Annotated in this window: 105 protein-coding genes and 3 pseudogenes (1 of these 108 running past the window's edge); 63 read left to right on the top strand and 45 right to left on the bottom strand. The window is 42.2% G+C overall.

Annotated elements, in window-relative coordinates; translation table 11 throughout:
- Both APA_RS24120 and APA_RS25360 read left to right on the top strand, forming a co-directional pair.
- Positions 1-213 carry the 3' end of a PAS domain S-box protein gene (locus APA_RS24120; RefSeq protein ID WP_201324755.1) on the top strand. Its footprint begins 3,246 nt before the window's first position, so only the last 213 of its 3,459 coding nucleotides appear in the window; the start codon falls outside the window, past its left edge; it ends in the stop codon at positions 211-213.
- A gap of 29 nt (positions 214-242) precedes the next feature.
- Positions 243-593: pseudogene (locus tag APA_RS25360) on the top strand (MEKHLA domain-containing protein); the annotation flags it as partial.
- On the opposite strand, the gene APA_RS24115 reads toward APA_RS25360, so the two are convergent.
- Positions 582-1,493, bottom strand: coding sequence for a YhcG family protein (locus APA_RS24115; protein WP_201324754.1), 912 nt, complete (start codon positions 1,491-1,493; stop codon positions 582-584). The pseudogene APA_RS25360 and the gene APA_RS24115 sit on opposite strands and share 12 nt — an antisense overlap.
- 289 nt (positions 1,494-1,782) lie before the next feature.
- On the opposite strand from APA_RS24115, the gene APA_RS24110 reads away from it, so the two are divergent.
- Positions 1,783-2,265, top strand: coding sequence for an MEKHLA domain-containing protein (locus APA_RS24110; protein WP_201324753.1), 483 nt, complete (start codon positions 1,783-1,785; stop codon positions 2,263-2,265).
- Between the two features lie 148 nt (positions 2,266-2,413).
- Complete coding sequence (locus APA_RS24105) at positions 2,414-2,896, top strand: DUF4079 domain-containing protein (protein ID WP_201324752.1); 483 nt, start codon at positions 2,414-2,416, stop codon at positions 2,894-2,896.
- Between the two features lie 78 nt (positions 2,897-2,974).
- On the opposite strand, the gene APA_RS24100 is transcribed toward APA_RS24105, so the two are convergent.
- The 3 genes from APA_RS24100 to APA_RS24090 all read right to left on the bottom strand — a co-directional run bounded on the left by APA_RS24100 (position 2,975) and on the right by APA_RS24090 (position 5,537).
- Positions 2,975-3,466, bottom strand: coding sequence for a YajQ family cyclic di-GMP-binding protein (locus APA_RS24100; protein ID WP_201324751.1), 492 nt, complete (start codon positions 3,464-3,466; stop codon positions 2,975-2,977).
- A 94-nt stretch (positions 3,467-3,560) separates the two neighbouring features.
- Positions 3,561-4,688, bottom strand: a complete 1,128-nt coding sequence (locus APA_RS24095; protein ID WP_201324750.1) for an aldo/keto reductase — start codon at positions 4,686-4,688, stop codon at positions 3,561-3,563.
- A gap of 51 nt (positions 4,689-4,739) precedes the next feature.
- Entirely contained in the window at positions 4,740-5,537 is a 798-nt protein-coding gene (locus APA_RS24090; RefSeq protein WP_201324749.1) for an ABC transporter permease, read from the bottom strand.
- Positions 5,538-5,634: 97 nt separating this feature from the next.
- Between APA_RS24090 and APA_RS24085 the strand changes: the two genes are divergently transcribed.
- Entirely contained in the window at positions 5,635-6,447 is an 813-nt protein-coding gene (locus tag APA_RS24085) for an inositol monophosphatase family protein (RefSeq protein ID WP_201324748.1), read from the top strand.
- Here the strand turns inward: APA_RS24085 and APA_RS25355 are convergent.
- Both APA_RS25355 and mnmE read right to left on the bottom strand, forming a co-directional pair.
- Positions 6,437-7,618, bottom strand: coding sequence for a rhodanese-related sulfurtransferase (locus APA_RS25355; protein WP_236580030.1), 1,182 nt, complete (start codon positions 7,616-7,618; stop codon positions 6,437-6,439). The two genes, APA_RS24085 and APA_RS25355, sit on opposite strands and share 11 nt — an antisense overlap.
- Before the next feature lie 78 nt (positions 7,619-7,696).
- Positions 7,697-9,172: a tRNA uridine-5-carboxymethylaminomethyl(34) synthesis GTPase MnmE gene (mnmE, locus tag APA_RS24070; protein WP_201324747.1), complete on the bottom strand. Its 1,476-nt coding sequence runs from the start codon at positions 9,170-9,172 to the stop codon at positions 7,697-7,699.
- A gap of 215 nt (positions 9,173-9,387) precedes the next feature.
- On the opposite strand from mnmE, the gene APA_RS24065 reads away from it, so the two are divergent.
- From APA_RS24065 to APA_RS24055, 3 genes are all read left to right on the top strand, one after another.
- Entirely contained in the window at positions 9,388-12,513 is a 3,126-nt protein-coding gene (locus tag APA_RS24065; RefSeq protein ID WP_201324746.1) for a PAS domain S-box protein, read from the top strand.
- Positions 12,514-12,567: 54 nt separating this feature from the next.
- Positions 12,568-13,608, top strand: coding sequence for a PleD family two-component system response regulator (locus APA_RS24060; protein ID WP_201324745.1), 1,041 nt, complete (start codon positions 12,568-12,570; stop codon positions 13,606-13,608).
- Between the two features lie 123 nt (positions 13,609-13,731).
- Positions 13,732-14,346 carry a precorrin-8X methylmutase gene (locus APA_RS24055; RefSeq protein ID WP_201324744.1) on the top strand — a complete coding sequence of 205 codons (615 nt, stop codon included), beginning with the start codon at positions 13,732-13,734 and terminating at the stop codon, positions 14,344-14,346.
- Between the two features lie 117 nt (positions 14,347-14,463).
- Here APA_RS24055 and APA_RS24050 read toward each other — a convergent pair whose 3' ends face one another.
- Positions 14,464-15,195, bottom strand: a complete 732-nt coding sequence (locus tag APA_RS24050; protein ID WP_201324743.1) for a pentapeptide repeat-containing protein — start codon at positions 15,193-15,195, stop codon at positions 14,464-14,466.
- Between the two features lie 137 nt (positions 15,196-15,332).
- Complete coding sequence (locus tag APA_RS24045) at positions 15,333-15,560, bottom strand: gas vesicle protein GvpG (protein ID WP_201324742.1); 228 nt, start codon at positions 15,558-15,560, stop codon at positions 15,333-15,335.
- Positions 15,561-15,735: 175 nt separating this feature from the next.
- On the opposite strand from APA_RS24045, the gene APA_RS24040 reads away from it, so the two are divergent.
- Positions 15,736-16,848, top strand: coding sequence for a quinone-dependent dihydroorotate dehydrogenase (locus tag APA_RS24040; RefSeq protein WP_201324741.1), 1,113 nt, complete (start codon positions 15,736-15,738; stop codon positions 16,846-16,848).
- 34 nt (positions 16,849-16,882) lie between these two features.
- On the opposite strand, the gene APA_RS24035 is transcribed toward APA_RS24040, so the two are convergent.
- A complete protein-coding gene (locus APA_RS24035; RefSeq protein ID WP_201324740.1) occupies positions 16,883-17,830 on the bottom strand; it encodes a F0F1 ATP synthase subunit gamma in 948 nt (315 codons plus the stop codon).
- 268 nt (positions 17,831-18,098) lie between these two features.
- Here APA_RS24035 and APA_RS24030 point away from each other — a divergent pair.
- Positions 18,099-18,899 (top strand): annotated as a pseudogene (locus tag APA_RS24030) (thiazole synthase); the annotation flags it as partial.
- A 29-nt stretch (positions 18,900-18,928) separates the two neighbouring features.
- On the opposite strand, the gene APA_RS24025 reads toward APA_RS24030, so the two are convergent.
- Positions 18,929-19,948, bottom strand: coding sequence for a glycosyltransferase (locus APA_RS24025; RefSeq protein ID WP_201324739.1), 1,020 nt, complete (start codon positions 19,946-19,948; stop codon positions 18,929-18,931).
- A gap of 93 nt (positions 19,949-20,041) precedes the next feature.
- Here APA_RS24025 and APA_RS24020 point away from each other — a divergent pair, with 93 nt between their 5' ends.
- The 4 genes from APA_RS24020 to APA_RS24005 all read left to right on the top strand — a co-directional run bounded on the left by APA_RS24020 (position 20,042) and on the right by APA_RS24005 (position 26,102).
- A complete protein-coding gene (locus APA_RS24020; protein WP_201324738.1) occupies positions 20,042-20,557 on the top strand; it encodes a hypothetical protein in 516 nt (171 codons plus the stop codon).
- A 163-nt stretch (positions 20,558-20,720) separates the two neighbouring features.
- Complete coding sequence (locus APA_RS24015; RefSeq protein ID WP_201324737.1) at positions 20,721-22,667, top strand: ABC-F family ATP-binding cassette domain-containing protein; 1,947 nt, start codon at positions 20,721-20,723, stop codon at positions 22,665-22,667.
- 66 nt (positions 22,668-22,733) lie between these two features.
- Positions 22,734-25,235, top strand: coding sequence for an MASE1 domain-containing protein (locus tag APA_RS24010; RefSeq protein WP_236580028.1), 2,502 nt, complete (start codon positions 22,734-22,736; stop codon positions 25,233-25,235).
- 36 nt (positions 25,236-25,271) lie between these two features.
- A complete protein-coding gene (locus APA_RS24005) occupies positions 25,272-26,102 on the top strand; it encodes a response regulator (RefSeq protein ID WP_201324736.1) in 831 nt (276 codons plus the stop codon).
- 31 nt (positions 26,103-26,133) lie between these two features.
- On the opposite strand, the gene APA_RS24000 is transcribed toward APA_RS24005, so the two are convergent.
- Together APA_RS24000 and APA_RS23995 are read right to left on the bottom strand one after the other, a co-directional pair.
- Positions 26,134-27,189, bottom strand: a complete 1,056-nt coding sequence (locus tag APA_RS24000; RefSeq protein ID WP_201324735.1) for a thiamine phosphate synthase — start codon at positions 27,187-27,189, stop codon at positions 26,134-26,136.
- 105 nt (positions 27,190-27,294) lie between these two features.
- A complete protein-coding gene (locus APA_RS23995) occupies positions 27,295-28,980 on the bottom strand; it encodes a hypothetical protein (protein WP_201324734.1) in 1,686 nt (561 codons plus the stop codon).
- A 291-nt stretch (positions 28,981-29,271) separates the two neighbouring features.
- Between APA_RS23995 and APA_RS23990 the strand changes: the two genes are divergently transcribed.
- Positions 29,272-29,478 carry a hypothetical protein gene (locus tag APA_RS23990; protein ID WP_201324733.1) on the top strand — a complete coding sequence of 69 codons (207 nt, stop codon included), beginning with the start codon at positions 29,272-29,274 and terminating at the stop codon, positions 29,476-29,478.
- A 125-nt stretch (positions 29,479-29,603) separates the two neighbouring features.
- On the top strand, positions 29,604-30,257 hold the full coding sequence (gene plsY / locus APA_RS23985; RefSeq protein WP_201324732.1) for a glycerol-3-phosphate 1-O-acyltransferase PlsY: 654 nt from the start codon (positions 29,604-29,606) through the stop codon (positions 30,255-30,257).
- 69 nt (positions 30,258-30,326) lie between these two features.
- Here plsY and APA_RS23980 read toward each other — a convergent pair whose 3' ends face one another.
- On the bottom strand, positions 30,327-31,157 hold the full coding sequence (locus APA_RS23980; protein ID WP_201324731.1) for a leucine-rich repeat domain-containing protein: 831 nt from the start codon (positions 31,155-31,157) through the stop codon (positions 30,327-30,329).
- A gap of 408 nt (positions 31,158-31,565) precedes the next feature.
- Here APA_RS23980 and APA_RS23975 point away from each other — a divergent pair, with 408 nt between their 5' ends.
- From APA_RS23975 to APA_RS23965, 3 genes are all read left to right on the top strand, one after another.
- On the top strand, positions 31,566-32,900 hold the full coding sequence (locus tag APA_RS23975) for an FAD-binding oxidoreductase (protein WP_201324730.1): 1,335 nt from the start codon (positions 31,566-31,568) through the stop codon (positions 32,898-32,900).
- A 150-nt stretch (positions 32,901-33,050) separates the two neighbouring features.
- On the top strand, positions 33,051-34,472 hold the full coding sequence (locus tag APA_RS23970) for a Rieske 2Fe-2S domain-containing protein (protein ID WP_201324729.1): 1,422 nt from the start codon (positions 33,051-33,053) through the stop codon (positions 34,470-34,472).
- A 184-nt stretch (positions 34,473-34,656) separates the two neighbouring features.
- Entirely contained in the window at positions 34,657-35,211 is a 555-nt protein-coding gene (locus tag APA_RS23965) for a glutathione S-transferase family protein (RefSeq protein WP_201324728.1), read from the top strand.
- 44 nt (positions 35,212-35,255) lie between these two features.
- On the opposite strand, the gene APA_RS23960 is transcribed toward APA_RS23965, so the two are convergent.
- From APA_RS23960 to psbE, 4 genes are all read right to left on the bottom strand, one after another.
- A complete protein-coding gene (locus APA_RS23960; protein WP_009625496.1) occupies positions 35,256-35,375 on the bottom strand; it encodes a photosystem II reaction center protein J in 120 nt (39 codons plus the stop codon).
- A gap of 48 nt (positions 35,376-35,423) precedes the next feature.
- Positions 35,424-35,540 (bottom strand): photosystem II reaction center protein L, encoded by a 117-nt coding sequence (locus APA_RS23955; RefSeq protein WP_071590099.1) that lies wholly within the window; start codon positions 35,538-35,540, stop codon positions 35,424-35,426.
- Positions 35,541-35,619: 79 nt separating this feature from the next.
- Positions 35,620-35,754, bottom strand: coding sequence for a cytochrome b559 subunit beta (gene psbF / locus APA_RS23950; RefSeq protein ID WP_126387910.1), 135 nt, complete (start codon positions 35,752-35,754; stop codon positions 35,620-35,622).
- 105 nt (positions 35,755-35,859) lie between these two features.
- A complete protein-coding gene (gene psbE / locus APA_RS23945; protein WP_142655560.1) occupies positions 35,860-36,102 on the bottom strand; it encodes a cytochrome b559 subunit alpha in 243 nt (80 codons plus the stop codon).
- A gap of 143 nt (positions 36,103-36,245) precedes the next feature.
- Between psbE and eis the strand changes: the two genes are divergently transcribed.
- The 3 genes from eis to APA_RS23930 are packed head-to-tail and all read left to right on the top strand — an operon-like array spanning position 36,246 to position 38,528.
- Positions 36,246-37,484, top strand: a complete 1,239-nt coding sequence (eis, locus tag APA_RS23940) for an enhanced intracellular survival protein Eis (protein WP_201324727.1) — start codon at positions 36,246-36,248, stop codon at positions 37,482-37,484.
- A 56-nt stretch (positions 37,485-37,540) separates the two neighbouring features.
- On the top strand, positions 37,541-37,933 hold the full coding sequence (locus APA_RS23935) for a Fur family transcriptional regulator (protein ID WP_201324726.1): 393 nt from the start codon (positions 37,541-37,543) through the stop codon (positions 37,931-37,933).
- Positions 37,934-37,988: 55 nt separating this feature from the next.
- A complete protein-coding gene (locus APA_RS23930) occupies positions 37,989-38,528 on the top strand; it encodes a DJ-1 family glyoxalase III (RefSeq protein ID WP_201324725.1) in 540 nt (179 codons plus the stop codon).
- Between the two features lie 52 nt (positions 38,529-38,580).
- Here APA_RS23930 and APA_RS23925 read toward each other — a convergent pair whose 3' ends face one another.
- The 3 genes from APA_RS23925 to ilvB all read right to left on the bottom strand — a co-directional run bounded on the left by APA_RS23925 (position 38,581) and on the right by ilvB (position 41,785).
- Positions 38,581-38,844: a DUF5684 domain-containing protein gene (locus APA_RS23925; RefSeq protein ID WP_201324724.1), complete on the bottom strand. Its 264-nt coding sequence runs from the start codon at positions 38,842-38,844 to the stop codon at positions 38,581-38,583.
- 457 nt (positions 38,845-39,301) lie between these two features.
- Positions 39,302-39,787, bottom strand: a complete 486-nt coding sequence (locus APA_RS23920) for an RNA pyrophosphohydrolase (RefSeq protein ID WP_201324723.1) — start codon at positions 39,785-39,787, stop codon at positions 39,302-39,304.
- A 222-nt stretch (positions 39,788-40,009) separates the two neighbouring features.
- A complete protein-coding gene (ilvB, locus tag APA_RS23915; protein WP_201324722.1) occupies positions 40,010-41,785 on the bottom strand; it encodes a biosynthetic-type acetolactate synthase large subunit in 1,776 nt (591 codons plus the stop codon).
- A 461-nt stretch (positions 41,786-42,246) separates the two neighbouring features.
- Here ilvB and APA_RS23910 point away from each other — a divergent pair.
- A pseudogene (locus tag APA_RS23910) lies at positions 42,247-43,119 on the top strand (FAD-binding oxidoreductase); the annotation flags it as partial.
- Between the two features lie 228 nt (positions 43,120-43,347).
- On the opposite strand, the gene APA_RS23905 reads toward APA_RS23910, so the two are convergent.
- Positions 43,348-44,979 carry a glycosyltransferase family 39 protein gene (locus APA_RS23905; protein ID WP_201324720.1) on the bottom strand — a complete coding sequence of 544 codons (1,632 nt, stop codon included), beginning with the start codon at positions 44,977-44,979 and terminating at the stop codon, positions 43,348-43,350.
- 477 nt (positions 44,980-45,456) lie between these two features.
- On the opposite strand from APA_RS23905, the gene APA_RS23900 reads away from it, so the two are divergent.
- From APA_RS23900 to APA_RS23880, 5 genes are all read left to right on the top strand, one after another.
- The gene (locus APA_RS23900) at positions 45,457-46,773 is read left to right on the top strand and encodes a PAS domain-containing sensor histidine kinase (protein WP_236580026.1); all 1,317 of its coding nucleotides are present in this window, start codon (positions 45,457-45,459) and stop codon (positions 46,771-46,773) included.
- 36 nt (positions 46,774-46,809) lie between these two features.
- Complete coding sequence (locus APA_RS23895; protein WP_201324719.1) at positions 46,810-47,802, top strand: pentapeptide repeat-containing protein; 993 nt, start codon at positions 46,810-46,812, stop codon at positions 47,800-47,802.
- Between the two features lie 176 nt (positions 47,803-47,978).
- Entirely contained in the window at positions 47,979-48,704 is a 726-nt protein-coding gene (locus APA_RS23890) for a hypothetical protein (protein ID WP_201324718.1), read from the top strand.
- 137 nt (positions 48,705-48,841) lie between these two features.
- Positions 48,842-49,732: a DMT family transporter gene (locus tag APA_RS23885; RefSeq protein ID WP_236580024.1), complete on the top strand. Its 891-nt coding sequence runs from the start codon at positions 48,842-48,844 to the stop codon at positions 49,730-49,732.
- A gap of 224 nt (positions 49,733-49,956) precedes the next feature.
- A complete protein-coding gene (locus tag APA_RS23880; protein ID WP_201324717.1) occupies positions 49,957-51,297 on the top strand; it encodes a four-carbon acid sugar kinase family protein in 1,341 nt (446 codons plus the stop codon).
- A gap of 50 nt (positions 51,298-51,347) precedes the next feature.
- Here the strand turns inward: APA_RS23880 and APA_RS23875 are convergent, their stop codons facing one another.
- On the bottom strand, positions 51,348-51,935 hold the full coding sequence (locus APA_RS23875; protein ID WP_201324716.1) for a pentapeptide repeat-containing protein: 588 nt from the start codon (positions 51,933-51,935) through the stop codon (positions 51,348-51,350).
- A 317-nt stretch (positions 51,936-52,252) separates the two neighbouring features.
- On the opposite strand from APA_RS23875, the gene APA_RS23870 reads away from it, so the two are divergent.
- The 7 genes from APA_RS23870 (at position 52,253) to APA_RS23840 (ending at position 60,402) form a co-directional block, all read left to right on the top strand.
- On the top strand, positions 52,253-52,672 hold the full coding sequence (locus APA_RS23870; RefSeq protein WP_201324715.1) for an Npun_F0494 family protein: 420 nt from the start codon (positions 52,253-52,255) through the stop codon (positions 52,670-52,672).
- Between the two features lie 217 nt (positions 52,673-52,889).
- Positions 52,890-54,527 carry a hypothetical protein gene (locus tag APA_RS23865; protein ID WP_201324714.1) on the top strand — a complete coding sequence of 546 codons (1,638 nt, stop codon included), beginning with the start codon at positions 52,890-52,892 and terminating at the stop codon, positions 54,525-54,527.
- 207 nt (positions 54,528-54,734) lie between these two features.
- Complete coding sequence (gene arsM, locus APA_RS23860; protein ID WP_201324713.1) at positions 54,735-55,706, top strand: arsenosugar biosynthesis arsenite methyltransferase ArsM; 972 nt, start codon at positions 54,735-54,737, stop codon at positions 55,704-55,706.
- Positions 55,673-56,497, top strand: a complete 825-nt coding sequence (locus tag APA_RS23855) for a TVP38/TMEM64 family protein (RefSeq protein ID WP_236580021.1) — start codon at positions 55,673-55,675, stop codon at positions 56,495-56,497. The genes arsM and APA_RS23855 overlap by 34 nt, the downstream gene beginning before the upstream one ends.
- Before the next feature lie 551 nt (positions 56,498-57,048).
- Entirely contained in the window at positions 57,049-58,176 is a 1,128-nt protein-coding gene (locus APA_RS23850) for a geranylgeranyl reductase family protein (protein ID WP_201324712.1), read from the top strand.
- 97 nt (positions 58,177-58,273) lie between these two features.
- Positions 58,274-59,371, top strand: a complete 1,098-nt coding sequence (locus tag APA_RS23845) for a glycosyltransferase (protein WP_201324711.1) — start codon at positions 58,274-58,276, stop codon at positions 59,369-59,371.
- Between the two features lie 86 nt (positions 59,372-59,457).
- The gene (locus tag APA_RS23840) at positions 59,458-60,402 is read left to right on the top strand and encodes an aldo/keto reductase (RefSeq protein ID WP_201324710.1); all 945 of its coding nucleotides are present in this window, start codon (positions 59,458-59,460) and stop codon (positions 60,400-60,402) included.
- 113 nt (positions 60,403-60,515) lie between these two features.
- Here APA_RS23840 and APA_RS23835 read toward each other — a convergent pair whose 3' ends face one another.
- Positions 60,516-61,115, bottom strand: coding sequence for a heme-binding protein (locus APA_RS23835; RefSeq protein ID WP_201324709.1), 600 nt, complete (start codon positions 61,113-61,115; stop codon positions 60,516-60,518).
- A gap of 248 nt (positions 61,116-61,363) precedes the next feature.
- Here APA_RS23835 and APA_RS23830 point away from each other — a divergent pair, with 248 nt between their 5' ends.
- Together APA_RS23830 and APA_RS23825 are read left to right on the top strand one after the other, a co-directional pair.
- Positions 61,364-62,479: a leucine-rich repeat domain-containing protein gene (locus tag APA_RS23830; RefSeq protein WP_201324708.1), complete on the top strand. Its 1,116-nt coding sequence runs from the start codon at positions 61,364-61,366 to the stop codon at positions 62,477-62,479.
- Positions 62,480-62,706: 227 nt separating this feature from the next.
- Positions 62,707-63,276 carry a Uma2 family endonuclease gene (locus APA_RS23825; protein WP_201324707.1) on the top strand — a complete coding sequence of 190 codons (570 nt, stop codon included), beginning with the start codon at positions 62,707-62,709 and terminating at the stop codon, positions 63,274-63,276.
- Positions 63,277-63,300: 24 nt separating this feature from the next.
- On the opposite strand, the gene hflX is transcribed toward APA_RS23825, so the two are convergent.
- The gene (gene hflX / locus APA_RS23820) at positions 63,301-64,971 is read right to left on the bottom strand and encodes a GTPase HflX (RefSeq protein ID WP_201324762.1); all 1,671 of its coding nucleotides are present in this window, start codon (positions 64,969-64,971) and stop codon (positions 63,301-63,303) included.
- A gap of 49 nt (positions 64,972-65,020) precedes the next feature.
- Here hflX and APA_RS23815 point away from each other — a divergent pair, with 49 nt between their 5' ends.
- Together APA_RS23815 and APA_RS23810 are read left to right on the top strand one after the other, a co-directional pair.
- The gene (locus tag APA_RS23815; RefSeq protein ID WP_201324706.1) at positions 65,021-65,758 is read left to right on the top strand and encodes a sirohydrochlorin chelatase; all 738 of its coding nucleotides are present in this window, start codon (positions 65,021-65,023) and stop codon (positions 65,756-65,758) included.
- 81 nt (positions 65,759-65,839) lie between these two features.
- A complete protein-coding gene (locus tag APA_RS23810; protein WP_201324705.1) occupies positions 65,840-68,377 on the top strand; it encodes an EAL domain-containing protein in 2,538 nt (845 codons plus the stop codon).
- Between the two features lie 29 nt (positions 68,378-68,406).
- Here APA_RS23810 and APA_RS23805 read toward each other — a convergent pair whose 3' ends face one another.
- Positions 68,407-69,951 carry an NAD(P)H-hydrate dehydratase gene (locus APA_RS23805; protein ID WP_201324704.1) on the bottom strand — a complete coding sequence of 515 codons (1,545 nt, stop codon included), beginning with the start codon at positions 69,949-69,951 and terminating at the stop codon, positions 68,407-68,409.
- Complete coding sequence (locus APA_RS23800) at positions 69,952-71,844, bottom strand: protein phosphatase 2C domain-containing protein (RefSeq protein WP_201324703.1); 1,893 nt, start codon at positions 71,842-71,844, stop codon at positions 69,952-69,954.
- Positions 71,845-72,293: 449 nt separating this feature from the next.
- Here APA_RS23800 and hrcA point away from each other — a divergent pair, with 449 nt between their 5' ends.
- Positions 72,294-73,358: a heat-inducible transcriptional repressor HrcA gene (gene hrcA / locus APA_RS23795; protein WP_201324702.1), complete on the top strand. Its 1,065-nt coding sequence runs from the start codon at positions 72,294-72,296 to the stop codon at positions 73,356-73,358.
- A gap of 23 nt (positions 73,359-73,381) precedes the next feature.
- Here the strand turns inward: hrcA and APA_RS23790 are convergent, their stop codons facing one another.
- On the bottom strand, positions 73,382-73,927 hold the full coding sequence (locus tag APA_RS23790) for a hypothetical protein (protein WP_201324701.1): 546 nt from the start codon (positions 73,925-73,927) through the stop codon (positions 73,382-73,384).
- Between the two features lie 247 nt (positions 73,928-74,174).
- Positions 74,175-74,378 (bottom strand): hypothetical protein, encoded by a 204-nt coding sequence (locus APA_RS23780; RefSeq protein WP_201324699.1) that lies wholly within the window; start codon positions 74,376-74,378, stop codon positions 74,175-74,177.
- A 476-nt stretch (positions 74,379-74,854) separates the two neighbouring features.
- Between APA_RS23780 and APA_RS23775 the strand changes: the two genes are divergently transcribed.
- Entirely contained in the window at positions 74,855-76,075 is a 1,221-nt protein-coding gene (locus tag APA_RS23775) for an NAD(P)/FAD-dependent oxidoreductase (RefSeq protein WP_201324698.1), read from the top strand.
- 103 nt (positions 76,076-76,178) lie between these two features.
- Here the strand turns inward: APA_RS23775 and ilvA are convergent, their stop codons facing one another.
- The 4 genes from ilvA to bchM all read right to left on the bottom strand — a co-directional run bounded on the left by ilvA (position 76,179) and on the right by bchM (position 80,666).
- On the bottom strand, positions 76,179-77,690 hold the full coding sequence (ilvA, locus tag APA_RS23770; protein ID WP_201324697.1) for a threonine ammonia-lyase, biosynthetic: 1,512 nt from the start codon (positions 77,688-77,690) through the stop codon (positions 76,179-76,181).
- 325 nt (positions 77,691-78,015) lie between these two features.
- Positions 78,016-78,966, bottom strand: coding sequence for a hydroxymethylbilane synthase (gene hemC / locus APA_RS23765; RefSeq protein ID WP_201324696.1), 951 nt, complete (start codon positions 78,964-78,966; stop codon positions 78,016-78,018).
- 219 nt (positions 78,967-79,185) lie between these two features.
- Positions 79,186-79,845, bottom strand: a complete 660-nt coding sequence (locus APA_RS23760; RefSeq protein WP_201324695.1) for a restriction endonuclease subunit R — start codon at positions 79,843-79,845, stop codon at positions 79,186-79,188.
- Positions 79,846-79,958: 113 nt separating this feature from the next.
- On the bottom strand, positions 79,959-80,666 hold the full coding sequence (bchM, locus tag APA_RS23755; protein WP_201324694.1) for a magnesium protoporphyrin IX methyltransferase: 708 nt from the start codon (positions 80,664-80,666) through the stop codon (positions 79,959-79,961).
- Positions 80,667-80,785: 119 nt separating this feature from the next.
- On the opposite strand from bchM, the gene sppA reads away from it, so the two are divergent.
- Together sppA and APA_RS23745 are read left to right on the top strand one after the other, a co-directional pair.
- A complete protein-coding gene (sppA, locus tag APA_RS23750; RefSeq protein ID WP_201324693.1) occupies positions 80,786-81,796 on the top strand; it encodes a signal peptide peptidase SppA in 1,011 nt (336 codons plus the stop codon).
- A 57-nt stretch (positions 81,797-81,853) separates the two neighbouring features.
- Positions 81,854-82,852: a 2OG-Fe(II) oxygenase gene (locus APA_RS23745; protein ID WP_201324692.1), complete on the top strand. Its 999-nt coding sequence runs from the start codon at positions 81,854-81,856 to the stop codon at positions 82,850-82,852.
- 29 nt (positions 82,853-82,881) lie between these two features.
- Here the strand turns inward: APA_RS23745 and APA_RS23740 are convergent, their stop codons facing one another.
- Positions 82,882-83,121, bottom strand: coding sequence for a hypothetical protein (locus APA_RS23740; RefSeq protein WP_201324691.1), 240 nt, complete (start codon positions 83,119-83,121; stop codon positions 82,882-82,884).
- Positions 83,122-83,419: 298 nt separating this feature from the next.
- The gene (locus APA_RS23735) at positions 83,420-83,557 is read right to left on the bottom strand and encodes a photosystem II reaction center protein K (RefSeq protein ID WP_103668670.1); all 138 of its coding nucleotides are present in this window, start codon (positions 83,555-83,557) and stop codon (positions 83,420-83,422) included.
- A 106-nt stretch (positions 83,558-83,663) separates the two neighbouring features.
- Here APA_RS23735 and APA_RS23730 point away from each other — a divergent pair, with 106 nt between their 5' ends.
- Entirely contained in the window at positions 83,664-84,125 is a 462-nt protein-coding gene (locus tag APA_RS23730; RefSeq protein ID WP_236580019.1) for a hypothetical protein, read from the top strand.
- Between the two features lie 211 nt (positions 84,126-84,336).
- Positions 84,337-84,612 (top strand): MoaD/ThiS family protein, encoded by a 276-nt coding sequence (locus tag APA_RS23725; protein ID WP_201324690.1) that lies wholly within the window; start codon positions 84,337-84,339, stop codon positions 84,610-84,612.
- A gap of 37 nt (positions 84,613-84,649) precedes the next feature.
- Here APA_RS23725 and APA_RS23720 read toward each other — a convergent pair whose 3' ends face one another.
- Positions 84,650-84,958, bottom strand: a complete 309-nt coding sequence (locus APA_RS23720) for a hypothetical protein (RefSeq protein WP_201324689.1) — start codon at positions 84,956-84,958, stop codon at positions 84,650-84,652.
- 184 nt (positions 84,959-85,142) lie between these two features.
- On the opposite strand from APA_RS23720, the gene APA_RS23715 reads away from it, so the two are divergent.
- Positions 85,143-85,787, top strand: a complete 645-nt coding sequence (locus APA_RS23715) for a 4'-phosphopantetheinyl transferase superfamily protein (RefSeq protein ID WP_201324688.1) — start codon at positions 85,143-85,145, stop codon at positions 85,785-85,787.
- Positions 85,788-85,844: 57 nt separating this feature from the next.
- Here APA_RS23715 and APA_RS23710 read toward each other — a convergent pair whose 3' ends face one another.
- From APA_RS23710 to APA_RS23690, 5 genes are all read right to left on the bottom strand, one after another.
- Positions 85,845-86,531 carry a hypothetical protein gene (locus APA_RS23710; RefSeq protein WP_201324687.1) on the bottom strand — a complete coding sequence of 229 codons (687 nt, stop codon included), beginning with the start codon at positions 86,529-86,531 and terminating at the stop codon, positions 85,845-85,847.
- A 73-nt stretch (positions 86,532-86,604) separates the two neighbouring features.
- Positions 86,605-87,252: a Uma2 family endonuclease gene (locus APA_RS23705; protein WP_201324686.1), complete on the bottom strand. Its 648-nt coding sequence runs from the start codon at positions 87,250-87,252 to the stop codon at positions 86,605-86,607.
- A gap of 151 nt (positions 87,253-87,403) precedes the next feature.
- Positions 87,404-87,754, bottom strand: coding sequence for a DUF1257 domain-containing protein (locus tag APA_RS23700; RefSeq protein WP_103668677.1), 351 nt, complete (start codon positions 87,752-87,754; stop codon positions 87,404-87,406).
- Positions 87,755-87,928: 174 nt separating this feature from the next.
- On the bottom strand, positions 87,929-89,452 hold the full coding sequence (locus APA_RS23695; protein ID WP_201324685.1) for an AAA family ATPase: 1,524 nt from the start codon (positions 89,450-89,452) through the stop codon (positions 87,929-87,931).
- A 77-nt stretch (positions 89,453-89,529) separates the two neighbouring features.
- Positions 89,530-89,847, bottom strand: coding sequence for a hypothetical protein (locus APA_RS23690; protein ID WP_201324684.1), 318 nt, complete (start codon positions 89,845-89,847; stop codon positions 89,530-89,532).
- 287 nt (positions 89,848-90,134) lie between these two features.
- On the opposite strand from APA_RS23690, the gene APA_RS23685 reads away from it, so the two are divergent.
- Complete coding sequence (locus tag APA_RS23685; protein WP_201324683.1) at positions 90,135-90,626, top strand: hypothetical protein; 492 nt, start codon at positions 90,135-90,137, stop codon at positions 90,624-90,626.
- Entirely contained in the window at positions 90,623-91,075 is a 453-nt protein-coding gene (locus APA_RS23680) for a hypothetical protein (RefSeq protein ID WP_201324682.1), read from the top strand. Before APA_RS23685 ends, APA_RS23680 begins: the two co-directional genes overlap by 4 nt.
- A 95-nt stretch (positions 91,076-91,170) precedes the next feature.
- Here APA_RS23680 and APA_RS23675 read toward each other — a convergent pair whose 3' ends face one another.
- On the bottom strand, positions 91,171-92,820 hold the full coding sequence (locus APA_RS23675; RefSeq protein WP_201324681.1) for an ABC transporter substrate-binding protein: 1,650 nt from the start codon (positions 92,818-92,820) through the stop codon (positions 91,171-91,173).
- Positions 92,821-92,997: 177 nt separating this feature from the next.
- Between APA_RS23675 and APA_RS23670 the strand changes: the two genes are divergently transcribed.
- Positions 92,998-93,489 carry a DUF2059 domain-containing protein gene (locus APA_RS23670; protein ID WP_201324680.1) on the top strand — a complete coding sequence of 164 codons (492 nt, stop codon included), beginning with the start codon at positions 92,998-93,000 and terminating at the stop codon, positions 93,487-93,489.
- A gap of 13 nt (positions 93,490-93,502) precedes the next feature.
- Positions 93,503-93,901 carry a GFA family protein gene (locus APA_RS23665; RefSeq protein ID WP_201324679.1) on the top strand — a complete coding sequence of 133 codons (399 nt, stop codon included), beginning with the start codon at positions 93,503-93,505 and terminating at the stop codon, positions 93,899-93,901.
- Positions 93,902-93,995: 94 nt separating this feature from the next.
- On the opposite strand, the gene APA_RS23660 is transcribed toward APA_RS23665, so the two are convergent.
- Entirely contained in the window at positions 93,996-94,349 is a 354-nt protein-coding gene (locus tag APA_RS23660) for an iron-sulfur cluster assembly accessory protein (protein ID WP_103669143.1), read from the bottom strand.
- 367 nt (positions 94,350-94,716) lie between these two features.
- Here APA_RS23660 and APA_RS23655 point away from each other — a divergent pair, with 367 nt between their 5' ends.
- The 4 genes from APA_RS23655 to APA_RS23640 all read left to right on the top strand — a co-directional run bounded on the left by APA_RS23655 (position 94,717) and on the right by APA_RS23640 (position 102,393).
- Positions 94,717-95,892: an LL-diaminopimelate aminotransferase gene (locus tag APA_RS23655; protein WP_201324678.1), complete on the top strand. Its 1,176-nt coding sequence runs from the start codon at positions 94,717-94,719 to the stop codon at positions 95,890-95,892.
- A gap of 463 nt (positions 95,893-96,355) precedes the next feature.
- The gene (locus APA_RS23650) at positions 96,356-100,969 is read left to right on the top strand and encodes a pentapeptide repeat-containing protein (RefSeq protein WP_201324677.1); all 4,614 of its coding nucleotides are present in this window, start codon (positions 96,356-96,358) and stop codon (positions 100,967-100,969) included.
- 19 nt (positions 100,970-100,988) lie between these two features.
- Complete coding sequence (locus APA_RS23645; protein ID WP_201324676.1) at positions 100,989-101,414, top strand: thiol-disulfide oxidoreductase DCC family protein; 426 nt, start codon at positions 100,989-100,991, stop codon at positions 101,412-101,414.
- Between the two features lie 109 nt (positions 101,415-101,523).
- The gene (locus APA_RS23640) at positions 101,524-102,393 is read left to right on the top strand and encodes an aldose epimerase (protein ID WP_201324675.1); all 870 of its coding nucleotides are present in this window, start codon (positions 101,524-101,526) and stop codon (positions 102,391-102,393) included.
- Between the two features lie 68 nt (positions 102,394-102,461).
- Here the strand turns inward: APA_RS23640 and APA_RS23635 are convergent, their stop codons facing one another.
- Positions 102,462-103,406: an NAD-dependent epimerase/dehydratase family protein gene (locus APA_RS23635; protein WP_201324674.1), complete on the bottom strand. Its 945-nt coding sequence runs from the start codon at positions 103,404-103,406 to the stop codon at positions 102,462-102,464.
- Positions 103,407-103,621: 215 nt separating this feature from the next.
- On the opposite strand from APA_RS23635, the gene APA_RS23630 reads away from it, so the two are divergent.
- The 5 genes from APA_RS23630 to sixA all read left to right on the top strand — a co-directional run bounded on the left by APA_RS23630 (position 103,622) and on the right by sixA (position 108,035).
- On the top strand, positions 103,622-105,448 hold the full coding sequence (locus APA_RS23630; protein WP_201324673.1) for an N-acetylmuramoyl-L-alanine amidase: 1,827 nt from the start codon (positions 103,622-103,624) through the stop codon (positions 105,446-105,448).
- On the top strand, positions 105,435-106,391 hold the full coding sequence (locus tag APA_RS23625) for an AEC family transporter (RefSeq protein WP_201324672.1): 957 nt from the start codon (positions 105,435-105,437) through the stop codon (positions 106,389-106,391). Before APA_RS23630 ends, APA_RS23625 begins: the two co-directional genes overlap by 14 nt.
- A 174-nt stretch (positions 106,392-106,565) precedes the next feature.
- Positions 106,566-106,829, top strand: a complete 264-nt coding sequence (gene purS, locus APA_RS23620) for a phosphoribosylformylglycinamidine synthase subunit PurS (protein WP_201324760.1) — start codon at positions 106,566-106,568, stop codon at positions 106,827-106,829.
- Positions 106,826-107,536: a phosphoribosylformylglycinamidine synthase subunit PurQ gene (purQ, locus tag APA_RS23615; RefSeq protein ID WP_201324671.1), complete on the top strand. Its 711-nt coding sequence runs from the start codon at positions 106,826-106,828 to the stop codon at positions 107,534-107,536. The genes purS and purQ overlap by 4 nt, the downstream gene beginning before the upstream one ends.
- Entirely contained in the window at positions 107,529-108,035 is a 507-nt protein-coding gene (sixA, locus tag APA_RS23610; RefSeq protein WP_201324670.1) for a phosphohistidine phosphatase SixA, read from the top strand. The genes purQ and sixA overlap by 8 nt, the downstream gene beginning before the upstream one ends.
- Before the next feature lie 151 nt (positions 108,036-108,186).
- Here the strand turns inward: sixA and APA_RS23605 are convergent, their stop codons facing one another.
- Entirely contained in the window at positions 108,187-108,774 is a 588-nt protein-coding gene (locus tag APA_RS23605) for a Uma2 family endonuclease (protein ID WP_201324669.1), read from the bottom strand.
- 60 nt (positions 108,775-108,834) lie between these two features.
- On the opposite strand from APA_RS23605, the gene APA_RS25540 reads away from it, so the two are divergent.
- The 4 genes from APA_RS25540 (at position 108,835) to APA_RS23590 (ending at position 114,317) form a co-directional block, all read left to right on the top strand.
- A complete protein-coding gene (locus tag APA_RS25540; RefSeq protein WP_268962223.1) occupies positions 108,835-108,960 on the top strand; it encodes a hypothetical protein in 126 nt (41 codons plus the stop codon).
- Positions 108,961-109,137: 177 nt separating this feature from the next.
- On the top strand, positions 109,138-112,170 hold the full coding sequence (locus APA_RS23600) for a pentapeptide repeat-containing protein (protein ID WP_201324668.1): 3,033 nt from the start codon (positions 109,138-109,140) through the stop codon (positions 112,168-112,170).
- A 93-nt stretch (positions 112,171-112,263) separates the two neighbouring features.
- On the top strand, positions 112,264-113,550 hold the full coding sequence (locus tag APA_RS23595) for an AAA family ATPase (RefSeq protein ID WP_201324667.1): 1,287 nt from the start codon (positions 112,264-112,266) through the stop codon (positions 113,548-113,550).
- On the top strand, positions 113,547-114,317 hold the full coding sequence (locus APA_RS23590) for a DUF4276 family protein (RefSeq protein ID WP_201324666.1): 771 nt from the start codon (positions 113,547-113,549) through the stop codon (positions 114,315-114,317). The genes APA_RS23595 and APA_RS23590 overlap by 4 nt, the downstream gene beginning before the upstream one ends.
- Positions 114,318-114,520: 203 nt before the next feature.
- On the opposite strand, the gene APA_RS23585 is transcribed toward APA_RS23590, so the two are convergent.
- Positions 114,521-115,279 (bottom strand): ABC transporter ATP-binding protein, encoded by a 759-nt coding sequence (locus APA_RS23585; protein ID WP_201324665.1) that lies wholly within the window; start codon positions 115,277-115,279, stop codon positions 114,521-114,523.
- Positions 115,280-115,343 lie beyond the last annotated feature (64 nt).

The raw sequence follows: 115,343 nt of genomic DNA, 5'->3' as shown, positions 1-115,343 counted from the left end.
ATGCCAGAAGTCGATGGCTACATGTTTATTCGTCAACTTCGAAATTTAGCACCAGAACAGGGTGGCAGGATTCCCGCGATCGCGCTTACCGCCTATGCCCGAACTCAAGATCGGATCAGGGCACTAGAGGCAGGATTTCAGTCTCACGTCCCCAAACCAGTTGAACCAGAAGAATTTGTGGCGGTAGTGGAATCTTTTAAGAAGCACTTGTGAAGCTTTAATGCCTAAATCATAAAAGCATTATGGCGATCGCGGCAGTAAAAATTATGTATCTAGAAAAATCTCAACCTTGTTTGCAAACTCAGTTATTGGAGCATATCCAATTATTGCTTTATAGCTTTCATCATTGGACTGGTGATACTTTACTAACGATTCCCAATTACCAATCACCTTTAGAAATCGCAGATTCATTATTTAATGCAAATTTTGTAGTTGTTTCTCATGGCTCTCAAGCCGATCCAATTCTTAACTATGGCAATCAAAAAGCACTCGATCTATGGAAAATGGATTGGCACACTTTTATTTCAACTCCATCACGATATACTGCCGAGGTAATGGAACTTAGTGAGAGAGAACAACTTTTAGCACAGGCAAAATCGCAAGGATATATTAGTAATTATCGCGGGATCAGGATTGCGAGTACAGGCGATCGCCGCATTCTCACCCTCCAATCTCACGCGATCGTCCAAAGCCGCCAAATAAAACTGCATCTTCCCCACATATTCAGGCAAAAACTTCCCAATCTTTAACTCAACCGCCACCAAACACTTCAGCCCACGGTGATACAGCAACAAATCAATAAAATACTCCTCATCACTAATCTCTAGACGATATTGACTACCCACAAAAGTAAACATCCCACCCATCTCTTGCAAAAATGGTTCCACTCTTGTCAAAATCGCCTTCTCAAGTTCGCGTTCACTATGTTCATCCGCTAATTCCAGAAAATCAAATGTGTATGCATCCTTAACAGCAAGCTTGGCGCGATCGCGCATCTCCTCTGACAAAGTGCGATCAAAATTTGTTTGATTCAGCAAAGTCTTTTCGTAGGTTTTGTTCTCGATTTGGTGAATTAACACATTCTTTGTCCAGCCAAATTTTTGTGTCATGCGAATGTAAAACTCTCTCTGCAAGTCGTCTTTACACTTCTCCAAGATCACCAAATTATGAGTCCAGCCAATTTCTGCCACCAATGGTGTCAGTTTTTCATTGCCGTGGTAAGTAAGGTAGAAATCCCGCATTCTCCAAATATTCCGCGCCGAAAACCCAGCCATACCATGAAACTCAACCTGCAAATCCTGAGCTAATTGTTCCACCACTGACTTACCCCAACCAGCGCTCTCTTGACGAGTAACAATTAACTCACCAATATCCCAATAAAGCGCCATTAACTCTCGATTGACCGCCTTTAAAGCCTCATACTGAGCAGCACGAATCCGATGCTTCACCGCCACTAACAAACTTCGATAATCTTCTGTAACTTCAATTGTCATATCTTTAGATTGTTACAACACTAAAGGAATATCACTCAGCATCGATACTAGTAATGAGAAATAAAAACATACTGTAAGTGTAATATAGCCTACTCATTAGCTTATGCCTTGAACAGCAAGCTTAATCTTTCAACTAATTCATCCATTGTAAGCTGAAATGATTCTGCAAAGGATGACACAGGCAAGCGATCGCCTTTATTTTCAAACATAGAAATCGTGCGATCGCTAAAATCACAAGAATTTGAGTAGAAGCTGTCATATATTGGATTCAGCCCACTGAAGACAAAGTATGAATACAAATAACACTGAACCTTGGTTACAAAAAGAACTATTACAACATATCCAATTATTACTCTATAGCTTTCAGCATTGGACTGGAAATATTTTAATCCCAACTACCGATCTCAAATCACCGTTAGAAATTGCAAATTTACTATTCAATGCAAATCTCGTAGTTGTTTCTCATGGCACTCAAGCCGATCCGATTCTCAACTATGGCAATCAAAAAGCACTTGATTTATGGAAGATGGATTGGCACACTTTTATTTCAACACCATCACGATATACGGCTGAGGTAATGGAACGCGGTGAAAGAGAACAGCTTTTAGCTCAGGCAAAATCTCAAGGATATATTAGTAATTATCGCGGGATCAGGATTGCAAGTACAGGCGATCGCTTCTATATCGACCAAGCGATTATCTGGAATGTAGTAGACCAAGAGGGGGAACTTTGGGGACAAGCCGCAACTTTTCAGGACTGGGAAGCAATTTAAACCTCAAAAAGAGAGATGCACTTTGCGCCATCTCTCTTTTTGATAACTCCCGTAGTGGCAGCTTTATATTAAAATTATTTACAATTGAATAAGATTCAATACAAAATCATTACAAAGCTATTCCTACGAAATTCCTAAGAACAGAACTATGATTGTCGCAATCCCTGAACCATTTAAAACTGTGGTGACCTTTGCTCACCCACTGCTGATGCTCGCAACTTTATTTTTGGCGCTTTATGCAGGTTATATCGGCTGGCAATATCGCAAAATTCGCAGCACTGAGGGGGAAGAGAAAAAAGCCCTGATTGCCAAACGTTACAATATCCTTCATCACAAGCTTGGATCGGTCTTTTTGGTGTTGATGGTGGCGGGCGCTGTCGGCGGTATGGCTGTAACCTATAACGATAATGGCAAGTTATTTGTGAGTGCGCATTTGTTAGCTGGTCTAGGTTTAGCATTTTTGGCAGCATTGTCGGCTGCTTTTGCGCCAATATTGCAACAGGGCAAAGAATGGGCGAGGGTAACTCATATCACCGTAAATACTGCCTTGATTGGTGTTTTTGCATGGCAAACCTTCACAGGTTGGCAAATCGTACAAAGAATTTTAGAAAAAATGTTCAAAGCTGCCTAATATCGCTAACCCAAAAGAGAGTTGCGGCGCATCGCGCCGCAACTCTCTTTTAGGTAATATCGCAAAGCGCCTTTTGGTTTAACGATAGTTTGTAAATTGAAGTGCTAGTGGAAAGTCTTCTGCTTTTACGAGTTGGATGATTTCTTGGAGTTCATCTTTTGATTTGGAAGTAACCCGTAAAGCATCTCCTTGGATAGAAGCTTGAGCTTTTGGAAAAGCATCACGAATAATTTTAGAAAGTTTTTTTGCTTGATCCTGTTCAATACCTTTTTTTAGCTTAATAATTTGCACGACCCGATTACCGCTAGCAGACTCAATTTCACCGTAGTCAAAGATTTTTAGAGATAAGCCTCGTTTGATCGCTTTAGATTGCATCACATCGACCACGGCAGTGAGCGTCATTTCACTATTAGTGTTAATCGTTATCGATTCTTTTTCAAGTTCGACTTCTGTTTTGGTACTTTTTAAGTCATAGCGACTGACAATTTCACGGCGAGTTTGATCGATCGCATTTACAAGTTCTTGATGATCAAAATCGCTAACCACATCGAAAGAATAACTGGAAGCCATAGATTTATTTTAGATTTTAGATTTTATTACGTAATGTATCCCATCGTACCAAAAAACTAATAACAGAAAGTTGGTGCAAAGCGCCAACTTTTTGTTATTCCCATAGGCGCTTGCCTTCTGCACCTTGCAAGCGATCGTGGGTGTCACGCAAAAGCTTAGGGATATCTAAGTTTTCTGGGCAGCGTGGCAAACAATCGCCACAGTCAGTGCAGCGAATCGCTTTACTTCCTGGGAACCAATGCCCAGCATTTTCAAACATTTTGTAGCGATATTTGCCAAATTCCACCATATCAAAACTGACGGCTAAATTTCTTAGGCGTAACACTTCAGGAATATTGATATCTTCAGGGCAAGGCAAGCATTCGTAACACTGAGAACAGCGATCGCCTTCTAAAACTGTATAGCGGCGATTAATGCAATCAAGAACTGCTTGCTCTAACTCGGACATTGGCTCATCGTTGTCCCATGCATCTTGATGCGAGTCGATTTCGGCGGGATTAGCTGCTCCGAGGCTGAGAGTATGCACACGGGGATCGCTGAGCAGGAAGCGATCGCACATATAGAGAGCCGTAAATGGATAACTAACGCCTGCTAATTCTTCCGAAGGGTTGTACAGCATTCCGCCTTTATCCGATGGCGAGATGATAAATACACCCATGTCTTTTTCATGGGCAAGCTGCACGGCGGCGGCATTACGCTGGTTGAAGAAATAATAATGTAAGTTGATTGATTCAAACAAATCGGTGTTGATCGTGTCAAGAATTACATTAAGGGGAGCGTGGGTGGAAAATCCGACATGACCAATCATCTTTTGATCGACAGCTTCTCTGACTGCTTTCATACAGCCTTGGGGATTAGTGACTAGAGCAAGATGCTCTTGCAAATTAATTCCATGAATATCAAAGTTGTCGATATAGTCCACATTCAGCTTTTTGAGGGACTGCTCGATCTGGCGACGCATCGAGTCAGCATCTTTGGTGGGTGAAATTTTGGTAGTCAGATAAAAGCGATCGCGTTGTTTACTCAATCCATTTCGCATCGCCTTACCGATAAATTCTTCGCTCTTGCCATAGCCTTGCGCAGTTTCAATATGATTGATGCCAACTTCTAGCGCTCGTGCGATCGTTTGATGGGCATTCTCCGCAGATTCCATATAGCGCATCGCTCCTAATGAAAAGACTGATAGGAGCATCTCAGTTTTGCCAAAACGACGGTAGCGCATAGTTAATTCCTAGATGTATTGAGAACGGCGGTAATGCACCGCCGTTCTTTTTTAGAACTGACGACGACCGAAGATGAGAATAGCGATCGCCAAGGTCAACAAGGCATAACTCAATATATAAACCCCATTGTTAAACATATCTAAAAAGCTTGGCAGAATATTATAAACCGCTTCGTTTTTGAGGTTAGAACGGGATAAGTCGGGCAAAATCATATAAAAAGTTCGCGTTACTGTCTGCAAACTAGGATTTTTAGAAATCTCACCTAGTAACAACAAATCACGACTAAAATTTCCGATTAAATAGGCGGCTAGGGTCAGCAAAGAGGCAATTAGCGAACCTGAAAAGGAACCAAATAAAATTGCGATCGCCCCTAGCAACATAATTTGCCAAAAGATAAAAAAGTTAGCTGCGAGAATTGCAGGAATCGGGATCGCAATGTTTTTGATTGCCATCAGAGCAATAAAAATGACAGTCATAATCGACACCAGCGCCCCAACCACGCCAGTTAAGCCCAGATGCTTTCCTAACACAAATTCAGTGCGGTGCAATGGCTTGGCAATCAGAACAAAAATTGTGCGCTTGTCGATCTCTTTATTAATGAGATTTGTGCCAACTAACACCGCCACAATCAAACTCACCACCTCGATCGCCGCGATACCAACATCAACGATCATCTTTGCCGATGAGTCATAGGAAAACTCTGGCAGCATCAGCATCGCTGAAACCACGATCACGGTATATAGCAAAGATAAGTAAAGTACCTGTTCGCGCACGGTTTCGCGAAATACATTGGTAGCGATCGCCCAAATGCGACCTAAACTTAGACTAATATTCAGGCTAAAGTTCATAGGTCATCAAAATCCTCAATAGTCCTAACATAATTGCATTTTACCGCACAATTAGAGGAGCTATGGCTCCTCTAATTGTGCGGTATGCTAACAACCTATGAAAAACTTGCCATCAATTCTTCCCTTTATCCAAGAGTTAACCAAACAAGTGGGCGATCGCTTACTTGCAGATTTTGAACAGGCGCGAGTTGCGATCGCTAAGGGCGATGGCAGCCTTGTGACGAAAAGCGATCGCTGGGCAGATGCATATATCAAGGCAGCACTCGAACAAGAGTTTCCTGAATTTGGTGTATTAACTGAAGAATCAACCCAAATTCTGCCCGATCGCGAATGGGTTTGGGTAGTCGATCCCCTTGATGGTACTACCAATTTTGCAAGGGGAATTCCGATTTGGGGCATATCTTTGGGGCTATTGCATCACGGCACACCAGTTTTTGGTTACGTAGCAATTCCACCATTACGCCAAAATATTTACGGCTGGTCAAATGAGCATGGTTCAGCGGCATTTTTTAATGACCAGCCGATTAATTTACCTGAAGTTTCGCCCGATCCTGATGCACTTGGCAATTATTTCTTTAGCGCCTGTTCTCGCAGTCTCGAAAAAATGGGTCGCTCGAAGTTCCCTTTTAAACTGCGGATGTTGGGTGTAGCTAGCTATAACATTTTGACCGTTGCGATCGGCTCCACTATTGGCGCAGTGGAAGCTACTCCCAAGATTTGGGATATTGCTGCTGTTTGGGTAATCCTGAAAGCGATCGGTGCTATCTGGGTTCCCTTAGAAGCATCACCAGATATCTTTCCATTAGAGATGGGCAAAGATTACAGTCAGCACAATTTCCCAACTCTTGTGGTTAGTCATGCTGAGCTTTTACCAATGGCACGAGAAGTAACAAAACCATTTACCCTTTAGTCGCAATGCGATCGTCAAAGACAAAACATTCACCTTGCCAGAGACTTTCTTCGGGAGGGACTTCTGCTAGATATTTGAGAATGCCACCTTTGAGATGGTAGACCTCATCAAAACCTTGAGCTAGCATATAGGCGCTTGCCTTCTCGCAACGGATGCCACCTGTGCAGAACATGGCGATTTTTTGTTGCTTATTAGTACTAAGATTAACTTCCACATATTTAGGAAACTCGTAGAAGAAATCTAAATTAGGATTGACCGCACCTTCAAAAGTTCCAAATTCGACTTCATAAATATTGCGCGTATCAATGACTAATACATCAGGATCACTAATTAGCTGATTCCAATCTTGAGGATCTACATAGATTCCCACTTCTTTACTAGGATCAATATCGGAAATCCCAAACTTCACAAGTTCTTTTTTTAGCCTTACCCTCAGCTTGTTGTAAGGCATGACATCAGAAGTAGTTTCCTTATGTTCCAAATTTTGTAAACGGAGGTCAGATCGCAAATAACTTAAGAGAGCGTCAACACCTTCACGATGACCTGCGATCGTTGAGTTAATGCCTTCTTGTGCTAATAAAATCATCCCTTTGAGTTCATGACTATTACACAAATCAATAATTGTAGGACGCATGGATTTGTAATCAGCTAGATCAGCAAAATGATAGAATGTAGCCACAATAAAAGGCTCAGATTTCTCTAAATACTTGGCAAGAGATTTTTCCATCACAAAATTAGTGAGCTTTTCGCCACGACAAGTTACTTGTTGTGCTTTGCCTAAAGTAAACCCTCGATTTTTAAAAAAGGCTCTCGCAGTAATACTTACTTCCACAAATAAACGTTCTATTTTCAATTCTAGAGCCTTAGCCTCGATCGCACGATATAGCCTTGTGCCAACGCCGCAGCGCTGATAGTCCTTATGGCAAAAGAAACAATCAATATGACCGTTAGTTTCTAGTTGAGCAAAACCAATGATTTTGCCTTCTTCTTCAGCAATGTAAGTAAAGTTGCTAGTACAATCTTCTGTCCAGTCGGTGAAATATAAATCATCAGGGGCCCAAGCTTGAACCTGTGCAGGTGAATAGTCGCGAATATTCACTTCGCGGATCGTGTCATGGAATAACTGCGCGATCTGATCGCTGTCTTGTTTCTGGAATAGTCGAATTAGCATGATTTCAAATTGAGTTGTGCAGGATGAGCAGCGCGAAATGCTGCTCATCCTAAAAAGAATAACGCGATCGCAGGCTGTTTATTTGCCAATGCAAAATCTACTAAAAATTTGATCTAAGACTGATTCTGTAACTTCTTCACCTGTGATCTCACCGATCGCACTAATGGCATCTCGTAAATCAATTGTCCAGAAATCAAGTGGCAACTGATCAGCGATCGCAATTTGGACATTAGCTAAAGATTGAACGACACGCAATAAACAAGCTTTCTGACGCTGATTGATGGCAACTTCGAGATTAGCCGCCGCGATCGACTCTTGGTGAATACATTGCAAAATTGCTGCTTCAAGATCTTCGATTCCCTGTTGCTGAGAAGCTGCGGTTTTGACCATAGGAATGCCCTCACCCCCTAGCCCCCTCTCCCGCAGGAGAGGGGGAGTAAGAATTTGCTCTTGCTCCCCCTCTCCTGCGGGAGAGGGGCTGGAGGTGAGAGATTCTTGCTCTCCTCTCCCCATGGGAGAGGGGCTGGGGGTGAGGGCAAGATCAATCTTGTTAACCACCAAAATCACAGGGCGATCGCGTACAGTTGCATAGATTTCCGCATCCTTCTCAATCCAGCCCACACTAGCATCAATTACCATCAATACTAAATCCGCAGACTGAGCAGCTTGGCGCGATCGCTCCACCCCGATCTTCTCCACCACATCCTCAGTTTCCCTAATCCCTGCGGTATCGAGAACTTGAATAGGAATCCCGCCAACTACTAATTGTGAATCGACAACATCACGAGTTGTCCCCGGTAAATCCGTGACAATCGCCCGATCGCTACGGCTCCATGCATTCAGTAAACTGGATTTACCAACATTGGGACGACCGACAATCGCCACTTTCAGCCCCGTTCGCAATAGTTCACCGCGATCGGCAGTTGCTAATATCTGTTGTGATTCTGTAGAAACTGCCGTAACTTCTGTTTTGACCCATTCCACATCAAGGGGTGGTAAATCATCTTCAAAATCGATTCTGGCTTCGATTTCAGTTAAGACATTCAAGCATTTACCACGCAAATATTTTAAAGACTGAGCAAGTTTGCCACGAAGTGAAGCGATCGCGGCTTGAGCAGCTTGGGCAGACTTCGCACCGACCAAATCATTAATACTCTCAGCTTGGGTGAGATCGATGCGACCATTGAGAAAAGCTCTCAGACTAAACTCTCCCGCTTCCGCTAATCTTGCCCCCTGCTCTAGGCAAAGATTTAACACCTGCTGCACCGCCATAATCCCCCCATGACAATGAAATTCCACTACATCTTCGCGGGTAAAAGAACGTGGCGCTTTCATCAATAACAACAGACTTTCATCGACAATGGTTTTCGTGGATGGATGCTTCACAAAGCCATAGAGAATGCGATGACTTTCCCAAACTTGCTTGCCACCAGCATAAAAAATTTGCTGCGCGATCGCTACTGCACGATCTCCTGATAATCGCACAATACCCACACTGCCCTGTTGTGGTGAAATAGCAGTAGCAATTGCCGCTATCGTATCAGATAAACTCATTGATTACCCTCAAAAACTGATAAATGATTTATGATTACTTATGATTGATATAGAGTGAGAAAAGATATGATTGTAGATAAAATTTAAAAATCAATTTTGCGTGGTTGGGGGATATATCTGACAAGGGGGAATTTTCGAAAGTATCAAGTCCGTTTTTAATATATTAACTTTTTATCTATTTTCAGGCTGATTTTTTATCCGAGTCTTCTTAACTTATGGCTAAAGCTACTAAAGGTGATTTATCAACTTACCAAAAAAAGCGTACCAATTCTTCAAATAGGGCGGCAGCAAAAGCTGGAAACAAGTTGCAAGAGACATTGCACGAGCTAGCATTTCAAAAATTTGCCCTTGATCAAGCTGCGATCGTTGCCGTTACTGATTTGGATGGGAAGATCACTTACGCAAATAGTAAATTTTGCGAAATCTCTGGATATAGTCAAGACGAACTATCAGGCAACAATCATCGAATTATCAACTCAGCGTATCATCCACCTAATTTTTTTGCCGAGCTATGGGATACCATCTCCAGTGGAAAAGTATGGCGTGGTGAAATCCGTAATAAGACTAAAGATGGAGTATTTTACTGGACTGATAGCACGATCGTGCCCTTATTAGATGATCATGGTAAGCCCATAAAATATCTATCAATTCGCTTTGATATTAGCGATCGCAAAAAATTTGAAGAAACTTTACGACTACAAGAACGGGCGATCGCTTCTAGCCAAAATGGCATCGTGATCACAGACTGCCTGCTCCCTAACAATGCAATTGTTTATGTAAATCCTGCTTTTGAACAAATCACGGGCTATGAAGCTAGTGAAGTAATCGGCAAAAATTGTCGCTTCGTGCAAGGAACCGATGTATTCCAACCTGAGAAAGATATTCTTAGAAATGCAATTAATAAAGGAGAAGCGTGCAGTGTTGTGATCAGGAACTATCGCAAAGATGGCTCTTTGTTTTGGAATGAGTTAAATATTTCACCAATCTTTGATGACAATGGTAAGCCGACTCACTTTATCGGTATCCAAACTGATATCACGGCTCGTAAAGAAGCAGAAAAAGATTTAAAACGACAAATGCGCCTCACAGTATTACTTAATCGAATTACTGATGAAATTCGTCAAAGCCTTGATGTAAACAGCATTTTTCAAACGGCTGCTCATCAAATCCAGCTAGCTTTTCGGGCAAGCCGATGCCTCATTTACAAACTAGACTATGAAGGTCAAAGCTCAGTTTTACAACCTCATATTTCTCTCATGTCAGAGCAATTAGCTGACAAAATTTTTTCTGTAAAAGACATTGAATTACCTTTATTAAATGGTGCTTTTGGGCAAAGAGTTTCTAATCAAGATCGGGCGATCGCGATTACAAATGTTTATACAGAGCAGGCTTTAGATGAATTTGGGGAATTATTCTATCGAATGCAACTACGATCGCTATTAGCCATCCGCACTTCATCCCATGGATTGACCAATGGCATTATTTTATTGCACCATTGCAATAGCTTTCACGAATGGACAATTGAAGAAAAAGAGTTGCTTGAATCCGTGGCAAATCAAGTCAGTATAGCTCTATCACAGGCAAATTTACTCATTCAAGAAACCCGTCAACGCGAACAACTACTCAAACAAAATGCAGAATTAGAAGAAGCCCGAATTATTGCAGAAGCTGCCAATCGCTCAAAAAGTGATTTTTTGGCAACAATGAGCCATGAGATCCGTACGCCCATGAATGCGGTAATTGGGATGACGGGAGTCCTACTCGACACAAATTTAACTAAAGAACAACGGGAATTTGTGGAGATTGCTCGCAATGCGGGTAGTACATTACTGACGATCATCAATGATATTTTAGACTTTTCTAAAATTGAATCAGGACATCTAGAATTAGAAGAACAAACCTTTGATTTGCGAACTTGCTTGGAAGATACAATCGAATTGCTATCAGCTAAGGCCTTTGAGAAAGATATTGAACTCGGTTATTTGATTCATCCCGATGTGGATTTGATTGTAATTGGTGATATGAGTCGTTTAAGACAGATTTTGACAAATCTGATTGGCAATGCAATCAAATTTACTAGTCGCGGTTCTGTGAATATTTCGATCACGCAAATACTCATTTCACATTATTTACGCTGTGAACTCAGCGATCATCATGAAGAAACTCAGTTATTAAGAACCTTACAATTTGCAGTTAAGGATACGGGAATTGGTATTCCTAGCGATCGCTTACATCGATTGTTTCAACCCTTTAGCCAAGTTGATGCCTCCACCACAAGGCAATATGGTGGTACTGGGCTAGGACTTGCGATCAGTAAGCGTTTATGTGAAATCATGGGCGGCACAATGTGGGTGGAGAGCAGTGTTCAGGAAGGTTCTACCTTTTACTTTACAATTACGGCTCCAGTATACGTTTGGGGACAGCCTGCGACAATCAGTACTTCACCGACCTCGCCGCGATCGCCACAATCAATTAGCCAAACAATCAGTCAAAGTATTGCTCAGGGCTTAGCAAATCAGACAAATACGGCGCGAATTTCTCTAGGCTCACTCAAGAAAGGTTTTGCCTTTGATTCACAAATGGCTAAGAATCATCCATTGCGGATTTTGCTAGCTGAGGACAATGTTGTTAATCAAAAAGTTGCCATACATATTTTGCAACGTATGGGCTATCAGGCGGATGTGGCGGCTAATGGGTTAGAGGTAATATCTGCACTTTCACAGCAACCCTATGACTTGGTGTTTATGGATATGCAAATGCCACAGATGGATGGGCTTGAAACTACTCGAGCGATCGAACAAAATTGTCAAAATGGTAAAATCATATCTAAGCCGAGGATTGTGGCGATGACCGCCAATGCTATGCAAGGAGATCGGGAGATTTGTCTAGCAGCTGGCATGGATGACTATCTCAGCAAACCAATCCATAACTCGGAACTCGTGCGGGTGTTAGAAGAATGTCCTTCAGTTAAACCAATTAGCCCTATGACCATAGCTTCAATCAACATGTCTACGCTTCTTGAAGCCGTCAATGACATCGGCGGCGAAGATCCAAATTTTTTGATGGAACTAATCGATAGTTATCTAGATAATTCACAATCACTCCTCCAAGAGTTATATACTAGTTTTGCACAGAAAAATTTTGAGGTGATGTTGCTGACTGTACACACCTTAAAATCTTGCAGTAGTGTAATTGGCGCTGAAAATCTAGCAACTCTATGCCGTGGATTAGAAACAAATCTGCGCAATCAAAAATATGAGGACTTAGATATCAAAATCAATAAAATTACTGATGAATATGCAAATGTTAAATCTGAATTAGAACATGAAAAATATCACTAAGAGCTTCAGGTAGACGCATATCTGTTAATATCAATTTCACCGTCTAACCATGTAATGACAATCGATGATAGTAGCGATCGCAATAAGCATCCAATCATAACAACAAGCCAAAAAACGAATATTTTTGAGACATCATCATCTAAGACTCCTTTAATTTTAATTGTAGATGATGACTCTTTTATGCGAAAAATTTTGGTACGTTATTTGGAACGCGAAAATTATCGTGTGGTTGAGGCGACTGACGGCATGGAGGCTTTAAAAATTTATCAAGAATGTCACCCAGATATAATTTTACTGGATGCAATGATGCCTGTTTTAGATGGATTTGAATGTTGCTCACGTCTACAAAAACTTCCCCACGGCGATCACACACCCGTATTAATTATTACTGCCCTTGAAGATCGAGAGTCGGTAGATCGCGCCTATGCAGTGGGAGCTTCGGACTATGTAACAAAGCCAATTCACTGGGCTGTCTTGCGTCAAAGGGTACGCCGTTTGCTCGATCAAGCTAATCTTCGCCAACAGCTTGAATCAGCCAATCAACAATTAGCAATCGTTGTCCAAGAATTAAGAAGATTGGTCTCTATTGATGGCTTGACCCAAGTCGCTAATCGTCGCTGTCTAGATGAATATCTGGAACAAGAATGTAAGCGATCGCAAAGAGAACAAATTCCGCTTTCATTGGTGTTATGCGACATCGATTTTTTTAAAAACTACAACGATAATTACGGACATCAAGAGGGCGATCGCTGTTTACAGGAAATCGCTCAAGCAATTAGTAGATCCACCAATCGTCCTGCGGATTTGGTTGCTCGGTATGGGGGAGAAGAATTTGCAATTATTTTGCCGAATACCGATGCCGAAGGAGCGCTGAATGTAGCGATTAGGGCTACAGAAATTGTGCGATCGCTACAATTGCCACATGCTTACTCTAAAGCAGCCAATCATGTGACGATAAGCTGTGGGGTTGCGACACTTTTGCCATCTCATGGGTTTGAAGCGATCCATTTAATCAAATCAGCTGATCGCGCTCTATATCTCGCCAAAGCCGAAGGTCGAAATTGCGTTAGGCAAAATGCATACGTCCCAGAGTAATAGTGTGAGGCGGCGCTTCGCGCCGCCTCACACTATTGGGGGCAAAAATCGCGGCGTTCTCGAAAATATGGTACGGTCATACCTGAATGCTATATGACTAAACTACGGTAATCGCATAATTTTATGGAATGGCATATTACGGACGCACAAAGCTTAGCAATAATCGACAACGAGATCGGTGAACACTCACTTTCACCAGCCGAATATGAAATTGTGCGCCAAGTAATTTATGCCACCGCAGATTTTGAGTATAAAAATCTTGTCAGGTTCTCTGAGCAAGCTTTACAGGCTGGAGCCGCAGCCCTTGCCACCCGCACCACCATTATCGTTGATGTGCCAACCGTACAAGCAGCAATCTTTCCGAAAATCTGCGACACTTTTGCGAATCCCATTTATTGCGGTGTAGAAGCAATCACTCGTCCCCAGAAAGGCAAAACGCAAGCGGCTTGGGGGATTGAGACCTTGGCAAAACGCTATCCTGAAGCCATATTTGTGATCGGCGAGTCTCAAACAGCATTAGCAACTCTTGTGGATTTGATCGAAATGGAGGATGTCAAGCCTGCATTGGTGATTGGTACTCCTGCTGGTTTTATTGATACTGATGTCATCAAGTCTCGCTTAAATGATTCGCTAATTCCCCATATTCGCGTCGATGGACGTAAAGGCAATGCGATCGCGGCGGCGGCTATATTTAATTCTCTAGTCAGCTTGGCATGGCAAGCCTACGGCAATAAATAATGCTAGAGTCGGCGCTTTGCTCCAACCCTGCTAACGAACCCCAAGAAATTTTTTAAAAGTGTTGCGAAGCAACACTTTTAAAAAATTTCTTGGTTCTGGTTTGAGCGCAAAGCGCTATTAAGACCAGATAATTCCTGATAGATTTGCCTCTTGCGTCAACATTCCCTCAGTGGAGGCATCTGCCATTTTTGATTTACTTAAGTTCGCCTTATAGAAATTCACCCGAGTTAAATCAGAGCCTTGAAGATTAGCACTCGTCAAATCAGCTTCGCTCAGATCAGCATCACAGAGACTGGCTCCATACAAACTCGCAAAGGTCAGATCAACCTCAGAGAGCATCGCTTTATTCAGATTTGCGCCATTGAGACTTGCTCGACTGAGATCGGCTCGTTGCAACATCGCCTCATTGAGACTCGCGCCAAATAACCTTGCATCTCTGAGAATCGCCTCACTAAGATCGGCGCGATTTAGCTTTGCTTTGCCCATATTTGCACCTGTAAGTTTAGCGCGAGGCAATTTTGCTTTGTTCAGAATTGCTCCATACAAATTCACCCCATAAAGTCTGGCATCACTGAGATTCGCTTCGCTAAGATCTGCTTCTCCTAAGTCAGCACCACTAAAATTGGCGCTGACGAGATTAGCTCGATAGAGTTTCGCACCATTAAAGTCTGCACCATTTAGCTTGGCATTGCTTAAGTTTGCACCATAGAGACTAGATTCACTCAGATTTGCGCCACTGAGGTCGGCATGACTCAAGTCAATACCATTCATATCAGTTCTGCTGAGATTTACTCCCGCAAAGTTGCGACGACCTGCATGGTAGCTATTGATTAGTTCACTTACTTCCATTAAGTTTTCACCATTTTTTAATAAATAATCTCTTCCCCCAAAAGAATAGGCGTTGCTAAGTTGAATAATTAGTGGTGCATGGCAAAGCTGCACACCACTAAATTATTGGAATAAGATATAGTGCTGTGCGCTATATCTTATTCCTTGTTTTCGTCCATTTCTGCTTCCATTGCTTCTAAAATCTCTTGTTCTTGTGCTGCAAAATCTTCTTCACTAATATCACCAAGATCGAACTTTAGTTGTAAAGTAGTGAGCCTTTTTTGAAGATTTTCGGTTTTTTCTAATTCAGTAGTCGCCCTTTCTTCAATTTGTTCCGCGATCCAGACCAGTCCATCGAGGGGTGCTGTCAGTAGTTGCCATATCATTGGGAAATGTACTCCTTAATTTCTGATTGCAGACTGTCTTGCTTTAAGTAACGAAGCGTAATTAAAAAAACAAACCAAAGATCTGTACCGCCCGCATAGCGGGCGGTACAGATCTTTGGGTTTTGTATTTAATTTTGCGTAGCTACTTAGCACGACAGCCTCATAAACTAAACCTATGTTAAGTGTTGGCTATCAATATGGGGTGCGCCCCCTTTTATTTTCACTCGATCCTGAAGCTGCTCATCATTTCGCGATCGCGACTTGTCGTCGAATTAGTGAGTCCCCAATCCTGCAAGCGATCGCTAAGTCTACCTTTTACTATAGCGATTCGCGGCTATCGCAAACCCTTTGGAACCTCAAATTTGAGAATCCCGTCGGATTAGCAGCAGGTTTTGATAAAAATGCGGAAGCGATCGGCGCATGGGAACATCTGGGCTTTGGATTTGCAGAAGTGGGGACGATTACCGCCCATGCTCAGTCGGGCAATCCACAGCCGCGTTTGTTTCGCCTGCCTAGCGATCGCGCAGTTTTAAATCGGATGGGGTTTAATAATCGTGGTGCAGCAGCAACGGCGATCGATCTCCAAAATTATTTGCAATCCCATAAGCTGAGTATTCCCCTTGGGCTTAATCTTGGCAAATCCAAAATCACGGAGATAGCCGACGCAAAACTAGACTATGCCGAGAGTTTGCGATCACTGTACGATTTTGGCGATTATTTCGTGGTCAATGTCAGTTCCCCAAATACGCCCAATTTGCGCGATCTGCAAGCCACTGATCAGCTATGCGCGATCCTCGCGGAGTTAAATCCGATTAATAATGCTAACAAGCCGATTTTAGTAAAAATTGCGCCAGATTTAAATGATGCTGACATTGTGGAAGTCGTCAAAGCGAGTCAATCCTATGGCGTAGCAGGAATTATCGCGACAAACACGACGATTTCACGGCAAAACTTAACGACTACGCATTTAACCATGACTGGGAGACCTGTCACCGAGGAAGCAGGTGGAATTAGTGGTCAACCTGTACGAGATCGCTCTTTACAAGTAATCAATCTAATCTGGAAAACCACGCAGGGAAGCTTACCAATCATCGGTGTGGGCGGCATTTTCACAGCGGAAGATGCTTGGCAAAAGATTACGGCGGGTGCTGCGATCGTGCAGGTTTATACGGGCTTAATTTATGAGGGACCAATGATAGTCAAGCAGATCTTGCAAGGTTTGGTTGCCAAATTAGAAGCGCATGGCTTAGATAATATTCAACAAGCGATCGGGCTGTCGCATAAATAAAAAAGGGCGGCGCTACGCGCCGCCCTTTTTTGAATTAAGTCAGTGCGGCTGCGCCACCAACTACTTCCAAGATTTCTTGAGTAATCGCGGCTTGACGGGCTTTGTTGTATTGCAAAGTCAGGGACTTAATCAAGTCGCCTGCATTTTCAGTAGCGTTGTTCATTGCAGTCATCCGTGCAGCCAGTTCGCTAGCTACGGATTCTTGTAAAGCACGGAGGATTTGATTGCTCAGATACAGAGGTAACAAAGCATCAAGGATTTGTTCAGGATTTTGTTCAAAGAGCAATTCTTTGGGCAATTCCTTGACGGTAATTTCACGCTTTTCGCGCTCGACTTGGAACTTACCACCACGAGTAATTAGGCGGAAAATTTCATCATCTTGAGGCTCTAGTCCTTGAGGCTCAAGGGGCAATAGAGTTTGGAGGACAGGACGAGAGCTAATCAGAGATACAAAACGGGTATAGATCAACTCAAGGCGATCGATCACACCGCCCAAAAATGCCGACGTAATTTCATCGCCGATCGCATTAGCTTCGGCAGCATTAGGAATTTGGTTTAAGCTAACGAACTTAGCGGCGATCGGTTGATCTCGACGGGCAAAGTATTGCGCTGCCTTACGACCGACCAAGATAAAGGTGTAATTAATACCTTGTTCTTTTAGTTCTTTAGCACGAGCTTCAGCGCGGCGGATAATGGTTGAGTTATAGCCACCACAAAGCCCGCGATCGCCTGAAATCACCAGAAGACCAACAGTTTTAACAGGACGTTTTTCGAGTAAAGGCAGACTGACATCCTCAAAGGAGATGCGCTGCTGGAGACGATATAGGACTTGAGCGAGGCGATCGGCAAAAGGACGAGTTGACAGAACTTGCTGCTGAGCGCGTCTAACCTTTGCGGCTGCGACGAGACGCATTGCTTCAGTTATCTTGCGAGTATTCTTAACAGTGCCGATGCGATCGCGGATGGATTTGAGGTTAGCCATGAAACTAAATTGCTACTTGCTATTGAATACTATGGAAAATTTGGAATATCACAGAAGACACTTAAGTATCCTAAGTATCTTAATAAAAAATTGCGCCTTCAAACCGCAAACTAATGTATATCCTTGAAATTGATTATTGTAAGAGTAAATGAGCTTTAGCTCATTTACTCTTACAAATCTAGAAGCAAACTTTTAATTCCTTGATATGATCGCCTCTTCACCTTCTTTCAACCCAATTTTTACGCTAAATAGCCAGATTTCTGATATTGCTGATTCATCGGGTGATCTGCTCGAAATTGCGGGGCGTAAGTTCCGATCGCGTTTAATGACTGGCTCAGGCAAATATACCAACTTCGAGGTAATGCGTCAGGCGATCGCAGCAAGTGGCTGCGAGATTGTGACTGTGGCGGTGCGGCGCGTGCAAACTAACGCAGCGGGGCACGAAGGACTTGCTGAAGCGATAGATTGGAGTAAATATTGGCTCTTGCCGAATACTGCTGGCTGTCAGACTGCGGAAGAGGCAGTGCGCGTGGCGCGACTGGGGCGTGAGATGGCAAAGATTTTGGGTCAGGAAGATAACAATTTTGTGAAGCTTGAAGTAATTCCCGATCTAAAATATTTGCTCCCCGATCCCCTTGGTACTTGCAAAGCTGCCGAACAATTAGTTAAAGAAGGTTTTGCCGTTTTACCCTATATCAATGCCGATCCCCGCTTGGCGAAAACCCTCGAAGAAATTGGTTGTGTCACGGTGATGCCTCTCGGTTCGCCAATTGGTTCAGGACAAGGCATTAATAATGCTGCAAATATCGCGATCATTATCGAAGAATCCAAGATCCCAGTCGTAGTCGATGCAGGTATCGGCGTTCCTAGCGAAGCATCAGCAGCGATGGAAATGGGTGCATCAGCGTTGTTGGTAAATACCGCGATCGCCTGTGCGAATAATCCTGTCGCAATGGGGCGAGCGATGGGCATGGCAACTGAGGCAGGTCGCGCCGCCTATTTGTCTGGAAGGATTCCTGTCAAAGCTTATGCGAGCGCCAGTTCACCTATGACAGGACTAGTTTCATAAAAGATAGGGTTGCTATGCAACCCTATCTTTTATGGATTCAAACGCTTGAGCAGCTTTGTCCATATTCTTTGCGATCGTAGTTTCATCACTTGCCAATACCCCAAACTGGAAATATTACCTTGGTATATCTGCTTGTGATCAAAAAATTCATTGAGTTCTTCCAGAATTACCTGTAGCCTCATAATGATATTTTCAGCACGATATTCATCTAATACAGTTGGCGATAAAGATAATTTTTGATTGGTCTGAATTACTCTAAGAATGCGTTGCATATCAAACTCTTGCGAGTATCCAGCAATCTTGTAACAGTTAAAAGCAGGATCGAGATAATCAGATAAGCCATGATTGACACTAGAAAAAACTTGACAACCACAAGCGAGAGCTTCCATCGGTTGCAACCCAAATCCTTCCGTTACATTCTGCACAGCCCAATATTCTGCTGAGTCGTAGAGATAGACCTTAGTTCGATTAAATAATCCTTCTAAATCTTCGACATAACGATCAACTATTTCCACACGACATTGCTTTTGCAAAGCGGGAATTAATTGCTTCATCAGATAACTAGAGGATTTTCGCGCCTGCACTAGCACATCAATATCGCGATCGCTCCAATGACTATTTTCTTGATTTTGAAACTTATTGGAGATCTCGTTTGGTAAGTAATAAATTAACGAATGTGGAGATCGCTGTCCCCAATAGCCGAGTGTATTGCGACTAACCGTAATAATTGGCACGCTAGAAGGTAAATTAAAGCCGTAGCCTGCGCTATGAGCATGATAAATCGCATTCAAACGCTTTAATTTCGGTGCGAGCTTGACAACATCAAATCCCCAACTCATCACAAAAATTGCATCATCTAAAGCTCGAAAAGTATCATCTGAGTCCAATAAATCATCCAACCAGAGATAATCTTTTTCGCGCTGGCGATAGGTGACGACTTCCGCAGCACAAAATTTTTTGGCTAATTCCAAGGTTTTTAGCTCAGCCCACAATCCACCGCAAGCAAATTTATTTGTAGTTCCTGGCAGCAAAAAGTATAGTCTTCTCATTTATCAAGTTCAAATATCAGGCTCAAATCCTTGTTAAACAAGTTTAGGTTAAAAGAGATAACCATAAAAAAACTTCACTGGAGCTTTCTGCCCTTGTGGATTATCGCCACATCACTTAGTTACGCAGGTGGTGGCAAAATTAGTGCCTTTGTCCCTGACTTTATAACAGGCGGTTTTGGGGTGTTTCTAAGTTTTGCTGTAATGAGTATGGCGATCGCAGTATCCCAGTGGTTAGTGATCAGGCGATATATTCGGGGTATAGGATGGCTGTGGACAACTTTAGTGGGTGGTGCTGTGGGCGGCTCGCTAAGTTCTTGGGCGAGTTTTCAATTGGCTGTCACCTATGGCGATGCAGTTGATTTATTGGTGATATATGCTTGTTTACGGGGATTATCAACTGGATTTATGCAATGGATGCTGATTAAACAGTATTTTAGGCAGTCAGGCTGGTGGATTGTTGGGACTACGGCGAGTTGGTATGTAGGTGTAATGGTAGGTAGCTTATTGATTGCCAAATTGGGAGATTTTTTAACGCTGGCTGTTGGCGCGATTTACGGATTGCTGACGGGGTGCGTTTTACTGGCTCTTTTCTGGAGTCGCAGAAAATAAAGCTAAACTAGACTGTAAGTACCTCAGCAAAATTAAAAACTCAAAACCAAAATCTATACTGCCCGCGCAGTGGGCGGTATAGATTTTGGGATTTTATATTTAATTTTGCCTAGCGACTTAAGTTCAATTCTCAGCTCATAAATAGCTCATAAATAGATCAGGCATGGCACTTTTTACACTGCGATCGCTCCGCAAAGATTTTGGCATCAAGGAAATCCTCAAGGATGCTAGTTTTAGCCTCGATGAAGGCGACAAGGTGGGGTTAATTGGCACAAATGGGTCGGGGAAATCCACATTACTCAAAATGATTGCAGGGCTTGAGCATAGCGATGGCGGCGAACTTTGGGTAAATTCCAGCGCCAAAATTATCTATTTACCACAGCAACCTGACTTAAACGAAGAAAATACGGTCTTAGAACAAGTGTTTGCTGATAGTGGTGAACAGATGTCACTAGTCAAAGAATATGAAGAAATTTCTGATAAGTTAACCCACGGACATGGGGATCAAGATCGCTTACTAGAGCAGTTATCGCGTGTATCTGAGCGAATGGATCAGACTGGCGCTTGGGATTTGGAAACTAATGCCAAAATTGTCTTAACTAAATTAGGGATTGACGATCTCGAAGCGAAAATTGGCAGCCTTTCGGGTGGATATCGCAAACGGATTGCGATCGCTTCAGCTTTGCTCTCTGCACCTGATGTGCTGCTGATGGACGAGCCGACAAACCATCTTGATGCGCTCTCTGTGGAATGGCTACAAAGCTACCTCAATCGCTATCGTGGCGCATTATTGCTGATTACCCACGATCGCTATTTTCTAGATCGAGTTACCAATCGCATCATCGAAATTGATCGCGGTGATTTGTATTCCTATTCGGGCAATTATTCCTATTATTTAGAAAAAAAAGCCGAAGCTGAAGACTCGGCACAGAGTACACAACGCAAACATGCGGGACTATTGCGACGGGAATTGGAATGGCTGAAAAAGGGGCCAAAGGCTCGGAGTACCAAGCAAAAAGCACGTATCGATCGCGCTCATGATTTGCACGCGATGGAATTTAAACAAGCCAATGCAAAAGTCGATATCACTACCGCAGGGCGGCGCATCGGCAAAAAGGTTGTCGAGCTAGATCGCATTTGCAAATCCTATGGCGATCGCACATTGATCAAAGACTTCTCCTATAACTTCACGCCCGAAGATCGCATTGGCATTATTGGCAGCAATGGCGCGGGTAAATCCACACTGATGAATATGATCATCGGACAGTTGCAGCCCGATGCAGGCACTGTGGAAATTGGCACGACGATCCATTTTGGTTATTTCGATCAACATTCTGACGATCTTGCTGACCATGGCAATCAGCGCGTGATTGACTATCTCAAAGACGTATCAGAACTAGTCAAGACCTCGGATGGGAGCATCATTACGGCTTCGCAAATGTTAGAGCGGTTTCTCTTTCCTGGTAACACGCAATATGCTCCGATCAATAAACTTTCTGGTGGTGAAAAGCGGCGCTTATTCCTGCTCAAGGTCTTGATGGCGGCTCCGAATGTCCTAATCCTCGATGAACCGACTAATGACCTCGATGTGCAGACTCTCGCTGTATTAGAAGAATATCTCGAAGACTTTAATGGTTGTGTAATTGTGGTATCCCACGATCGCTATTTTCTCGATCGCACTGTCGAAATGGTGTTTTCCTTTGAGCCAGAAGGTGAAGTTCGCTTGTACCCTGGGAATTATTCTATCTATTTGGAATACAAAAAAGACGAAGCTGAGAAAGAATCTAGTAGCGCAAAAGGACAATCCAGTAAAGTTGCTAAAGACCAGAAATCAAGTAACGTTGCACCATCCGTGACTGAAACTGTTAAACCAAAAACTGAGTCCAAAAAGCCTTCACAGCTTTCCTACAAAGAGAAGCGCGAGTATGAGGAACTAGAAGCAAAAATCCCCAAACTGGAGGCAGAAAAGACCCAAACTGAGAAGAAGCTCTATCACAATCCACCTACTGGTCATACGGAACTAAAAAAACTTTCCGATCGCTTAGCTGAACTAAATCAGGCGATCGAGAAATCTACTGAGCGTTGGTTAGAGCTAGCCGAAAGAATCTAGATAATAGCAAAGGCAGCATTTGCGCTGCCTTTGCTATTTGGGCGTTAATCAAAAGAAATTGCAGAGATGAAAACTAATCAACTACCTACCGAAACAGCAGCCAATAGATCAAAGTGGCCCCTGTCTCGATTTGGGCTAGAAGTTAACAATCCACGCTGGTGGTTCGAGATCATCTGCATTGCGTTAGTATATTTTGCCGTGTCTTGGCTAGTTGCTAAAATTATTGTCTCCAATGTTAAGGCTCCATCTCCCGTTTGGCCAGGGGCTGGGTTTAATGTTGGATTCCTCTTGGTTTGGGGGCGATCGCGATGGTTAGGAATTTTTTTAGGCACACTGTATTTAAATTTGCATCGCAACTGGTTAGAAGTTCTAGCTCCTTCCTTAGCCGCAAGTGCTGGTTCGACTATTGGCTCATTAATCACCGTCTCGCTGATTTTACAATTTACGCGCACTAAATATCCTTTTAATCAGGTTCACCATGTAGTCATATTTGCTCTTTGTTCTATATTTAGTGGAACTATCTTCCAAACAGTGGCTGGAATTACGGCTTATATTGTTACTGAACGGTATGTCTGGGAAAATTTTTTCAACCGTTTGTTTTTGCCGTGGTGGATTGGCGATTCTGTGGGAGTTTTAATTTTCGCTCCCCTAGTCTTGACATGGTTGCGATCGCATCAGCATACCCCAATTAAATCTTGGATTAATTGGGAAGTATTGACAGCTTTAACTAGTCTAGTTTTTGTTGGCTATCTGTCTCTTTACGATAGCCAACCGCTCGAATATCTGCTACTACCTCCACTGCTATGGTCAGCCTTTCGATTTGGGGCAAAGCTCACGACCTTACTGATCATGCTCGTCAGTATGACTGCTTCTGTAGCGACAGCCTATAGATTTGGAGTTTTTTATAAAGCCATAACTCAAGGAGATTCGCTATTATTGCTCCAGATTTTTATGAGTGTGATTGCCATGACTACTATGATCACTCTTGCAATTGTGGAAGAAAATCGTAAAGCAAACATGGGCTTACAAAGGGCTAATGCTGACTTAGAGCAAAGGGTTCTCGATCGCACCAGTGATTTGCGTCAAAGTGAATCTATGGCGCTGGAACTAGCGGCTAAGGCCGAAGCCGCTAATCAAGCTAAAAGTACTTTTATTGCCAATATGAGCCATGAACTGCGATCGCCACTAAATGCAGTGCTTGGCTTTTCGCAGATGATGATGAGAGCGAAGAATTTAGCAACAGAGCATCTTGAAAGTGCCAGCATTATTAATCGAAGTGGTGATTACTTATTAACGCTTATTAACAACATTCTTGACTTATCAAAAATCGAAGCAGGCAAGACAACTTTAAATTTGCAAACTTTCGATCTAGAGCATTTGTTGGATGATGTTGAAGATATGTTCCAGCTACGCGCAATCAATGCGGGGCTAAATCTTGTCTTCGAGCGCGATCCCAATGTGCCGCATTATATTTACACTGATGAAATTAAATTGCGTCAAGTTCTCATCAACTTGATTGGTAATGCGATTAAATTCACTAAAAACGGATCGGTTTTGCTCCATGTAACAAATATCAATACGCCAATTAACGAATCCATATATATAGAAGATCCATCAAATCCAAAACTCATTCTCAATTTCAGTGTTAGTGATACAGGAGTTGGTATTGCGGCTGAAGAATTATCTGAATTATTCGTATCTTTTTCTCAGGCTCAGGCGGGACGCGAAAAGCAAGAAGGTACAGGCTTAGGCTTAGCAATTAGCCGTAGGTTTGTGCAGTTGATGGGTGGTGACATCTCAGTCACTAGCGAACTTGGTAAAGGCTCAACTTTCCAGTTTCAGATTCACGCTCAACTAGGTAAAGAATTAGTTAGTGGCATTATAGACAAAAGACGCGCATTAGCCCTTGCGCCCGATCAACCCAATTACAAAATCCTCGTCGTTGATGATAAACCCGTTAATTGCCAATTATTAGTAAAGTTACTAACACCTATGGGTTTTGAAGTCCAAGAAGCAAGCAACGGACAAGAGGCGATCGCCATCTGGGATCGGTGGGAGCCACACTTAATCTGGATGGATATGCGAATGCCTGTAATGGATGGCTACGAAGCGACAAAGTACATTAAGTCCACGGTTAAAGGCAATGCTACCGCCGTGATTGCTCTAACCGCCAGTGTGTTAGAAGAAGAAAAAGCGATCGTGCTTTCAGTAGGCTGCGACGACTTCATCCGCAAGCCATTTAGAGAACAAATAATTTTTGATGCTCTTGCCAAACATCTTGGCGTGAAGTATATTTACGAAAATATTCAGCATCATAAACATGAAATCGATTTTCCCTCAGAAATATTGCTAACTTCCGAAAACTTAAAAGTTATGCCAGATAGCTGGATTATGCAATTATATAGAGCATCACTTGAAGCTGATAAAAATATTGTTATAAACTTAATTGGGCAAATTCCAGAAAGCGAAACTTTCTTAGTGCGATCGCTAACTAAATTGGCGCGTAATTACCAATTTGAGAAATTAATTGATCTCACCGAACCTTTACTTTCAACACATATTGAATAGCGCTCTGCGCCCTGATTACATTGGCAACATTAATCCATGAGCTATAACCATTCACTCGAACTAACTGGCAATATTCTCTTAGTAGATGATCTCCCAGAAAATTTACAACTACTAAGTGACTTACTAGTTACACTTGGCTATAGTGTTCGTAGCGTCACTAGTGGACGAATGGCTCTTAAAACGGCGAAGGTAAAACGACCAGATTTGATTCTTTTAGATATCAAGATGCCAGAGATGGATGGATATCAGGTCTGCCAAGCTCTCAAAGAAGATACAGATTTACGAGATATTCCTGTGATTTTTATTAGCTCTTTAGATGATGTCTTTGATAAAGTAAAAGCTTTTTGGTCTGGAGGCGTTGATTATATTTGCAAACCTTTTCAAAGCGAGGAGGTATTAGTTCGTCTTGAAAACCAATTGACTATTCAGCGCCAGAAACGGTTATTGCAGGACGAAATCGCTAGGCACAAAGAAACTGAAGAAATGTTGTATCAATCGAGGGCCTTAGTCACTAGCGTTTTAAATAGTGTATCCGATGGTATTGCCGCGATGCAGGCTGTTCGCGATCCGATTACAGGCAATATTATGGATTTTCGTTGCTTAATCTTAAATCCGATGATATCGAGAATGTTCGATCGCTGCCGTGAAGATTTAATTGGTAAATTAGTACTAAGGCGATTTCTAGAAAAATTTAACCGCCACCTATTCGATCGGATAGTTAATGTAGTAGAGACTGGGGAGACTCTAGATGAAGAAATATACTACTCTTCAGAACCTGCTGGTTGGTATCAGTTCATAGTCATCAAGTTAGGCGATGGCTTTACAATTACGATTAGAGATATTTCTGCTAAGAAACAACACAACTAAAAAAGGGGCTGTGCAAAGCACAGCCCCTTTTTTAGTAGCGAAACAAATGCGATCGCATTTGTTTCGCTACGCGATCGGGATGTTCAGCTTGCATTAAAGCCCTTACTACCGCGACACGTTTAGCACCTGCTGCAATCGCCGCTTCTAAATTATGTTCATCAAGTCCACCGATAGCGAACCAAGGAATGCTGAGATTCTCAGCAGCATAGTTGACATATTCATGACCAGAGGCAGCCTTGTTCGGTTTAGTGGGTGTGGCATGGACGGGGCCAACACCGACATAATCCACTTGATTATTCATAGCAATTTCTAGTTCTTGAGGATTAGTGGTTGACTGTCCAATGATGTATTGCGAGGCATCGCCACCATTAGCATTTAAAACTTGGCGCACTGAGGAAACTGGCAAATCTGTTTGCCCAACATGAATACCATCGGCTCCCACTGCGATCGCAATATCAACGCGATCGTTAACTAGAAATAAAGCATCGTATTTATGGCAAATTTCGCAAAGTTGTTTGGCGATCGTATAGCGAGTTCCATCCTCACCATCTTTTTGACGATACTGCACGATCTGCACACCGCCTTGCAAAGCTGACTCCACAACTGACGCAATATGATCGACAGGGCTGGTTACTAAATATAAACTCGCAGCTTGCAACTTTTGGCGGCGAATTTCACCAATATTAGTCTCCTCATGTCTAAGTAATTGACTTTCGAGGGTATAGACCCGATAGCGCATTTGTTTCATCGCCTCACCTAATTTAGGATCGACGACTTTGCCATATTCTTCTAAAACCCTTAGAGCCTCTTGCAAGCGTCCCATATTTGCTCTGATCACAGCTTGGACATCTGCACGACGAACTTCATTAGCATGGCTTAACCCCGTCGCAGGATCTTCGGGAGTATTGCGGGCGCGTCGAAATTCTGCCTTGTGCCATTGTGCAAGTTCTTGACGCATTTGCTTGCAGCGATCGCATAAGGTCACCTCTTCCAAACCAAAACGACACCATTCTTCGATGGTTCGTAAAGCTTCACGGGCGCGATCGAGGTTGGCATCAAGAATGCGATAGATGATTTGTTGGGACATAAAAAACCATATTAAAAGTTGCGTGCTTCGCACCCACCTTTTAATATGGTTTTTTATTAGAAGGGGCGAGCGAAGCACGCTCCTTCTAATATATTCATTTTGGGATCAAAATTCAAAGTCAAAGGCAGGTTCAGCGCGTAACTTACCTAAGCCAAGTTCTTTGTCGTCGATGAGCTTGATTTCGTAGTAGCCCAAGATGTGGTGGGGGGCAGGATTGCCACGCGACGCTCCAGTAATGCCCATCGCGATAATTACGCAGATATTGCCTTTGGTGTTTTTGGCACGTTGTTTCCAGCGCTTGTGGTGTTCAGCATTAAGAGTGGGTTTATCAAATTCACCGAATAGATGTAAGTCATCATTTCCCATCACCATCAAGCCAAGTTGACAAACATTTCCGAAAATATCTTCGGCAGGATTGAAGCACAAAGATTGGATACCATCAAAACTATTGATTTGTTCGATTAATTCCAGTGCTTTGGGGCGTGAAGTCTGGATCATCAGCCCAGGGAGACCTTCACCTTTTTTGGTAGGTGCGATCGCAGAAATTGCGTCCGAAAACTGACGGTGAATGTCAGCATTACGTAAAAAATCTACCTGTTCCCAAGGGATCGTCATCATATGGATCAGGGCATTATCTGGCCAAAGATCTTCATTGATTAGTGGTGAATCATCATCATCATCGTCATCCTCTTCGACTAACTGATGTAACTCATCAGCCAGATCGGGCATGGTTTTAACGACAACCTTAATCGTCTCTTCAACGTCGCTATCAGGGCTTGGTGCATAAACAGTGTAAGTGCCTGAGAGTTTACCAAAATTGGAGTTCAAGCGCTTACAGTACTGTTCCCAAAAGTTATTTAGGGCTTCTAGGGCAACTGTTAAAGCGATCGCTTCTTCATCGTAGAGATAGGGTCTACCGCCTTCAAGGGGATGCAAAGCTCCGTAGATCGGCTTCATCGGTGTAGTTGCCGTAGGTAAGGCTCTAACCTTGCCCCGAAATGGAAATGGGGGAAAGTCATCTTCCATTTCCAACTCAGGCGTTTCAAAAAGATTAAACAGACAGTCTTGATGTAAAAAAGTCTCTTCGATATCATCTTCAGAGTTGCCTGCAACAATACGCTGTCGAAATTTGACCAACGACTCTTCGGAGCGATAAAAAATCACCCCCTGCTCTAACCCCATTTTGCCCATGACGATCGCATAAAGAGTGTCGAGATCCCAGTAATCGAGCTTGATGGAAATTACCTGATGATCCCAAAGTATATTCCAAGGCGCATTTCGCCATAGCTGCTCGGACTGTTTATGTAAAGCTGCCGCAAACCTTTCTGGCACAATAGGTGGATTTGCCGTAAAGCTTTCCAAAATATGCGAGAAGATCTCGTCAATCAATGGCAAGCGCTCGACATATTCAACAGATATTCCTAAATCCTGTAGCACACCACGCAAATAAAACTGGAGTTCGCGATCGCATACCAAAATCTTCTGGGGCAAGGATGGCTGGGCTGGGCTTTGGGGATGTTCGATCGCTTGCAACAAAGCGCGAACAAAGGATTCTTGCCCCACAGCCGATTCAACTACGTCCATAGAACGCACCATTCCCATTGAACCATCTACCCACAAAATGCAATGGGGTTTAGACTCTTCATCATGACCATGAAGAGGGATAATGTTAGAAGAGTCTTGCGGCTGGCGGATCTTAGCGGGTAAAGCCCGACGATCACCTTCCCAAACCGCAGATGACTGCTTGAGTTTTTTAAGGCGACGAAGAGTAGATCTGTTTAGCGTAGTCATCGAAAGTTTTCTCTAGATTTGCCACTCCTCAAGAAATTCATCAGAGTGCATTGATCGATTTAACTACGATATGGGTAGAAATTGCTAGATTTGATCAGAAATTGTAGCAATCGTTAGTTAGAACTTAACCTAAAGAGATGCGATCCTCTCGATTTTCTAGGTTTTAACGATACAATAAAACCCAAGGAAGTTTTTAAAAGTCCTGCTTTGCAACACTTTTAAAAACTTCCTTATATCCCTTTTGCTTGCAAAAGACTGTAAAAAATAACTCCAATTATATTTCTGCATTTTATGGACGAGCTAAAACCGATTCTCAATGAGTTCTTAGGGCAACCCGTTGCATTTTTTGGTGGACTCGTTTCGGGCTTTCTCAAGCTCGATCTCCAGCAAGATCCTTTAAAGGGTTGGCTAGAAAAGCAAGGAGCAACACCGAGCACGGTTGCTTCTAATAGCAATAATGGCAAAAATGACGGACCGCAATCTATTTCTATCGATTAAAATCCAAGAATCAATAAAAAAGGACATGCTAAGCATGTCCTTTTTTATTGATTCTTGATTACCACAATATTAGAGAATAGGGTTAGCGCTTGCTCTAGCCTATTATTGTTTCTGAAATACAACTTATGTGGTTTCCCTATCTCTTGCTTGCGATCGCCTATATTTTAGGATCTTTCCCTACGGGTTACTTGCTGGGACGGATGGCGGGTATTGATATTCGTGAGCTTGGCTCAGGCTCGACAGGAGCAACAAATGTATGGCGCAATGTCGGCAAGTTTGCAGGAATTATTGTATTTGCGACCGATTTTGCCAAGGGCGCGATCGCAATTTACATGATGCAATCGGCGAATTATCTACAAGCGTTCTCAGCTTCAACTTTTGGATATACTCAATCGCTAATTACCGATAATTTATCGCTATTCGTGATCGGGGCAGGGATGCTTGCCCTCATTGGTCACAGTCGCCCCGTTTGGTTAGGTTTTAAGGGTGGTAAGTCAGTGGCAACAGGAGTAGGGATTTTGTGTATGTTGAATTGGATTGTCGCGATCGCGGCTTTTAGCGTTTGGTTAGCGACAATGGCAATTTGGCGCATAGTTTCGATTAGCTCAATTGCCGCCGCCGCCGCTGCCCCAGTCTTGATGTGGACATTGCAAGGGAATATTGTTTATTCAAGTTTTGTAACGGTGGGCTGCATCTTTGTAATTTGGTTACATCGTTCTAATATCGAGCGCATTCTTAACGGCACGGAGTTCAGCTTTAAGTCTGACTCAAAAGCTTAAACCCAAAAGGTAGTGGCGGCGCAAAGTGCCGCCACTACCTTTTGGGTTTATTGGCGATCTAACAAAAAACTAAAACAAACAAACAGTGCTTAGTTTAACGGGACAAATCTTCTCAGTGATTGGATTGTCTCTGAGCCAAAGTGCAGTCAATTTAGTCAACCTTCCCAAGGGCTGAACATCATTAATTTTATTGTTGTCGAGACCAACTCTACTCAAATTAGTCAAACTCGCTAGCGGCTGAACATCATTAATTTTATTGTATCCGAGACCGAGATCTGTCAAATTAGTCAAACCTGCGAGAGGCTTAATATCATTGATTTGATTATTGTAGAGGTAGAGTTCGATCAAATTAGTCAAACCTGTAAGGGGAGTAATGTCACTGATTTGATTGTTGTTGAGCAAAAGATCTGTCAAGTTTTTCAACCCCTTTAATGGCTTAATATCTCTGATCTGATTGTCTCCGAGGTAGAGAACGATCAATTTAGTCAAGCCCGCTAGAGGTTTTATATCGCTGACTTTGTTGCGAGCAAGACTGAGTTTAGTCAAGTTCGTTAAGCCCTTTAGTGGTTTAATGTCACTAATTTCATTGATACTAAGATAGAGTTCAGTCAAATTAGTTAAGCCCGCTAGAGGCTTAAGGTCACTGATTTGATTGTTTTCGAGGTAGAGTACTGTAGATGGTCTGTTCAGCTTTGACTCAGCTAACTTGCAGTCTTGCGTATTGGCTTTCTTTAGCAGCACTTCAACTGTCTTTCTAGTTTCATTAGGGAGAAAGTTTTTTTGTAGACACCATTGCTCAAAGCTTTGATTGTCAGTTGGAACTGCATCTGCTGGGAAGAGCAAAAATGATAGCGGAACTGTGGCAATCGAGAGAACATTAAAGGCTAAAGGGAATTTCATATATACTACGATTTCTCGAAAATATGACTATAGCAATCCTAAATGAGATATGAGAGAATAAATAGGCATATAAAATCAATAATTAGTGATGCGGGTCAAAGCCCCGCATCACTAATTATACCAATTCACGAAAGTGTGACAACACTTTTGTGAATTAAAAACCAAACCCAGTAAGGGTTTTCAAAACTCAAAATGGCTACGCTATTTTGAGTTTTGGTATTATTGACTGGTAAGGGAGTAGACAGATTAAAAGTTTCATCGATTTTTGTAGAGAACATTTAGTGTGATCGCCTATTTACATGGGCTGTACTTGAACTGGGATGCGATCTGCAACAAGAAAATAACTTGGGTTTTACCTCTCTTTTCCTTACAGGCGTTAGGATAGTGGGATAACAAAAATCGGTAAATATGCAAATATCTTTAGAAAATTTATTAGAAGAACTATCTGGCATCGAAGCGATCGCAAATCCGACCCAAGTCGCTAAACTTTCAGAGGATTATTCTCACTTTAGTCCAGTGCTCGTTCCATTACTGGCTGGCAAAGTTGGAGATATCGTAGTTCGGCTCAAAAACGAAAGCGAGGTACTAAGAATTGCCAAAACCAGTGTGAAATATAAAATACCGCTCACAATTCGTGGTAGTGGAACTGGGAACTATGGACAATCTACGCCACTCAAAGGTGGCATAATTTTAGAAACTTCGCGTCTACAAGAAATCAAATGGATTAAAGCAGGATTAGCTCGCGTAGAGACAGGCGTAAAACTAGCTGCCCTCGACAAAAAAGCGCAAGAAATTGGTTGGGAATCGCGCATGGTTCCATCCACCTATAGAATTGCTACAGTTGGTGGATTTATCTCTGGCGGAAGTGGTGGGATTGGCTCCGTTTTGTATGGGCAATTGCGCGATCGCGGTAACTTGAGAGCAGTGCGTGTAATCACCCTCGAAGATGAACCGCGAATCATTGAATTGCGAGGTGATGATGTCCAAAAGGTCAATCATGCCTACGGAACTAATGGCATTATTACCGAATTGGAAGTTCCCCTTGCACCTGCCTATGCATGGATGGAATGTATTGTTAGCTTCACCGATTTCATGACTGCCGCCAGATTTGGACAAGCCCTCGGCAATAGCGACGGCATCATCAAAAAGATGGTCAGTGTTCATGCTGCACCGATTCCAAGCTATTTCGCGGCGTTGCAAAGCTATATTCCGACAGGTGCCCATTGTGCTTTAGTTCTAGTCGCCGAAAGCGATCTCGAGCCATTTCAAAGCCTTGTCCAAGAATTTTATGGTGAGATTTGCTATGAGAAAGGTGCTCAAGAAGCTAGCAAAGGTATCAGTCTAGTTGAGTTCACATGGAATCACACTACCTTACATGCCCGTGCAGCCGATCCTACCCTCACCTATCTCCAGAGCCTATTTTTGAATGATCCGAAACTAGAACTTGTACAGCAGATGTACGAGTATTTTGGCGATGAAGTTATGATGCATTTGGAGTTTATTAAGGTGAATGGAAGTGTGATTCCTGCCGCGATTCAAGTGGTGCGATTTACTGATGGAGATCGCCTGAATGCGATTATTCAATATCACGAATCACAGGGTGTATTTATCGCTAATCCTCACACCTATATTCTCGAAGATGGAGGCATGAAGACAATTGATTACGATCAACTAAACTTCAAGCGCATGGTCGATCCATACGGACTCATGAACCCCGAAAAAATGAAAGCATGGCAGATGTAGGGTGGGCGATGCCCGCCCTACGAACCAAGAAATTTTTTAAAAGTGTTGCTTTGCAACACTTTTAAAAAATTTCTTGGTTTTGGTTTGAACGCAAATTGCGATCGCAGGCTAAACTATACATAACTTTACAATGCGATCGCTTTGGCTGCCATGACTGCAAATACTTTACTGAGAGAAAATCTTCACCCTAACGACTCCCAAGCGCAAAGTTTACCTGCGGGAGGACTAAATCCCGATCTCTTTGACTGGCAAGAGGTCTGGTATCCTGTCTTTTATATCGAAGACTTAGACAAAGCTAAGCCATCAAAATTTACCTTATTAGAACGCGATTTGGTAATTTGGTGGGATCGTCATACCAATGCATGGAAAGCCTTTGACGATCGCTGTCCCCATCGCCTCGTGCCTCTATCGGAAGGTAGAATTGCTGAAGATGGCTTATTAGAATGTCCCTATCACGGCTGGGCTTTTAAAGGTGATGGAAGTTGCGATCGCATTCCCCAACAACCCGAAGGAGGAACCGCGCATACTTCTAAACGCGCTTGTGTAGCAGCATTACCCACTGCCGAGCGTCAAGGAATGTTATTTATTTACGCGGGCAATTCAGAAAACGCATCTCAAGTCAAGATTCCAATTGTCGAACCTCTCGAAACTGATACTGAGAAATGGACTCTTTTTGGGACATTTCGCGATCTCCCCTACGATGCGCTCACCCTGCTAGAAAACGTCCTTGACGCAAGCCATCTGCCTTTTACCCATCATAAATCCGTTGGCAACCGTGCCAATGCTGCACCGATGGTTTTAGAGGTTCTAAAAACTGATAAGCAGGGCTTTCAAGGTAAATGGGAAGAAGGTCCTCGACGAGGCAAATTAGGACAGCAAGATACAACTTTCATTGCCCCTTCGTTGATGTGGCACGATCTAACTTCTAAACAGTTTGGGCGTACAATGACTGTTGTATATGCCACGCCAACTCGCAAAGGGGAATGCCGTATGTTTGCGAGATTCCCTTTTCAATTTAATTCGGCAATTCCTAGATTTTTTATTGGGATTACGCCGCGTTGGTATTCCCATATTGGACAGAATGGAATTCTCGAAGACGATCAAATCTTTTTGCATTATCAAGAGCGCTATCTTGAGAAAGCACTTGCGAAACCAGAGGTTGATGGCAATTATGCTAAGGCTTTCTATCTAGCAACACCAGCAGACACCTATGTTTCTGAACTGCGGAAATGGGTAGCCCGTTATGAAGCCGATCTCTTTGTCAGCGAAAGATTAAAAGCTCCTCTATCAAAAACAGTTCTCTTAGATCGTTATCACTCCCATACGTCTAAATGTGCGAGTTGCAGTCAAGCTTTGCGAAATGTTCGCATGATTAAAATGATCAGTAAGATAGTCGCCGCGATCGCATGGACAATAAGTCCCTTAATTAGCTTCTTGTTTGCCCCCGCAAATTTGCTAGTGATTTTGCTAAGTTCTATTCCTATGGCGATCTCGATCACATTATGGCTCATATGCAATAACTTAGAACAGAAGTTTATTTACGGTCAAGAAATTCCATTACGCAATTTATAGCGATCTCCGCTTTAGCGCCCCAAAGAGAGAGGCAGAGCAAAGCTCTGCCTCTCTCTTTGAGGGTTCATACGATCAGGGGGACATGCTGTGTCCCCTCAATCTTATATACTGGCGATTGCTTATCTGAAGATAGATGTATCGCAAATCACTAACTCTATCTTCTAGAACTAACAGGTAAAAACCGATGATTAAACTCTATGGTGGCGCAAGAAGTCGCGCCTCAATCGTCAAATGGTATCTAGAAGAATTGCAAGCCCCCTACAAGTTTCAATTACTCGACATGAACGTTGGTGAACATTTACAGCCCGACTTCCTTGCAATTAATCCCTTCGGCAAAGTCCCCGCGATCGCAGATGGTGACTTTCAATTATGGGAGTCAGGCGCAATTTTGTTGTACCTTGCTGATAAATATGCAGAGGTAAAAACTTTAGAAGAAAGAGCGATCGCATCTCAATGGGTCTTGTTTGCAAATGCTACGCTTGGACCTGGCTTGTTTGGCGAAGAAACTCGCGAAAAAGAAACACCAAGATTGCTCGGTGGCATCAACAAGATTCTCGAAAGTCAATCTTATATCACAGGCGACAACTTCACTGTCTCAGATGTGGCAGTTGCTGCGATTCTCGGTTATGCGATTTTGTTCATCAAAATATCCTACGCTGACTATCCTGCGATCGATGCTTACATGAAACGGATTAGCGATCGCCCTGCTTACAAAAAAGCAATTTTAGGTATTGAATAAAAAAAGGGGGAGCGCAATGCGCTCCCCCTTTTTTTTATGGAAATTTAGCTAGCAGAGCCAAGCCCGACGTAGGAACCATAAAAGAATAGACCGACAACAACCAGTACGCCAGTACCAGCAACCGTGGCAACTAGCCAAAGCGGAATACGTCCATTTTGAAGCATGAATTAAACCTCCTGATAAAAATGATTTTTATGAAATGAATTGCAAAACTAGTTAAAGAAATAACTGGAAAAAAGTAGCACAGTCACGAAAATCAGCAGTAGTCCCAAGAAGAGAGAAGTACGGTTCAACTCTACAGGTTGGCTGTTAGGATTTTTAGGAGCCATAGGTAGGGGGAAAGGTAAAAGGTTAATGGTAAAGGTAAAAAGTTTTGTTTTAAAAAAGCAAAACTGAAATGAGTTTCAATTAACGACTGATGAATTGCATAGCTGCGATCGCGCCGATAAAAAACACGGTAGGAACTCCTAGACCGTGAACTGCTAGCCAACGGAAAGTGAATACGGGATATTGGACGGGTTGATTAGGATTATTGCTTGCCATAATTATTAATTAGTAGATGCGTTGATTTTGGTCGTTAATTTGGAGTCGTTAATTTAGAGCTTAAGTATATAGCTACAAAATCAACGAAATGTTTTGAGCCAAGCCCTATTTACCCATTTGGATATCTTTGGCGGGATTGTAGCGATCTGTTACAAGAGGTGCGGTCTGACGATCTTGACTGTAATACTCGTTGGGTCGTGGTGTGCCAAATACGTCATAAGCTAAGCCTGTGCTTACAAATAGCCAACCTGCCAAAAACAACGCAGGGATGGTAAGGCTGTGAATTAGCCAATAACGAACGCTAGTAATAATGTCGGAAAATGGGCGTTCTCCAGTAGTACCTGCCATAACAGTCCTCTAAATGTGTGATGTTTAAAATCTTTATCTTAAATAATAATTTACTATTGTACATACTTGCCATCGCAAACATAAAACCAAAGAGTAAGTAAACATGCTTTGCACTGACGCATCACTCTAAAGGCAACTGTTTCATGAAAATTCGCAAAATTAATAATAGTGAACGTCTTGAAATTCTCAAGGGGGATTTGTATGCCTATTCGCGTTGGACTAATCAAGATTTGCCCCGATCGCATTTGACAGCGATAAATCCTGAGGAGGTCTTAGCGGCAGAAATAGATGGCAAGATTGTGGCAGCGTTGCAATGCTTTAGTTTTCAGCAATCGTTGCGTGGCAGTCTTAAGACGATGGGGGGCATCGGTGGTGTCTGGACATATCCCGAATATCGTAATCAGGGCTGTGTGAAAGCCCTGATGAAAAGTGCATTTTTAGAAATGCGGATGCAAGGGATTTGCGTAAGTATGCTTACGCCATTTAAGGAAAGTTTTTATGGAAACTTGGGCTATGCGATCGCCAATGCTACTAACGAGATCAATATTCCAGTCTCGTCCTTAGAAAATTATTTAAAACTACCAAATTCAGCTAATTTGACCTGTGATCGCCTTCCTGCGACAGAAGTAAAGGATATTTTGTCTAATTTCCTTTATGAAAACTTGCGATCGCAGACCCTGCAACCTCACCGTCATGGTCTCGCAATTACTAGTTTTACCTACGATCAATGGTGGCATTTGCATCGCCAAAAGCTCTGTGTAGTGATCAAACGCGATCGCCAACCTGTAGCCATCGCGATCTATACGATCGATAGCAGTGGTAATTTGCCGATGCGCGATCGCCAGATTGAAATTTCATCATTATTTTGGACAGATATCAAATCACGCGATCGCCTATTGCACTTCTTTGCTAGTCATCGCGATCAAATTCATAGTCTAAAAATGCCCGTCCCATTAGGAGCAAATGTCCATTCATGGCTCAGCAATTCAGGACGCTTAGATTCATCGATGACTGAGCCTTGGATGGTCAGAGCGATCGATATTGTCGGTGCTTTGCATGGCTTACCGATCGCCTGTGATCCTTTTATCTTTGCTCTCAGCGATCCATATTGTCATTGGAATGATGGCGTATTTAGTATTAGTGGCGATCTCCATGGCGATCGCAGTCAGCTTACAGTCAAACGCTATGGTAACGGCGATATTGGCAATTTAGCGATCGACTTTCATGCCACGATCGCAGGTATGTCGGCTTTGATTTATGGCACTCAGGCGATTTCTGAATTGGTGCAAAAGCAATGGATTACGGAAATCACTTTAGAAACTTGCGATCGATTAGAAAAATGCTTTACGCCATGCCTGATTTATAATCCTTTTAAGTTCTAACCATACCCAACAAGAAATATCCTGCGGATATTTCTTGTTGGGTAAATAGCAAAAGCATGAAAGAAAAACTCACTCGCAGTCAAGAACGAGTTCTCCATCTCCTCCAACATCACGATCGCGCTGTATCAGCTCAAGATATTCACTCGGAGTTACGCAGTAGTGAAAACAGCGTGGGTCTAGCCACGGTCTATCGATCGCTAGATACTCTCAAGCTGCAAGGCTTAATCAAGGCGCTGACCTTACCCAATGGCGAAACCGTCTATAGCCTCACCCCTGCCGATAGACATCATCTCAATTGCCTTAATTGCGGTAAGTCTTTACCTATCGATTCTTGCCCCATCCATGATCTGGGTAATCAACTAGCAAAAAAACATACTTTTCAAATCTATTATCACACTCTAGAATTTTTTGGATTGTGTAGTGAATGTCAGCAGGAATCTCCAAGTTAGATCGGCGAGCTAAGCTTGCCGATCTAACTTTGGTTTTTAATTTAATTGGTGAAATATGCCTATCGTACTTGTCCCTCTATTTGAAGGTTTTGAAGAAATAGAAGCAATCACGATTATCGATGTGTTGCGCCGAGCTGGGGTTGAGGTAACTACCGCAGGTTTAGCTACGCAAACTGTGATTGGTGCTCATGCGATCGCCATTATTGCCGATACACTTCTCGATCAAGTCGAGGCAAGTCAATTTGATGCGATCGTACTTGCTGGCGGTGCGGGTACTTTTCGGCTCAGAGAAGATCCCCGCATTGCCAAAATGTTAATCGCCCATGCTGATGCTAATAAGCTCGTCGCCGCCATCTGTGCTGCTCCAAGTGTTCTGTCCGCCGCAGGATTACTCAAGGATAAACGCGCCACATCCTATCCATCGGTTAAAGATCAGATGCAAGTCGCGGACTATTTGACTATTCCTGTGGTCGTTGATGGCAATGTGGTGACCAGTCGTGGTGCTGGCACAGCTATGGCATTTGCGCTGAAGTTAGCGGAAATTTTGCAAGGTGAGGCGATCGCTAATCAACTCGCCACAGATATGATTGTTTAAAGAAAGAGAGAGATGTGCTTCGCACATCTCTCTCTTTCTTTTATTTTTGCTTTTACGTAAAAGCAAGCAATCCAAAGTAAAGAAATATTCCCAATATGGGCACAAAGGGCAACAGACCATAGAGCGATGATTTACCAAGGCTGACTGGCATGGCAAATAAGAGAATAAAGGCAATGACAATATTAACGAAGGGAATAAATAGTAGGATTAGCCACCATCCTGATTTTCCAGCAGCGCGAACCATTACCCAAGTTTGGGCGATCGGAATCCATGCAAGCCAACTATTGGGAATGTTGAGCTTGTCAGCAATTTTCATCAGACAGAAACTGGTGAAAACATAAACCACTAAGCCAAAGATACTGGCAAAAAGTATAATTTTGTCAACGAGGGCTTTCTGCTCATCACTTAGAGACTCGTAAGTTCTAAGACTAGGTGAGTCAGCAGTACTATCTTGAGCAATAAGCCGATCGCTATTATTTTGGGTAATTAATGAAGATGAGGCGATCGCATTAGACTACGAATTAGAAGCAGAAAAACTAGGCTCAACAAAAAAATGCTGTAAGCCAACTACAGCAAACAAAGTAATCAAAAACAGAGAAATTCTGCGCCAAGCTATACCCAGATGAGTAAAGCGTAGGTATTTAGACAAATCCACTTTTTATACTCCTAAAACCAGATCAAGATCGAGCTTCTGGTCATAGAGTAAGCCTATAGGAATATCTATCTAATGTATTAAGGAACTTCAAATTTCTTAATTCTTGATCGAATTAACCCTACGGCAATTTGCCTATGTAATCACGGATTACGGGCGTAAAAATTTTAACGACCTGTTGATAAACTTCTCTTTTAAATCGAACAATCGAATCGAGGGTTTTATCGATCGCCATAAATTGCACTATCCGAAACTCGCGATCGTGGATATCTAACTTACAGTCAGATGCAGGATGATCCCAATAAAAAGCAAACCATCGCTGTCTTTGTCCACAATAGTTTGCCCATTTCCCCGATAGCTTTAGGGTTGACGGGAAATCGTAATATAACCATTCAGGATGTACATAGGCTAATACAGCATTGTTTATGCCCACTTCTTCATACAGTTCACGCAAAGCTGCTGCTTGAGGATCTTCACCCTCATCGATTCCACCCTGTGGAAATTGCCATGAATCAGGCACACCGACACGTTCACCGACTAGCACTTCACCTTTGCGGTTAAAAACAATAATCCCCACATTTGGGCGATAAGATTTTTCTGGTGTCATTGATTTTCACGTAAACAATGCAAAAGCATATCACCGTCGCCAATTATCATCAAAAAGAGAAATCCTCGCGCTGGGCGTGAGGATTTCTCTTTACAGCGCTTTGCACTCAATCCCGAAGCAATAAATGTGTTAAAAGTGTTGCTTTGCAACACTTTTAACACATTTATTGCTTCAATTAGATATAAGAGTGGCGCAATGCGCCACTCTTATATCTAATTGAAGCTAAACTAAAGCTCTTTCCAACTGAGCCACAGGCTCAGACATTTCTTGGCTTAGCCGCAGTTTTGGGGTTTGCAAGCCCACCATTTCCGCATTGCTTGCCCCTGGGGGAACCATCGGATAACAGTTCTCATTGCGCTTAACACGGAAATCAGCAAACACTGGCCCATCATAGGCAAGAATCTCAGCAACCGCAGATTGCAAATCACTTGGCTCAATAACCTTCATACCTTTAATGCCAAAGGCTTCAGCAAGCTTTACAAAATCAGGCATACCAACTTCCATATTAGAAGAGGAGTAGCGCTCATCATAGAAACTTTCTTGCCACTGACGCACCATGCCTTGCCAACCATTATTAATAATGATCACTTTGACCTTGATACCATACTGCGCCAATGTGCCAAGCTCCTGAATATTCATCTGAATACTGGCATCGCCGCTAATGCAGATGACTTGATCGTCGGGAAGAGCTACTTTTGCACCCATCGCCGCTGGCATTCCATAGCCCATCGTGCCAAGTCCTGCGCTCGAAATCCACTTGCGAGGTCCAGTTTTAATTAACTGAGCCGCCCACATTTGGTGCTGACCAACATCAGTCGTGAAATAAGCATTGGGAGCTTGTCTGCCAAATTCATAGATGACTTGTTGTGGGGATAGCACATTGTCATAGGCAGGGACTTCAAGTGGATAGTCTTCTTTCCACTCATCAATCTTGCTCAACCACGCTTTAGTTTGAATATTTTCTTCATAACTAGAAGCTTCAAGCATCGCCTGCAATACTTCCTTTACATCACCAACAATTGGTACATTGGGTTTGCGATTTTTGCCAACTTCCGCAGGATCAATGTCAATATGAATAACTTTGGCTTCGGGAGCAAATTTATCCAGACGACCCGTAACGCGATCGTCAAATCTTGCACCAACCGCAATTAATAGATCACATCCCTGTACGGCAAAGTTGGCATAGGCCGTACCATGCATTCCCAACATGCCCACGGAAAGGTAATTATTTTCATCATACGCACCTTTCCCCATCAGGGTTGTGGTCACTGGTAACTGGAAGCGTTTAGCGAATTCGGCAAGCTCAGCATGGGCATCGGCAAGTACCGTACCGCCACCTGCATAAAGTAATGGTCTTTTGGCTTCACGAATTAACGCGATCGCTGCCGCAATTTGATGCAAATATCCCTTAACCTTGGGCTGATAGCCAGGCAAGTTAATCTTCACATCAGGATTATATTCAAATGATTTCTGAGCAATGTCCTTAGGAATATCGATTAATACTGGTCCAGGTCGACCAGTCCCTGCAATGTGAAAAGCCTCAGTAACGATCCGCGCAATATCTTCAGCTCTACGAATCACATAGGAATGCTTAACAATTGGAAGAGTAATGCCCCAGATATCTGTTTCTTGAAATGCATCAGTACCGATCGCATAGGAAGGAACTTGCCCTGTGATTACCACCATCGGAATCGAGTCCATTTGCGCAGTAGCAATACCTGTCACCAAATTGGTTGCTCCAGGTCCTGAAGTCGCAACGCATACACCCACATTTCCAGTGGCGCGAGCATATCCATCCGCAGCATGGACGGCTCCCTGCTCATGACGCACGAGGTAATGCTTAAGCTCCCCTCTTGCCTCAAACTTATAAATTTCATCGTACACTGGTAGGATTGCTCCACCAGGGTAGCCGAAAATATGCTTAACACCCTGTCGTCTCACACTGTCGATGAGAGCAAATGCACCCGTTGTTCGCAAAGTAGCCTCCTCTAGACTCATAACTGATCTTGGTCTCGATACCAGTAAAAACTTTTTTTGAAGCATTTCTAGATACTTTTCTTCCCCATTACTACAAATAAGTAGTAAAGAGCAAATATCTTAAGTTGATAATTTGTAGCAATTGTATCGATAATAACATAGACAAGCTGACCCAAAGCTGCTAAGAACGATGTCTTTAATTATTCAAAATTTTGGAAAAAAGCCTAGACCTCTTCAAATTTTGACTATTTATTTAGCCAGAAACAAACCCAAACCCAAAAAGGGAGTTGCGGCGCAACTCCCTTTTTGGGTTTGGGGCTTAACGAAACGTGCAAAATATTAACAAACATGTAATGTTTGCCCCACTAAAGAGATCTTTAAGCTACAAAATACAGACAAGTCCCATTTGAAAATATAATGGCTTCGTGTTCTTCTGTCATATAGCGTCCATATAACTTCTCATGAGTGCAAATTCAGATAAAGATATTCCCGTCAATATCTACCGCCCTGCTAGTCCATTTACAGCAAAATGTGTTGCTAACGAGGTACTGGTTAGACCAGGCGCTGCTGGCGATACTCGCCACATCAAGTTCGATATTTCTGGAGGCGACCTTCGTTACTTAGAAGGTCAAAGTATTGGTGTCGTTCCTCCCGGTGAAGATAAAAATGGTAAACCGAATAAACTTCGCCTCTACTCGATCGCATCCACTCGCCTCGGAGATGATCTTGATGGTAAGACCCTATCTTTAAGCGTCAAGCGTCTAGAGTATCAAAACGAAGCAGGTGAGACCATCAAAGGCGTATGCTCTAACTTCTTGACCGATCTCAAGCCTGGTGATGATGTCAAGCTAACTGGGCCAGTTGGCAAAGAAATGCTGTTGCCAGACGATCCCAAGGCAACAGTCATCATGATTGCAACAGGAACTGGTATTGCGCCTTTCCGTGCATTTCTATGGCGGATGTTCAAAGAAAAGCATGAAGATTACAAATTTAATGGCTTAGCTTGGCTGTTCTTTGGTGTGCCAACTGACACAACAGTTTTATACAAGCCTGACCTTGAATGGCTAGCCTACAAACACAAGCGTAATTTTCGTTACGATGTGGCGATTAGTCGTGAGCAAAAGAACGCCAAGGGCGAAAAGATGTACATCCAAAATCGTATGGCTGAATATGCTGACGAGTTGTGGGAAGTTCTGCAAAAGCCAACTACCCATACCTATATGTGTGGTTTGCGTGGCATGGAAGACGGCATTTCGGAATTCATGACTAAGACTGCTGAAAAGAATGGTGCTGTTTGGAAGGATTTTGAGAAGCAAATGAAGCGCGACGGTCGTTGGCACGTTGAAACTTACTAAAAACTTAGGTTGAGGTTTTTTCTTCTACTATCTAATCCCAATTCACAAAAGTGTCGTCACACTTTTGTGAATTAAAAATCAAGCCCAGTAAGGGTTTTCAAAACACAAAATGGCTATGCCATTTTGTGTTTTGGTATTATTAGATTGAGGTGATGTTTTGTGCTGCCTCAGTTCTCACAAATCTTTGTACAATAGCGAACCGTTCGGATGAAATATTCCACAAAACATTTACGGATTGCTATAGTTTTCGGTGTTGAAAGCCTGTTTATCGGCTAGCTTTAATTTCCAAAGGATTGTTTTGTCACCCTCTTTTAATACTATTGGCTGTACTTGATAACCTTGCTTAATAATTCCTGATAAATCAGGTTCTTTGTCATTAGCTTTGTCATATCTATGGATATGATAAAAAACAAAAATATCTTTAAATTGATTAGGAATTTTTGGAGTATTAGGCTGTTTAAACAAAAAGAGTTTTGCTTTATTTTGTATTAAATAACTTAGGCTAAATATATCGCCAATATCACCAATAGAAATATTTTCCTCGTTGCTTATAAAGTTAATTAGTAGAGAAGAATCACTTTTATTTACAGTATCTGCAACCAACTTCAATTGATCATCCTTGCTATCTTGAATCAACTTTGCTGTAGAACCAGTAAACCCAATTATTAGGGTAATGATAAGAATTGCCATCCCCGTCTTTTTCAACCAATTTTTATTTGACTCTGATGTAATCATATAGCCAATTACACAAGTCAAAGCAATCTGGGTTCCCAACAAAAATGGCCATAGATATCTGGGAAAAAAAGAAAAACTTGATTTAGAAACTAAATCTGCTAATGTAAATATAATTAGAGTTGGCAATGTTAATGTCAATACAAATAGCCATATATGCTTAGAGACTTTACTGTACATGAAGTAAAGTGAAGTCAAAAATATTATAAGAAAGACTATTCTAAACCTTGAATGATGAACAAAAACATGGGTAATATTGACCAACCAAAAATATATTAAATCTTGGAGAGGTCGTTCAACAAACATCCAAGATGTAGTGCTTTTAACTCTAGATGTATTCGTTAATATAATCCATATCCAAGGAATATAAGCTAGGAGTGCAGTAGATGCAGAAATTAAAAAATAAATTAAAGATTTTGTCAATCGGAACTTTTCTATAATAGCTAGATAAATTCCATGACCTAATAAAACAATTCCCGTTAGCGGAAATGTATATAGTCCCACAATTATACTTGTTCCATAAATCCCAAAACTGAGTTTAGTTTTAAGCCTTATAGATCGAAGTAAAGCAGCGCTTGAGAATAGGATTGTTACTATCCATAAACTGTATTCTCTTGCTTCTTGAGCATAGGTTAAGTGAAGTAATGAAACTGAAGTTAAGGCAATAGCAATCCATCCAAAAACTGCCGAATTAAATAACTCAATACATAACCAATAAAAACAAGGGAAAATCAATAAGCTAATTAATACAGATAAAATTCTGATTACGGCAGGCGAACTGCCAACGAATTCAGCCCAAAATCTGACCATTACAAAATATAGCGGTGGATGTTGAGCATCATCGACTACCAAAGAGTTAATAGTATCGCCCCAACTCCTCTCTGGATTGGGCTTTTGGTATTTTTGGAGAGCGTTTATATCAACAACTTTGCCATCGTAAAGTTGTTGATCCACTTCTGCTATTGTGAAACCTGCAATCCTAAATGAAGTAGCAACTTCATCTAACCAGTAAACCCTTTTATCTAAACCATTGAATCTCAAAAAAATTCCAACGACTAGGATAAAAACAAAAAAAAGGCGTAACACTTGTGAAATTCTATTTGAAGAATGTATTTGAAAGTTCAGCATTTTAGTTTATTGACTAACACAACTTAGACAGAAAGATTAGCGATGTTTGAATTAAGTAACTAGGCACAATTAAATATACCTACCCAGATCTGCACCGCCCGCTGCGCGGATGGTGCAGATCTGGGTTCTAATTTTCAACTATGCTAAGGTACTTAATGCGATCTTACAGACGTTTGAAATTAGGCAGATTATAAATTACTAAATATTTCCAAAAGTTTTATTTCACAACACTTTTGGAAATACACTAAGAGAGTTTTTAATGGCAAAGTATTGTGTGTAAATACAAGGAATGAGAATCTTATTAGTAAATCATTTTGGAGTTTAGCAACGCTGGTATATTAACATGGATAAAATAGATACATAAATATTAAATTATTGGTCTTCATGGATGAGCATTGATTAATTAATAATCATAATGCTCAAAAAACTTTGTAATACTACTGTTTAAGGATTATCGCTATTTTAGAGGGCATAAAAGTGGAATTGCTCTGGTTGCTTGTCGGAATTTGCCTTGGCGCGATCGCAACTAGCGCTTGCTGGTTTAGTTGGAACTATGCCAAACAGAGGCGAAATCGTAAGTTGCGTAAGCGATCGCGTCATGTATTTAAAGCAAAATCGATTCGTAGTTTTAAGTCTTGGGCAAAGAATATCCAGCAAAATATTCGGCAAAACTATAACAATCAATTTAATGCTCAATTTCAATTAATTGAACATAAGGAGGATAGAGGCGATCGCTTATTGTGGGGGAAAATTGTCGAATTATCTCCCATTGGCTATATCCAAGTTGATCAAGATAATCGCTTAACTGTATGTAATCAACAAGCTGCATCCATGATGGGGATCGCCAACCATCAAAAAGGATTAATTCGGAAGCCATTTTTGTTGCAGCTAATTCGATCCTATGAACTTGATCATTTAGTCGAACTAACGCGATCACTTGCACAAGGCTCCCAAGTTGATTGGGTATTTCATCCTGCAATTCCCGATCCTGTCGATCCTGTGCCACAGATAGGGAGACCGATTCGGGCTTGTAGTATTTATTTGGGACAAGGGCAAGTTGGCATTTTTTTGATAGATCGCCAAGAATCGGTAGCGATCACTCAGCAACGCGATCGCTGGACTTCTGACATAGCCCATGAACTTAAAACACCCCTAACTTCGATCCGTCTGGTGGCGGAGACGCTCGAACCCCGTGTTGATCCTGCGGCAAGAATTTGGGTAGAACGTCTGCTTAGCGAAATAGATCGGATTACCAAGCTTGTCCAAGACTTGCTGGAATTGGGGCAGATGGATGTGGGAGTTGAGTCAGTATTGCACCTAAGTGAGGTAAATTTATCGTCAATAGTGCGATCGGTCTGGGTAACCCTTGAGCCATTAGCCAATCGTAAACAAGTCAAACTCAAATATATTGGCAACGAATTATTTTGGCAACTTGATGAATCACGCATTTATCGGCTTTTGCTGAACTTATTAGACAACAGTATTAAGCACAGTCCAGCGCTTCAGTCGATTACAATCAAAACCAGCGTGATAGACTCGAACTTACAAATAGAAATAATCGACGCGGGAGAAGGTTTTCCTGAAGAATCTTTACCCCATATTTTTGATCGTTTTTATAAAGTCGATCCATCGCGGACAAGATCGGGAACTGATCGTGGGGGTAGTGGATTAGGACTGGCGATCTCTCGTCAGATTGTCACATTACATAAAGGATCGATCGCTGCCAAAAATCATCCTGAGACTGGTGGAGTATGGATTACGATCACGCTACCATATCAAAATCCTACAAAATAAAAATTGTAAAGCTCTGAGCACTTTCATAACTAAATCATGAGCGCAGAAAAACTTCTGAAAGAATATGCTTCTGGTCGGCGTGACTTTGCCAGCTTAAATCTAGCTAATGCCAATTTGTTTAATAGCGATTTAATCGGCGTTAACTTGACCAAAGCCGACATGAGGCGAGCGAATCTTGTATTTGCTTTTCTTAACAAGGTTACCTTTAATCATGCCAATTTATCGGGTGCAAAACTCGGTGGTGCAACGCTTAACCAAGCGATCATGATGAGTACCAATCTGTCCGAGGCGGATTTACATGGAGCAATGTTGCAACGGGTGAATCTATTTGGGGCAAATCTGTCCCTTGCCAACTTGATGGATGCCAACCTAAGTGAGGCAGATTTACGCAGCGCCAACCTCCGTGGCGCAAATTTACGCTGTGCAATCCTGAGTGCCACTCTTATGCGAGAGGAGCGGGGCTATCCGCCTACAAGTATGAGCGGCGCAAATTTACGCAAAGCCGATTTGCGCGGGTCAAACCTAAGTGGAGCCGATCTTACGGGCGTTGATCTGTCTGGCGCAAATCTGAGTGAAGCGACGCTCTCAAGAGTTAATTTGCAAGGAGCTAATCTGAGTGGCGCGATCGCGAGCGGTACAATTTTTACTGAAGCAAATCTGAGTAATGCAAACCTCACAGAGACAAACCTTAAAGGTGCAAACCTGACCAAGGCTGATCTCAAAAATGCAAACCTGCGGCTCGCAAACTTATTTGGAGCAAATCTCACTAAAGCGAATATGACCATGACAACATTAAGTAACGCAGGATTGATTCAGGCAATACTTAATGGTAGCGATCTATCGCGATCGCTGTTAGACAAAGCAAATCTTAGCCAAGCTAGTCTAGTTGATGCTTATTTAGTCAGAGCTAATCTTGATGGAGCCGATTTTAGTGATGCTGTGCTGACCAGAGCTGAGATGAGTGGAGCCAGTACTATTGGTACAATTTTTAGTGGCGCAACTATGCCCGATGGCAAATCTCACTCTTAAAATAATCACGAACAATCTAAACTCAAAAAGCCTGTTCCGCCCGCGTGGCGGGCGGAGCAGGCTTTGACTCTGTTTTTTATTGTGCCGACAGACTTAATACGTTGATTATTAACCTTGACGTAGAATGCCTTAATCAATCAATATGTCAACTGAGCATTGCAGCGCCCAACAAAAATATGGAAGATTTAAATCTTCTAGAGGAAGTTATAGATAGCTTGGAGCAAGACAGCAATGTTCTTCGCATCAAACGACTTATCCTCTTTACCTGTCATGATTCTTGGTCAAATGATGTCAACGAAGTTAAAGCGTTGCATGTGCGTCAGCTTGTCCAAGAATTGATGATCATGTTTCCCGATCTCAATAAACTCAAGCACAAGTTAAACAGCCAAGTTAAGCAACTCAGCAAACAGTCAGACTATCTGCTTGCTGCTGACAACATTATCGATAGTCTTGGGTTTCTCTATACTCTGCGTGATGAAGGAAAACTACCCCATAGTTTTTTAAACCCAGAGATATCTTCAGGCTCTCAAAATGGATCTCTTCCAACTAGAAATGAGGCTCCTGAGAAAACTGAGAGTGATACGATTCCCCACAAACACAATCTTAAATATTTAACGAATCTATTTGATTTGCGAGCTGACATTTCTCGAAATGTCAGTCCGCTTCATGCCAAAATCCTGCTTTTTTCAGCCCTAAATTATCGTTTCAGTCCACAAGAACGGGATTGGTCAGCACTGTATACCTACGATATTGATGATTTGATTCAGCTTATCTTTCAAACCTATGAAACTGTTGAAGCGCTAGAAACGAGACTAGCTGAAGTAAGTCTAACGCTAGATCAACCTGAAGATGCTAAACGCGCTTCCGCAGTAATTTTACAAGCCATAAGACCTTTCTATTAAAAAGCTCAAAAGGAGGATCCTCGCGGCTTGCCCAGCAAATCTCATTATAAAAATCAGTTTCATAATTAATCCCAAAACATAAAATGGCTTCGCCATTTTATGTTTTGGGATAAGATCAAGTTAAACGTCGAGGCAAAATGATTAGTCCGCAAACTAAAGACGCGACTATGGGACTTGTTTATGGGCTTCTCGGTGTCATAATTTTTAGCATCACTTTGCCAGCAACCCGTATTGCTCTCACTGAATTCGATCCAGTATTTGTGGGGCTGGGTCGGGCAGTAATCGCTACGGGATTGTCATTAATTTTACTAATTACCACAAGACAGCCGATCCCATCTTGGCGATTTCTGCCTAGCTTTGCTGTTGTCGTAATTGGGGCTGTTGTGGGATTTCCATTACTCTCAACACTAGCAATGCGCGACGCTTCTGCGTCCTATGGAGCTGTGATTATTGGTCTATTGCCACTAGCTACGGCTTTGTTTGGGGTTTTGCGAGCAGGAGAACAACCATCAATAAAATTTTGGATCTTTGCGATCGCGGGTAGTGGATTGGTGATTACCTTTGCGCTGATATCTGGGACAGGGAATATTCGTTTTGCAGATTTGGCTTTACTAGGAGCAGTTTTCACCGCAAGTTTAAGCTATGCAGAAGGAACGGTTTTAGCGCGTACTTTTGGTTCGTGGCAGGTCGTGTGTTGGGCGTTGGTACTTTCATTTCCGCTCGTGTTTCCGATCGTATTGCTACATTTGCCATCTTCTTTTACAAATATTTCTAGTAGTGCTTGGATTGGTTTCTTGTATATCAGTTGTTTCAGCATGTTTTTGGGCTTTTTTGCTTGGTATCGAGGCTTGTTTTTAGGAGGGATTGCTCAGATTGGTCAGCTACAACTTTTTCAGCCATTTCTGACCATCCTTGCCTCAACGATCCTGCTAGGAGAGCCAATGACTTTCATGACATTGGGTTTTGCTGCTGGTGTATTGGTATGTGTAGCTTTAGGCAGAAGCGCTCAATTTAAATCTAGTAAATAATGGTGCGGCATTATAAATATAAAACCTCAGATGAGGGTTTTAAAATCACAAAATGGCATAGCCATTTTGTGATTTTAAAACCATTACTGGGTTTAGGTTTTAATTCGCAAAAGTGTTGTCACACTTTCGTGAATTGGTATTACGCTTCACTATTGTAAAGATTGGCTATTGTCACGTAAATCAAGATAAGCTTCTACAAACATTAGTTTTCATATAGACAAGCAATGGCAGCTACTTCTTCTCGACAGCCTAAGATTATTGTTCTTGATGACGATCCGACGGGTTCGCAAACTGTGCATAGCTGCCTACTGCTAACTAAATGGGATGTGGAAACTTTGCGGATCGGACTAGCCGATGCATCTCCGATTATGTTTGTACTGACAAATACGCGATCGCTAACGCCAGAAGATGCCACCAATGTAACGCGCGAAGTTTGTCGTAACCTGAAGCCAGCCCTTGAAGCTGAAGGCATCCAAGGATTTATGATCGTTAGTCGCTCTGACTCGACGCTGCGGGGACATTATCCAATCGAGACGGATGCGATCGCTGAAGAGCTAGGTAATTTTGACGCACATTTCCTTGTGCCAGCATTTTTTGAAGGTGGACGTTTCACCAAATCGAGTGTGCATTATTTAGTAGTTAACGGCATACCTACTCCAGTCCATGAAACCGAATTTGCCAAGGATTCTGTATTTGGCTATACGCATAGCTATCTGCCCGATTATGTCGAAGAAAAAACCAAGGGCAAAATTCTTGCCGCAGATGTGCAGCGGTTTTTATTGGGAGAAATTCGTGCAGGTGTACGTCAGCGTTTAGGGCGATTGCATGACAATCAATGCGGTGTGGTCGATGCCGAAAACCAAGCCGATCTGAATCAATTTGCCTCGGATATTTTGGCAGTGGCGGCGACTGGTAAAAGGTTTTTATTCCGTAGCGCCGCCAGCTTGCTGACGGCCCTTGCGAAGCTACCACCTCAGCCGATCGCTGCCGAGGATATGTCGAAATATATGCGATCGCATAAAGCAGGTGTCGCGATCGTTGGCTCCCATGTTAAAAAAACTACCGAGCAGTTAGAAAATTTGCTCAAGGCTCCCAATACAGTTCCTGTAGAAATCGATGTCTCTCGCCTATTAAATGATGCTGATGATCAATCGGCAATTCTTAAACAAGAAGCACTAGCCCAAGTTCAGCAAACCCACGCAACAGGCAAAACCGCCGTGGTGTTTACCAGTCGCAAAGAATTGGAATTTGCCGATACCTCCACCCGTCTGGCTTTTGGTCAGTCAGTCTCGGCGCTTTTGATGGCGATCGTGCAGGAATTACCCGCAGATATTGGTTTTCTAATTAGTAAAGGTGGCATTACATCCAATGATGTTTTGAGCACAGGTTTGAATTTGCCCACGGCAAGACTGCTAGGACAAATTCTTGCTGGTTGTTCCGTTGTGCGTACTCCCGAAGATCATCCCCGTTTCCCTGATTTGCCTGTTGTCTTATTCCCTGGCAATGTTGGTGATGCGAATGCATTGGCAACTGTATATACGAGACTTGCGATCGGGATCGAATAACTCAAAACCGAAAAAGTGTGAGGCGGCGCTTCGCGCCGCCTCACACTTTTTTAGTAGCTGGCGTTGTTGAGAGTTGTTCCGTCTAGCAGAGCATATTCAAAATTGCTTTTTAATAAATTGGCACTATCTAAACATGCTTCAGTTAAGTTTGCATGTTGCAGATTGGCATAGCTTAGATTGCAACCAAAACAGTTAGCCCCCGTTAAGTCCGCCCCTTGTAAATTTGCAAATTCAAGATGAGCATTGCTTAGATTCGCACCCCGTAAATTTGCATTGCTCAGATTTATACCCCTCAAAATTGCCCCACTCAAATTTGCTCCCCCCAGATTTGCCTCTTTTAGATTGGCGTTACTCAAATCAGCATTAGTCAGATTGGTAAAGTTAAGACTCGATCGCTCCAAATTTGCGCCCCGCAGGTCAGAATCACTTAAATCAGTCAGGTCAAGATCGGCATTTCGCAAATCTGATCTAGTAAAGATAATAGATGACAGCTTGCAGCAGGATAATTTTAGCCCCGAAAAATTTTCTGAATCAAAATCTTTACGCCCCATCTCATACATTTTTTTGACAGCCATTCCCATAGCGAGGGCATTAGTTGTCGGAGAGTGATGAGTTTTAGAATCTTGAATGGACATCATGACGATCGCTCTCTAGCTGAGACATTTAGCTACTTGTAACTATTGATTCAAATATAAGGCGATCGCGATTGATTGCACTTCACCCTATAGGATTGCATTGCTTTCGGGATAAAGCTCACAGATTATTTAGGATTGGGTTAGAATAACCATAATAAGCATTATTAAACAAAGCTTACTTCTCGATTTTTATCTACCACTGGAGTCAATAATGTCTAAAGAACAAAAGAGCAATAAAGAGACTAAAAAGCCCAAGAAAGACGCTTCTGAAAAGAAAGAAAAGAAAGAACCTAAAAAATACAATTAACTGCAAAAATGCCATGTCAACCGAAATTCTGAGTAATCGCGATCGCCAAGATTTTGCTGAATATCCACCTCAAATCTTGGCAAGAGCCGAAATAGCTTTGCGCTGTGCGCCCTTCACAGTGAAGTTGTTCGCGGACATGGCAACAGAGGGCGTAAATCTGAGGGCGATCGCCAGTAATGATGGCATCAAAAATAAATATTTGACCAGTCCCACCAATTTGATCGTTACCGAAAATGCTTTGCTATGGCTGATCCAAGTTGGGGTATTGCGCCGCGAAGTGGATGGTCAAGGCATTACTGATAGTTTTCGGCTGACCCCGATGGGGCATTTGTTATTGGATAAATGGCGATCGCAACCAAGATTTCCGATCGCGAGTTTTAGCGATCGTTGCCAAAATTTTTGGGCGCAAATTCAAATATCGCGATTTCTCTAAAATTTTCTTATAGCGCTTTGCGCTAAAAAAAATAAAAGCAGTCCTTCAGGCTGCTTTTATTTTTGAAATGGAACAAAAAAAACGAGGAGATCGTCTGATTGTTAAAGACTTAATATGCCTATATCGTGACGTATTGTGCGCCTATATAGCCGTGCGTTAACAACTATAGGTTGACTCTAGCAAATCATGCAGTAAATCGAGCTAGGAATAAATAACGATGAATATTGTCAGTAAAAATTTTCGTAGCCAAATAGGCAACAGATTTCAGAAGACATCTCTATGTCTTCTCGCAGCAACTCTTACTACAGCATCTTTTCTGAATACTATAGAAGCGATCGCAGCTCCATCTGTTCCCCAAATAGTTGCTCAAGTTCCACAGGACTGGCAAACAGGCGTACAGCTATTGCGTTTGCTAGACAACTCTGGCAACCTTTCAAGCATTGGCATTTTACTAGATGTTGCCAATAAGCCTTCGACTACCTACGCAAACGCGGTGTATCAGCTTTATGTAAAACGTGCTGGGGAATGGCGCGAAGTTTATACCAATTCAGGCGCAAGACTGCTCTCCAAAAATGCAGGGCGACAGTTTACAGCAGTAGAAGTGATTTCCCTAAGTTCCCTGAGCGAAAAAATCTCTCTTGATGATATTTACAATGGCGATCTCAAGGCGATTACTAGCATTCGCTATGACTTGCCCAATGGTGTCAAAGATGCGAGATTTGAGATCGAAGAAGTCAAATCCTTTACTTCAATTGTCACAGCTAGTGCAACTGAGGTAAAAGCTGGACGCATTTCTTCTGTGTACACTAGTACTTCCAACAATTCATCCAACAACTCCTCCAACAATTCATCAAATAACTCCTCCAACAATTCATCAAATAACTCCTCCAACAATTCAGTAATTTCCGATCGCGATTTGGGAATTACAACTGGTTCTCAATCAACGACTACGCAGTCTACTCAAACGGTGGTCATTGAAAACACAAATGTCCAGACAGGTAGTTCTGTTAAACCAATGAAGCCCATCGTTGTCTCCAAAAAATATGATGACGACGATGAAGATGATGACTATGATGACGATCGCCGAACCGATCGCAAAGAGCGCAAGGAGCGTGATGGCGTTGAGCTATCTAAAAAGAATCCTCATCGTGGACATTTTAGCTTTGCAGTTTTGCAAAATCAGCCGCGCTTGTCTCAGGTAATTGCACGTCTTTCGATCAAATCGAAGCGTTCTAATGGATTTCTCAAAGAGCGCTTTGTTGGTGATTATCGTTTTAACGTTAATCAGCGTGCTACCTTTATCCGTGGGCTGAATCCAGGCGATCGCCTAGTTGTCCGTTTATTCGACTTGAATAATCGTCCTCTAGGATATAGCGAAGTGCAACTGCTTAAAAACTTCTCAACCATTAGCCTGATTTTACCCAGCGATCCATCAGCATATGGCACTATTCGCACTGTCTGTGGTATCGACTCTCAGCGCATTGGTAAAATTGATCGTAATGTCAGAGTCTATGACTATTTCACTCAAATCCAGACGACAACCGTTCTAACTCAAACAGTTGCAAGCTTTTTGACAACATCTCAAAGTATTCCACTTGGTTTGTTTAATGTTGCAGGACTACCTCAAGCAACCAATCAATTCACCTATACCAACGCTTTTTCCAAAGGCAATTATTCACTGATTAATCGCACGATTAATGTATTCACACAGGACATGCCTCCTGTAATGCAGGTTCTACCAGGGCAGCTAGCTTCTGTAATTCCTATTACAGATTCGCAGTCTACCTTCGATGTAGTTCGCAAGATTCTAGATTACAAAGATCTGCGCCCAAATGGTATTTCGACCTTGTTTTAGCTAAAAAAGGGGCGCTTAGCGCCCTTTTTTTGTCTTACAGCGATTTACATTTACAAGAATCAATAAATTTTTGATTATGTAAAAGGAGGTAATGTAAGGGCAATTCATGAATTGCCCTTACATTACCTCCTTTTGCGTCAGCCCATAAAAAGGTTAGACTAATCTCATATTGCCGCCGATCCAATTGTTTTTCTTGAGTAAATCTGCATGAGCTATCTCGAAACCACCGCCGAATTTTACGCGGAAGCCGCAAAAACTCCGCAAGTTGGTCTGTGCTGCATCAGCACGCCACCACTACAATTTCCCAATCTCAAAATCCCTCAAATCATTGAGCAGATGAACTATGGCTGTGGTACAACCATCCATCCTACAGAATTACGCGGTAACCCAACAGTCTTGTATATTGGCGTTGGTGGTGGTTTAGAAGCTCTTCAATTTGCGTATTTCTGTCGCCGAAAAGGAAGTGTTATCGCTGTCGATCCTGTAGCTGCTATGCGCGAAGTGGCAAGTCATAATTTAAAATTAGCGGCTCAAGAGAATGATTGGTTTGATACAGATTTTGTAAATATCTTAGAAGGAGATGCTTTTGCATTACCAGTTGCCGATGCCTCGGTTGATGTGGTTGCCCAAAACTGTCTATTTAATATTTTCGAGCCTCAAGACCTACAACGAGCTTTGAAAGAAGTCTATCGAGTTCTCAAACCTAAAGGCAGATTAATTATGAGCGACCCAATCTCTACTCGTCCGATTCCTGCCAATCTCCAAGCTGATGAACGTCTACGAGCCATGTGTTTATCGGGAGCCATGACCTATGACGAATATATTCATTATCTGATTGAAGCAGGATTTGGACAGATTGAAGTCCGCGCCCGTCGTCCCTATCGTTTGCTCGATACCCATAGTTTTGATTTGGATACACCGCTAATGTTAGAGAGTCTAGATTCTGTATCATTCAAGGTTCCTATTCCCAGTGATGGAGCCTGTGTATTTACAGGTAAAACCGCAGTTTATAGCGGCATGGAGACATCCTTAGACGATCGCGCTGGGCATGTTTTGCAGCGTGGTAATCCTACATCTGTATGCGATAAAACTGCTTCAAAACTTGCGGAAAAGTTTCCTCAAGAGGTGATGATCTCAGATTCTACATGGCACTATTACGGTGGTGGATGTTGCAAATGAATAAGAAGACCCTCACCCCTATCCTCTCTCCCAGAGGGATAGGGGGAAAAGAGTTCGAGATATTTTCATGTTTGACGAGCGTTCTTTTTGTAGCGATCGCCTTTTTATTGATATTTTTATTAATCAATGTAGTTATTGTTGATCCCGCCTTTGCTCAAGAGGCCGCGAGCCAAAGCTTCAATCCCCAAGAACTACTCCGCTCAGCCTTGAAATGGGTAGAAAGCTTAGGCTATATTGGTGGGCTTGTCTTTATGCTCATTTATATTGTTTCCACGGTCGCCTTCATTCCAGGTTCGATCTTGACTTTAGGTGCAGGCGTGCTATTTGGCGTTGTCTTAGGCTCTCTCTATGTTTTTGTTGGCGCGACTCTGGGTGCGATCGCCGCTTTTCTGGTTGGCCGCTATTTAGCCCGTGACTGGATTGGCAAAAAGATTGAGGGCAACCAAAAGTTTGCAGCGATCGATCGCGCCGTTGCCCATGAGGGATTTAAAATCGTTCTCTTAACGCGACTGTCACCTGTATTTCCATTTAATTTGCTTAATTATGCTTTTGGTGTCACGGGAGTTACTCTCAAAGACTATGCTCTTGCCTCAGTGGGCATGTTCCCTGGAACCGTAATGTATGTCTATATCGGTTCTCTGGCTGGAGATATTGCCCGTATTGGCAGCGAAAATCAGCCTACAGATTCCACTATTCAGTGGGTAATTCGGATTGTTGGTTTTATTGCCACAGTTTCTGTAACGCTATATGTCACCAGAATTGCGCGTAAGGCGATCGCAGAAATCAGCTAGTGATCGCGATCACATAAATAATGTGATCAAATTCAAACTAACTCAACGCTGACATCACCACCTGACTCTTAAAAAAGCTTGATACTAAGTACATCAAGAGTTAAAGAAAAAAGGAGCAGAGCAATGTCAGTATTTCACTTCGGCGGATTTATCTTCAAGTTCTACGCTGGTTCGATCGCCGTTTTAGTTTTGGCAAATGCAGTCTCAACCCTTTAATTATTCTTCCCTACGAAAATGGATATTTTTCAAATCTTGATTTTTTCTTTTAAGTTTTTAGGTTGTGCGATCACCATCTTTGTAGTAACCAACGCCGCTTACAGCTATTAAATTTTCTCCTTAAAAATAAATGTCAAAGCACCAAAACTAATATGGTTAAGGTGTTTTTTTTCTTGTTTTTTTTCTGGCTAATGAGATTAAAATTGTCATCGATTGCCTAAATTTTTGTCCACAATTTCATATTGTAAATAACGATAATTTGAAATAAAGAGCTAAGAAAGCGCTAGAATCTTAAAAGTTTTGTCTGTAATTAATTCACCCAAAATACTTATCCTATGTACGACTGCATTGTTGTGGGATCAGGCCCATCTGGTGGTTCAGCATCCTATCACTTGGCAAAACGAGGACGCTCAGTTTTGTTACTCGAAAAAGAGAGTCTACCTCGCTACAAACCCTGTGGTGGTGGCGTTTCGCCAATGGTACAAGAGTGGTTTGACTTTGACTTTTCACCAGCAGTTTCACTGACAGTTCAGCAAATTCGCTATACATGGCAAATGGGCGATCCTGAATTAGTCGAACTAGAAACCAAAGAACCCGTCTGGATGGTACGCCGCGATGTTTTTGATCATTACCTTGTGCAACAAGCCCAAAAACTAGGGGTCGAGCTTCGTGATAATACTGGTGTTACTGGCATTGAGTGGAAAAGCGATCATTGGTTAGTCAAAACTGAAAATGATGTCTTTGAAGCCAAATATGTAATCGCTGCTGATGGGGCAAAAGGCTCCATGGCAAAATGGCTAGGATTTAAAGAACGGAAACGTCGCATGGGAGCTGCTCTCGAAGTCGAAGCGCCACATCCACATCCTGATACTAGTGCCGCTCACTTTGATTTTGGCTCCGTTCAAAATGGATATATTTGGAACTTCCCTAAAGCTGATGGATATTCTATTGGTGCAGGGACATTTATCGGTGGCGAGAAGCAAAATCTGAAGGAAATTGCTGCTAGATATGCTCAGGAATTTGGAATTAATGTAACTTCCATGAAGCAATTTGGACATCCGATTTGTCTATGGGATGGCAATCAACCACTGCATACTCAAAATGCTTTGCTCACAGGCGAATCAGCTTGCATCGTCGATCCTTTCACAGCCGAAGGTATTCGTCCTTCGTTATTAACGGGAATGTTGGCAGGAATAGCGATCGATCAAGCGATCGGTGGTAACGCTGATGCGCTCAAGCAATATACCCTCAAAGTCCAAGAAGAATGGGGTGAAGATATGGTTTGGGCGCAGCGAATTGCCAATATTTTCTATCGTATTCCGAGTTTTGGCTACAAGATGGGAGTGAAACGACCCAGTGCAAGTCAGCGCATGGGCAAAATCCTTTGTGGTGAGATGCGTTATCGCGATGTGGCTGGAGCCGCCATTAAACGGCTCACTAAAGGTTTAATCGGTATGAAATAAAGAATAGGTAGCTTAAAGCGCTACCTATTCTTTACAAGAAAATCGTAGGGGCAATTCATGAATTGACCCTACATCTCGTAATTGATGCATAGGTTCTATGACTAAAAGAAATTATCGATTGCTATTTCTATCCACTCCTGTGGGAGCCTTGGGATCAGGAATCGGTGGAGGCGTGGAATTGACACTGCAAAATGCGGCTAAGGCTCTGATGGCAAAGGGTCACGAGGTAGAAATCGTTGCGCCTGAAGGTTCTGTCACTAATGTCACGAAGCTGACCCAAATTTCAGGTAATATGCAAACTTCAGCCCAAACTCAAGTTGGTGCTGATATGGTTGTAATCCCACAGAACTCGGTTCTCGAAAATATGTGGAGCTATGCCAGAGAATCGCAAAATCAGTTCGATTTATTATTTAACTTTGCCTACGATTGGCTGCCTCTTTACCTCACACCATTTTTCAACCGCCCGATCGCACATTGGATCAGTATGTCGTCACTTTCCCCAGTGATGGATGCGATGGTGTCCAAAATTTCAGGAATTTGCCCTGACGCGATCGCGGTGAATACTCGCGCCTGTGCTGACACTTTTAGCCATGGCGATCGCCTGATGATTATGGGTAAGGGGATCGATGTGAATCAATATAACTTTATTGCGAAACCGAAAAATCCTAGTCTTGCATGGGTAGGGCGTATCTCTCCAGAGAAAGGCTTAGAAGATGCCGCCTCAGCTGCGCAAAGTACTGGATTACCTTTACATGTATTTGGATTGATTCAAGATGAAGGCTATTGGCAAAAGATTCAAACTTCTTTCCCTAAAGCTGAAATTTATTACGAAGGATTTCTATCTACGGATAACTTACAGCAAAAGCTGGGGCAATGTAGCGCTTTATTAATGACTCCACGCTGGATTGAAGCCTTTGGTAATGCTGCGATCGAGGCTTTTGCCTGTGGAGTGCCAGTTATTTCCTACAGTAGTGGTGGACTGAAGGAGATCGTCCGACATGGCAAGACAGGGTTTCTTGTAAAAATGGGAAGTGTGCCGGGGTTAGTTAAGGCAATTGATCAATTAGACCAAATCGATCGCTTTACCTGTCGTCAACAAGTAGAGGCAGAATACTCTCTAGAAGTATGGGGCGATCGCTTAGAAAAATGGTTTGACAAACTAATTTCAAACTATAGCAATGCTCGAATTAGTTAGAAAAAGAAGAGAATGGCGGCGCTTTGCGCCGCCATTCTCTTTTGGGTGATTGCTATAATTATTGAGAAAAGTTTAATCAAAGACACATGCAAACTATCAAGCTCGGTTCCGATGGTCCAACTGTAACAGCGCTAGGTGTGGGTACATGGGCTTGGGGTGACACCATGTTTTGGGCTTATGGTAAAGATTTTGGCGCAGAAGATGTGGCGGGAGCTTTTAAAGCTTCTGTTGATGAAGGAGTCACATTTTTTGATACCGCCGAAGTTTACGGATTTGGCGAATCAGAACGCTTGATTGGTCAGTTTTGCAAACAAACTTCTCAGCCAGTGCAGATTGCGACCAAGTATTTCCCATTACCTTGGCGATGGAATCGATCCGCGATCGCTGATGCTCTAACTGCTAGCCTAGAGCGTCTACAAACTGAGCAAATTAGTCTTTATCAAATTCACTGGCCCCTAGAATTTATACTCAAGACCAAAGACTTTATGGAAGTTCTTGCCACAGAGGTGAAAAAAGGAAGGATTCAATCGGTAGGAGTGAGCAATTATTCTGCGGCTCAGATGTCTCTGGCTCATCAATATCTTGCCGCGAAGGGTATTCCTCTGGCGGTGAATCAAGTTCCTTATTCTCTGTTAACTAGACAAATTGAACAGAATGGAGTTCTCGAAAAGGCTCGACAATTGGGCGTGACTATTCTCGCCTACAGTCCGCTTGCCCAAGGTTTATTAACTGGCAAATACACCACAGAGACGGTAAAATCTCTTCAAGGTGCGCGACGCATTGATTCTCGCTTTAGTCCTAAAGGTTTGAAAAAGCTAGAACCACTATTCTCAACGCTAAAAGACCTCTCTGAAAAGTACGACAAGACTCCTGCTCAAATTTCCTTAAATTGGCTAATTTCTCAAGGCAACATAATTCCTATTCCTGGAGCTAAAAATGCCAATCAAGCTCAACAAAATGCTGGTGCTTTAGGGTGGTCATTAACGCCCGAAGAAGTAGAACTACTTCGCCTCAAAGCTCCAAAATCATAATACCAATTCTCAAAATGGCGTTGCCATTTTGAGAATTTAAAGGCCTTGCAGCAGTTTTTGTTGAAACGAACCGATAAATTTTTTCAAAAATTTATCGGTTCGGGTTTGAGTAATTATCGCTTGCGAATGGGAATTTGTACTTCGCGGCGTTTTAATGGCGATGGTGTGAAGGGCGAGTCGTAGAGAAATTCTCTTGGCTCACCGACTATTTCATATTCTGGATGGTTTACTAACCATTGCTTTAACTTCGCAATATGTTCTGAAAAGCTACCATAGCCATAGGCTCCTTGTATGCCCAGACTGACAACTAGCATCGGTGGATGATCTTCTACTTGAATGTCGGAAGATACTTGCTTTGGATTGATTTCATTGTTGTTGTATAAGAATGAAACCTTAGCTTTACCTTGTTGAATTGGCCGATCGATAGTAGCGATCGGGTAACGCGCTTCCACAGGAGAAGTCATAGAAATATTATTACTGCTGATATGGCGAAATAGCGGGTTAAAGGAATTACTGGTGGCTTCACTAAGGTTGCCTTCATAGGTGTAAGTGCCTGAGCGATAGGCGGGATATAGCTTAACTTCGATCGTGTCGTGAGACGTAGGCGCTGGAAATCCGACGGGTAAAGGTGCAGACATGGCTTTTTTTACGGCAAATAATGCAAAAGGAAGAGCGATCGCACCAACAATTATGACCAATGTAGAAAGTTTCATACTTTGATTGTACGTTGACGGCATAGGGAAATGGGCAAAATAATCTTATCCCAATCCTCAGAATGGTGTTCCTATTTTGAGGGGTCAAAACCTCAACTAGATTTGATTTTTAATTCTCGAAAGTTTGACACCATTTTCGAGAATTGGCTTTGTCTTTAGATATGCGATCGCGATCGCATTACGATCCAACTGCGATCGCAGACACATCCCTAGAAAAGCGATAAAATCCTAAAAAAATCGGAACATACATGAAATCTTCTTTAGCCTTGAATATCCTCTCTGCCACCACAGTTCTTTTTTTATTTCAAGTTTTACAAGCACAGGCAGTTCCGACTCAAAATCAAAGCTTTGAACAATGGTGTCTGCAAAAAGATTCTCTCCCCGCAGAAACTAGAAAGACAGTTGATGCAATGTTAAAGAAAGTTGGAACACAAGACTGTAAGTTGGCTAATTCTACACTCAACAACCTTTCCGATCTCAACCTCTCCGGCAATCAAATCAGCGATCTTAAGCCCATAGCAAGTTTGACTAATTTGACTCACCTGTATCTCAACGGCAATCAAATCAGCGATCTTAAACCACTAAAGAGTTTGACTAAATTGACTGACCTCGGTCTCATTTCCAATAAAATCAGTGAAATTAGACCTCTAGCGAGATTAAATAAGTTGACCTCACTCCTTATCCAAGCTAATCAAATCAGTGATATTAAGCCGCTATCGAGCTTGACGAACCTGACTACACTCGATCTCGGCACCAATCAACTCAGTGATATTAGACCTCTGTCGAGCTTAACGAACTTGACTGAACTAAGTCTCTCTAACAATAAGATCAGTGATATTAGACCTCTGTCGAGCTTGACTAATTTGGCTTGGCTCGATCTCACTCTCGCTCTCAATCCAAGCATTGATATTAAGCCACTATCGAGCTTGACGAACTTGACTGGACTCAGGATCTCTAACAATAAAATCAGTGATATTAGACCACTATCGAACTTGACGAACTTGATTACACTCGATCTCAACAGCAATAAAATCATTGATATCAATCCGTTATCAGGCTTGAAGAGCTTGACTAGGCTCGATCTCTACGGCAATCAAATCATTGATATTAAACCGCTATCGGGCTTGAAAAACTTGACTAGGCTCGATCTCTACGGCAATCAAATCATTGATATTAAACCGCTATCGGGCTTGAAAAACTTGACTAGGCTCGATCTCTACGGCAATCAAATCATTGATATTAAACCGCTATCAGGCTTGACGAATTTGACTTCAATTGGACTCGGTGACAATGAAATCAGGGAGAAGGTTTGTCCAGTCAAACCAGCGTCTGTTTGCAAATTTTTCGCTCATTTGGGGAATTAGGTGAAGCCAGCTCAAGCGGACAGCTAAGAACTTATACATAGGAGACATCCTCAGTAGCATGAAAATCAAGTTTCACCTGAATACCGACATGAGCGCTATTATTGCCAACACTTAACGAACTCAAGCGAGAATTGAAAGAGATGTATGGCGATTGCTTTATGCATTAACGCGATCCTCCTTACAAATTGAGGGTATAAAATAAAACTAAATCCTATCGTAGGTAAATTATGATTGCAACTCCAAAATTTAATTACATAACTCCAGACGAATATCTTGAAATGGAAGAGAAAAGCGAGATTAAACATGAATATATCGATGGCTATGTTTATGCAATGGCTGGCGCAAACGATCCTCACGTTACGATCGCAAGCAATGCTTTTGGTGTAATTCGTAGTCATTTACGCGGCTCTGGTTGCCGAGTTTATATCTCTGACATGAAAGCGAGAATAGATTCCTTAAATCGCTTTTATTACCCAGATGTCATGGTGACTTGCGATCCTAGAGATACCCAATCGCAAAATCAAAAGCGATTTCCTAAACTAATTATCGAAGTTCTATCAAAGTCTACCGAGGGATTTGACAGAGGTGATAAGTTTGACGATTATCAGCAAATAGAGAGTCTTGAAGAATATGTTTTAGTGAACACCAAGCGTCAACGTCTTGACTGCTTTCGCCGCAATGAAGAAGGAATATGGTATTTAAAATCATATTCTGGAGAGCAAGATATTTTCCAATTAGCGAGTATTAACTTTGAAGGGAAATTTGCGGATCTTTATGAAGATGTTTCCTTCAGTTAGATGGCGCAAAGCACCATCTAACTGTTACAGTTCACCGATCGCATATTCGATCAGCTTGAGTAAAGACTTACTCATTTGCTCGAAGCCTTGACGCTTGAGGGCAGAAATCGCGATCGCATCAGGATATTGCTCTAGAATTGCCTTTGGATCTTCAACCGCATCAATTTTATTAAAAACTAATAAAATTGGACCAACAGCGATCGGCATATCCTTGAGAATTTTATCCACTGATTTGAGTTGATCTTCCCAAGCAGAATGAGAAGCATCGACTAGATGTACTAATACATCAGCTTCTGAGACTTCTTCGAGCGTGGCGCGAAAAGCATCAACAAGAGATTTGGGCAGTTCATGGATGAATCCGACAGTGTCGGTAAGAAGAACCGTATGGATTTTGTCATCTTCACCTGTGAGCGTGAGGCGGCGCGTGGTGGGATCGAGGGTGGCGAATAACTTGTCGGCGGCGTAGACATCGGCTTTAGTCATAGCATTCAGCAAAGTCGATTTACCAGCATTGGTATAACCGACGATCGCTACCGTGGGAACCTCTTGATCGACGCGCTTTTGGCGAATGCGCGATCGCTGTGCTTGCAGATGATTAACTTGTTGCTGAAGGAACGTGATTCTCTTCTGGATCACACGGCGATCGGTTTCTAATTTGGTTTCACCAGGCCCGCGTGTGCCAATACCACCACCGAGTCTGGATAGAGCTTGTCCATGCCCAGCTAAGCGCGGTAAACGGTATTCGAGTTGGGCTAGCTCAACTTGTAACTTCCCTTCTGATGACTGGGCGCGTTGGGCAAAAATATCGAGAATTACTTCCGTGCGATCGCTAACTCGTAAGCCGATCATTCTTTCGATATTGCGGGTTTGCGAAGCCGTGAGTTCGCGATCAAATACCACAAGATTTGCCCCTTTAGTTTGCGCGGCGATCGCCAGTTCTAATACTTTGCCTTCGCCGAGAACGGTCTGAGGATGAGGTCGTTCGCGTTTTTGCCAGAGCGCATCTAACACTTTGCCGCCTGCGCTTTCCACCAGATGGCCGAGTTCGATCATCGCAAAGGGCATGGATTCAGATTTTTCTTTTTGATGCATTAATCCTACTAACATCACCCGATCTTGATTGTCGTCAGTGGCGCGACCAGCAAAATTACGGCTAAATTCTTCTTCTAGCCCTTCCACTAATTCTAAGAAATCTTGCTTAGATAATGCCTCCACCGTCATCAGTTTGGACACGCGCCAAGCATCCTGCTGCTCGGGTAATTCTGTATCACTAGCTGGCAATAAATGCGCCAAATAGCCGCGCTCAGTATGACCTTTAAGATTTACTGACAAAATCACCAATGCATCAAGGCGTTGCATCAACATCGCCGTTAAGTCGGTGGGATTGGGATACTCCGCATCGGGACTTGCACAAATGCAGCGCAATCCACTGAGGCGATCGCTACCATAGCGCGGTAATTCCAAGGGTGGGATCTTGGTTTGATTGGGTGTACCGATCGCGACACGGATCACCTGTCCTCGCCGATTGATGTAGATGCAGATAAATTCCTTTAGCTCAGCACTTACTGCGGCAAGGCGTTGAGCTAGTTCGGGTGTGACAAGGCTATCTTGAGGCAACCGCGATCGATACAGCCGATCTAGTTGCTTTAATTGATGAGCCTTCAGTCCTTGAGTTTTTCCGTAAATAGTTTCGATATGCGTTACTCAGTATAATTGTCACTACAATTATACTGAGTATGATGCGATGAAAGCCGCAGCCCTTTTTTTGGTCACCCATGGCAGTAGCGATCGCCGTTCGTGGTTAGCATTGCAAAATTTAGTGACAGTAGCGCGATCTCAAAGCGATCTCTATATTAGCGGCGGATGTCTGGAAGGTCAGGAACTTAGCCTGTCGCAGCAATTAGAACGATTTGCGACTGAGGTACTCCAAGTCGGCATTTCAGAAATTGCGATCTTGCCTCTGTTTTTACTAGAAGGGGTTCATGTTAGCAATGATATTCCCGAACAAGTAGCGATCGCTGAAAGTAATTTACAAACAACGGTTCCCGATTTGCTGCCAAATAAGTTAATATTTCGGACAATGGCTCACTTAGGCAAAGCTTCTCAGATTCCGAGTTTACTATTGCATCACTTTGAGAAATATACTGAACAAAGCAACTTAGAAAAGCAAGGACGAATTTTAATGGCGCATGGAAGTCGTCGGGCTGGGGCAAATCAAGTGGTTGAGGAATTGGCAAAACAGAGTCAGGCAATCGCAGCCTACTGGGGAGTAGAGCCAAAAATTGAAACTCAAATCGAGAATTTAATATCACAGGGAACAAATAAAGTCACTGTGTTGCCGTATTTTTTGACTGAAGGTGGAATCACCGAAGCGATCGCCAATAAACTAAAACCATATAGCGATCGCATTCAGATTCAGCAGTTGCCTGTACCATTATCGAATGTGCAGATTGTAGATTTAGCATTGAAATTCGCAGTCTAGCGAGTTGTGTCCCCGCCTTCGGTGGGGACACAACTCGCTAGACTGGAAAACGCTATAGTAAGACCGACAAGGTAAAAAAAGTTGGCTGAAAGATATAAACATCTTAATCCCATATATCAAGAGATCCTCAAGCAAGAGCGTCTCAAAAACTTGATGCGAATTGCTAAATGCATCGAGAATAGTACTGTGGGTGTTTTTGAGACAACTCTAGATGACCAAATTCGGGGAATTAGCGTATCTTTTTGCGATTTATTAGGATATAGCTCTGAGCAAATCTGCCAACTTAAGTATGAGCAGATTTGTCATCCTGATGATTTATCCGCTTACTATTTTCTGAAAGAGCGATTGCTGTCAGGAGAAATCGATCATTGTTATCTCAATGTGCGTTATATCCGTGAAGACGGTCAAATTGTGCAGGTTCTCCAAAGCACCGATCTTGATATTAGCGGCTCGAAGGAACCTCACTTTGTGAATCGATTTGAAGATATTACTGATTGGGAACAGACCGCGAAAAATCAGCAAGATTTTGAAAACCGGACTCGCTATCTATTCGAGAATAATCCTAATCCCATGTGGATATACGATCTGGAAACACTGGGTTTTTTGGCAGTAAATCAGGCTGCAATCAATCACTATGGCTATAGTGAAGATGAATTTCTGTCAATGACATTGCAAGACATTCGCCCTCCTGAAGATATGCCAAAACTCTTAGAGGCGATCGCTAAGGTGTCAGCGGGATTTAGCGTGCCTGAAGTATGGAGACATTGCAAAAAAGATGGCACGCATATTTTTGTGGATGTTTCAGCGCATACACTGGACTATAAAAATCGAAAATGTGAACTGATTTTGGTAAATGATGTCACTCAAAAAATGCAGGCTGAAGAAGCCCTCAAACTAGCTGAAGCCAAGTATCGTGGCATTTTTGAACATGCTATTGAAGGGATTTTTCAGTCAACTGTTGATGGAAGATTTTTAATTTCTAATCCAATGCTAGCTGAAATATATGGATATGCATCTCCAGAAGACTTGATTGCTAATCTTACGGATATCGAGCATCAACTCTATGTCGATCCTCAACGGAGATTGGAGTTAATCAAACTTTTGGAAGAACAAGAGGACGTTAAATTTTTTGAGTCCGAGGTGTATCGGCAAGATAAATCAATCATTTGGACATCAGAAAATGTTCATGCAGTGCGGGATAAGGCTGGGGATATCCTGTATTTTGAGGGAACGGTTGAAGATATTACATCAAGTAAGCGGGCTAAAGCCGAGATCGAACATCTTGCTTTTCATGACTCGCTCACAAATTTACCAAATCGTGTTCTTTTTCGCGATCGCCTTTCAACAGCTTTAGTAAATGCCCACGAACAACTGCAAATCGATCTCGATCAAAAAAATCTCATCGAAATCAAATCCATTTCCCCGATACTAGCGGTAATGTTTCTTGATTTAGATCGCTTTAAGTTAGTAAACGATACGATGGGACATGCCGCAGGCGATCGCCTCCTCATCGAAGTTGCTAAAAGGCTGAGCGAATGCATGTTTGATCGCACTTTCTTGGCACGGATGGGTGGAGATGAGTTTATGATTCTCGTCCCAGAATTGCAAAGTGTAGAGTCAATTCAACAATTTGCCCAAATGATTTTACAATCCTTTGAAAGTCCTTTCTTTGTTGAAGAAATGTCACTTTATATTGGTACTAGTATTGGCATCAGTCTCTATCCTAATGATGGTACGGATGAAGAGACTTTAATGAAAAATGCTGATACAGCAATGTTTCGCGCTAAAGAACGTGGTCGCAATCATTATCAACTTTACAACCATGCAATCGGTGCAAAAGTTAAGGAATATGTGGCGATCGAGAATGGGATTCGTCAAGCTCTGGAGCGTTCAGAGTTTCAGGTATTCTATCAACCACAAATTAATCTTGTCACGGGGGAGATCGATTGTATGGAGGCGTTAGCACGCTGGCTACATCCTGACCTCGGATGGGTTCCCCCTAATCAATTCATTCCTGCTGCCGAAGAGCATGGCTTGATCGTGCGCTTGGGCGAATGGGTGCTAAGAACTGCCTGTGCGCAAAATCGAGCATGGCAAAGGCAGGGATTACCGCCGATTCGGATGGCTGTAAATTTCTCCTCAAAACAATTTCAAGTGGTAGATCTTTGCGATCGCATCATGCAAATCCTGACAGAGATAGATTTAGAGCCTCAATATTTAGAAATAGAAATTACTGAAAGCTTGGTAATGCAAGACCAACATATAACGATTACGATGTTAAAGGAATTAAAATCCCTAGGAATGAGCGTATCGATTGATGATTTTGGAACTGGCTATTCTTCGCTGAGTTATTTACGATTGTTGCCTGTTAGCAAGGTCAAAATTGATGCTAGCTTTATTCGCGAAACTCCTCAGAATAAAGATGATGCCGCAATTACCTCTGCAATTATTGCAATGGCTCATAATCTTAATCTCAGGGTGATTGCGGAAGGGGTAGAGCGCAAAGAACAATTAGAATTTTTGCGCTCGCATGATTGTGACGCAGTACAGGGCTATCTCTTTAGTCGTCCCGTCCCTGCCCATGAAGCAACTTTGTTACTGCAAGCACAACTTAAATAAATAAAGTCGGCGCGAAGCGCCGACTTTATTTATTTAAGTTGTGTGGCGGATAAAAATGGCAATAAATTTTGAGCAAGAGTCACAGGATCAACACCCATCTCGGTGCGCTGACTAGCTAGCCAGATCGCTGTTTGAGAATGCCAAACTGCCGCCGCGATCGCTACATCACTTGCTGCCATGCCTTGCGCTAACATCCCCCCAGTCAGTCCTGCTAACACATCGCCACTGCCTCCTCTTGCCAAGGCTGATGTACTTTCTGGGTTGATCCATGTCTGTGATGTTGTGTCCTGAGGGAACACGATCGCTGTTCTTGCACCCTTAAGTAAAATAGTTGCTTGCGTTTGATTGACCGCAATTTGCAGAGCCTCTAATCTTTCAACTTCACGCAAATCTGGAAATAATCGACAGAACTCACCCCAATGTGGTGTCATAATCAGCGCACTAGTGCGCTGACTTAATTTTTGGGTGATTTGAGATTTGCCCATACTAGCTAAAGCATTTAATCCATCAGCATCAAGAACCAAAGGGCGATCGCTATTTATCATCTGTTCCACAATTGGGAATGCTTCAGTAGAAAGCCCACAACCACAAGCAATCGCTTGATATTTTTGCAAATCGAGATCCGGCCATGAAGCGATCGCGCCAGATTCTGTTTCAGGGCAGCCAATGACGAGAGCATCAGGAACTTGGGCAAGAATCAAAGATTTGAGAGAATTTGGAACAGCGATCGATAACATGCCCACCCCTGTGGCTTTTGCACCCATAGCGGCAAGAAGCGCAGCCCCTCCATATTTCTGAGAACCAACAACTAGCAGTAAATGCCCAACTTCATACTTATGAGTTATGGGATTGCGTGCAATCGGAAGGCGATCACGCATTACTGCTTGGGGATTAATTCGCCATAATGGATGTTGCTTACCAAGGATCTGAAGTACAAATTTTTCGGGGATATCGAATCCGATCCTTTCGAGTTTCCCGACATAGGGCGTAGCAGCTTCTGTCAGCAAGCCACGCTTCCATAAACCTAAACAAAAGGTATTGGTGGCACAAATCGCCGTTCCCATTACACCGCCATGATCGGTATGAAGCCCTGATGGTATATCAATGCTGAGAACTGGGATTTGCCAATTATTGATTGTGTTGATTGCGATCGCGACATCGCCAACCACATCACGCTCTAATCCAAAGCCAAATATGCCATCGATTAGCAAATCGCAATCTTGCAATGCTTCCAAATTTACAAAAGGAATACCTAAACTTTTGGCATAGCACCCATGCACTCGCGTTAAGGGTTTAGATTTGGGGAACGGTGTATAAATTTTCACCTGTCGCCCTTGATGATGCAGTTCTCGCGCAACCACTAAGGCATCACCGCCGTTATGACCAGAGCCAACTAGTACGCCAATCCGCCCATAGGATTGAACAGGAAAGAGTTCGGTTAACCTTTGGCTAATCCGCAAGGAGACTTTTTCCATCAGGGCTGCTACGGGCATACCTGCCTGAAAAATCAAATTCTCGATCGCTTGCATTTGTGCAGCCGTGGCGATCGCCTGTGCGGAGAGAAGGTCATTCATTCATTCAGGGACAAATCTCTGGAGACTAGTTGGTAAGTTTTGGCGCACCCAATTTTTGACTTGAGGAAACTGCATCGCTGCTAAGCCGCTCCCCAAAATCAAAGCTACTAAAATCAAAATAATAATAAAAGTACTATTGGTTTGCTTCGGCACTGCAAATTCTGTTTTTGCCGAATTGATATCGATATTTTTACCCATATCTCTGATCTCAAACTCGGTATCTTCTGAATCTGTCGAGTCTGGTGATGTCAAGACCAAAGCACCTGCTGGATCTCTAGGCTCAGGCTGAATGTCTTCAGTATCCACATCCTCTTCAGCAATATGAATCGATGTGGGGATATTATTTTCGATTACTAGATACTCATCAGCATCGGCGGGTGTAAATCGACAGCGCATCAGAGCAACCGTAATATTGTCATGTCCATTCAGTTCATTTGCCTTGTCGATCAGATCTTGGCAACTGCGGTCAAGAGGCTTATTCTCACTTACAACTGGGAGGAGATAGCCATCATAAATTTGCTCGACCCGATCAAAATCACTCAACCCATCAGAACAGAGCAGCAAGAGGCAGTCTTCATCAATAAAAAATCTCTGCACTCGCGGCACTAGCATATCGGAACCTCGCGTTCCTAAAGCCTGAATCAAAGCGCCGCCATCAATGCGTTGAGATGAATAAGCATAAAAGTTATAACCCAACGTGGTTTCGCGAGTTGCCACATCATCATCAAGGGTGACTTGACGCAAATTGTCTTTAGTGACGCAGTACAGACGGCTATCGCCGACATGCATGACATAGACCTCATTGCTGTTATTGCCGTTAGGACGGGGCATAACTGCCATCACCAAGGTTGTGCCCATGCGTTGCTGAGCCTGACGCTGCTGTTGGTCATTAATTGCCACAATTTGATTGTTAACAACACGAGCTACCATTTCTAGTTGGGCAATAAAACCCTGAGCAGAAAAATCGGGATCGTTTTCGGCTTGTTGTAATAAAGTTTTTAGTTGTTGTTCGAGGGTCTTGATCGCTAAAGAACTTGCCACTTCGCCGCCTTCATGTCCGCCCAGACCATCGCAAACGATCGCAAGGCGATCGCGCAGACTCTCCACCTGTTCAGATCGTTTTTGGCGCTTCACGTCAGGATAGCAAGCATCTTCATTATGTGGGCGCTGCTGTCCCTCATCGCTAGCACTGGCGATTCGCACCGTGAGGGGCCGATTTTCCATCACCTTGAGTGACATTCGATCGAGATAGGAGATCGCGCTATTGATGTCATATTCACCGCGACCCAGACTATAGAAAAATTCCGCGATCGGTTCCGCGATTTCAGGCTTAGCCAGATCCAGCCATTGCACCCAGATATCACCTAATTGCGAGATATGCACAGCGGCAACATCTGCTTGTAATTCCAACAAGCGCACCCACATGCCATCGACCCGTACTAATTTGGGATCGATCAAGGTGCGAGCCATATTTTGCTCAGCAAGGGGTTGCCAAAGGTTTAGGACTTGCCAGAGCAAATTAATTTGCCGCAAAGCTGATGCTTCCGCCCATACCTCAGTCAAGGTCGGGCAAAGATTGCCTTTGCGATCAATTGGCACATTTTCTAATAAAAATATTTCGGAAATACTTAGTTCTTCACCCATTAGCAATAAGCCGTAAGGTCGGGGCAAATGCAAGCTAAGTCTAGACAGCTTCAGATAAGACACCACATAGGTCTGAAATTCAAGAGGTAACTCTGGCAGTGAGTAAGCGTCCGTATCAACAACGATTTGTGAGGAGATGACACGATAGCGATCGCCAATCAGCGCATCGGGCGGAAATGCATCGGTATCAAGCCCGACTGCCCAAAGATATTGCTGATCAACTGCCGTAGCTTGCTCTTGTTTTTCCATGAAGATTATTGATCGCTTGCCAAAATTGTGTGGTGGACTTAGGGAAGAATATAGTGAAAAGCTCAGATGTCTTAGAGTTTATTTAGATTAACAAATTTGAGGACAGGATAAGCAGCCCTGAGCGATATCCACCTAATAAATTAGAAGGTTTGACCTATTTATTCAAGATACATTTGGCTATTGTAGCGAAACAGCGAGACTATTTTTATGGATTTACATCTTGTTTTGGGTCGTACAAATATACAAACGCTTAAATGACTGTACAACTTGTTACCAGATTTCTTTAGAATCTGGTTACTGTAGTAATTAGCCTTTGATCAGAAATTTAATTTAACAGTAAAAATTTAATACTTATTTTTTTCTTCCGTTTATTTTTTGATTTATTTTTTCTATTTTTATCAAAACCCTTTTTTTATAAGTCTTTCAACATTATTTCACTGCCATAAACCATGAAGCATCACCTCACAGATCGCGAACAAAAAGTTCTCTGGGCAACTATCGATCACTATATTCTAACGGCGGAACCAGTTGGCTCTAAGGCTTTGGTGTCAGAGTATGACTTTGATATTAGCCCTGCCACGATTCGCAATGTGATGAATATGCTCGATCGCAGTGGTTTGTTATTTCAGCCTCACACATCGGCGGGGCGAGTCCCTTCAGACTCTGGCTACCGAGTCTATGTTGATGAATTGATCGATCCTGCCAGCGAGTTAACCTATAGCACTCACCAGTTTCTTGCGAGTAAAAGCGATCGCCTCGGCAAGTCCAGTCTCGATGGAGTGATGCGTGATGTTGCTCAGATTTTGGCGACCCTAAGCGGTTGCATCGCCGTGATTACATCTCCGAATATGCAAACGATGCGGATTCGACATTTGCAATTAGTAATGGTGGATGATTGCAAAGTGATGGCGATCGCAGTTAGCGATACTTATCACACAGCCTCAGTAACGATGGATTTGCCTAGCGAAACTAAGCCCGAAGTTTTGGAAGGCGAATTAAATATTCTCAATAATTTCTTAAATGAACATTTACGGGATAAAAACTGGTCGGAGCTAAATAGCGCTTTGCAATGGGACGATCTCGATCGCCAGTTTCAGCAATATGCGGTGTTGTTACAGCAGTCCTTGCAGCAGCTCATGAAACTATGCGATCGCACGGCTCTGGGACAAATGTTTATTAGTGGCTTAACGGAGCTATTACGCCAGCCTGAGTTTTCCAATCTGCGTCAGGTGCAAAATATTGTGCAGTTACTGGAAGCAGATCGCGCTTCGTTAATGGCGTTAATTATCGATCAGCCCACTCCATCCGCAAATTCCGTCAGCATCAGAATTGGTTCCGAAATCTCAATTGAGCCAATTCAAAACTGTACATTTATTTCTAGCACTTATCTCTGTGATGATAAGCCCGTAGGGACAGTGGGTGTATTAGGTCCAACCAGATTGGGTTATACAAGGGCGATCGCTTCAGTACAGGCGGCGGCACTACACCTAACCGATGCAATTAGTAAATGGTAAACGCTGCGAAAAATGCTTTGAAATCAATCTTTGAGATTTACATAGGGTGGTTCACATTTACTTTCGTAAAATAAATCGACACCTCCCGACAAAAACTGTTTATATCCTCCAAGAGTAAAGCTTGCAGCCACTCCATCCCCTAGACAATATTGATAGGTAGCGATTGTTTCGTTGCCTGAAAACTGTCTAGCAAGACGCTTAAAGATCGAAGGCTGATATCCGAAAATATAATTGTAAAACCTGCTAATCGTCGCAAGATCGAACTCCTCTTCAGCATTAGCCTCTCCGTTCAGATTGAAACTAATCGACTTTGCTCGACTATTAACATAGAGGACTGAAAGATTTACATTCTTAAATTGCGGTAAAAATTCTCTCAATTCAAAACTTGAATAAGTATAAATAGCCCCATTCTTACTCTCAGAAATATTGATAGGTTCTCCAAAGTATTCGCTCAGCGTTTCAGGGCTTTGGTTTATCACATAGCGTCCTGCCAAGACTGGAGATGGTAGAGCGATGATTAGGGCGAAGAGAGAACAGACTGTCCCAACGAAAAGGTGAGTAGCTTTCATGGTGATTTGATATATGACTTGTTTAGAACAGATCGCTTGCAGCAATTTGCTTTCAACCCCGCCACAAACAAGAATATAAAACCCATTGCGGGGCTTCGCCCTGCGACCCATTTTGTGGTGGGCTTGAGCGATAACTGCTGTAAATCAAGCATTTTGGCAATTAAGGCTACTCAAACTGATGTTCATAACATAGTCAAGGTTGGGATTGCTTGTCGATAATTAACGATGTAGTAGGTCGCAATCTGGCTTAAAAGTTTGAGTGATTTAATTTCCAATGCCAATATTCTTGGATTGTCGGGAAATACTGCATAACCGCATCTAAACCACCTGGTCTATCGTTTAGATAAGCTTCTAAATAATTAGCATCATTCCTGCGTGGTAGGATTCCCGCCTTGCGATCGCGCAAACCTTCTTGATAATGAGCTTCTCTAATACGAGTACGACCAAACATAACACTAAATCTCTTTTGGGTTTGCAATACATATTTAAATCTTTTTTATTGTATAAAAAATTACAAAAATTAGGTATTTTTTGTGTATTTGGAAACAATAATTATAAGTCATGTAAAAAAAATGAATAACCCCGCTGCAAGCGGACGGGGTTATTCATTTTTTTTACTAGAATTTACTCACACCGCAGAGCGGTGGGGTATTTACCCTCTTAGTTTGAATAAATTACCAAACCCGTAAAGTTGCGCCCCTGCGGGGCGCAACTTTACGGGTTTGGTAATTTATTCTGTACATCTACATCAATCGCATTAATGCAGGAGCATCTCAAGGCATTGCCTGCGGCGATCTCTATCCTGCCCAAAATATGAGTGCGCTCAATGGTAAAGGCCACTTGCCCGAAAGTTCAAAGCTCAAATCCAGACGCGAAATTGATGCTAGATTTATTCTGAATCAAATAAAAATTTAGTTCTAGAACATATTGACAAGCAAAATATTCAGTGATGTAAACATTGCGATAGTCGGTGGTGGTCCTGCGGCCTTAGTTGCGGCGATCGCTCTAGCTAGAAGGGGAATAAGGACGCAAGTATTTGAGCGTGATGCTCATCCAGAATTATCCTTACGATTTAATCCAGAAAGGTCTTACGCGATCGATATATCGGGTCATGGACTCAAAGCCTTGCGCTACATCGATGCTTGCAATTACTTTGATGCAAGGATGTTTCAATTTAAAGGTCTCAAATTTCGCTATGGAGAAACTGAGGAATCGGGCTGGACTGGTTCGAGAGGAGATATCCTGCGATCGCTGATGGCGACGATAGAAGCCAAGTACTCAGAATGGATAGATTTACACTTTGAATGCCGCGTTCACTCAGTGGATGTCCACACAGGAATCCTAACCTATGAATTCCAGATCGGCGGCATGAACGTGCAACAATTCGATTTCATCATTGGGGCAGATGGAGCAGGTTCTATCATTCGTAAAGCGATGGTTGAGCAGATCCCAGAATTTACTGTCCAAAGTAAGTCACTGCAAAATTACTCGACTATGATTGAACTCGATCTTGTGGGAGACAAGTTAGATAAACACTACCTTTATGGTCTAGCTATTACGCCATTCTGCATTGCAGGTGCGATCGCAGGAGAGCATGGTTTAGATATACCGCGATGGTTTTGTGCGATCGGCACAAAGACGAAGCAAGTATTCTCGACCACCGAAGAAGCTTACCTGTTTTTAAGAAAGCGTGTACCAAAGATACTTGAACTAGCAAGTGAAGAGAAGATCTCGGCATATGCTAAACGTACTTGCTACCACATTGGGCAAACTCTGACTTGCTCGCAACTTTATGGTGGGAAGGCAGTATTACTCGGAGATGCAGCCGCAGCGTTTCCACCAATCGGTCAGGGTGTCAACGCGGCTATGGAATCGTCTATGGTACTAGATCTCTGCATTGGGGAGATAGGTACTTTGCCAAGTCAACTTCTCAAAGCTGCCAAGCTGTACAACAATAAATGGAAGCTTGAGGCAGATGCAGTTTCATGGATGAGTGAAAAGTTGCTCTATGAAAATCCCTTTCATTTGCTGCGGGCAATGATCGCTACAAAGTTAGGATTGTGCATATTTAATCAAGCCAAGAGCGTGGATATTCCCTATTCGGAAGTGAAGCGCAAAGCCAAGCGGTTTGGGATTCTATGGGCATAACTAATGAATAGAGGCAAAATCACCATCTCCTATTCATTAACCGCATTAACAGTCATCTATAGAAGTTTTTGGTGAGCTAAGTTTGTGGTATTCCTAAAAAAGATCAACCTAAAAACAACTTATAGACTGGATTTTGGCTTTCATCCCAATAGCGATAACCGAGTGTATCGAGAAATGCTTGCCACTCTTCCATCTCTGACGGAGGTACTTGCACACCGACAACAATCCTTCCATAATCTGCGCCATTATTACGATAATGGAACAAGCTAATATTCCAATTAGGACTCATCGAGCCGACAAACTTCATCAATGCGCCTGGACGCTCAGGAAATTCAAAACGATAGAGAAGTTCATTATGGGCAAGTGGCGATCGCCCTCCAACCATATGTCGTAGATGTAACTTCGTGAGTTCATCATCGGTAATCTCGATCGCAGTAAATCCATTCTCGGCAAAAGTGGTTGCTAGATTTGCTGCATCAGCCCGATTGATAATCTGTACACCAGCAAAAATATGAGCAATTTCCCGATCCGCAATCCGATAACTAAACTCAGTTAAGTTTCGCTTGCCCATGAGTTCACAAAACTTCCGCAAACTGCCAGCATGTTCAGGAATCGTCACCGCAAAAATCGCCTCGCGATGTTCGCCGAGTTCCGCTCGCTCGGCAACAAATCGCAAGCGATCGAAGTTCATATTCGCACCACAGGCGATCGCAACTAGAGTCTGTCCTTCTAGCCCTTCGCGTTCGACATAAGCTTTCGCACCTGCGATCGCCAAAGCTCCAGCAGGTTCTAAAATCGAGCGCGTATCCTCAAAAACATCCTTAATCGCCGCGCAAGTATTATCAGTATCGACTAACAAAATCTCATCAACATATTGCTGACAAAGGCGAAAAGTCTCTTTCCCAACTTCACGCACCGCCACACCATCGGCAAATAAACCAACTTGTTCGAGGCGCACTCTATGACCAGCCTGTAGCGATCGCGACATCGCATCAGAATCAACTGGTTCTACGCCAATGATTTTAATTTCAGGTCGTAATCGTTTCACATAGGCAGCTACACCCGAAATTAGCCCGCCACCACCGATCGCTACAAAAATCGCATGAATCGGTTTCTGATATTGACGCAAAATCTCCATGCCAATTGTTCCCTGTCCTGCAATCACATCAGGATCATCAAAGGGATGGATAAAGGTGAGATTCTTCTCTGCTTCCAATTGCCTTGCATGGGCATAGGCATCATCGTAGGTGTCACCATGTAAAACCACTTCACCACCACGCATTTTCACAGCGTTCACTTTCACCAATGGCGTAGTCACAGGCATGACAATAATTGCTTTTGTCCCTAATTCACGAGCACTGAGGGCAACCCCCTGAGCGTGATTTCCTGCCGATGCGGCAATCACGCCTTGAGCAAGCAAGTCAGAAGATAATTGCGCCATTTTGTTGTACGCACCACGCAATTTAAAAGAGAAGACTGATTGCATATCTTCTCTTTTTAGCAGCAGCCGATTATTCAATCGCGCCGATAGGTTAGGAGCAAATTCTAATGGTGTTTCTTGCGCGACATCGTACACGCGAGCTTTGAGGATACGTTCTAAATAGTCAGGCTGCACAACGCTATCAACTTAATTATTAATTTTTATAGGTTGCCGCGCCGTTGGTACTACAAACTATAAGAATTGGTTTAGTGAGCTACAATTTTACTCTTTTTCTCGCATCTTTAATCAGGAACTTATTCCAACGCCCGAAAGTGTAGTCACACTTTCGGGCGTTGGAATAAGTATCTAGGCAAAGCCTCAAAAGGCAAAGTGCCAGCTTAGCGGGCACTTTGCCTTTTGAGGCTTTGCCTAGATACTTAGCATCAGGTTTTAAGAAAACTAATTTCAGGAATTTCAGCGCCCGTGGCGCTGAAATTCCTGAAATTAGTTTTGTAGAGAATTATGCACGAACTTCTGCGAAAATCTTGTTGAGAATGTCTTGAGCACCCTTGTCCTTGAGCTGATGGGCTAGTTCTAGCCCAATCTCATCAGGTTTAGTTAAATCGCCAGTGACTTCTCCTTTGATCAAAGTTTTACCATCAAGGCTAGCAACAATTCCTTTTAATGTGAGTTTGTCAGCATTAATGAAAGTATTTACGCCAATAGGAACTTGGCATCCACCTTCAAGTTCGCGCAAGAAGGAGCGTTCGGCGAGGCAGCGTTGAGTGGTGGGATAGTGGATGATTGGCTCAAATAAAGCAAGGATTTCTGGGTCTTCAGCACGGCATTCGATACCTAAAGCACCTTGTCCAACTGCATGGAGCGAAATCTCAGCATCGATCACCTCATGAACGCGATCGCCCATTCCCAAACGTTGCAAGCCTGCGGCAGCAAGAATTAGCGCATCATATTCACCAGAATCGAGCTTTTGCAGACGAGTATTGAGATTCCCACGGACATCCTTAAAAGTAAGGTGAGGATAGTAATGACGCAACTGCGCTAAGCGACGCAGTGAAGACGTACCAACGACAGTACCTGATGGCAAAGTTTCGAGAGTTTTGTCCTTTAGCTTTTCATGGACAACCAAAGCATCAGCAGGATTTTCGCGCTCGGTTACAGCGCCAAGCATTAGCCCTTCAGGCAAATTTGTGGGTAGATCTTTGAGGCTATGCACTGCTAGATCGGACTGCTTAGTCAGCATTGAGACTTCTAATTCTTTGGTAAATAAACCTTTGTCGCCGATTTTCGCAAGCGGCACATCAAGAATCTTGTCACCCTGTGTGCTCATGGTGACGACATCAAACTGGAGATTAGGATGTGCTTTGCTTAGTTCAGCCTGTATCCAATGGGTTTGTACCAGTGCTAGCTGACTTTTGCGAGAACTAATGCGAACTGTGGAGGATGCGACCATAGGACAAACTAAATAATATGAAAAACAATAAAAAACAACAGAGTTTAAAGATGAGTAGGGCGGCGTGTTGCGCTAACCAAACTTAATTAAAAGCACTATTTTCTATTCAAACAGGTTTTGCGGCTATTTCTATGTGATCGCTTAAATTTAAAGTGTAAAGAATTCTTAACTCAAAAAGAGAGTTGCGGCGCTCCGCGCTGCAACTCTCTTTTTCGGTAGCTATATGGCATTTTGTAATTTGCAAATCGATTTCAAAACTTGCAGTAACTTTTCTGAAGACTCAGGCTCCATTAGATGGAGTGATGACAATGGTTGATAAGTTGGAGATGAAGCATTCTGGGAATTTTGCTGAATGTAGAAAAATTCGTAATACACTCCATTAGTAGTTAATCCCCAGACTGTTTTTTGCTGTTCCAAACTTTTGTATGCATAGGTAAGTAATTGTGGCAATCCTTCCGATGCACTAATACTCGTATTTTTTGCCTCAATCGCTAAAATCCAAAAAGCAATATCGTTAGCAGTAGGACGATTCTTATTAATACAAATCAGGTCTAATCTACCTGTGATACTAATATCGCCATCTTCAAGATTAATGCGTTCTATTTCCTGTTCCATTCGCATCTTGATTGGAGCGCGATAAAAGCCTGCTAGCCTCAGCAATGGCATCACAGTCAGCGCCATCACCATATCCTCTAGCACTTTCCCATCGTTAAGATAGTTCTCAAAATCAGTACGAATCTGGCTAAGTTCAACCTGTTCAAATTCTGACAATGGCTCTAGCTGAAGTAAAGATGTGAAAGAGCTATAGGGTAATTTCTGGAATTTGAGGTGAACATAAACTTGATCTAGGGTCAAGGTACTGGCATTGAGGACAGGCATAATTTTATTTTGCAATACTTTTGTAAATTATACGAGATTGATCTGTTCAAACCCCAAAGAGTGAGATGCGGCGCTTCGCGCCGCATCTCACTCTTTGGGGTTTATGATTTATTTTAATTGCGGACAGCTTCAAACAGACGAGAGAAATAAAATGAGGTAGCTATAAATTCTTTGCGTTTGATTGTGAAACCTAACTTCTTCAGAACTTGGCGCACATCTGACTCCTTGTGCAAATAAGCGCGAGTCGCTTTGCTTGGACCTGGAACCATATCGCCAACTTTCTTCATCAATACATAGTAAGGATTTTTAGGGGCAAAGCTGAGGATTAAACGAGATTTAGCAAGAGAGGCTAGATGGGAGATCATCGCTTCTGATTCGCGATCGGGATAGTGGATCAATACATCCAGACAGATTACAGTGTCGTATTCTCCAGACAAAGAAGATAAATCCTTGACTGCAAAGATCGGATTTTCAGGATCGGCAGCGCGGCTTTTGCCTTCACCCACCATCTTTTCGGAAATATCGCTGGCATATACCTTTGCACCCATTGCCGCGAGGGGAATACTGAGACTACCAGTACCGCAACCTGCATCACAGACCGTCTGCCCTGCGGCACTTTTGTCATTTTTAAACCAATTCAAAACATAATCGACGGTTTGTTGGTGTCCAGTCCGAATATCTCGCTGCACTCGGTTGACATCACCTTCACCATAAATCCGCCGCCAGCGATCGAAGCCTGTGGAATTAAAATAATCGCGAACTATTTCTTTATCTTTGGGGGATTCTTTAGTTGATGTATTGTTGAGTGCTTTATTAGCCATGATTGTGAAGAAAGCTTACAAAAAGATGATTTTAACCTAGAAAGGAGAAGCAGCGCGAAGCGATGCCTCTCCTTTCTAGGTTTTATACTAAACTAAAGCAGCCGCCAGAAAAATTTGCTATGCAACTCAATCGCATCATTGCTCTCGTTTTAGTCGCCGTTTGCTTTATCTCAGCCACATTTGGTATTCAGCGCCGCCAAATGGATGAGGCTTTAAATTTAAAGAAAGTACTCGATCGCGATCGCCTTGAACTAGTTTCCTTGGATGGTGCAATTACAGGAGCAAGGGCTTCAGCATCAGGAGCAATGGCAGTACGCGATCGCCTCCGCGAACTGATCGAGGAAGACTCCGTAAAGGGAGTATTGCTATCAATTAATAGTCCTGGAGGAACCGTTGGCGCAAGCAAAGAACTCTACGATGCAGTTAAGGACTTGAGCGCGAAAAAGCCCGTTGTGGTTAGTATGCTCGATCAGGCAACCAGTGGTGGTTACTATGCAGCAAGTTCAGCAACTAAAATTTATGCCAATGCTGGCACATTGACAGGTAGTATCGGCGTAATTTTGAGTGGCTTTAATGCCAAAGAATTACTAGATCGGGTGGGTATCCAATCGCAAACGATCAAAACTGGCCCCTACAAAGATATTTTTTCGCCATTTCGAGAGCTAGGTGATCCAGAGCGTGCATTACTGCAAGAACTTTTGCAAAGTACCTATCAAGAATTTATTACCGATGTATCTAAGGGGCGCAAACTAGATTTAGAAGTGGTGCGCAAGCTTGCGGACGGACGGATTTATACAGGACAACAAGCTAAGGAGAATAAACTGGTTGATGCTTTAGGAACTTTGGATGCAGCGATCGTAGATTTACGTGATTTATCCAGAAAAAAATTTAAGTTGTCTGAGCAAAGCGAATTACCAATTCGTAAATCTCCAGCTTCCTTTGAAAGACTTTTAGATCAATTACTCAGTCAAACTAGTGTTAGTATTGCCTTGCCATTTTTTGATATTGCTGGTACAGGAAATATTTCTGGGGCGATCGCTGATCAGCTAACCTCAAAACTAACTGGTCACAATATGCAAGCAGGCAATTACGATCCACCGATTTTATTAATGCCAAGCTGGTTTAACTAAAGTTGTTTGAGCCATATTTTGGATGGCTCAAATCTTAAAAAAGTAGCTATTAAATTTATGAAAGCTCAGCATCTGAAATCCAAACCAATTTCTGAAGACACTAATTATCAAGTCGAGCAATTAATTCAGCAGCTTGACAATGTAAAACATATTGCTGATTCGGATTTTTGGATTTCAACCGATGAAATTAGGATTTTACTAAGTCTTGATGATAGCTTCGTTGAAAGACTGAATAAAAAAGTAGCATCTCAAATTCAAGACTATAGATTTTCTTGGCGAAACTTTGAATGTATTTTAGTTGATCGTCAATTTGGGAAAGGCTTTTGGGCTATTAGAAAAAAGCTAGATGTATTGTTAAATACTAATAATAATTCTGCTCAAATACCAGCATATCTTCCAGTAATTCAAGATCCCAAACCATCCACAACTAGCGAGTCAATCCTCTTAAAGATTCCACCAGATGAAGATGTTATCCCATCTCCCTATGCGCTAATTGATGATTTTTTGTCACCAAGTCAACTAAACGATTTATTACGCTATAGCATCAGTAAACAACCTGAATTTATTCCTACCACCAACTCAGCCGCTGATCCCAACTATCGGCGCTCATTTTATCTTATGCACTTCCCTGAGTTCTCAGAGTTAATGGTTAAGCTAATACGAAAAATTACACCGCAAATTATCACCCACTTAGCTATAAACAACTTTGAGATCGGGCAAATTGAGTCGCAAATGACCGCCCATAATCACGGCAATTATTACAAAATCCATAATGACAGTGGTAGTCCAGACAGTGCGACAAGAGTTCTTACCTATGTTTACTACTACTATCGCGAACCTAAACCCTTCACTGGTGGCGAGTTAGTAATCTATGACAGTAAAATCGAAAATGGCTATTCTGTTGCTGCAGACTCCCGCAAAGTGATTCAGCCCACGAATAATACAATCATCTTTTTTCCTAGTCACTGTATGCATGAAGTTTTGCCTGTCAGTTGTCCATCAGAATATTTTGCTGATAGCCGCTTTACTATCAATGGCTGGGTAAGACATACCTAACCATTGATAGTAAAGCGCCTTCTTGGTCGTTAAGGTTTAGCTAGTTTTTGTTTAACTTTGGAGATTATGCCACTCGCGATCGCACCAGCCATGACAATTCCTAGCACAGGTTGAATCAATGGCTCCCATAGTTGTCGCCATAACTCCAAGCCAAGATTTATTTTTAGGGTTTCGCCGCCGAGAGCAACTAGTAGCCATGCAAAGAAGAAAAATACTAAGAACAAATTGAACATCAAAAATTTGTTCGTCCAACGTCCGATGATTTCCATATTTTATTAAAAATAATATTTTTAGCACTTACAAAGCTTTGCGCTCAAGCCCGAACCAATAAATTTTTGAAAGTTTTGCTTTGCAACACTTTCAAAAATTTATTGGTTCTTTTGATTGAAAAATACTGTAAGTATGTGGCGCTTTGCGACACACACTTAGAAAGCAATCGGGGTAACGTTGCCGCTACCCCGATCGCTTATATCGTTTTTGTTTTATAAATGAGTCAGTGTGAATGTACAAGATGTACTTAAAAGTTTTTTATAAGTTTTTTTATTAAGTCAAGACTTAAATTGAAACCTATTTGAAACCGACTGAAGCTTGCCACACAAAAGCGAGTAGCAAGAAAAATACAGGAATCACGGGAAGAACGTTTACCAGTGGATCGAAAATTCTATACGCTTCAGGTAAAGTTGCAATCAATAGACTAAGTGGCATTAAAAATAGACCTCCTTCAAGAGCTAAGATGAATTTTACCACGTCAAAGAAGCCATTCTTTTTTCTGAAAATTTTTTATCACAGGTTTTATAAAATAGGTTTATTTATGGCGATCTCAAAGACTGAAAATCTCAAAAAATTATTACAGGTTTGCAAGGCTACCTTCTTGTCTCTCCTGCTATGTATTTGTACCTTGGCTCTTAGCGCACCTGCTTGGGCAAATGTGCAAATAAAGCTGACTAATGTTACTTACGAGCCATGTACTGGCGATGCGGGTAAAAACATGGTGCTAGGCGGCGGTGTGATGTCGGCAAAGTGCTACATGATCAAGGGAAATGCAACCAATCCCTCAGGCAAAGTTGTGTACAATGCCGATATTTTTGGGCGTATCTATGATGCGAACGGCAATGATGCTATGCCAGAAAGAGCAAGACTGGGTGCAGTTGAGGAGATTCCCACAGGCAATAGCGACTTTCAAATTATGGTTGCGATTCCTGCTGAACAGCCTGAACCTTTAGAGCTTAAGCAATTTAAAGCTTCGGGATTTGCAGGCAAAGTTAGGCGGTAATCGCACTCGCGTTAAAATATATACAAATCCATTCATTAAGTAGCTAGGCCCAATTAAAAACCCAGATCCAAAATCTGTACCGCCCGCTGCGCGGGCGGTACAGATTTTGGGATTTGCGCCTAGCTACATATTTATAGAGGCCGCGCTTTACGCCGCTTCTATATGAATGGGCAAAATCCAAGTCTAAAGTTCTCTGAATTGATCCAAAAATATGGCTGTTAAAGTTTTAATTCCCACTCCACTCCAACAATTGACCAACAATCAAGCTACTGTCGAGTGTACTGGTGATTCCGTTCAAGCAATTATTGATTCGCTCGAAATTAGTTGCCCAGGCATCAAAGCCCGCATTTGTGATGAAAAAGGCAATCTTCGCCGCTTTGTTAATTTTTATGTCAACAGCGAAGATATCCGCTTTCTCGATGGGGCAAATACTGCCCTCAATGATGGTGATGAAGTAAGTATCATTCCTGCGATCGCAGGGGGCTAATCCCAACAAAAAGGGATGCTTTGCATCCCTTTTTGTTTTATGAATTTATCAAGGCGATCGCAATTTGCATCATCCAAACTAATGATTGCTTCTTACTATCTGGCTCAACTTTGCCCTTGTCACCCCAATTTTGTAGCCATTTCCCTATACCTCCCATTGAGTCACCCATCCATTGACCGACTTGCGCGAAAATTTGCTGGGGGCCAACGCCAGTCAATACCTGAATTGTAAAAATCACGGCAACCACTAAAAATGCAGTTTTAAAGCTAGCTTTAATCACACTTAGCAACCACCACAACAGCAGTAAAGAGACTATTAATGCGCCGATAACTAGGGGCAAGTTCATAGAGTTTTTTCCAATCCATCTCAAGTTCAAAGATTTTATACCAATTCTCGAAAGTGTAGTCACACTTTCGAGAATTAAAAAATCAAACCCAGTAAGGTTTTTGGATTCTCAAAATGGCGTTGCCATTTTGAGAATTGTATTATTTAGATTTGGGCATGATCATGTCGTTTTTTAGGGTTCTCACATGTCATCAGACTTGCAACTATACCAAGCTAGGCTAGACATCTCTGTATCAGAGTGCGATCGCCTATGGCAGTTTCTTTCGGAGGATGAGCAATCGCGTGCCGATCGATTCAAACGGGAACATCTCAAACGTAATTTTATCGCCGCAAGGGGGAACTTACGGGAGATTCTAGCGCCAAGGCTAGGCTGCGAACCCAATCAAATTCAGTTTAGTTATAGCGATCGCGGAAAGCCATACATTCATAATAGTCATTGTGTTTATTTTAATCTATCGCATTCTCAAGATTTTGCCATCTATGCAGTGTGTAGCGATCGCGAAGTGGGAATAGATTTGGAATATATCAATCCTCAGTGCGATGTTGATAGTATTGCTGAGCGCTATTTCTTACCTTCAGAGCAAAAAATTATTCAAAGCTTAAGCGATCGGGATAAATACCTAGCTTTTTATCACGCATGGACTCTTAAGGAAGCCTATGGCAAAGCAACAGGAGAAGGTATTGCCAATATCCTTGACTATGTGGATGTATCGTCATTACTAGAGATGCCTATGGGCAAGACCTTGCAAATTAAAGAATTGACTCTAAAACTACTAGACTCAGAATTAAATATAGATTCAAACTACGCTGCCGCCTTGTGTGTCGCGTAGATAAGTGCAAGCGTTGATAATTGATAGTGTGGAGCACTAAACTTGATTGAACAGAATCTAATTCTCATTCAGAACTTCTCCCCTATTGAGATTAGAACTAATCTCAGGAACTGGAAGAACTAGGCGATCGCTACACATTGCTCTCAGCTTATCAACAAACATTGAAGATTCAGCAAGCAAAGTCATATTTTCGTAGGCAGATTGATAGACTTCGGAATACGCTGTATTAGAGTTGGTAGGGTAAACTTTTGCGGCGGCTGTCGTTCCCGAAGCTGTAGTTAGACGACTAGGGTATCTTTGAGGTTTAGGTTGAGCAACTGGATTAACTTGAGGTGCAACTTGAGGAATCTTAGCAGTCCCAAGCATTGGACGACGAGGAAATGGAAGTGGTAAATTCGATTCTGCGATGGTTGCAAATGCAGGAATTTCTGCGATCGCAGCTTCGCGAGTAGAAGTACGAGGAGGAGTGTAAAAAATTCGATCTTCATAAATCACAGCAACATCACCGCACACCAAGCGCTCAAATTCATGGTTGTAACGGCAATTTGGTTCGCCTTTACGTTCCCATAGATGCAAAATTTGATTTACCGAAACTGCTTTATATCTTCCCTGAAATAACGATTCGATTACGGCTTGGCGTACCCATTCAGGTTTAAAACTACTCCATGCACGAGTCAAATCTTTGATGGTATAGCCACCAAGATCAAAACTGTAATGCTGCAAGAGGGAGATCGCAATTTCCATCGTGGCGACTTTAGCTCAAATTATGTATCCATATATTACATTTAAAAGCGAGAAATGTGAAGATCCTCAGCCATCATAAATCTTGGATTTGCTTTGAAAACCAGATTGCTGCTTCAGTATTAGTTTTTGTATCTAGTAATTCCATCGTTTTCTCCAATAAAGAGATCACCAAATTTGGCAAGACTTGAGAGACCTCACACTCCTCATAAATCCCTTCTTCATCTAATCTAAATGCAAATATTCGATAGGCTCTCACATCAATTACCCAGTATTCAGATATTCCCAAATTTGCGTAGAGCCGCTTTTTTTCATCTAAATCGATCGCCAAAGTCGTATCCGAAATTTCACCAACAAGATCAGGCGATCGCCACTGTTCTAAATCAATAAATCTTGACTGTCCAGTCTTCCAAGTTGGCGAATCATCACCAACATACAAAACAATATCGGGAGCTATAGCCCGCTTGCCTTTTTTTTCCATCTGGCATCCACCAAAGGTACTTAATTTGATGTCAGGAAATTTTATTGCCCAAAAAGCGATAATCATGGGAAACAAATCGCCAAATTTAGCGTGATTAATTCCTTCTGCACCCATTTCTACCCACAAATGTTGATTATCAAAAAATAATTTACAGCGATCGCTTTTATCATCATCACGCAGCGCCACATAATCATCCCAAGTTGCTTGCTGCCACTGTTGTTTAGATTTTATTGCCACAATCATTGTTTAGCCCTCACAATGTATAGAAATTATGGAATTTGATGAAGCAAATAAAGGAGCGCAAAGCGCTCCTTTATTTTATCAATGAAAAAACAGGCTAGTCGAGGATGACTAGCCTGTTAATTTGCATAATTAACTCGCAAGATTCGGCACCTTACTGCAAAACGAGTTTGACATTGGCATTGCTTAGACCAGGACGCTTCACTTCAGTCAAAGCCTTGTTCACAGCATATTTCTGATTGATCGAGTTGATCAACTCAGTCTGATTGTGCTTCTTGGCAACACCCCAAAGATCAGCAATTAGATCAAACGAACCGTCGGCATTACGCGACCAGCCCAAATCATAATCACCTTCTAGAGTTGCCACGATGTCAGCACGAATGCGTTGGCTGTTGTATCCACGAACATCGGCTTCAGTGTTAACACTGATACCCAGATCGCGCAAAGACGACTTGAGGACTTCGGCATCAGTAATTTTTGTGCGAAGAGTGCTGAAATGAGACATAATAGTTTTGCTCCTGTGAATAATTGTGAACGCAATTGTTAACCAGAACGTGAGACATAAGAGTACTGGTGGTTCTTACTCCTATGTTAGCTGCTAGCCTAAAGATCTTTTAATAAGATATCTTTAGAGTCTAGCCTTACCTCTGCTGCCTGCAAAAACAGCAGAATAAGCTTTTTAAAACTCCATACGCTGGTATTCAGCGACTGAAGTAGCGGCGGGTCTAGCCCGCATTCTTGCCCAGTCACGCAAAGCAGCAACCTGCTCAGTCATCGTGCGTGAGAGGGGAGTTGTCGATTTCACAGCCGAAATGATATCTAGCTGTGTAAACTCCCGATCTTGGGCAAAAGCTTCATACATGGCAGCAATTACCGCCTGCTCGATTTCCGCCCCCGAAAAACCATCGCTTACTTTTGATAGTTGTTCAAAATCGAATCTTTCTAATTTTTCAACATCTGGGCGACGCTTGCACAGATGGATTTTAAAGATATCTCTGCGTTCTTCACCGTTAGGCAAATCAACAAAGAAAAGCTCGTCAAAACGTCCCTTGCGGAGAAATTCCCCTGGTAACTTTTCGATACGGTTAGCAGTTGCCATTACGAATACAGGCGATTTCTTCTCCTGCATCCATGTCAGGAATGTACCAAAGATGCGCGATGATGTGCCACCATCGGAATCAGCAGAACCTGCTCCGCCAGCAAAGGCTTTATCCAGTTCATCGATAAATAAAATCATCGGTGAAATTGACTCAGCAACTTTGAGGGCGTTGCGTAAATTTGCCTCAGACTTGCCAACAGTTGAGCCATCATAGACCCGCCCCATATCGAGACGTATCAAAGGTAATGACCAAAGTCTTGCAGTGGTCTTAGCAATTAGAGATTTTCCACAACCAGGTACACCCAGAATTAGCATCCCTTTAGGTTGCGGCAAGCCATAATTTCTAGCTCTCTGGCTAAAAGCATTTGAGCGCTGTTGCAACCAATGCTTTAGTTCTTCGAGCCCCCCTACAGCATCTAAGTCTTCTTCATCTTCAATATATTCAAGAATACCGTTACGACGAATTAATTGCTGCTTTTCTGATAGGACAATGTCAACTTCTTCTTCGGTCAACTTGCCGTTGGTAACTTGGGCTTTACGATAGACTTTTTCAGCTTCATCTTGGGTTAATCCCAAAGTCGCTCTGACTAGTTTTTCGCGAGTTTCAGCTGATACTTTTTTAGTGCGAACCTGTCCAAGTTGTTGATCTAGAACTTCTTCGATCGCCTTCATATCTGGTAAAGGAAAATCGAGGACGACGATTTCTTTTTCTAGCTCAACTGGGATTACTTGGATTGGAGACATCAAAATAATTGTTTTCTGACTGCCTTTGAAATTGGCAACTGCATCGCGCAGACAACGGACAATAACTGGATGATCAAAGAAAGGATGTGCGTCTTTAAAAATGTATATTGCAGGGTCTTTCTGATCGGCACGAGTAATCCATTTCAGAGCCGCTTCAGCAGATTCAGTATTGTGTTGTACTGCTCCTGTAGTTTGACCATACTCAACTATTCCGTGGGTCACAGTCCAAGTGAACATGCGGCGGACTGGCTTAAGTTGAGCAATGTTTGATATTGCCCTTTCTGCTCTTTCTTCCTCTGGTGTATTGAGGTAGATCAAGGGATATTGGGCTTGAATTAAAATGCTAAGTTGCTCTTGCATATAGTAATACCGAGGTTTACGCCTCTGTCCTCACCTTGTCTACAGAAAAAATTTCTAGGAAGTGCAGTTGGACTAATCTAACTAATTGAAACTAACTCTTCATCTGGACTGTCAGCTTTGCCAACAGTAACAGGGAGAGATTGTGTTCGATTGCCCCCAATCGCTAGCAGTTCACCCTCACGAATAACAACTGTTTGCGAGCAGTTCGGACAGTTGTAAGTTTGATGGGTATGACCGATACCTGAAGATTCGACTATATCAGGATGTGCTAGATAGAAGCTGATAGCTTTTTCTGCTAAATCTGACATCGAATCACCATCAATAGCAGAACGAATCTTAAGCTGTTGATGTAGCCGTTCGGGGAGATAAAAAGTTACCTTTTGCTTGTCTTGCATAATGGTTAAGAGCAGTGAATACCCGGGTATGTAATTAAGTTACAGGTCGAATCTTAAGCTGTCAAGGTGTTATACTGCTATGACGGCAATAAATTAACATTTCTTTACAAAATGCCTGTGACTGTCCTCAAATCTAAAACTCCAAAAAGGCAATGGCGGCACTTCGCGCCGCCATTGCCTTTTTGGAGTTTTAGGAACAAAATTAGGAGCTACTTGGTCATGATGTCTAAACAAATATAAAACCCGAATAATGCATCAAAGTTAGTGCATCTCACATGGAGTCAGGTATGAACATTTCTAAAATTAGTCATTCCAATGTACTTAAGCTAGGTTGGGGAACCTTTACAACTATTGCGGCTTTAGCGATCGCTGCGCCTAGTTTTGCTCAAAGCGCCGTTTCGTTGGGGAGAAATTTTCGACCAGATCCAGCAACTTTAGCGGGATCTGGCGGTGGCAATGTCAGTATTGCAAGTATTGCTGGAATTTCTGATAATTGTCGTGGTTTTGCTAATGCAGAGCCAAATCATACGATTACGTTGACCGAAACTTTTCCTCTGCTGGATCTTTTGGTTTATTCCAGTAATATTAATGATGATCCGACCATGTTGATTAAGGGACCAAATGGCATCATCATCTGTGCTGACGATGAGTCAGGTGGACGCAATCCACAAGCTAATCGCCGTATGCCTAAAGGTAACTACCAAGTTTGGGTTGGTTCTAAAAATATTAATCAATCTTTTCGCTATATGCTGTCTTTGAGTGAAATACGTCAAAAATGAAACTCTTGAAACTGTCGATCGCTTTAACAGGATTAGCTCTAGCCCAGACATTACTATTAGTTGCTCCAGCGATGAGCCAAGAAGCACTAAAGCCAATCTCTCCTAAATTCACACCTGATCCTCAAGTCTATGTTGGTAAATCAGGTGGAGATATTCCTTTGGCATCTATTGCTACCAGTAAAGCTAATGGACAATGCCAAGGATTGACGCAGCAAACCCCAAACCATAGTTTGACAGTGCAGAAAGATTTTGGTTTTTTAGCCTTGAAGGTTTCAGGCGATCAAAATTTGTCTCTACTCGTTAAGGGACCTGATGGAATTTATTGTCGCAGTGGTGGAAGCCCTGAGCTTTCGGGCGCTTGGGTTGCGGGGAACTATGAGATCTGGATCAGTACACCTGATGGAGATCGCGCTTCTTATCGTCTAACGATTAGCGAAACAAGCCAGTAAAATAACGCTAAAAGCTATAAATGGTTGCTCTCGCTACGCGAGAGCAACCATTTATAGAGCAAATAATCAAAAGGAGCGCAAAGCGCTCCTTTTGATTATTTGGAAATGTTCCAGTAGGGAAGTTGTTGGTTTGGTTCGATTTTGACTCCCTGTAACCCTTTTTGAGCAAAGGCGTATTCTTTGTTTTGCCAGAGCGGAATAAATGGCACATCCTCAGCTAAAAGTTCTTGGATTTTTTGGAGTATTTGCGATCGCTTAACTACGTCACGTTCTTTACGCTGTTTAGCAATCAACTCATTCATTTCTGGGTTGTTATAAAATGACCCTTGAAACTGACTACTACCCTTTGTGCAGCGATCGCCATTTGCTTCTTCACATTCTAAAAATGGCTTGATGTAATTATCGGGGTCAAGAATATCGGGAACCCAATCAAGTAAATAGGCGGGATATACGCCTTTATCAATGAAAGCAAAACCAACAGTATTTTCAACGCGCTCAGTTTTGATCTGCAAAATTTTGCCGACATTTTTTTGAATTGAGGCCCGCAGAGTGCTGGCGATGAGGTCGCCGTTACCGCCATATTTTGGTGAATACCAAATTGTAATTTGAGCGGGTTTATCGTCGGAATATCCTGCCGACTCTAGCAATTGCCGCGCTAGTTTACCGTTGCCATCACCATATTTTTGCTCGAATACGGGTTTGGAATCTGCAAAAGCGCTAGGGATTAGGCTATATAGGGGAGCACGTTGGTTAAAAAATATACGCGATTCCAACAGAGGGCGATCGATCGCGGCTGCTAAAGCTTGGCGCACGCGCACGTCATTGAGTGGTACTTGCTGCGTATTTAATACCATATATAGGATGGTTGCACCTTGACCTGAGGCGATTGTCCAACCATTTTGTTTAGCATTGGTCTCTACATTCTTGACTTGGGTTGGCGTGAGCGTTTGAAAAGCTATATCAACAGCACCAGTTTTAAATGCGTTCAACAAGTTGGAATTAGAAGAGAAAAACTGAATATCAATCCCTTTATTGACAGGTTTTTTACCCCAATAATCTGGAAATGTATCTAAGCGTAAGTAGCTACCTTCGACAAACTGTGTAACTTGATAGGGACCAGTGCCAACTAATTTATCAGGCAAGAATAATAGCTTGCCTGTCTTTTCATCTTTAATATGTTTATAAACTTGCGGAGATATTGCGGCGGCTCCAGTAAATGCTAAGAACTTGGGGAAAAATTGTAAAGGTTGTTTGAGCTTAAAAATCAGTTCAGTTTCATTTGATACAGAAATGGCTTCGATCACATCGGTCAAGATATATGCTGGTGCGCCTTTAGAATTCATGAAGCGGTCTAAGGCAAATTTCATTGTATAGGCATTAAAATTGGTGCGATCGTGAAATTTGATCCCTGTTCGCACTGGCACTGTATAGATTAAGCCATCTTCACTAACCTTAGGCATATCTGCCGCCAGTTGTGGAATGATCTCGTTTGAACCTTCTTTGTAAGTGTAAAGACGTTCGAGCGTGTTGTAAAAAATATTGCTGATAAAAAATTCGTTGGCATCGGCAGGATCGAGCGTGCGAATTTTGCTGGTTGTGCCCAAAACGATGCGCTCATCAGTGCGATCGCTAATCCCCAGTTTCCCGTTATTGATGATTTTGCCATTTGTACAGGCAAATAATGTGGTGATTGTGATGATGGCGATCGCAAACCAAGCCACAAAGCGACGCAGCGAATATCTCATTGATCTACTTATTGATTTATTAGCCGAAAACATAACTGGATTTCTTACTGCTAAATCTTCCCACAATGTCGGATCGATGTAATGTTTGAATCAGGAAAAAAAATAGGTATTGTAAGATGAATAATTAGTGGTGCGAGGCAAAGCCTCGCACCACTAATTATTCACAGGGAAGAGAGTATGAAAAAATCTAGTTTGATATTAGTTACTTGCATGTGTCTTTTTGCATATCCTGCGATCGCCTACGCTGAACAAGATGTAACTGCGCCAATCACAGTTACTACAAAATCTAAGAAACAATTAGCTAGAGAACTCCTAGTTGAGCTAGGTATTGGCAAGCAATATGACTTGTATTTTTGGAATAGTGTCGATCTTGCTTACGGTACGGGTACTAGAACCAAGGTTAGTGAATGGATGCAAAAGACTCTGGCACAAGTGGCAGGATGGAGATATGTGGAATCTCAGTATGTGGCACGTTTAGAAGCTAACTTTTCGGAAATGGAACTAAAGGAATTGATGGAATTAGCAAAGCGCCCATTGATGAAAAAGTTGCTGAGAACTGAAATTCAAGCCTATGAAGAGACAGGTACAAAGCGAGCGAGATTACTTTTTCAAGCATGGGATGATTATAATTCAGGCAAAATAAATATACCGCCCAATTTATTGAATTAGTTGTATAGAATTTATGTCTCTATTAACTGATTCCAACTCAAATACGAATATCTTTGGTGGCTGTCATTGTGGAGCCGTCCGCTTTCAGGTGAAGGTGAGAAAATATGAAGCGATCGCTTGCAATTGCTCGATCTGTCAAAAGAAAGGAATTTTGCATTTGATCGTTCCTCCCGAAGATTTTGAGCTATTGCAGGGTGCAGAGAATCTATCGACTTACACTTTTAACACAGGGATTGCTAAGCATCATTTTTGCAAAACTTGCGGCATTCATCCTTTTTATCGTCCGCGATCGCATCCTGATGATTACGATGTCAATGTTCGTTGCCTCGATGGTGCAGCAATGGAACAATTTACGATTACGCCTTTTGACGGCAAACATTGGGAAGATAATATTCAGCAGATTACCTCATAAAAACTTGCAATAATAGGCGGCGCAAAGCGCCGCCTATTATTGCAATACAAATCTCAAAAAAGAAGCCTCGCACTGCGAGGCTTCTTTTTTGAGATTAGCTACAAGCTACAGGTGCACCTATTTCTTTAGGAGTGGCAAAAGAAGTACCGCAACTACAAGACTTGCTGGCATTAGGATTACGGAAACGGAATCCACCACCCATAAGATCCTCGGTGTAGTCGAGTTCTAGTCCTTGTAACTGAGGTAAATTGCTATTGTTAATAACGATTTGTACACCGTTATATTCATACTGATTGTCGTCAGATTCAAGTTGGTCAACAAAGTCCATCAAATAAGATAAACCAGAGCAACCACCTTGCTTAATGCCTAAACGCAAAGGCGCAGAAGTGGCGCGTTGGCTTTGAAGATTTCTTACGCGAGCGATCGCTGCGTCAGTCAATGTGATCATGCGAAATTTTCCTATATAAGAATTGTTCTAAAAGCAATATTAGTCTTCTAACAAGACAAGCGCAATACTCGCTAGGGAAACATTGGTGTAGCCAGCTACTTTGACGGCTTTATAAAATGGTTTGGTAAGAAAGCATTTATGTACGCCGAAAAGACGCACACCTTGATCTAGAAGCAATCCAGTTTTGAAATGAAAATTGCGATGTAATTTTACAGCCTTAGCTAGGTTGGATTTTGTTTTACAGCAGACCATGATTTTTCTTTCGATAATTCAACAACTGACTCTATGTTAACGCTAGTTCAGGTGAAAATAGGATGTGTAGTGTGAAGTGCTACACATCCTATTTTATATATACTTGCTTAGTTTTATGCAATTTGCCGATCGCCTCCAGCCTTTACAGTCCAACGTATTTGCCGATATGGACATTGCCAAAAGTCAGGTCAAAGCATCTGGAATGAAGGTAATTGACCTTTCGCTTGGTTCGTCTGATTTGCCAACTGATGCATTTATTCTCGAAGCGATCGCCGAGGCTCTCAAAGATACTAGTACTCACGGCTATTCGCTATTTGGTAGCACTATGGACTTTCGGGAGGCGGTGGCAGCATGGATGCAGCAGCGATTTGATATACAAGTTGATCCTGAGACAGAAGTATTAGCGTTAATTGGCTCACAGGAAGGCACAGCTCATTTACCGCTTGCCTTACTCAATCCTAATGATTTTGCCCTCTTGCAAGATCCTGGATATCCATCTCACTATGGCGGCATTCATTTGGCTGGGGGGCAAGTATATGGAATGCCACTATTGGCAGAAAACAACTTTTTACCAGTCTTTGCAGATATTCCCGAAACAGTTTTAGCTCAATCAAAAATGATGGTGTTGAGTTACCCTCACAATCCCACTACAGCAACAGCCACGTTAGAATTTTTTCAATCCGCCGTCAAGTTTTGTCAGCAGCATAATCTGGCACTAGTCCATGACTTCCCTTATCTCGACTTAGTATTTGATGGCTCAAAGCCACCTTCGGTTTTACAAGCTGATTGCGATCGCAGTGTCAGTATCGAATTTTTTACCATGTCTAAGTCCTACAATATGGGGGGCTTTCGGGTTGGGTTTGCAGTTGGCAATCGCGAACTAATTAAAGCCCTACGTCAAATTAAAGCCGCTGTAGACTTCAATCAATACCAAGGGATCATGCGCGGTGCGATCAAAGCTTTATCAGGCGATCGCGCACCGATTGATCGAGTAGTTGCCACATTTCAAAAGCGACGAGATGTATTGATCAAATCACTGCAATCGATCGGCTGGAAAATCTCCAAGCCTAAGGCAACAATGTATCTCTGGGCAAAGTTGCCTGAACGCTATACACATAATTCAGTTGGATTTTGTCTAGACTTGATTAAATCGACTGGTATCGCCCTTGCCCCTGGGGCGGGATTTGGTAAACATGGCGAAGGCTATGTAAGATTTGCACTGGTGCATCCACCTGAAGTTTTACAAGAAGCTGCTGCAAAAATTGGTACATTTTTGCAACTCTCATTGTGAAAATCATAAAAGTTAGTTTTACAGCGCTTTGCGCTCAAACTCGAACCAATAAATTTTTGAAAGTTATGCCTAGCTGCACTTTCAAAAATTTATTGTGGTTCGTTTGCTTGATAACTGCTAGAAATAAAGGCTAGCGATGATAGCATTTCTACAAAACTGACTTTTATAATTAGAATTAGTAAAAGTGAAGTATCAACTCTACTTTTGTAGGCTTTGTTTGTTAAGATTAGCTTAAACTTTGTATACAAAGAAATCATTAAAGCTTACAAGAGTCTAGAATAGAACGCTTACTGCTATAGGTTTAAGATTTGCTGATGAAAATCGCTATTTGTTGAAATCACATTTATGCTGTTGCTAAGCTATGGTTTGCAACAACAAAATGAATGTATCCAACTAAGTTGCGATCTGAATTTTAGAACGCGCCTAACGGTGCAAGCCCGAACATAATGCTGAGGATTGATTCATGGCTTCCAATAAAAATATCCCACAAAAAGGTCAAGGCGCTAACGAACCAGATAAGAAGCAATCAGTGCAGTCTGACGCTGCAGATGTTGATTGGATGATTATGTCGGATATTAGTACGCGAATTAGCGGATCTCCAGAAATCAAATCACGCTCAAATCAATCACCAGCAAGATTAGCTTCGCAAATATCAAGTAAACAAGATGATGATGATCTTGACGATTTAGAATTTTTACGATCAATAGGTTTGGATGATGAAATTGAGAGTCAATCTTCTTCAAGAAATACAGCAAATACATCAGGTAGTTACGGCAGTAAAGCTACTGATAATAATGAAGTTAACAATATTGATTGGTTAATTGTGACCGATCTCAATATCAGCAAAGAAAATGTGGAGATTAATGCACAATCCAATCCTTCATATCAAGATGTAGGTCAATCTCAGACGACGCTTCAGTCACTAACAGATAACGTGATGGATGGTCTAGGCTTGGATTTAGAAGGGTTGGATTTTTTGGAGAATTCTGATTTTCCTGATCTAGATTCTCTAGGATTGGGTGCTTCAGACTCACACAGTATTGATGAGCTGCAAAATGAGATCGATAATACCGAAGGTAAGATCCAAGGACTAGCAGAATTGCTAGACGATAACGATGACTCAAGTTTTGATTTGATTGCTGATGTGGAAAATGACGATTGGGATAGCATTTCAGGAATCTTTGAAAATGATTTTAATCAATTATCTAGCGAACCCAATCTAGATATTGCTGTTGAATCTCCTGAAATACCATTTCAAGTTTCAGAGATTTTTGGAAGTCCTGAAGATGCTTCAGGAAATATAGATTTAGGTTCTGATCTATTTTCTAAAGATAATGATCCAGAAAATTTATTGGTCGATGATTTGGAGTTATCTAATGAGATCCAATCTGATCAGATAGTTGAAGATTTTGAGATTAGCAATAACTTTCAAAGCGAATTTCAAGACGAGCTGCAAAATGAACAAGATCAAGATCTATCTTTTAATGAATTTAAAGTTGGCAGTCTGGAAGCAGAATTTGACAATAAACTTGATGATGACTTTAGCCCAGCACGATCTTTAGAATCATTTGACCCAAGTGTGACTGAAGATGATTTTTGGTCGAATACTTCGTCAAATCTTGAGCCTGAATCCTTCCTTAATGAGTCAGTTGAGAATACATTCACTAATGATTGGGGGGAGATCGCAGAAAATGCGATCAGTGACGCTATTTGGGATACTAAACCTAGCATAGATCTAGTATCATCTACCTCTATTGATAATGCTTTTGGTATATCTGATGACTGGGAAAACATGCCAACTTCAGATCAACCTGAAGTAGAAGGTCATATTGACTTTGATCTTCCTAATCTAGATTCTCTAGATTCTTCTGAAGTAGAAAGCTATGTTAACTTTGAGTTAGAGAATATAGATTCTAGTTTAGAATCCATTGAGCCAGAATTGGAATCAGGATTTGAGAATGAAAATTGGAGTGCAGGGCTTGAAGCCAATGAAATCAGTGCCGATGTCATTTGGTCTGAGACAAATTTGGACTCATCGCTAGAAGATGAGATAATTGTTGCCGATCCTAGTGAAGAAGATGATTGGGGCGCAAGTCTAGAAGCTGAAATTAGTAATGGTAACGATGTCGTTTGGGATGAAGCGTTAGTTGAGGCAGAAGACTATTTGCCACCCGCAGAAGAATCCTCAAAAATTTTTAATGATGATTTGCTGGGTTTAGTTGACAGTGACATAACAGAGCAGCCTCTCCATGAAGACTTTGCTTTTGGCAATAATCTTGATGCCAACGATTGGGCAATCGCAAATCACATCAATAATCTGACGGAAAGTCTCAGTGAATCTGAAGTTGTTAATTTAGAAATACCAGAAATATATGATGATTTTAATGATATATCAGAAAATATAGATATCCCTGAAAAAATTGCCGATCAGCAACGATTTACGGATTTCAATGAATTTGTCGTTCCATCCCATGATGATATCGATGCAAGTTTAGAAGGTAGTGAATTTGACTTTTCTGAGAACTCTCTACCGCCATCTTCAGATTGGGAAAATCTTAGTGAACCTATTGCAGAGCAAGTTACTGACTCGGATTTTGCTAATTATGCTGATAGTTTTGCTGTGGGGCAATTTTCTGATTCAGGTTTAGCTGATAGCTTTGCTAGTTATACCGATAGTTTTGCTGCTGAATCGGGGTTAGTTGATAACTTTGCTAGTTATGCTGATAGTTTTGACAACGATATAGTTCCACCAGTCAAGGCTAACTTGGGTGGATCTAATTGGGATGCAAGCACATCTGAATCAAATGTTATAGGCAGTAATGAAGTTGATAATATAGGAAGTATACTTGATGAAAATTTTGATCTAGCGTCTTTCGATGAAGATAGTTTGCTAGAGGTTCCTGCTCCCGACTTCAACTTCGGCAATATTCCTACAACACTCACTCCCAATCGTTCAAATGTATTTTCAGAAGATTCACTCGCAGGATATACCCATCAGCAGTCTTCAATCAGTCCTATAGATAGTTTTGCAGACAATATAGTTTCACAAAGCGATTCATTTGAAGAGGCTTTGGTAAATGATTTACTTAACGAGAACTATGAAGAAGTAAATTTTGAGGAAGAAGCTTTAGCTCATGATTTGCTTAATGGTCTTGTATCAGAACCAGATGACTTTGTGCCAGCAAAAGAGCCATCCACTATGCCAACTCCTATGCCATCTCCAAACTTAAATTTAGCAGCATCTACAAAGTTCGATCTAGGAGCAGGCGATCGCGACTTTTTAGATGATTTTGATCTAGAAAGCATCGACCCACTCGGTGACGACGGATTCGACGATGGATTTGTCTCCACACCAATATCTACTGGGCTGACTCCATCAGCACCATCGATTGCTCCAATGCCTCCGAATCTTCCTCCCCTGACTAAGCAAGAACCGACTTCTCCATCTATCAATAATTTACCGCCACCACCACCCTTTCTACCGCCATTACCTCCAAGGCGCAACACTACTCAGGGTAGTACAACTCCAGTCCCAACTCATCCTACGGCAAATGCTGGTGCTCGGCCGCTGCCCCAAAATAGAATGGGCAGCAGAAGTGAAGAAGATGATTTTGATCGATTTCACGATCAACCAGACCAACATAGAAATCGCAACAAACCTATCGGCTCAATTGATGAGGGTTGGTCAGATTTATTAGATGCTGATACAGTACTTTCTGGAGGAAGAGCTTCAGCTGGATCTTCCTATTCAGATATAAGCAGTACAACCCCTCCTAGTGCAGGAAAATCTGCGGGAAGAGCCTCGCAAGGCAGAGAAAGGAGAGATCGCAATTCTCCTTCTAGTATTTCTAGACGCAAAGAAACTGGGTTGCCAGATTTTGACGATCTTGGGCTAGAAGTTCATGACGACAATACAGACTGGTCTGGTTTGCTAGATAGCGGCGATTTATCTGACAGTATCACTACGATCAGTCCTCAAAGTACGCAGCTACCTTCTCGGATTAGAACTAATCCAATAGTTGATTCTCGCACTGATATGACTGGTACAAGCGAGACCAGAGAAATTCCGCGCGATCGCCGTAAGCCAATGGCAAGCTTTGGTGATTCGACACAAGCACGCATGAGTGCACCTCCCGATCAAATCGATTTCAATCGATTTACCGAAGATAACTATGATGCATATAGCGGCTATGAACAACAATCAGCCCCGCCGCCAGCCAAGACTCCTAGTAAACCCAAATTAACGATACCTAGCATCAGTTTGGAGTCGCTATGGCAAAACTATCTCAAAATTCCTGCGATCGGATTAGGTGCGATCGGTGGAGCTTTCCTGCTTTATACATTTCTCAATAGACCTATTTTTGATTTGGGCCTACGGTGGGGACTGTTTAAAGATGCAAGTGGAAAGGACTTTACAAATGCAGATTTTAAAGGAGCCAAGCTGGATAATGTAGACTTCAGTAAAGCTACGCTCACAGGGGCAAAGATGCAGGATGCTAGCCTTGTTGGGGCAAACTTTCAGGGAGCTAACCTTGATGGAGTGAACTTTACTAAAGCCAATCTGAATCGAGCTAGATTAATTCAATCTAGTGTCATTTGGGCAGAGTTCAACAATGCTCAAATGAATCTTGTCGATTTGGCAGGTGCAGATCTAACCCGCTCCAATTTTGTCGGGGCTAAAATGGAAGGAGCTAATCTAAAAGATTCTAAAATAGGTGCTCAAGGGACAGAGAAAGCAACAAAATTTAGTGCGACGACTTTGCTAGCATGGCAAATTGTCAATGAGCCTCGTGAAGGTCGTAACTTAGCCACTCAAGATCTGTCAGGTTTAAATTTGAGTTTTACGAGTCTAAAACGTGCCAATCTAACCAATGTTAAGCTTAACTATACTGACATGACAAATACAGATCTGAGTGGAGCCAATCTCACTGGTAGTCAGATAAATGGCGCTAACTGGAGTGGAGCAAAATTAAATGGGATTAACCTTACTGGTATAGTTTTTGATAAAAGCAAACTTCCAAAGACAGATGAGGAAACAACTTGTCCTAATGGAAAGAAAGGTCCTTGTAAGTTCTAAACAATTAGCCAATTCCACTATGTCCTATGCTGTAATTTATGATGGCAATTGTAATCTCTGTGCTAACTTTGTCAGCATCTTAGAGAAGTTTGATCGCGGTCGTCAGTTTTGCTATATCCCGATGCAAGATGATCAGACATTGCAGCAATTTAATGTCACACCTGAGGATTGTGAAATGGGGATGATTTTAATCGATCGCACAGATCCTACGCAAAGATGGCAAGGTAGTGATGCAGCCGAAGAAATTACGCGATTATTGCCAATGGGTAGAGCTTTAATTGCTGTTTATCGGGCGATCGCTCCAATTAAAACTCTTGGAGACTCAACCTATATCCAGATTCGCGACAATCGCTATAAATTGTTTGGAAAACGCGATCGCACATATCACACCGCTTATCCAGTTGGCTGTGCTGCCGATAAGCCAAATACTTCATGCTCCCTCTAGCTATGCTACCCAAGATAGAGTTGCGGCGCGAAGCACCGCAACTCTATCTTGGGTTTTTAGAGCGGCTATAGCGATATAATCAATTCTGGAAAGTTACAGGGCAAAATCTGTGTATAAAGTCTCCTCCGCTCAAAAACAATACAATACCTATACCTTGTCTGATGACAGTACAGGTTCTCAGATAGAAGTTGTCCCAGAACGTGGTGGCATCGTCACTAGCTGGCTTATTAATGAGCAAGAAGTTTTCTATCTTGACGCTGAACGCTTTACCCATCCAGATCTGAGTGTTAGAGGTGGCAATCCGATCCTGTTCCCGCTCTGTGGTAATTTGCCTAATGATACCTACAATGTTGATGGAACGGATTACAAGATCAAACAGCATGGCTTTGCCCGCGAGTTACCTTGGACAGCTACAGCACAGAGTGCAAGTGACTGTGCAAGCGTCATAGTTGAGTTGAGTAGCAACGAACAAACCAAGCTTGTCTATCCCTTTGACTTCCATTTAGCTTTTACCTATGCATTGCGCGGTAATACTTTAGAGGTTCGTCAGGAATACAAAAATCTTTCCTCTACACCAATGCCTTTCTCTTCTGGGTTTCATCCCTATTTTCTCTGCGGCAACAAAAGTAAAATCGCGGTGGATATTCCTTCTGTCGGCTATCAAGATAATCGCACAAAAGAGAATTTCGCTTTCGATGGTAAGTTTAACTTTGAGCAAGATGAGATTGACTCGGTGTTTGGCAAGCTTTCCAGTCGTTCAACTTCAGTAACTGATAACGATCGCAAGCTCAAGATTGCAATCGATTACGATGATTTTTATACTTATCTTGTATTTTGGACAGTTAAGGGCAAAGACTTCTATTGTCTAGAGCCTTGGAGTGCGACTCGTAATTCTCTAAACACCAAAGAGTATTTGACTGTGCTGGAGCCTAATGCTAGTTGTACTGCTGTCATGCAGATTACGGCAAACTTCTTTTAAATTAAGTGCTTTGGCGTACTAAAACCAAAAAGAATCAAAGCACCCGCTACGCGGGTGCTTTGATTCTTTTAGTTTTTAGTTATTTGGTCATCCGTAGAGAAATCAATATCTGCTTGCTGACGATTTGAAGGAAGATAGTCATGTTCAAAAGATGTTTGCAATCCAGATAATAGATCGTATTTGGGATTCCAGTTTAAATCTTGCTGGGCTTTGGTGACGGTCGCGAAGAAATGTTGTAAGCGGAATGGGAATGCTTTCTTTTTGCCAAAGTCAAAATCTTTGGGATTGTAATAGACAAAGTTGAGTTGACTGGGATCTTTACCAGCAGCGATCGCACATTGTTGGGCTAGTCCGATAAAGGTGACATAGCGCGTATCAGAGACATTATAAATTTCGCCGATCGCTTTTTGATTGCCTAAGACGGCTGCCATTGCGGAAGCGAGATCTTCGACATGACCGAGTTGGGTAATAAACTTGCCATTGCCAGGAATAGGAATTGGGCGATCGCGGACAATGCGATCAAAGAACCATGCTTCGACATCGTTATAGTTTTGTGGTCCATAAATATAGGTGGGACGAATGGAAGTATAGGGTAATCCTGATTCAGCACGGACTTGTTGCAAATAGGCTTCGGTGTCCAGCTTGCCTTTATGACGGCTCTTTGGATCAGTAGCATCGGATTCTTGGTAGGGCAGAATATCGCTATCGAGATATACACCTGCGGAACTCATGTACACAAAATGCTGAAGGCGATCGCGAAAAATCTCGACTAGTGGCTGAGTATCGCTAAGTTCGCGACCGTTATTATCGAAAATCGCATCAAAGGATTCACCACTGAGTTTGTCCTGCAATTGTTGCGAATCAGTGCGATCGCCAATAATCGTGCGAAGTCCTGCTACGGGTGATGGCTTCTTGCCACGATTAAATAAAGTTACTTCATGTCCCTGTGACACCAACAATTTGACTAGCGACACACCGATAAATCTTGTGCCGCCCATTACTAAAATTTTCATTTTTTAATTGATTTTAATTGCATTTACTAAGTAACTAGGCAAATGCCAAAATCTGTACCGCCCGCGTAGCGGGCGGTACAGATTTTGGTTTTGGTTTTTTAATTACGTCTAGCTACTTAAACTCAGAATATAGCGTTTTGCGCTGAAGATTCCGCGATGACGCTAGTATTAAATGGTGCTGTTTGTATTGCTAATCTAAGCAAGTAATCGGAATTATGCGGCGACTGATCGGAATTTTTGTAATTGGGCTGTTGAGCTTTGTCTTAGCGATCGCGGCAGGTGCTCAGAACTTTGTACCACCTACGCAACTGCATCTTACTTATCCACCGTTGCGACATATCACCACCAGCGATCGCCTATTTTTTATTGGGACTGCGCCTAAAGATGGCAATTTCAGTATTAATGGCAAACCCATATCACGAAGTGAGGCTGGACATTTTGCACCGAGTTTGCCGCTTCAGTTGGGTGAAAATAATTTTGCAATCAAATACGTTAACGGGAAAGGCGATCTCAGTAGTGAGCGTCAGATTAATGTCAAAGTTTTAAGGGATTCACGAATTACATTGCCGCCAAAAGATATTGGATTTGTCAAAGAATCACTATTGCCAACTGTGGATACTGCGCGACAACCCAATGAAAGAATCTGCTTCGATGCGATCGCTACGCCCAATTCAACAGTTTTAGTGAGAATCAGCGATCTCGAAATCCCCCTCTTACCGCGTCGTCGCAATGTCCAGTTACCGCCAAATTCTTCTGTACTAACAGGCAACAATGAAGCTACAGCCGAATCTCCTTCAGGATATTTTCGCGGCTGTACCACTTTTGAGAAGCCAAGCCAATTGGGTTATCCTGAATATGAAATGCGCTTGGGCGATCGCATTGTCAAGCAAAAAGCCAAAGGTAACCTAGAGATTCTCTCCCAGACTAATATCCAAGTTGCCGAAGTAACCGCGATTGCGGCTGACGCGAGAACAGGGGCAAGTACTGATTTCTCAAGGCTAACGCCTTTGCCTAAAGGAACCAAAGCTGTAGTTACAGGTAAGCAAGGTGATTGGTTACGGCTTGACTATGGCGGCTGGGTGAGAAAGAGTATGACTAAGCTTGAAGCCGCAGAGCCACCACCGCCCTCAATTGTCCGCAGCATTAATACTAAGCGAGTTGGCAATCAAAATAATCTGTGGACAGAGGTGACAATTCCCCTAGAAGCACCAGTGCCTCTAGCGATTACCCAAGGCGATCGCATATTTTCTTTCACTCTCTATAATGTGACTGCTCAAACTGATACGATTTCAATCGATCCAGACTCGATTATTAATAAGCTGGAATGGGTACAAACCGACCCTAGCAAGGTGACCTATACGATTAGTCTCAAGCCAAAGCAGCAATGGGGATATAAAGTTCAATACCAAGGTTCAAATCTGATTTTGTCCCTTAAACATCCACCGATTCTTGCGACCGATACATCAAGTAATTCGCAACCACTGCAAGGGGTGAAAATTCTCGTCGATGCAGGTCATGGAAGCACTCAAGATTTAGGATCGCGAGGTCCAACAGGCTACCCCGAAAAGGATGTCACACTGATCACATCAAAACTATTCCAAACTGAACTACAAAATCGCGGTGTGAAGGTAATTATGACCCGTACTGATGATGCTGATGTTCTTTTGGAGCCAAGGGTCGATAAAATTAATCAAGAAGAACCAACCCTAGCGATTAGCATCCATTACAACGCTTTGCCTGATAATGGTGATGCGATTAATACGTCAGGGATGGGAAGCTTTTGGTACAATCCACAGGCGCAAGACTTTGCCAAGTTTATTAATGCTTATGTCGTGAAAAAGCTGAATCGTGCTGATTATGGAGTTTATTGGAATAATCTTGCCCTCGCCCGTCCCACAGTTGCTCCATCCGTACTTTTGGAATTAGGCTTTATGATTAATCCTGTCGAGTTTGAATGGATTATCGATCCGCAACAACAAAAGTTACTGGCTAAGACCCTTGCCGATGGCGTTACCGAATGGATTTTGAATGCTGTTAAGTGATCCAAACCAATTTTGGTCTAGCTTCCATTTTGGCGAACTGATCAATGCTTATATCCCACTGATGGTATGGACAGGGGTTGGCTTAGTAGCGTCCAGATTTGCGCCGCTCCATACCTCCAAATTTATGGGCATCACTCTTTACTGGGTTGGAGTGCCATTGCAACTATTTGTCCTCGCCAGACACACGCAATTTTCAGATACTCCTTATATTCCCTATGTGGCGATCGCAGCCTTGATTCTCAGTTGGCTGTTGGCTTTAGTCGGTTGGCAGTTTGCGAAACAGGAGCATAGCGATCGCTCTAGTTTGGGTAGCTTTATTTTGGCAACAATGCTGGGCAACACAGGATTTGTGGGCTTGACGCTAACCAGTTCTCTGGCAAGTTCCACCTATGCTGATTGGGCAGTTTTATACAGCATCGCTAGTAACGTCGCTGGCAATTATGGAATTGCTGTTTTTATTGCCAGCTACTTCGGCAAAAGTGATGTGAAGCCGACTTGGTGGAAACTATTGCTTGATGTTGCCACTGTGCCAAGTCTATGGGCTTTTGCGATTGGTTGGTATACGCGTCCTATCGGGTTACCTGAGGCGATCGAGTCGGGGTTGGATATTGGCGTATGGGTGACGATCGCTTTTGCTTTGTCTCTAGTGGGATTACGATTAGGCAAAATCGAAAAATGGGACAGTCTCAAACCTGCGGCGATCGCGGCTTTTTTGCGCGTGGGCATCGTACCTTTAGCGATCGGGCTAGGAGCCACGATGTTTGGACTCCGCAACGATCCCCGTCTGATTCTCACGCTGATGTCAGGTACACCCACAGGTTTATCGGTGCTAATTCTGGCTGAAGTCTATAACCTCGATCGCGATTTACTGATCAGCACGATCGCCTTTTCTTTCATCGGACTAATTTTTATGCTCCCGATCTGGATCGTCTTTTTTGGCTAAAGCGATCGCAAAAAACAAAACCGAAAAGAGAGTTGAGGCGCTTCGCGCCTCAACTCTCTTTTCGGTTTTGAATGACTACAGCGATACAAAGCGCCGCCTCCATTTTTGGGTTATGATCGATCGCGTCGGTTATCTATAAGTATGACGCTAGTCGCTCATCATTTCAAAGCAAGCATGAAGTATCAAGCCCGTATATTTGTTACCTTACGTCCATCGGTTCTCGATCCCGCAGGTACTGCTGTCCAGTCGGCGTTAAAGCAAATGGATTATCACGTTGACTCAGTCCGTATTGGCAAGTATGTTGAAATTATCTTAGATGCAGCAGATGAGGCGGAAGCATCCCAAAAGCTAGATGAAACCTGCGATAAGCTTTTGGCAAACCCAGTTATTGAAAACTATCGGTTTGAGTTAACCATAATTGAGGAGTCAAAGTCATGAAGTTTGGCATCCTCGTTTTCCCTGGCTCCAATTGCGATCGCGATGTTGCCACAGTCACCAGCGGTATTTTGAAACAGCCCACAAGGTTAATCTGGCATACAAATACAGACATTAGTGATTGCGATGTAATCGTCGTGCCTGGGGGATTTAGTTATGGTGATTATTTGCGCTGTGGCGCGATCGCGAGATTTGCACCCGTAATGAGATCGCTACAGGAACATGCGGCTAAAGGTAAATATGTACTCGGTATCTGTAACGGATTTCAGATCTTAACGGAATCTGGACTATTGCCAGGTGCTTTAGTTCGCAATCGAGATTTGCATTTTATTTGCGATCGCGCCCCGCTACGAGTTGAGCGCAATGATTTAGCCTTCACAAAGAAATATCAAAAACAGCAAATTATTACCCTCCCGATCGCCCATGGAGAAGGTTGTTATTTTGCGGATGCTGATGCTTTAAAAGAACTCGAAGATAACAATCAAGTCGTGTTCCGCTATTGCGATGCGATCGGTAATGTTAATGACGATGCCAACCCTAATGGCTCACTGGACAATATTGCAGGAATTTGCAACAAACAAGGCAATGTGCTTGGGATGATGCCGCATCCAGAAAGAGCTGCGGAAGATATTTTGGGTGGAACCGATGGCAAAGCATTATTTGAAGGACTGGTGGAAGTATTAGTTGAGAGATTGTTAGTCAATGCCTAGTCTTTACCTAATCCGCCATGGCATTGCCGAGGATCGCGGGAATTACGAAGATGATACGCAACGTCCTCTCACTGAGGAAGGGCGCAAAAAAACTAAGCAAGTTGCCAAACGTCTCTATGAATTGGGTTTGCGCTTTGATCTCTTGCAAACTAGTCCTTTAGTTCGCGCTCAACAGACCTCTGAGATTTTTGCTAATGTTTTTAGTGACTGTCCTGTGCAGCAGCTATCAGAACTTGCTCCTAATGGCAGTTTTGAAGATTGGCTGAAACGGGTGGCTGCATGGCTCGCTCAACATCCACAACCTGCTAGAGCTTCATTAGGGATTATTGGTCACGAGCCAGATCTGACCACTTGGGCAGAAATGCTTGTCTGGGGAGAATCTAAGGGTGTTTTAGTTTTAAAAAAAGCTGGGATTATTGGTCTAGTTCTACCCGAAACGCAACCTTGGACGAGTAATGGAATTCTATTTTTATCCATTCCACCCAAGTTACTGATTTAATGGAGCTAGGACTTAGGCAAACAAACCAAGAACTCAAATTCTTGGTTTATTTGCCTAAATCCTATTTTTGTTAGGCGATCGCACAATGAGTTTTACCCCGCCCTCCAAATTCTAAAATCTCTTGGAAGGTTAAACTAATGGATAATTCATTCTACTTCCTCACCTTTAACCAGCCAAATACTTGATCTACAGTTAAATTTAATTCTGTTTCCAAAAAATTAGGTACAAGTAATTTCTGAGCAACATTTATTTCACTATTGATTTCGATTGGTTGGCGATCGCGTTGAAATATTAACAGCGATCGCTCCTTCGGAAATAGTAACCATCCCATTTCTGTACCATGCTTGAGGCAATGCAAAATATTACTAATCACTCTCATCGGTGCTTGTTCTGGCGATAAAATTTCAATCACCCAATCAGGATACATAGAAAATACATTCTCAATTTCTCCTTCCGCATTAATAGGCAATCTCTCCCATCGAAACACTGCCACATCTAGCACAATTGACCGATTTCCAAAGGTACAACGCAATTCTGGTAAAGCTAAGGCTATTTGTTTGTCTTCAGTTACAGCATTAACGGTATTACAAAATTTAAGCTGAAGTCGGGAATGTTGACCTTGTTGCCTTGGCTTCTGATAAATCGAACCGTTAATATATTCACTAGCGGGCTTCGTTTCTGGTTGAGACAGAAAGCGATCGAGCGTTGTTGTGGAAGCACTATGGTTAGAGAGGGTCATCGCAGTTTGCCCTTGGGAGAGAGGTTATACTTTTACAGAAATTATTGCCTAAGTTTACAAATGAGTACAGATCCACAGTTTAACGATATTTTGCTGTATACCTCTCCTGATGGAGCACTAAAAATTGAGGTGATTTATGAGGGTGAAACTTTTTGGCTGAGTAAAAAAAATCTCTCAACTTTTTAATGTCAGTGTCCCCACAATTAATGAGCATTTGCAAAACATTTTTCAAATAGGTGAGCTAGAACAGGTTTCAACTATTAGGAATTTCCAAATAGTTCAACGTGATGTAGGCTGCCAAATCCTGAAATGATGATGAAACTTGGGCTAAAATAGCAAGAGCTTTTCTAGGGTTGGTGAAATATGTTCAAGGGACTATGGCAAAGTTCGTGGAAGTTGCTCAATACAGATATTTCTGTTGGAGAGACGATACAAGGTGGTGTTGATACGACGAAAGCCGTTTTGGATTTATCCAAAGCGATAAATGAAAACAAAACTCTGCCTGAACTAACGCCTCTCATTGGACATCTTTCTTCAATATTGGATGTTTTGAATCTGCCGATTGTGCAGCTAGCGGGTTCAGCGTTGCCATTTGTCTCGATCGCTAGTAAGTTGTTGCAGTTTTATCTGGATAGCACTAAGGAAGATCCATCCTTAGAAGATTGTGTTGAATTGGTGGGACAAGCGGCTTATTTAGAGAGTTTTAAGAAGTTTTTTAGTGATGATGCTAATAAGCATTTGTTGGAGAAGTTAAATAAGGCAAGAGCATCCGATCGCCTTCAGAAAGAAATTTCACAATTGAGCAAGAAGCTTACTTTAACTGAGCCTGAGGCTAAGACTGTTTTACTTTGCTTTCATGAGTCGAAGTTAGCGGCAGATTTGAATCCTATTGTTTTAGAGCGGTTGGTTGAGGCGGGGATTGAGGCGGGGCAAGCGAAGATTATTGTCGAGCGGATTTCGCGGATGACGCATCGGGAAATTAAACCTGCGTTGGCGGAAATTAAGGACAAGGTGAATAAGCTAAATGCGATTTTCGGTAGTGAGTGGCAGCGAGAGCTAGAAACCTATTACAGCATTGACAAATATTTAGGAGATTTCATTGCAAAGCAGCCTAGTGAGCCAGTTTTTGACGCGGGTTTTGGATTTAAAGATATCTATGTAGAGTTGCAGATTGCAGAGATCGCAAAAGATGGTAGCAATAACGAACCTCAATTTATTGAAGAATGGGCGCTAGGTTTACTCAATGATGAGAGCAAATCGGGACAGGTACTATTTATCCAAGGGGAACCAGCGCGAGGGAAGAGTGTGTTTTGTCGGATGTTTGCAGATCGCGTTAGGCGGGAGCTATATCCGATTTGGATTCCGATTTTAATTAGATTGCGGGATATTACTAATTTTGCGGATGATTTTGATAAGGTGCTAGGTTATGCAGTAGATCAATCTTTTGCAACTAGTGATAACTGGCTCAGGAATCGTAATACTCGCTTTTTGTTTGTATTAGATGGATTTGACGAGCTTCTACTAGAGCGCGTTAGAGATTTCAATCTCAAAGATTTTCTGGATCGGGTATCTGAGTTTCAAACTAAATGTCAGGGCAATAGTGAGCGTGGACATAGAGTAATTATTACAGGCAGACCACTTGCACTATTTGGTATTGAGAAAGATATGCCCGACGATTTGGAACGGGTAAAAATTCTTGATATGAGTGCAGAATTGCAGGAGAAGTGGTTACAGAACTGGGCAAAACTTAAAGGTGCAGATAAAGCTCAAGAATTTAAGGATTTTCTAAGTGATCTAAACTGTCCTGAACAGGTTAAAACATTAGCGAAAGAGCCGATGCTAATGTACTTTTTGGCAGCAATGCACACGGATGGAAACCTTAAGATTGAAAACTTTCAAAATGCAGGCAATAGTACCAAAATTTTGATTTATGAGCAGACATTGGATTGGGTTTTAGATAAGCAACGCACTAAAGGCAGAAAAAATCTCAATCATGAATTGACAAGCTTAGAGAACGAAGAACTTCGCTATATCTTGAAAGAGGCTGGGTTATGTGTTGTACAGTCTGGAGGGATATTTACTACCTTAGACGCTATAAAAGACAGATTACCGCCCAATCTAGTTACTAAACTGAAAACTGACTCAGAAAATAAAGAAGGTAATTTACCTGTAGCATTAGCAACTTTCTATTTGAAATCATCAGATACTAAAGATAATTCTATGGAATTTCTGCACAAGAGTTTTGGTGAGTTTCTTTGTGCAAAGAGATTTGTTGATAGTTTAATGGAATGGTCACAGCAAAAGCCAGATCCAAGTAATCCTCATCTTCAAGTTTGGAAAGTGGATAAGAAAGATTTAGAGCGGCAGATTTACGACTTTTTTGGTTTTGGAGCGCTCACTTCTGAGATTGTGGAATATTTGGTGGCTTTGATTGAAAGGGAATTTGCTGGCAAAGATGATGATTTTGAGAGGTTGTTTAAGCGCTTATATGGGTTTTATTGGGCTTGGAGTGATGGGGAATTTATTGAGGCGGTTGGGTCAGATAGTAAGCCTATGCCACTCAGAAAAGCAGGTCTGATGCAGAAGCAAGGTGTTGCGATCGGGCAACGTAAGGTTGATGTTTATACAGGCTTAAATGTTTTGATCTTGATGTTTACTTTTCATCGTTATGCTAAGTTAAATTCAAATCTACAAGGGAACGTAGCATTTCATCCTTTGCAATACCAAGATAAGGGAAGACAAGTATTTGATCCATTCCGATTGCTACGAATCATCAACTACAGTCAAAGTTTTGGCATTGGCTTTTTTATCAATATAATTGGTCGATATCTAAATAATGTAGACTTTAGCGGTATAGACAATACAAGTACAACAGATCTAAGGAGTGCATTTCTAGCAGACGTATCTTTTAACGAAGCTAATCTCAGAAATGTAGATCTAGGTCACGCATTTCTCAGAGGGGCAAAGTTCAATAATGCCGATCTAGGTAATGTCAACCTTAGTGGCGCAGATTTGCAATATGCAGATTTTTTATGTGCTAATCTTAGCTCAGCAAATCTTCAATATGCAAACTTGAACAATGCACATCTTAATAACACTAATCTGATCAGTGCAAACCTTGAAAAGGCAAGTCTTAATGGTGCTTTTCTTAGAGGTGCAAAACTTATTAATGCAGATCTCAATGGTGCAGATATAAGTAATACTAATTTGAGAGACACTGATTTTAAGTTGGCAAATCTTAAAAATATTGTGTGGAATGAACGTACAGATTGGTCAAAAGCTAAGGGATTAAATGAAGCAGTGAATATACCTCCCAATTTATCTGAAAATCTACAATTCAAAAATGCAGTTTTTCTTTGTGAATATATCAATAATGAATCAAATATAAATTCATAATCTTGACTAAGTTATGAATGGGCTATCAACAAAAAACTCAATATCCATTTATTTGAAATTATTTTAATTTAATAATGTTAATAGAATAAAAAAATGAACATAAGACACGTTAGTGAAGTCAGTTCCCTAAGATATAAAAATATTGACTTAGATCAAGGATTGAAACTTAGTGAAGGATTAAATATATTTATTGGCTCTAATGGCTCTGGTAAAAGTAACTTTATTGCCTTATTAAAGTTCTTAAAAGATGGTATTTGGGACGAATCTTTGTCGGATAAAAACGGCACTACAAATTTTATAAAAGCAATATCACAGTTAGGCGATTCTAGAATTCTGAATGCATCGAATTCTCCACCAGAGAAAGTGGACTTAATATTTACATTTGCAATTGATAATTTTATTAATATTGAAATAAGCTTTTATTTGTCAATCTTATGTTCTTCTAAAAGATTTCCACAAATTCACAAAGAATCATTGTCTGTATATAAGCCTAAAAAAGATACTAAACCCTTATATTATTACCAATTTCCATACAAATCAAACGAATATGGAGCTGTTTTTGATACTGAAGATAGTTTGCATTTAAGATGTACTAAAGTAACCGAAATTCCATCTAATGAAATTGGCTTAACTATTATGCCAAAACTACTAGAGGGTATAAAAGATCTTCCAAAAACAGAAACTCTATTTAATATTCGTCGTCAAATCATTAACCTTATATCTGATTGGCGATTTTACAGCGCTAATAATATGAATCTAAAAGAGATTCGTAACGCAGAACCAGAAATCGGCTCTCTAGAGAAATATCTCAATCCTAACTGTGAAAACCTCGCCCTAGTCCTAGACAACCTCATCCAAGAAAACATCGACTTTGAAGACCAACTCAACGTCATCATGCGCGACATCGTGCCACAAACAAAACGCATTCGCCCCATCAGAACAGGCAGAACCAGAATTAGCATTGAATGGCATTTACAAAATACCAAACGTCCCCTATACCTTGATGAAATGTCCGATGGCACAGTCAGAATGCTATGTTGGGCAATCATTCTCAACTCCCCTAACTTACCCTCCCTCATCGTCATTGACGAGCCAGAAGTCGGCTTACATGTTCAATGGTTGAGCTACCTCGCCGAATGGATTAAAAACGCCGCCGCTAGAACACAAGTGATCATCACCACCCATAGCCCCGACCTATTGGATAAATTTACAGACCGACTCGAAAATGTCCATGTCTTTGAAGCCTCCAACCCAGAGCAAACCCTATTCCATGTCAAAACCCTATCCAGAGAACGCCTCCAAGACCGCCTAGATGAAGGTTGGGAACTTGGCGATCTCTATCGAGTTGGTGAACCTGAAATCGGAGGCTGGGCGCTGTGATTGTATGGGTATTTGCAGGAGGAGGACAATCGGAAATATCAGGATTACTTCCCTACTTACGCAGAGAATTTCCAAATTGTGACTTCCAAAGAGTGATACCAGTTAGTAATAAGGAAGGCATAAAACCCAACAAACTAGGTGCAAAACCTAAGACAGATCGAGCATCTCAAGGCTTGACAGGTAAATCATTGCTCAAAGAAATTGAGGAGAGATTAAATCACAAGTTCAGATTAAACGATCCTATGTGCGATCTTATTTTGATTTTTGACGATCTCGACTATCCACCCCAAGGCATTAACGATCCAAACGAGTTCTGTCAAATGAAAACTCAAGAATTTGCAGATCTCCTAGATCGGGTATGGGAAAATAACCCCAACATTCCGCCAGTTAATCACATCATCGGATTCGCCAAACCAGAATTAGAGTCTTGGGTCGTTGCCGATTGGGAGCAAACCTTAGCAAAAGATCCCGATTTTCGCGATAAATGTAAGGCAATGCAGCACTGGCTCGTAACCGATCGCCAATTATCCTTTCGCGATCCTGAAGATTTTGGGCTAAACCCCAAATTTCCCCAGAGCTATCATCAAAAGCTTTCCAACGCGATTATCCAAGCCTCAGAACAAAAAGAAGGCATGAGATATTCTAAACAACTACATACCGCCCGTTTTATTAGACAACTTGATTCTGCGATCGCTCAACAAAAATGTCCAGAGTTTCGCAAATTTTTTACTAGCTTGTCTCGTCTCACAAGTCCCTCAAAAAGCTAATAGCTAGCTAGCAGCTATACCCCATAGACTACAATCTTAGATGAATTAAGAATTTAAGCATCATGTTTCAACCCCAAGCCGCAATCATCGCTGACAGCATTAACTTAACAGGCGATCGCCTGACCACCTTTGTGCTGACCTACCACCGCATGATTCACTCAGAATTCATGACCCATCGAATGCTCAGCAAAAACAATGGTAGATCAAATTACATGATTCAAATCCGATGGCGAGAGGCGATCGTGAATGATTTGACCATCACGAAACCAAATAATCCGTCGCGAATTTCGAGCCACATCGGCTTCGTGCGTAACCATTACCACCGTAATCCCACTAGCATTTAACTCACCAAATAGTTCCATCACTTCAGCCGTAGTTCTCGAATCTAGCGCCCCTGTGGGTTCATCTGCTAGCAACATTACAGGATTATTAACGATCGCTCTCGCGATCGCTACTCTCTGCTGCTGTCCACCCGACATTTGGTTAGGTCGATTATTTAATCGATGTCCCATGGCTACCCGTTCGAGTGCTACTACTGCTCTTTCTTTTTGTTCCTTAGGACGAATATTGGCATAAGCCATCGGCAACATCACATTCTCCATTGCCGAGAGTTGTGGTAACAGATGATATTGCTGAAAGATAAAGCCGATTTTGAGATTGCGAACTTTAGCAAGATCGCGTTCCTCCATATGAGAGACATCTTGTTCATCTAGAAAATATTGACCTGATGTACTGCTATCAAGACAGCCAATGATATTCATACAAGTTGATTTGCCAGAACCAGAAGCACCCATAATCGCGCAATATTCGCCTTCTTTAATCACAAAGCTAACATCATCCAGTGCTTTCACTAGCGTATCGTCCTGACCGTAAAATTTACAGACATTATTCAGGCGGACGATTTCGCGTCTAGAATCATCAGCTATTTCGGGAATTGATGCGATCGAGCTGGTAGTAATCATAATTTATTTTTTAGTGAGGTCTCTCAATAGAATAATTGATCCAAACTTGTTGTGGCGGGCGCAG

This window comes from Pseudanabaena sp. lw0831, assembly GCF_016584665.1.
Classification (GTDB): domain Bacteria; phylum Cyanobacteriota; class Cyanobacteriia; order Pseudanabaenales; family Pseudanabaenaceae; genus Pseudanabaena.
This window is presented reverse-complemented; position numbering and strand designations above follow the sequence as displayed.

What these genes read in the sequence shown, in the direction of transcription:
- APA_RS23885 (WP_236580024.1), top strand. Translation starts at nt 48,842, where the DNA reads ATGATTAGTCCGCAAACTAAAGACGCGACTATGGGACTTGTTTATGGG.
- APA_RS23920 (WP_201324723.1), bottom strand. Translation starts at nt 39,787, where the DNA reads ATGACACCAGAAAAATCTTATCGCCCAAATGTGGGGATTATTGTTTTT.
- APA_RS23605 (WP_201324669.1), bottom strand. Translation starts at nt 108,774, where the DNA reads ATGACCCTCTCTAACCATAGTGCTTCCACAACAACGCTCGATCGCTTT.
- APA_RS24095 (WP_201324750.1), bottom strand. Translation starts at nt 4,688, where the DNA reads ATGCGCTACCGTCGTTTTGGCAAAACTGAGATGCTCCTATCAGTCTTT.
- APA_RS23685 (WP_201324683.1), top strand. Translation starts at nt 90,135, where the DNA reads ATGAACATTTCTAAAATTAGTCATTCCAATGTACTTAAGCTAGGTTGG.
- bchM (WP_201324694.1), bottom strand. Translation starts at nt 80,666, where the DNA reads ATGGCTAATAAAGCACTCAACAATACATCAACTAAAGAATCCCCCAAA.
- APA_RS24025 (WP_201324739.1), bottom strand. Translation starts at nt 19,948, where the DNA reads ATGAGAAGACTATACTTTTTGCTGCCAGGAACTACAAATAAATTTGCT.
- APA_RS23670 (WP_201324680.1), top strand. Translation starts at nt 92,998, where the DNA reads ATGAAAAAATCTAGTTTGATATTAGTTACTTGCATGTGTCTTTTTGCA.
- APA_RS23630 (WP_201324673.1), top strand. Translation starts at nt 103,622, where the DNA reads ATGCGGCGACTGATCGGAATTTTTGTAATTGGGCTGTTGAGCTTTGTC.
- APA_RS23955 (WP_071590099.1), bottom strand. Translation starts at nt 35,540, where the DNA reads ATGGCTCCTAAAAATCCTAACAGCCAACCTGTAGAGTTGAACCGTACT.
- APA_RS24065 (WP_201324746.1), top strand. Translation starts at nt 9,388, where the DNA reads ATGGCTAAAGCTACTAAAGGTGATTTATCAACTTACCAAAAAAAGCGT.
- APA_RS23870 (WP_201324715.1), top strand. Translation starts at nt 52,253, where the DNA reads ATGTCAACCGAAATTCTGAGTAATCGCGATCGCCAAGATTTTGCTGAA.
- APA_RS23930 (WP_201324725.1), top strand. Translation starts at nt 37,989, where the DNA reads ATGCCTATCGTACTTGTCCCTCTATTTGAAGGTTTTGAAGAAATAGAA.
- APA_RS23695 (WP_201324685.1), bottom strand. Translation starts at nt 89,452, where the DNA reads ATGCAAGAGCAACTTAGCATTTTAATTCAAGCCCAATATCCCTTGATC.
- APA_RS23625 (WP_201324672.1), top strand. Translation starts at nt 105,435, where the DNA reads ATGCTGTTAAGTGATCCAAACCAATTTTGGTCTAGCTTCCATTTTGGC.
- APA_RS24090 (WP_201324749.1), bottom strand. Translation starts at nt 5,537, where the DNA reads ATGAACTTTAGCCTGAATATTAGTCTAAGTTTAGGTCGCATTTGGGCG.
- APA_RS24060 (WP_201324745.1), top strand. Translation starts at nt 12,568, where the DNA reads ATGACAATCGATGATAGTAGCGATCGCAATAAGCATCCAATCATAACA.
- APA_RS23730 (WP_236580019.1), top strand. Translation starts at nt 83,664, where the DNA reads ATGGCGATCTCAAAGACTGAAAATCTCAAAAAATTATTACAGGTTTGC.
- APA_RS23850 (WP_201324712.1), top strand. Translation starts at nt 57,049, where the DNA reads ATGTACGACTGCATTGTTGTGGGATCAGGCCCATCTGGTGGTTCAGCA.
- purS (WP_201324760.1), top strand. Translation starts at nt 106,566, where the DNA reads ATGAAGTATCAAGCCCGTATATTTGTTACCTTACGTCCATCGGTTCTC.
- APA_RS23780 (WP_201324699.1), bottom strand. Translation starts at nt 74,378, where the DNA reads ATGTTTGGTCGTACTCGTATTAGAGAAGCTCATTATCAAGAAGGTTTG.
- APA_RS25540 (WP_268962223.1), top strand. Translation starts at nt 108,835, where the DNA reads ATGAGTACAGATCCACAGTTTAACGATATTTTGCTGTATACCTCTCCT.
- APA_RS23745 (WP_201324692.1), top strand. Translation starts at nt 81,854, where the DNA reads ATGAAAGCTCAGCATCTGAAATCCAAACCAATTTCTGAAGACACTAAT.
- APA_RS23700 (WP_103668677.1), bottom strand. Translation starts at nt 87,754, where the DNA reads ATGTCTCATTTCAGCACTCTTCGCACAAAAATTACTGATGCCGAAGTC.
- APA_RS24115 (WP_201324754.1), bottom strand. Translation starts at nt 1,493, where the DNA reads ATGACAATTGAAGTTACAGAAGATTATCGAAGTTTGTTAGTGGCGGTG.
- sixA (WP_201324670.1), top strand. Translation starts at nt 107,529, where the DNA reads ATGCCTAGTCTTTACCTAATCCGCCATGGCATTGCCGAGGATCGCGGG.
- APA_RS24055 (WP_201324744.1), top strand. Translation starts at nt 13,732, where the DNA reads ATGGAATGGCATATTACGGACGCACAAAGCTTAGCAATAATCGACAAC.
- APA_RS23720 (WP_201324689.1), bottom strand. Translation starts at nt 84,958, where the DNA reads ATGAACTTGCCCCTAGTTATCGGCGCATTAATAGTCTCTTTACTGCTG.
- APA_RS23980 (WP_201324731.1), bottom strand. Translation starts at nt 31,157, where the DNA reads ATGAAATTCCCTTTAGCCTTTAATGTTCTCTCGATTGCCACAGTTCCG.
- APA_RS23655 (WP_201324678.1), top strand. Translation starts at nt 94,717, where the DNA reads ATGCAATTTGCCGATCGCCTCCAGCCTTTACAGTCCAACGTATTTGCC.
- APA_RS24040 (WP_201324741.1), top strand. Translation starts at nt 15,736, where the DNA reads ATGTTAAGTGTTGGCTATCAATATGGGGTGCGCCCCCTTTTATTTTCA.
- APA_RS23790 (WP_201324701.1), bottom strand. Translation starts at nt 73,927, where the DNA reads ATGAAAGCTACTCACCTTTTCGTTGGGACAGTCTGTTCTCTCTTCGCC.
- APA_RS24045 (WP_201324742.1), bottom strand. Translation starts at nt 15,560, where the DNA reads ATGATATGGCAACTACTGACAGCACCCCTCGATGGACTGGTCTGGATC.
- hemC (WP_201324696.1), bottom strand. Translation starts at nt 78,966, where the DNA reads ATGGTCGCATCCTCCACAGTTCGCATTAGTTCTCGCAAAAGTCAGCTA.
- APA_RS24105 (WP_201324752.1), top strand. Translation starts at nt 2,414, where the DNA reads ATGATTGTCGCAATCCCTGAACCATTTAAAACTGTGGTGACCTTTGCT.
- APA_RS23735 (WP_103668670.1), bottom strand. Translation starts at nt 83,557, where the DNA reads ATGCCACTTAGTCTATTGATTGCAACTTTACCTGAAGCGTATAGAATT.
- APA_RS23935 (WP_201324726.1), top strand. Translation starts at nt 37,541, where the DNA reads ATGAAAGAAAAACTCACTCGCAGTCAAGAACGAGTTCTCCATCTCCTC.
- APA_RS23845 (WP_201324711.1), top strand. Translation starts at nt 58,274, where the DNA reads ATGACTAAAAGAAATTATCGATTGCTATTTCTATCCACTCCTGTGGGA.
- APA_RS23835 (WP_201324709.1), bottom strand. Translation starts at nt 61,115, where the DNA reads ATGAAACTTTCTACATTGGTCATAATTGTTGGTGCGATCGCTCTTCCT.
- APA_RS23855 (WP_236580021.1), top strand. Translation starts at nt 55,673, where the DNA reads ATGGCACTATTACGGTGGTGGATGTTGCAAATGAATAAGAAGACCCTC.
- APA_RS23585 (WP_201324665.1), bottom strand. Translation starts at nt 115,279, where the DNA reads ATGATTACTACCAGCTCGATCGCATCAATTCCCGAAATAGCTGATGAT.
- APA_RS23660 (WP_103669143.1), bottom strand. Translation starts at nt 94,349, where the DNA reads ATGATCACATTGACTGACGCAGCGATCGCTCGCGTAAGAAATCTTCAA.
- APA_RS23690 (WP_201324684.1), bottom strand. Translation starts at nt 89,847, where the DNA reads ATGCAAGACAAGCAAAAGGTAACTTTTTATCTCCCCGAACGGCTACAT.
- APA_RS23975 (WP_201324730.1), top strand. Translation starts at nt 31,566, where the DNA reads ATGCAAATATCTTTAGAAAATTTATTAGAAGAACTATCTGGCATCGAA.
- APA_RS24000 (WP_201324735.1), bottom strand. Translation starts at nt 27,189, where the DNA reads ATGTCCCAACAAATCATCTATCGCATTCTTGATGCCAACCTCGATCGC.
- APA_RS23990 (WP_201324733.1), top strand. Translation starts at nt 29,272, where the DNA reads ATGGACGAGCTAAAACCGATTCTCAATGAGTTCTTAGGGCAACCCGTT.
- APA_RS23800 (WP_201324703.1), bottom strand. Translation starts at nt 71,844, where the DNA reads ATGGAAAAACAAGAGCAAGCTACGGCAGTTGATCAGCAATATCTTTGG.
- APA_RS23925 (WP_201324724.1), bottom strand. Translation starts at nt 38,844, where the DNA reads ATGAAAATTGCTGACAAGCTCAACATTCCCAATAGTTGGCTTGCATGG.
- APA_RS23895 (WP_201324719.1), top strand. Translation starts at nt 46,810, where the DNA reads ATGAGCGCAGAAAAACTTCTGAAAGAATATGCTTCTGGTCGGCGTGAC.
- APA_RS23815 (WP_201324706.1), top strand. Translation starts at nt 65,021, where the DNA reads ATGAAAGCCGCAGCCCTTTTTTTGGTCACCCATGGCAGTAGCGATCGC.
- APA_RS23760 (WP_201324695.1), bottom strand. Translation starts at nt 79,845, where the DNA reads ATGCCTGTCCTCAATGCCAGTACCTTGACCCTAGATCAAGTTTATGTT.
- APA_RS23890 (WP_201324718.1), top strand. Translation starts at nt 47,979, where the DNA reads ATGGAAGATTTAAATCTTCTAGAGGAAGTTATAGATAGCTTGGAGCAA.
- arsM (WP_201324713.1), top strand. Translation starts at nt 54,735, where the DNA reads ATGAGCTATCTCGAAACCACCGCCGAATTTTACGCGGAAGCCGCAAAA.
- APA_RS23875 (WP_201324716.1), bottom strand. Translation starts at nt 51,935, where the DNA reads ATGATGTCCATTCAAGATTCTAAAACTCATCACTCTCCGACAACTAAT.
- APA_RS24005 (WP_201324736.1), top strand. Translation starts at nt 25,272, where the DNA reads ATGAGCTATAACCATTCACTCGAACTAACTGGCAATATTCTCTTAGTA.
- mnmE (WP_201324747.1), bottom strand. Translation starts at nt 9,172, where the DNA reads ATGAGTTTATCTGATACGATAGCGGCAATTGCTACTGCTATTTCACCA.
- APA_RS24110 (WP_201324753.1), top strand. Translation starts at nt 1,783, where the DNA reads ATGAATACAAATAACACTGAACCTTGGTTACAAAAAGAACTATTACAA.
- APA_RS23880 (WP_201324717.1), top strand. Translation starts at nt 49,957, where the DNA reads ATGGCAGCTACTTCTTCTCGACAGCCTAAGATTATTGTTCTTGATGAC.
- APA_RS23970 (WP_201324729.1), top strand. Translation starts at nt 33,051, where the DNA reads ATGACTGCAAATACTTTACTGAGAGAAAATCTTCACCCTAACGACTCC.
- psbF (WP_126387910.1), bottom strand. Translation starts at nt 35,754, where the DNA reads ATGGCAAGCAATAATCCTAATCAACCCGTCCAATATCCCGTATTCACT.
- APA_RS23705 (WP_201324686.1), bottom strand. Translation starts at nt 87,252, where the DNA reads ATGATTGTGGCAATAAAATCTAAACAACAGTGGCAGCAAGCAACTTGG.
- APA_RS23805 (WP_201324704.1), bottom strand. Translation starts at nt 69,951, where the DNA reads ATGAATGACCTTCTCTCCGCACAGGCGATCGCCACGGCTGCACAAATG.
- ilvB (WP_201324722.1), bottom strand. Translation starts at nt 41,785, where the DNA reads ATGAGTCTAGAGGAGGCTACTTTGCGAACAACGGGTGCATTTGCTCTC.
- APA_RS24085 (WP_201324748.1), top strand. Translation starts at nt 5,635, where the DNA reads ATGAAAAACTTGCCATCAATTCTTCCCTTTATCCAAGAGTTAACCAAA.
- APA_RS23905 (WP_201324720.1), bottom strand. Translation starts at nt 44,979, where the DNA reads ATGCTGAACTTTCAAATACATTCTTCAAATAGAATTTCACAAGTGTTA.
- APA_RS23965 (WP_201324728.1), top strand. Translation starts at nt 34,657, where the DNA reads ATGATTAAACTCTATGGTGGCGCAAGAAGTCGCGCCTCAATCGTCAAA.
- APA_RS23830 (WP_201324708.1), top strand. Translation starts at nt 61,364, where the DNA reads ATGAAATCTTCTTTAGCCTTGAATATCCTCTCTGCCACCACAGTTCTT.
- APA_RS23650 (WP_201324677.1), top strand. Translation starts at nt 96,356, where the DNA reads ATGGCTTCCAATAAAAATATCCCACAAAAAGGTCAAGGCGCTAACGAA.
- APA_RS23710 (WP_201324687.1), bottom strand. Translation starts at nt 86,531, where the DNA reads ATGGAAATTGCGATCTCCCTCTTGCAGCATTACAGTTTTGATCTTGGT.
- APA_RS24015 (WP_201324737.1), top strand. Translation starts at nt 20,721, where the DNA reads ATGGCACTTTTTACACTGCGATCGCTCCGCAAAGATTTTGGCATCAAG.
- APA_RS25355 (WP_236580030.1), bottom strand. Translation starts at nt 7,618, where the DNA reads ATGCTAATTCGACTATTCCAGAAACAAGACAGCGATCAGATCGCGCAG.
- APA_RS24050 (WP_201324743.1), bottom strand. Translation starts at nt 15,195, where the DNA reads ATGGAAGTAAGTGAACTAATCAATAGCTACCATGCAGGTCGTCGCAAC.
- APA_RS24100 (WP_201324751.1), bottom strand. Translation starts at nt 3,466, where the DNA reads ATGGCTTCCAGTTATTCTTTCGATGTGGTTAGCGATTTTGATCATCAA.
- APA_RS23595 (WP_201324667.1), top strand. Translation starts at nt 112,264, where the DNA reads ATGAACATAAGACACGTTAGTGAAGTCAGTTCCCTAAGATATAAAAAT.
- APA_RS23865 (WP_201324714.1), top strand. Translation starts at nt 52,890, where the DNA reads ATGAATATTGTCAGTAAAAATTTTCGTAGCCAAATAGGCAACAGATTT.
- APA_RS23995 (WP_201324734.1), bottom strand. Translation starts at nt 28,980, where the DNA reads ATGACTACGCTAAACAGATCTACTCTTCGTCGCCTTAAAAAACTCAAG.
- APA_RS23665 (WP_201324679.1), top strand. Translation starts at nt 93,503, where the DNA reads ATGTCTCTATTAACTGATTCCAACTCAAATACGAATATCTTTGGTGGC.
- sppA (WP_201324693.1), top strand. Translation starts at nt 80,786, where the DNA reads ATGCAACTCAATCGCATCATTGCTCTCGTTTTAGTCGCCGTTTGCTTT.
- eis (WP_201324727.1), top strand. Translation starts at nt 36,246, where the DNA reads ATGAAAATTCGCAAAATTAATAATAGTGAACGTCTTGAAATTCTCAAG.
- APA_RS23840 (WP_201324710.1), top strand. Translation starts at nt 59,458, where the DNA reads ATGCAAACTATCAAGCTCGGTTCCGATGGTCCAACTGTAACAGCGCTA.
- hrcA (WP_201324702.1), top strand. Translation starts at nt 72,294, where the DNA reads ATGAAGCATCACCTCACAGATCGCGAACAAAAAGTTCTCTGGGCAACT.
- APA_RS23645 (WP_201324676.1), top strand. Translation starts at nt 100,989, where the DNA reads ATGTCCTATGCTGTAATTTATGATGGCAATTGTAATCTCTGTGCTAAC.
- psbE (WP_142655560.1), bottom strand. Translation starts at nt 36,102, where the DNA reads ATGGCAGGTACTACTGGAGAACGCCCATTTTCCGACATTATTACTAGC.
- APA_RS23960 (WP_009625496.1), bottom strand. Translation starts at nt 35,375, where the DNA reads ATGCTTCAAAATGGACGTATTCCGCTTTGGCTAGTTGCCACGGTTGCT.
- APA_RS23825 (WP_201324707.1), top strand. Translation starts at nt 62,707, where the DNA reads ATGATTGCAACTCCAAAATTTAATTACATAACTCCAGACGAATATCTT.
- APA_RS24035 (WP_201324740.1), bottom strand. Translation starts at nt 17,830, where the DNA reads ATGGCTAACCTCAAATCCATCCGCGATCGCATCGGCACTGTTAAGAAT.
- APA_RS23600 (WP_201324668.1), top strand. Translation starts at nt 109,138, where the DNA reads ATGTTCAAGGGACTATGGCAAAGTTCGTGGAAGTTGCTCAATACAGAT.
- APA_RS23725 (WP_201324690.1), top strand. Translation starts at nt 84,337, where the DNA reads ATGGCTGTTAAAGTTTTAATTCCCACTCCACTCCAACAATTGACCAAC.
- APA_RS23680 (WP_201324682.1), top strand. Translation starts at nt 90,623, where the DNA reads ATGAAACTCTTGAAACTGTCGATCGCTTTAACAGGATTAGCTCTAGCC.
- APA_RS23635 (WP_201324674.1), bottom strand. Translation starts at nt 103,406, where the DNA reads ATGAAAATTTTAGTAATGGGCGGCACAAGATTTATCGGTGTGTCGCTA.
- APA_RS23675 (WP_201324681.1), bottom strand. Translation starts at nt 92,820, where the DNA reads ATGAGATATTCGCTGCGTCGCTTTGTGGCTTGGTTTGCGATCGCCATC.
- purQ (WP_201324671.1), top strand. Translation starts at nt 106,826, where the DNA reads ATGAAGTTTGGCATCCTCGTTTTCCCTGGCTCCAATTGCGATCGCGAT.
- APA_RS24010 (WP_236580028.1), top strand. Translation starts at nt 22,734, where the DNA reads ATGAAAACTAATCAACTACCTACCGAAACAGCAGCCAATAGATCAAAG.
- APA_RS23740 (WP_201324691.1), bottom strand. Translation starts at nt 83,121, where the DNA reads ATGGAAATCATCGGACGTTGGACGAACAAATTTTTGATGTTCAATTTG.
- APA_RS23715 (WP_201324688.1), top strand. Translation starts at nt 85,143, where the DNA reads ATGTCATCAGACTTGCAACTATACCAAGCTAGGCTAGACATCTCTGTA.
- plsY (WP_201324732.1), top strand. Translation starts at nt 29,604, where the DNA reads ATGTGGTTTCCCTATCTCTTGCTTGCGATCGCCTATATTTTAGGATCT.